Origin of the sequence: Pseudodesulfovibrio sp. lm2024 (assembly GCF_051175575.1) — a bacterium.
In the GTDB taxonomy this organism is placed as follows: Bacteria; Desulfobacterota; Desulfovibrionia; order Desulfovibrionales; family Desulfovibrionaceae; genus Pseudodesulfovibrio; species Pseudodesulfovibrio caledoniensis.
Genome location: NZ_CP195092.1, coordinates 1,008,832 through 1,124,174 on the forward strand (window position 1 = coordinate 1,008,832; position 115,343 = coordinate 1,124,174).

Here is a 115,343-nt window from a genome sequence, read left to right on the forward strand (position 1 = left end):
TGCCCTCGGCCGTGAGCTCGTCCAGCAGGGGCTTGGTCACCAGCATGGTGTCCAGGTCCGAAGTCGAGCCGATGACGCAGCCGCGCACCTGGTCGATCTCGGGCTGCCAGCAGACGCGCATGCCCGCCTGGATGCAGAGCTTTTCCGTGGGCAGGACCGGCGGCAGCTTGACCCGGGTCATGCAGGCCGAGGTCAGGGCGTTGAAGTACATGGACATCAGGTCCAGGTTTTGCGCGGTCTCAAGCGGGATGAAGTCCGCGTTGCCCACGCCGATGCCGTTGCCCGCCGAGGCCTTGGTCACGCGCAGGGCCACGATGGAGTTGATGTACGGCGGGCGCATGGGGTCGCCGCGAAACCCCTCGCGGCCGATGATCTTGATGTCCATGCCCGTGCCGGAGATATCCTTGCCCAGACGTTCGACCACCAGGTTGTCCAGCTGGGCGAAGGGGATGGCCGGGGCATGGGCCTTGTACAGGGTGAGCAGTTCCTTGTCCGCCTTGACGAAGTCCTCGGGCTGCACCGCGGTGACGGAGGCCAGCTGGTGGTGGCTGTTCTCCACCAGGGCCACGCCCAGGACAAAGGGAGCCCTGCTCAGGGATTTCTCGGCGATGCGGGGCATGAGGTCCACCAGGCCGCGGCGGCCGTAGACGTGCACGTTGCGTGCGCCCATGGCCTTGCCCAGGCCCACGGAGACCATCTTGCACAGCCCGCTCTCCACCTCGGCTTCGAAGTTGGTGTGGGCCTTGACCCGGGCGATGACCACGATGCCGTCCGCCTCGAAGGCGTTGCGGTCGATGTGGGCCTGAACGCGGGGCTCGACCTCGCCCAGGTTGACCGTCTCCATGCTCGAGACGATGGGCGCGCCCATGGCCTCCTCGGTGATGCCGAGCTTGTTCAGGACCTGGACCTGGCCCTCGGCCACGCCGCCGCCGTGGCTGCCCATGGAGGGGATGATGAACGGGCAGAGCCCCATGTCCTTGAGCCGGTCCAGGACGCGGCGGACCACGGTGGGCAGCTCGGCGATGCCCCGGCTGCCCACGGCCACGGCCACCCTGGCGCCCTGTTTCAGGGCGCTCAGGGGGGTGACGTCGCCGGGGTTGCGGTCCATGGCGCAGTCTATGGAGGTTTCAATGTCGGTCAGGGCCGGGAGTTCCGGCTGCTGTATGCGGACCCCGTAGTAGTTCGGCAGGGGCTGGTCGCCCAGGCCGGGGATGTCCAGTACGGGGAACTCTGGTGTCGGGTATTGCAGTGCCATGATGCCGGGTCGCTTTGTTGGTGTTGTGTTATTCCACGGTCACAGGCTCTTCCACGGGCACGCATTGGAGCCGCTTCTTGGCCTTGTATTTGGAGTAGAAGGAGTAGGCCACGGACAGGGCCGCCGCCGCGAAGAAGCACAGGGCGATGGGGCGGTGCAGGTAGCCGATCATGCTGCCGTTGCCCATCACGAGGCTGACGCGCAGGTGGTTTTCGGCCATGCCGCCCAGGATCAGCCCCAGCACCAGAGGCAGCAGCGGGAAGCCCTGCTTGGTGAAGATGTAGCCGAGCACGCCGGTGGCGAAGAAGACCCAGACGTCGGACATGCTGCTGTTCAGGGCGTAGCTGCCGATGACGCACAGGGCCAGGATGACCGGGTAGAGCACGAAGCGGGGGATGGTCAGGGCCCGGATGAGCACCCGGATGAAGTAGACCTGCAAGAGCATCATGAAGATGTTGCTGACGAAGTAGGCCCCCAGGATGATCAGCACGAGGTCGCTGTGGTCGCGCATGAGCAGCGGGCCGGGCTGGACGCCGTGGATCATGAACGCGCCGAGCATCATCATGGTCGTCGCGTCGCCGGGGATGCCCAGGGTCAGCAGCGGGATCATGGCCCCGCCGGTGGCCGCGTTGTTGGCCGACTCCGAGGCGATGATGCCGTCGGGGTTGCCGGTGCCGAAGCTGTCGGGATCGTCGGACGCGGCCTTGGCCTGGGAGTAGGCCACGATGTTGGACAGGCCGGGTCCGATGCCGGGCAGGATGCCGACGCCGATGCCGATCAGGGAGGAGCGGACCACGTTCTTGACCGAGTGACGGAACAGCCCGGCCACGCGGATGAATTCTCTGGCCGTGAAGTTGACGTTGATCAGCTTGAAGGGATTCTTGATCTCCTCGACGTCCTTGAGGATCTGGGAGATGGCGTACATGCCGATGAGGACCGGCATGACCGAGAAGCCCGACTGGAGATCGGTGATGCCGAACGTCAGCCTGGACACGCTGTCGGTTTCGCTCAGGCCCACCATGGCCATGATCATGCCCACCGTGGCGGAGATCAGCCCCTTGGTCAGGGACTTGTCCGAGATGGATATGATGCAGCTCAGGGTGAAGACCACCAGGGCGAAGTATTCATACGGCCCGAAGCGCAGGGCGAACTTGCCGAGCAGCGGGGCGATGATGGCCAGGGCGAAGAAGGAGAGCAGGCCGCCGAGGAACGAGGCGAAGACCGCGTAACCCAGCGCCTTGCCCGCCTCGCCCTTCTTGACCATTGGGTAGGCGTCGAAGGTGGTGGCCACGGACGAGGGCGTGCCCGGGATGTTGAGCAGGGCGGCGGAGACCAGGCCGCCGGAGATGGAGCCGATGTAGACGGCCACCAGCATGACCAGCCCCTGGTTGACGTCCATGCCGAAGGTGATGGGGACGAGCAGGGCGACGGCCATGGTGCTGGTCAGTCCGGGCATGGACCCGACGATCAGGCCGCCGAAGACGCCCAGGAACATAAGCAAAATATTGAACGGCGTGACTGCCGCGAGCATGTGCGTGTAGTCGAACATGATGAGCACCTTAGGGCAGGAAGAGCTTGAGAAGCGTGGCAAAGATGTACTGCAGCCCGAGGGTGACGGCCACGGAAGTAATTCCGTAGACCAGCAGCTTCTTGGGCTTCAGCGGGCCGAGCAGACACATGGCCAGGAACAGGAAGGGCATGGTCGCGAACACGTAGCCCAGGATGGGCAGCAACAGGAGATACAGCAGCACCAGTCCCGTCAGCAGCCAGCGCAGCAGGACGGTGTTGAGATCCACCGCGCGGGCGGATTTGCACCAGTTCTTCCTTCCGGTGAAATCCACGCTCTGGAACATCAGCAGAAGGGACAGGCCCCCCAGCGTGTAGACCAGGATCTTGGGGAAGAAGACCGGTCCCATCGCATAGACCATGGTCGTGTCGATGTTGCCGATTTGGATATACAGGGCGATGCTCAGGCCCAGCAGGGCCATGGCCATGATCAGATCGCCGGTTTTAACTCGCATAAGTCCACTCCTCTGACTGTCGGCAAGATGTTGGCCGGCCGCGCAGGCCGGCTGCGCTCCATGATCCTCCTGCGGAGGGCGGCCTGGAGCCGCCCTCCGACGAACGGAGGAGATGGAGAGCTACTTGATCAGACCGTTTTCCTTGGCCAGATCGGTGTACAGGTCGGACTCGCTCTGCCACAGGGCGCGGGTCTCTTCCGGGGTCTTGAAGAAGGGCACCAGGCACTGGCCCTTGAGGGCGGCCATGGTCTCCGGCTTTTCCAGAGCCTTCTTGAAGGCCTCGCTCAGGATTTCGATGTTCTCCTTGGGCGTGCCCTTGGGCGCGAAGATGGAGTACAGGAAGTCGTAGGAGGCATCGATGCCCGTTTCCTTCAGGGTCGGGATGTCCGGGGCGAAGGGCGAGCGCTCGGTGTTGACCATGGCCAGGACGCGCAGGTCGCCGGACTTGAGGTACGGCTGGACCGAGGCGAAGCCCACGGTGGTGATGTCGCTGTTGTTGCCCAGCAGGGAGACGATGCGGCCCTTGTCGCCGTTGGCCGGGATGAACATGGCCTTGAGGCCGCCGGTGGCGTGGCTGATGTTCAGGAAGGTGAAGTGGGACACGGCGTTCAGCGCCAGGGCCCAGCGGTACTTGCCGGGGTTGGCCTTGATGGCCTCGATGGCTTCCTGGGCGGTCTTGAACGGGCTGTCGCCGCGCACGATCAGGGCGGTGCTGCCCTTGGCCGCGATGCCCACGGGCTCGAAGTCGGTCCAGCGGAACTTGGCCTTGGTGACCATGGGGGCCACGGTCAGGTTGCCCGGATGCTCCCAGAGCACGGTGTAGCCGTCGGGACGGGACTTGGACACCTGCAGGGCGCCGTTGAGTCCGGCCGCGCCGTCGATGTTGGACACGATCAGGGGCTCGGGCAGCAGGTCCTTCATCTGGTCGGTGATGATCCTGGCGGAGATGTCGCTGCCTCCGCCCGGCTTCCAGGGCACGACGACCTGGACCGCTTTCTCAGGGTATTCCGCATAGGCCGGGGCGACCGCCGCCACCAGCAGCGCCATGACGCACATCATTACTAACTTACGCATTACAAACCTCCTAAGTTGTTGAGCGTGTGTTGCATCCCTAGAGGCCGGGGCCCCGGAGATAAACCTCAATGTTGTCTCGAATATCGAGCGTTTCACCCTTAGTCAGACGACCCGATGCAAAGGCCAGGACCTCGTTCACAAGGCGCTCGCCCGCATCCGCGATCGGTTCTTTTTCGGAAATCACGGTCCCGGAGTTGAAGTCCATTTCACGCCAGGCCTTTTCCCAGGTGCGGGGGTTGCCGGTCATGTACAGGGTCGGCGTGATCAGGCCGGTGTTGACCGTGGGCATCATGGCGTCGTCCGGGAACCAGCCGCCGCCCACCTGGAAGATGTTCAGCACCGAGCCCGCCGCGGCGAAGCCGAGGAAGAGGGCGGTGGAGGACATCCACGAGTCCATGTAGTACAGGCCGCGCCCCTCGGGGACCTCGCCGTACTTGACGCAACCCTGGATGGGCCGGGTGCCGGACTTGACGATGGCGCCCAGGGATTTCTCCTCCAGGGTGGTCAGACCCGCCTGAATGTTGGCCGGGATGGGGTTGATGGTCCGGATATCCTCGCCCGTGGACCGGGCCTCCTCCTCGACGCGCTCCACGGCCTGGAGGAACTTGATCCGTTCCTTCTCGTCCGGGAACCGCTTGGCCACGATGTGCTCGGCGCCGATGACCTCGGTGGTCTCGGCGAACATGCACCGGCCGCCGTCATCCACCAGGGCGTCGAACAGGTGGCCGACGACCGGGTTGCCGGACATGCCCGAGGTGGCGTCGGAGTAGCCGCACTTGACGGCCATGTTCAGCTGGCCGAAGTTCACTTCGCTGCGCGGGGTCTCGCTGGCCTTCTGCACCAGCCCGCGCGCCTTGCGCACGGCCAGGCCCAGGGCCTCCTGGAAGCCGCCGCAGTCCTTCATGAACACGGTGTCCATGGGCTTGCCGCACTTGGCGATCTCGCCCACGAAGTTGTCGTGGGAGAATTCGGGATACCCGGCGTCCGGCTTGTTGCCGACGATGAGCACCGCGCCCACGTTGGCGTTCTTTGCCAGACCGATCATGGTCCGGGCGATGGTCTTACGGTCGTCGCCGTCGCGGCCGTTTTCGTTGGGCTGGATGAACAGCTGGGTGCCGCTGACGAGCTTGGACACCATGGCGGCCAGGGTGGCGGCGCCGCGGCCGTTGGCCATGATCAGCGTGTGGTTGCGGATGCCGGTTGAACCGTCCGGCCTGACATAACCGAGAAACTTCATGCCTGCCCTCCCGGAATATCGCCGCGTCCCCGCTTTCCTTCGACGTTGTGGATGTGCACGCACTCGCCGGCCTTGATGTCCACGGCGGCGCGTCCGATCACCTCTTTGTACTTGATGATATCGCCGCCCGCGGGGATGTCGTGCACGGCGGCCTTGAAACCGAATGGGATCTCATCCTGGGCGGTGACCACGTGTTGTTCGCCGTCCACGGTGTAGGAGACCTCGTCGCCGCCAACGATGTCCTCGATGGCGTTTCCGACGTTGTCTGTTGAACTCATGACAATAAGAGCTTTCATTAGCATCCTCCGAGATGTCAGTATTGACTTCCCTAATAGCAAGAGCCTTGCCAAGTAGATACTAATGGAAATAACACATTGATTTCGATGAGTATTAGTCGATAGAGCGAGATGGAAAGCGGCCCGGGCGGAGGCGATGGAGGGTTGCAACCATTTCAATTTGAAATGCAAAATGAAATGGTTGTGCTTGCAAAGTGAAAAGGGGGTGAAATCGCCCCCCTGCCGCGCCAGGGCGGCAGGGGGCGGATCGTGAGCGGCCCGGAGGGCCATTTAGGCGTTCAGGCCGTGGAGAACGGACCGGGGCACGTTGCGGACGTCGGCAACGCCAGTCATGATCATGGCCTGGCGCAGCTGGTCGCTCAGTTGCGCGAAGTAGCGGGCGATCCCGTCCTTGCCGCCGCCCACGGCGGCCACGACCACGGGGCGGCCGATGAGCACGCAGTCCGCGCCCAGGGCGAGCATCTTGAGCACGTCGCCGCCGTCGCGCACTCCGCCGTCCGCCAGGACCGGGACGCGCCCGGCCACGGCCTCGGCGATCTCGGGCAGCACGGCGGCGGTGCCCGGCGTGTGGTCCAGGGCGCGGCCGCCGTGGTTGGACACGACCACCGCGTCGGCCCCGGCCTCCACGGCCAGGGTGGCGTCCAGGGGCGACATCAGCCCCTTGAGAATGAACTTGATGCCCCAGGCGTGGACCTTGGCGAAGATGTCGGCGAGTTGCTCTGGGGTGCGCGGGGCCACGGAGTGGCCCCGGCGGAGCAGGGTCACCAGCCCGGCCGCGTCCAGGTCCATGCCGAGGACCCGGCACCCGGTGTCCCGGGCCTTTTCGAGCTTCTCGTCCAGCTCGGCCCCTTCCCAGGGTTTGATGAACGGGATGCCGCGCCCGGCAAACCGGGTCAGGGCGGCTAGTCCGGACTCGTGGATGACCGGCGGAACGCCGTCGCCCGTGCAGGCCAGCGTGCCCGCGTCGAGGGAGCCTTCCACCACGGTCAGGTTGTAGTCCTCCTCGCTGACCCCGAAATCCATGTTCACGGCCATCCCGCCGATGGGCGCGGCCAGGACCGGCAGGTCCAGGGGCAGCCCTAGTAGGGTGAGGGCCGTCTTCGGCTCGGTGATCCCGTGGACGAGGTGCATGTTCAGGTGCAAGTCGGCCAGGGCGGCGACGTTGTTCCTGAAGGATGCCCCGGTGCCGAGCCCGCCCATGCCGGGAATCTCTCCGGCACAGGCGCGCCCGTCGCAGATTTTGCAGACACGGCAGAATTTTTTCATTTTTTGGCGGGCGTTGTCGCGGATATCTTTCATTGGTGCTCCTGTGGGGATGTGCCTGTTCCGGGCTGCGTCGTCTGGCTGAAATACGTCTTAAGAGGCGGTAAATCGGCGTGATGGCGGGGGCTCGACAATGGGGCGGGTAGAATCGTTAATGTGCGCAGAAGCGTAGGATACTATTCGGAGCCGGGTCAATAACCCGGAGGGGGAATCCATCGGCGAAAGAGGCGTTATGGGCGCAACGCGATCGCCCCGGGCCGCGAAGCGGGAGGCGACAATGGAGCCGCCGTTCCCCGGCTGGGCCCGCCCGTCGGCCGGTCGGAGTCAGTCGTGCTTGCCGAAGGAGCAGAGCGGGTAGCGGCAGGTTTCGCATCCGGCGCAGAAGCCGCCATGCCCCATGGAGATGATGTCGGAGCGGGTGAGCCGTTCGCCGGCCAGCAGCCGGGGAACCACCAGGTCGAAGATCGAGGCGCGACAGTGCGCGCCGCTGCCGGGCAGGCCGAGGATGGGGATATTGCCGAGATAGGCCAGCAGGAACATGGCCTCGGGGAAGGTGGGCGAACCGTAGGTGATCATGTCGGCTCCGGTGGCCCGGATGGCGGCCGGGGTCTGGTCCTCGGGAGCCACGGACATGCCGCCCGTGACCATGACCATGTCCGCGCCGTCCATGACCAGCTTCAGGATCGCGTCGCGGGTGGCCTGGACGTCTTCGCCGACCAGTTTCGGTTCAAGGGGCTTGGAGCCCAGGAGGGCGAGCTTTTTCGCCAGCGCCGGGCCGAATGCGTCCTTGGCGCGGTCGCCGGAGTTGCCGCCGGTGGTCACGATGCCCACGGAAAGGGGCTGCAGGGGGCGGACCTGGATGACCGGATAGTTGGCCTCGCAGATGGATTCCACGAGTTCGATCCTGGCCTCGTCCACGACGAGCGGCACCACGCGGGTTCCGGCCACGTCGCGCTGAGCGGTGAAGGCCGTGCCGCTGTGCATGGTCGCCAGCACGACCTCTTCGATGGCGTTGATCTCGTAGAGCGCCTCGACGTTGACGTCGAGCAGGCCCGGGGCGGCCTTCAGGTTCACCCTCCCCTCGGACACGGCGCTCAGGGTCAGCCCGGGGCCGGCGGCGGCCCTGGCGATGCGCACGGCGGCTTCGTCCTCGTGAATCTTGCCCGGGGGTATGTCCAGGACGTGGATGTGTTCCTTGCCGATCCGCAGCAGCTCGGGGATGTCGTTTTCGGTGACCACGTGGCCCTTGCGGAAGGCCGGTCCCTTGTAGTCGTCGGGGACAATGCACGTCATGTCGTGACAGAGCACCATGCCCACGGCGTTCTCAACCGGAATCATTTTCATGTCCGAGACTCCTTCTACGGTATCAAGGGCATTGACCATGCCTCAAAAATGTAATATAAAAATAAATTTTATTTTTTTGCATTTTTCACGACAAGAAATAGTCTTTCGTAACTTCTTGGTATAAATGCCTTTTTATTTTCCTTCGCTGAAAAACAACGTATTTTGGGGGTTTGACGCGATTTGGGACCTGCGTTACGCCGGACTTGAGGGCACCGGTTTACCGGTGTCGGTGGGCCAACGACAGGCGGCGTGTTTTTTAGGTAAAGGAAGCCGCCTGCCGCCGGACCCACTCAACAGTCAATGCGCCGAGCCGCAGGCTTCGTGTCGGAGCGCCGCCTGGGCCGGAAGCGTGAAAACAATCGGAGTGATTATGAAGATAGCCATCGAAATCAACGTGTTCGGCGAGAACATCTCAAAGGTTGTGGAGTACCCGGGCACTCCTTCGAGCCAGGGCGAAGTCATCCAGTGGCTGATGAGCCAGACCGACTACAAGTGGGCCGACTACGAGCACGCCCCGCAGGCGGACCGGCTCATGTACAACTACCGGGACGGCGCCATCAACTAGACCCTTCATCGTCTCTCCCCGCCCGCCCGAGCCTGCCTGCTGATCTCCAGTCCTCCTTCTCCAACGCTCAGGCGATACTGGCTCACCGACGTGCGCAGGCGGTTCACGGATTCCTCGACCTGGACCTGGACTGCCTGGGCATTGCCGGACAGGGCGGGGAGACCCGAGAAGGGGATGCAGATCCGATCGCTGTAGTGCATGACCCCGTGCAGCCAGCGGTCCATGGAGACCTTGGGAAGCTGGAAACGCTCCCGGACGAACCCCTGCAGGTTGTCCAGGCGTTGCAGCGAGATGAGTATCTCCGGGTTCAATTCAATCAGACAAAATCCGGCCTTGTCGTCGAACAGGGCCTTCTGAATGGGCTGCAGATAGCAGGTGAACCGCCCGTCGCGGATCTTGATGCGGCCCGATTCCAGCCTGCGCAGCGATTCGGCCACACGGCGTCTGTCCGCGGCCCCCGCCCTTTTGAGCACTTCCCTTGCCAGACCCCTGAGGTCCATTTTTCGGGTGCAGGGAGACGAGGACTTCTGCCGTGGGAACCTGGCCGCGCAGGCCAGAAATACGTCCTGGTCGAACTGATCGAGACGCACGCCGGTGTAGTGGAGGGTGCGGTGGGCGCAGGTCGACTGGATGGGATAGTCGCGCACGCGGACCCTGCGCCGCACGTACTGTCCCTGAAAGAGTTCCGAAGCGAAAAAAAGTTCCGGCGGCAGGCTTAAAAACGCGCATTCCTTCTGCGTCAGGGGTTCGGCTCCGCAGCTGCCGGAGCCCGGCGCCCAGCCCTGTCCCATCCATCCTTCCACCGGCATGTCGTCGTCGTACATCCTTGCTTCTCCTCTGTCGTTTGTCAGGGGGGCCCCGGAGGGCCGCCCCGCCCGGGGTGTGGTCCGGGACCGCTTGCGCAGCCCCGGACCACGGAGGCTAAGGTGATGAGGTGTCTACATTTCGTTGGGCAGCTGCTTGAGCTGCGCGTTGGTGAAGACCGGACCGTCCTTGCAGACGTACTTGGTGCCTATGTTGCACCGTCCGCAGATGCCCACTCCGCACTTCATTCTCTTCTCCAGGGTCGTGATGATCTGCTCGTCCTTGAAGCCCAGTGTGTGCAGGGCCTCGATGGTGAACTTGATCATGATCGGCGGTCCGCAGGTCACGGCAAAGGCGTTCTCGGCCGAGGGCGCCATCTCCTTGAGCACGTTGGGGATCAGCCCCACCTTGTGCTTCCAGTCCGGGGTGCCGTTGTCCACGGTCAGTTCGGTGGTCATGTCCTCGCGCGCGAGCCAGTCGGGCAGCTCGTAGCTGAAGGCCATGTCAAAGGGGCTGCGCGCACCGTAGAGAAGAGTGATCTTGCCGTAGTCGTCGCGGTTGTCGAGCATGTACATGAGCAGGGTCCGCAGGGGGGCCATGCCGATGCCGCCGCCGACAAAGACGATGTCCTTGCCCTTCATTTCCTTGTAGGGAAAGCAGTTGCCCAGGGGAGCGCGCACGCCGACCTGGTCGCCCGGGCGCAGCTTGTGCAGCCTCTCGGTCAGCTCGCCCACGCGCATGACGCTGAACTGCAGGTAGTCCATGCGGGTGGGGGACGAGTTGATGACAAAGGTGGATTCACCCACGCCGAAGACGGACAGTTGGCCCACCTGTCCCGGCTCAAACCGGAAGTTCCGCATGGCGTCGGGGTTGTTGAGGGTGATGCGGAACGTCTTGATGTTCGGCGTCTCCTCAATCACTTCCTGGATCGTGCCCATCTCGGGGAGGTACAGATTGGTCGCGTCGGTGCTAGTCATTGGCTTGCTCCTGTTTGGCCAAGGCGCGGTCCCGCGCTTGGGCGACGATGGCCCGGACGTCCATGGATACGGGGCAATGCACGATGCACCGCCCGCATCCCACACAGGCGAGGTTGCCGTCGTGCAGTTCGGGGTAGTAGCTGAACTTGTGGCCGATCCGGTTGCGCATGCGCTGGGCCTTCCCGTTGCGCGGGTTGTGGCCGCTGCCCTCCAGGGTGAACTGGAAGGACATGCAGTTATCCCAGGTTCGCACCCGGATACCGTCGTCGCCCTTGATCTCGTCGGTCATGTTGAAGCAGTAGCAGGTGGGGCAGAGGTAGCTGCACGCGCCGCAGCTGAGGCACTTGGCCGCCACATCGCCCCAGAACTCCTGGTCGTCGAAGAGCTGGAGCACCTGGCCTTCGGCGCCGCAGAGAGAACCTTCGTCGGGCATGGCCTTGGCCGCTTCCTCGCGGACCACGCGGGCCTCTTCCTTGCGGTCCTCGGCCTCCACCAGGGGCTGTTCGGCCAGAAACGCCTCGCCCCGCTCGGTCACGGGCTCGATGACGTAGCCGCCGTCAACGGGCGTGAACAGGATGTCCGAGCCGTCCGTGTCGCCGGGGCCGCCGCCCACGCGGTTGCAGAAGCAGGTGTCGGCCGGAGTGGTGCAGGCCAGCGAGGCCACGATGGTCTTGTCCCGGCGGGTACAGTAGTAGATGTCCCTCCGGGTGCCGCCGTCGTAGACGCGGTCGAACACGGTGAACCCCTTGGCGTCGCAGGGCCGGACGCCGAACAGGAAGGCGTCCTGGTCGGGCAGAGTCTCGCGGACCTCGAGCTCGGTCTTGGACGGCACGCCCTCGCTCTTGGAGTAGTGGAACTCGAACAGGGTCTCGCAACGCGGCAGCAGGGCCGCCTTGGCGGATGCGTCGGCCAGCCCCTCCAGATCCAGCTGGCTGTCCGCGTCAAGCGGCGCGAAGAGGGTCTGTCCCCCCTTTTGCACCGGGGCCAGGACCTGCCGGGTTTCGGTCAGGGACAGGAGCCAGGGCATGAGCTTGTCGTCGGCGATATATCGTGCGGTGGGCATTACCAATCCCTCTCCTTGATGTTTTTCTCCTCTTCACGGAACTCGAAGAGCGGCGGGGCCTGGTCCGGATCGCATCCGGCCCGGTAGTCGAACAGGTCCTGGATGCTGCGGTTGAGGGCCTGCTTCATGGTCATGATGGGCAGTCCCATGGGACAGGCCCGCTCGCATTCGCCGCATTCGGTGCAGCGCCCGGCCGTGTGCAGGGCGTGGATCGCCTGGAACATGAGCTTTTCCCGGGGGTGGTCGGTCTGGTCCACCCAGTGGGGATCCCGGCTCTGGGCCGCGCAGTGGTCCTGGCATACGCACAGGGGACAGGCGGACCGGCAGGCGTAGCAGCGGATGCAGCGGCTCATCTGGTCCTCCCAGAAGTGCAGGCGCTCCTCCATGTTCATGGACTCCAGCGCCTCCAGGGTGGTGGCCGGGACCTCGGTCACCTCGGGCGGATTGCCGTGCTCGCCGATGAAGTGGTCGCAGACCTCGGCGTCGGCCCCGGTGCAGGTGAAGCACTTCTTCTGCAGGGCCTCGGCCAGGGACATGGTCCTGGGCTCGCCGGACACGCTGAAGCGGGCGGTGGGGCCCTCGACGGACACGGACTCCAGGCCGCGCGCCGAGCCGAGCGCCTTGCGCACGGCCCTGGCGTCCACCGCGCCCGTGCAGTGCAGGCCGAAGATAGTCACGTCCTCGCGGTCGATGAGCTTTTCCTGAAGCAGCTCGACCAGGGACCGGGCGTCGCACCCCTTGACCACGATGCCGACCTTCTTGCCGCGAAGGCCGGGCAGGTAGCCCGCGAGGTTCTGGGAACAGCGGGGGTCCCATTCAATGCGCTCGACGTCCACCTCGTCGGTGATGAACAGCGGCGTGTGGCTCAGCGGGTCGGGGCCGGCCGCCCAGGCGATGACCATATCGAGGTCGGGCAGGGCCTTCTTTATCGCGGATTTCAAATCATCTATGGATGATGCCATTGCGGGACTCCTTTAAAGGACCTGGTTCCGGTCCATGTGGCGCAGGCACATGTCCAGGCTGGTGCCGGACTTGAAGCCGGGCATGGGGCCCAGCGCGTGCACCTGCTCGGTGAAGCTGGTGACAACCGACCGCCAACGCTGGCCCTCGGAGGCCGAGACCCAGGTGTATTCGAAGCGGCCGGGATCGACGCCGATGACGGGCAGCAGGGCCTTGAGGACCTCGAGCCGCCTGCGGGCGTAGAAGTTGCCCTCGGAGTAGTGGCAGTCACGCGGATGGCAGCCGGAGACGAGCACCCCGTCGGCGCCGTTCATGAACGCGCGGACAACGAACAGCGGGTTGATGCGGCCCGTGCAGGGCAGCCTGACGATGCGCAGGTCCGTGGGTTGGGCGAACCGGCCCACGCCCGCGGTGTCGGCGCCCGCATAGGAGCACCAGTTGCAAAGGAAGCCGATGATCCGCAGTTCCTTTCCTTCGTTTACAGACATAAGGTGTTCACCTCGGCGAGTATCTGGTTGTCGGTGAAGTGCCGCAGTTGGATGGCCCCCTGCGGGCAGGCGGCCGTGCACACGCCGCAGCCCTGGCACACGGTCTCGACGACGGATGCCTTGGGCATGCCGCGGAAATCGATCATCTCGATGGCCCCGAAGGGGCAGACCGATTCGCACTTGCCGCAGCCGATGCAGCGCACCAGCTTGACGTTGGAGACCTGGGGATCGCTGGCCAGCTTGTCCTTGGAGAACAGGGCCAGGACCTTGGCCGCGGCCGCGTCGCCCTGGGCCACCGAGGACGGGATGTCCTTGGGGCCCTGGCAGGAGCCCGCCAGGTAGATGCCCGCGGTGTTGGTCTCGACGGGCTTGAGTTTGGGGTGGCCCTCCAGGAAGAATCCGTAGGGATCGTAGGAGATGCGCAGCTTCTCGGCCAGCTCGCCCGCGCCCTTGGCGGCCTCGGCCCCCACGGCGAGAACGATCAGGTCGGCCTCGATCTCCACCTGCTCCCCGAGCAGGGTGTCCGCGCCCTTGACCAGGTAGCGGCCGCCCTTGGGCTGGATGGCCGAGACCCTGCCCCGGATGTACCGGGCCCCGTACTCCTCCATGGCCCGCCGGGTGAACTCGTCGTAGTTCTTACCGGGCGAGCGGATGTCCATGTAGAAGACGTAGGACTGGGAGTCGGGCATGTGGTCCTTGGTCAGGATGGTCTGCTTGGCCGTGTACATGCAGCAGAAGCCGGAACAGTAGGGGCGGCCGACGGACTTGTCGCGCGAACCGACGCACTGGATGAAGACGATGTCCTTGGGCTCGGTCCCGTCCGAGGGCCGCTTTATGTGCCCCTCGGTGGGGCCGGAGGCGGAGAGCAGCCGTTCGTACTGCATGGACGTGATCACGTCCGGGTACCGGCCGCCGCCGTATTCGCCGTACTTGGTGAAGTCGAAGAGGTCGTAGCCCGTGGCCGCGATGATCGCGCCCACCTGCTCGGTGACCAGTTCGTCCTGCTGATCGAAGCGGATGGCTTCGGTGGGGCAGATCTTGGCGCAGGCGCCGCACTTGTCCTTGGTCAGCTTGATGCAGGCCTCGGGGTTGATGCTGGCCTTCTTGGGGATGGCCTGGGGGAACGGGATGTTGATGGCCGTGGTCGTGCCGATGAACTCGTTGAAGCGGTCCGGGGTCTTTTTGCTCGGACACTTGGTGGTGCATTCGCCGCACCCGGTGCAGGCGTCCCAATCTACGTAGGCGGCCTTGCGGCGCACGGTGACGTCGAAGTTGCCCACGAACCCCTTGACCGATTCCACCTCGGACAGGGTGTACAGGGTGATGTTCGGGTGCTGGGCCACGTCGACCATCTTGGGGCCGAGGATGCAGCTCGAACAGTCCACGGTGGGGAAGGTTTTGTCGAGTTTGGACATCTTGCCGCCGATGCTCGGCTCGCGCTCGACCATGATCACTTCGAGCCCGCCGTCGGCGCAGTCCAGGGCGGCCTGGATTCCGGCCACGCCGCCGCCGATGACCATGACCCGCTTGTTGATGTCGAACTCGCCGGCCTCGAGGTAGTCGTTGCGGCGCAGCTTCTCGACGGCCATGTGGACCAGTTCCTCGGCCTTGCGGGTGTTGGCCTCCTTGTCCTTGCCGACCCAGGAGACGTGCTCCCGGATGTTGGCCATCTCGAACATGTATTTGTTCAGGCCCGCCCTTTCCAGGGTGCGCCGGAAGGTCGCCTCGTGCATGCGCGGGGTGCAGGACGCCACGACCACGCCGTCCAGGTCGTATTCCTTGATGGCGTCCACGATGCCCGCCTGGCCCGGTTCGGAGCAGGCGTACATGGTGTCGGTGGCGAAGACCACTTCACGGTAGTGCAGGGCCGTCTTGGCGACGGCCTCGGTGTCGACGGTTCCGGCGATGTTGCTGCCGCAGTGGCAGACAAAGACTCCGATATTCATTAGGCCCCCTCTCCGGTGTGCCCGGCCAGGGAGGCGAGCAGGGTGCGCGGACTGACGCAGAGCTTGTCCAGCATGGTGCTCGTTTCATCCTGCCCGGCGGCAAGGCCGGCAAGTTGCGTATAATAGAAGACGGGCATGTTGTGCCCGCTATTGTTGGCTTTGTTGATCTGTGACTGGCGCATGTCCAGGTTCAGCTGGCACAGGGGACAGGCGGTGACGATGGCGTCCGCGCCGGCCTCCTCGGCAGCGTCCAGGATGCGCCCGGAAAGTCTGGCGATCACGTCCTTGCGGGTGGTGCCCAGGGACGCGCCGCAACAGTCGGTCTTCAGGGCGAAGGGCAGGACCTCGGCACCCAGTTCGGTCAGCAGGTTGTCCAGGGCCATGGGGTTTTCCGGGTCGTCGAACTGCATGATCTGCGGCGGGCGGAGCATGATGCAGCCGTAGTAGGGGACCACCTTGAGGCCCGACAGCGGTTTCTTGACCAGCTGGGCCAGGGCCTGGAGGCCGAGATCCTCGACCAGCATCTGGAGCACGGACCTGATCGGCAGGTCGGCCTTCAGGGTCCGTCCAACCACCAATTCCACCTTGCGGTGGAATTCGGGATCGGCCAGCCGGTGTTGGGTGGTCTTGAGATTTTTCAGGCAGCTGGGGCACGGCGTGAGGATACCGTCCAGTTCCCGCTCCTCGGCCATGTCGTCGGCGATGCCCAGATTCCGGCCCACCAGGCAGGCGGACAGCAGGTGGTCGACGGCGTGGGCCGGGGTGGAGCCGCAGCAGTTCCAGTCGGGAATCTCCACCAGTTCGATGCCCAGGCTCTTGCACAGGGCGCGGGTGGAGGTGTCGTACTCGAGCGAGGTGCCGAGCCCCGAGCATCCCGGATAATAGGCGTAACACAGACTCATTGTTTTTGCTCCCGATAGCGGTCGAAAATCCCACGGATCTCGGACAACTTCTTGATGTCGTGGGCTTTCAGACCCAGCTTGCCCTTGCGCAGGGCCATGGGGGCCAGGTCCACGTCGGTGAACACCCGGCCCGTCTTGCCAACGTAGTTGGCCATGAGGCCGAGTTCGAAGACGCGGCCGTGCTTCTCCACGGATTCCAGGAAGGCCTTCCAGAAGGCGCTGACAGCCTTTTCGCTGACGATGTTCTCCCGCCGGGCCATGTGGCGCAGGACGTCCATGATCCGCGCCACGTCGATGTCGTTGGGACAACGGGTGGTGCAGGTCTCGCAGGACGCGCACAGCCAAATGGCGTGGGAGGACAGGGCTTCCTGCTTTCTGCCTGCCTGGACCAGACGCATGATCTGGTTGACCGGATAGTCGTAAGCGAAGGAAACCGGGCATCCGGCAGTGCAGTTGCCGCATTGGTAGCATAGGGCGAGGTTCTGCTCGCTCTCCCTCTGCACCTCGGCGATGAACTCTGAATCAAAGGTCTTCGAGCTGGAAGGCATGCGTTTGTTATCTCCGTGTTGTTAGCAAACGGGCGGCGTGTGGGTGGCCGCCCGAATATAAGGTGATCTTCCGAACAGGGGCGGGGCCGGAGCCCCGCCCCCGTTGGAAGGGAGGACCTACATTGCTGCTTCGTAGATGGCCATGACGTCCATGTCCTTGGGGCAGCGGGGGTTGGTCAGGCCGCAGGCGTCCTTCTGGGCGTTCTCGGTCATAACCTTGATGTCCTTGATCTTGACATCCTTGCCGTAGCGCTTGCCCAGCTCGACCAGACCGGCGGGGATGCCGACGTCGGTGGAGAGCTGCTTGATGGCTTCGAGGCACAGTTCGGCGGCGTTGCGCTTGCTCATGCCTTCGATGTTCTGGTCCATCATCTCGGCCATTTCGGCGAACCGCTCGACGCGGGCGATGAGGTTGAACTTCTCGACGTGGGGCAGCAGGATGGCGTTGCATTCGCCGTGCGGCAGATCGTAGAAGCCGCCCAGCTGGTGGGCCATGGCGTGGACGTGGCCGAGGCTGGCGTTGTTGAAGGCCATGCCGGCCAGGTACTGGGCGTAGCACATGCCTTCGCGGGCTTCGATGTCGGAGCCGTTGGCAACGGCGCGGCGCAGGAACTTGAAGATCAGACGGATGGCCTTTTCGGCGCAGGCGTCGGTCATCGGGGTGGCGATGGTGGAAACATAGGCCTCAACGGCGTGGGTCAGGGCGTCCATGCCGGTGGCGGCGGTCAGCGCCGGGGGCATGCCCATCATCAGCAGCGGGTCGTCCAGGGCGATGCCCGGGGTGACGCGCCAGTCGACGATGGCCATCTTCACCTTGCGGGAGGTGTCGGTGATGATGCAGAAGCGGGTCATTTCGGACGCGGTGCCGGCGGTGGTGTTCACGGCGACGTAGGGGGGCATGGGGTTGGTGGACTTGTCCACGCCTTCGTAGTCGTGGATCTTGCCGCCGTTGGCCACGACCAGGCCGATGCCCTTGCCGCAGTCATGGGAGGAGCCGCCGCCCAGGGTGATCAGGGAGTCGCACTTGTTGTCCTTGTAGACCTTCACGCCGTCGTGGACGTTCTTGTCCGTGGGGTTGGGGATGGTCTCGTCGTACACCACGCAGCTCATCTTGTGGCTCTTGAGCAGGTCGACGATTTGCTGGGTGATGCCGCAGGCGGTGATGCCTTTGTCAGTCACGAGCAGGGGTTTTTTGCTGCCCAGGGCTTTGATCTTAGCCGGGATCTCCTTGTGGGCGCCGATGCCGATAAGGGTCACGCTGGGGATGAAAAAGCCATTAACTTGTTCGGTAACTGCCATAATGTTCCGTCCTTGTGGTTGAGGGTGACTGAACTCGGGACAAGTGCCTGCCACATCGTAGTGACATCAATCCCTGAGCAAGGACCGGGCCATTTGAATTCTAATCATTATAATAGCGTGTTAGGTTTATTCTTCAGATTGGGCCTTTGTGACCCTTCTGCCTTCAATTCTGGGTCAGCGTGACCCCGGGAGGTGGGTTGCCGTAATCATATGTTGTAATTTCAAGCTGTTATCTGTTGTATCTTTTTGACACACGAATTGTACGCGAATGGGTCAAAATATCATGGCATGAGTACGTATAAAAAAACCGTTACAGTAACGGGTTCTCAGGTTGGGTCATAGTGTAAATAGGATGATGTGAGAGGGGGGACTACCCCAGTCCGAACTTCTCGATCTTGCGGTAAAGGGTTTTCCGGCCGATGCCCAGGGCCTTGGCCGCCTGGAGCCGGTTGCCGTCGTAAAACTGCAGGGCGCGCTGGATGTGCTTGCGCTCCATCTCCTCCAGGGAGAAGACGGTGCCGTCGCCCTGGTCCGCCACATGCTCCACCAGCTCCCGGGGCAGGGCCTGGTTGGTGATCACGCCGCCTTCGGCCAGGATGATGCTCCGTTCAAGGACGTTACGCAACTCCCGGATGTTGCCGGGCCAGTCGTACTGCGTCAGGCACTGCACGGCCTTGTCGGTGATGGTCAGCCGTTCCCGGCGCATGGCGATGCTCATGCGGCCGAGGAAGTGCTCCACCAGCAGCGGGATGTCCTCCTTGCGCTGGGAAAGTGGCGGGACCTGGATGTTGAAGACGTTGATGCGGTGGTACAGGGCCTCGTTGAACCGCCCGGCCTCTACCTCCTCGGCCAGGTTGCGGGAGGTGGCGAACAGGAAGCGGATGTCCACGTGGCGTTCGTTCTTCTCGCCCATGCGGCGGTACATCTTGGCCTCGAGCACGCGCAGCAGCCCGCCCTGGACCTCCAGGGGCAGCTCGCCGATCTCGTCCAGGAACAGGGTGCCGGTGTCGGCGTAGGTCATCAGTCCGTCGCGGTTGTCCGTGGCCCCGGTGAAGGAGCCGCGCGTGTGCCCGAAGAGCTCGCTGCGCATGAGCTCCTTCTGCAGGGTGGCGCAGTTCTTGACGATGAACGGCCGCTCGCTGCGTTCGCTGTGCTCCTGGATGGTGTGGGCGACCACGTCCTTGCCCACGCCGCTTTCGCCGGTGATGAGCACGGCCACGTCGGTGGGGGCGACCCGGCCGATGAGATATTTGATCTGTTTGATGGGCGCGGAGTTGCCCACCAGCTTGGAGGACGGCACGGTCTGCTTGGAGTGCCGGAAGCTGCGGTTCTCGCGCTGCAGGCAGACCCGCTGGTAGGCCCGCTCGATGACCATCTCCACCCGGTCGAGGTGGAAGGGCTTGGTCACGTAGTCGTAGGCCCCGATGCGCATGGCCTCGACCGCGTTGTCGATGTTGCCGTGCCCGGTGATCAGGATGACCTCGATGTCCGGGTAGGCGGTCTTGAACTTGACGAGCATGTCCAGGCCGTCGCCGTCCGGCAGGCGGATGTCCGAGACCACCACGTCGTAGTGGCCCTTGGCGAATTTCTCCAGCCCGATGGCGGCCGAGGGAGCCGTGTCCACGGTCCGCTCCTCGGTGCTCAATTCGTGCTGGAGCAGACGGAGGATGGATTCCTCGTCGTCGATGACCAGAACCTTGTAGCCGTTAGCCATGGCGGCCTCGTTTATCGATGGGCAGGGTGACGGAGAAGCACGTTCCGGTGCCGAGTTCGCTGTTGACCGTGATCTCCCCGCCGTGGTCCTGGACGATGTGGTAGCAGGTGGCCAGGCCGATGCCGATGCCCTTGCCCACGGGCTTGGTGGTGAAGAACGGCTCGAAGAGCTTGTCCAGGTTCTTTTCCGGGATGCCGCAGCCGGTGTCGCTGACCGCCATGCGCACACCGTCTTCGTGGAGGCAGGTGGACACGCACAGCTCCCCCTCCTCGCCGATGGCGTCCACCGCGTTGGTCAGCAGGTTCAGGGCGACCTGCTTGAGCTGCGCCTCGTCGCCGTAGATCATGGGCAGGGTTTCGGACAGGGACATGGAGACCGTGAGCTTCGGGTGGTTCTTGAAATGGTGCTGCAGGATGCGGATGGTGTCCTTGACCACCTGGTTGATGCTGACCTGGTTGAAGTCGGCGACCATGGGACGGCTGAAGGTCAGCAGGGTCTGGACGATCTTCTGGCAGCGCGAACACTCCTTGAGGATGGTGTCCGTGTATTCCTTGAAGTCCTCGTAGAGTTCGTCGTCCACGAGATTTTCCAGCCGGGGCAGGCGGCGCTTGATCCCCTCGGCGAACCCGGCCACGGCGGCCAGCGGGTTGTTGACCTCGTGGGCCACGCCCGCGGCCAGCATGCCGGTGGTGGCCATCTTCTCGGCCTGGTAGAATTTCGCCTGGTATTCCTTTTCCATGGTTACGTCGCGCTTGAAGATCAGCACCCGGTGCTGGGGCAGGTGCGGGTTCTTCAGGGGGGCGGCGACCATCTGGAACTGCCGGTTGCGTCCGCCCACGCGGAAGATGGCCGTCTCCCGGCAGACCGCGTCGGTGCTCAGGGACCGGAAGGCCGGACATTCATGGCACGGGTAGTTGGTGTGCCGGAAGACCTCGTAGCAATACCGGCCGATGGGGTTGATGCCCGGGAACAGCTCCAGGAAGACATGGTTGACCGAGATGATCTCCAGGTTTTCGGAGAGGACCATCATGACGTCGGTGATGCCTTCGAGGATGGCCGCGATCTCGAGGCGCTGGTCCTCGGACTCCCGGTGGCTGGCGGTCAGCTTCTCGATGCTCTGTCGCAGTTCCTGAAAGAAGTTGAGCTTGCTGTGCTCAAGCCCCATGAGATCTTCGAGTGTCGTCTTTGAGGTACTCACCATGCAGCCTCGCATATGCTCATCAGGTCCCGGCAGGTCGCTTCCCTGGGGTTGGTCATGGTGCAGGCGTCGGGCAGGGCCTTGTGGCAGAGCAGTTCCAGTTCGCTGTCGTCGGGCAGGATGTCGTTCAGCCTACAGGTGGCGCCCAGGTCCAGGAACAGCTTTTCCAGATACTCGATGCCCAGCATGGCCTGCTTCTCCTCGGACCGGCACTGTACGCCGGTGATCTGAAAGCCCACCCGGGCCAGCTTCTTGGGCCGGGACATGAGGTTGAAGCGCATGACCGAGGGGAGCAGCACGGGGTGGACCATGCCGTGCAGGACGTCGAACCGGCCGCCGATGGAGTGGGCCAGGGAGTGGGCGATGCCCAGGCCCGCGTTGCTGAAGGCCATGCCCGCCGCCGTGCTGGCGATGCTCAGGTTCTTGAGCGCCTCCGGGGATTTGGAGTCCACCGCCTCGCGGACGTTTTCCATGAACAGCTGGATGGCCTGCATGGACTGGGGCTCGGTGAACGGCGAGGCCATCCGGGAGACATAGGACTCCACGGCGTGGGCCAGGGCGTCCACGGCCGAGGCGGCGATCAGCTCCCGGCTCTTGGTCATCAGCAGCATGGGGTCGATGATGGACAGGTTGGGCACCAGCGAGCGGCTGATGATGGACATCTTCACCTGGCGCTCCACGTCGGTGATGATGCAAAACTGGGAGACGTCCGAACCGCTGCCCGCGGTGGACGGGATGAAGATCATGGGCGGCAGGGGGCGCATGATCTTGTTGGCCCCTTCGTAGTCCCGGATCTTCCCGCCGTTGCCCACGATGGTGGAGATGCCCTTGGCCGCGTCGATGGGGCTGCCCCCGCCGATGCCGACGATGACGTCCGCCCCGTGCTCCACGTACAGTTCGGCCCCCTTGTGGACCTGGACGTCGCGGGGGTTGGAGCTGACCTCATTGAAATAGACGCATTCGATGGAGTCCTTGCGCAGCAGGTCCATGACGACCTCTACCCAGCCCGCCCTTTCGACCCCGGGGTCGCTGACCAGCAGGACGCGCTTGGCGCCGAGACGTCGCGCGCATGGCGCAAGGTACTTTATGCTGCCGTTGCCGAAAATGACTTCCGGAATGGCGAATTTTGTGATGAGCATGACATCCCCGCACGAATATTGGTGTGCCTGATGGTACTCAGTTTCCTCCGACTTAGGCAAGCCCTTTGCCGAGGTTCTCGTTTTTGCACCGGGCAGTGTTCCCGGCGGGCGCGGCCCAAGGCGCACAGCCCGGACGGGCTGCGCGTCGTCATGTTCCGCCGGTCCGCAATCCGGTCGACCGACCGGAACCGGAGGGGCCGGAGAATGAAAAAGAGGCCCCGCGCAGATAGCACGCTGCGCGGGGCCGGGAAACTCCGTTCGCCATGTTGCGCCAGGTCCGATGCGACGGCTTACGGAGGTGTTCAACGAGTCTGTTCGAAAGGATCGCCGGTTCCGTTGCCGGGAATCCCCGCGATCCTTTGGAGCAGTCTGTGAAGCGAAGCGGGAGAAACCCGGGGCGGGGGGATGCCCCGCCCCGGGGTAGTGGTTCTAGTACAGGCCGGTCGGGTGGCAGGAGGAGTTCGCGCAACCCGTCATGTCCTTGTCGCCGGAGAATTCCTCCTGATGACAAGAGAGACAGGAGGCGTGTCCTTCGCTCTTCACGTGCATGGCGCGGAAGTAGGACTTGGGACCCTGGGCGTCGGGCGCGGTGTCGGTGTGACAGTTGGCGCAAGACTCGGGCGTGTCCTTGACCTCGTTCTTGTGGTGGCAAGTGAAGCAGTCGATGCCTTCGTGGCTGGAGTGGTTGAAGACAACCCCCAGATCACGCTCGCTGCGTCCCCGGATGACATTGATCTCAAGATCATCGTCGGGCGCGTCGATGGAGGCGACCAGCTCCGCCTGGGCAAAGGCCAGCACTGCGGTGAAACATACACACAGCAGGCACATGATGAATACTTTTTTCATGATATCTCCTTTTGGTATGTATGGTTCTAGGCTTTGTTGCCGGGACGGAAGCGACCGGCGAGCAGGCTGCGGCGATCAATGCCGTCCCTGCCGGGGGCGTTGTTCATCAGCTTGCGCCCGTCAACCGAGGCGAGCAGGTTGCCGTTGTAGCTTTCCGGCGGGGCGGTGCAGAGGTAGATGACGCGCACGGACTCGGGGTCCGCGAGGTACGCGTCCGGGTTGGTCTTTTGCACTTCCTCCAACCGCTTCCTGGCCAGGGCGAGCATCTCTTCCCGGTTGCCGAAGTTCATGGTGCCGGTGGGGCAGCTCTGCACGCAGGCCGGAAGACGTCCGGCCTGGACGCGGTCCAGGCACATGTCGCACTTGAACCACTGGCCGCTCTTCCCGTCCATGCGCGGCACGTTGTACGGGCACAGCTCGTCGCTGGCGACGGTGTCGCCGATGGCGGCCGTGCGGCTGTTCATGACCACGGCCCCGGTCTCGGGGTCCTGCACGATCCCGTTGTCGCAGTACATGTTGCCGATGTACTTGCACGGGGGTTCGATACAGTGGCGGCACTGCTCCGGGAAGAAGTACCACTGCAGGTTGCCGTTCGCGTCATGCGCTTCGTTGAAGCGGACGAGACGGATGGTCTGGAACGACAGGTCCTGCGGGTTCTGGTGCGAGCCGACGTTGCGGGTCTTCTCGGCAGGGAGGTTCTTCCACTGCTTGCAGGCGACCTGACAACCGCGGCACGCGGTGCAAAGGGACAAATCAACGAAAAAGCTTTTGCCAGTCATTTATTTATCCCCCTCTTTCCACTTGCGCAGGTTGACCATGAACGCCTTGTATTCCGGAATACCGGTGTTCGGATCGCCGACGTTGGGCGTTACGATGTTCGCGGAATCGCCGCCGTCCACGGGCATGACCCAGCCGTAGTGCCACGGCATGCCGACCATGTGGACGTCGTTGCCGTTGACCTTGTAGGGCCGAATCCGTTCGGTGACCATGGCGATGGCCCACAGGGAGCCTCGGACGCTCTCGATGGTGACCTTCTCGCCGTTCTTGATGCCGCGAAGCTCCGCCAGTTGCGGGCTGATCTCGACGAACATCTGGGGCTCGGCCTCCACCAGCCAGCTGCACCAGCGGGTCATGGACCCGGTCTGCCAGTGCTCGGTCAGGCGGTAGGTCGTGCCGACGAACGGGTAGCGCGGATCGCAGACGGCCTTTTCCTCGTTCAGGATCTGGACCGCGGTCGGGTTGTGCAGCGTCTTGGAGAACGGATGCTCCTTGACCGGGCATTCCAGCGGTTCGTAGTACTCGGGCAGCGGACCGTCCGCCCGGCCCGGGCCGAACAGCTGGCCGAAGCCGTGCTTGCGCATGATGAAGGGATGCTTGGCGCCGGGGGCCCAACCGCCGTCGGGCACGTCGCCTTCCCATTTCTTGCCGTTCCATTGGATAACGGTCCGTTCCGGGTTCCACGGCTTGCCCTGCAGGTCGACGGACGCTCTGTTGTAGAGGATCCGCCGGTTGACGGGCCAGCACCAGGTCCAGTTCGGGAACAGGCCGATCTTGGCCTGCAGCGGGGTCTGGGTGGCGTCGTGGCGTTCGGCCTTGTTCTCCGTGTCGCTCACCGAGTTGCAGTAGAGCCAGTTGCCGGAGGTGGTGGAGCCGTCGTCCTGGAGGAAGGCGAAGCTGGGGACCTGCTGGCCCTTCTTGTACAGCTTGCCCTTGATCTCGATATCCCTGGTGAACCAGCCGTTGATGAGCCTGGCCGTCCGCTGCGCGCTGAACTCCATGTGGCCATGTTCGTTCTTCTCGCACATGTTCTCAAAGCTCAGACGGGTGATCGGCTCGGGGTACGCGCCGCCCTCCTTCTCATAGAGGCGGACCATCTCCTCCCACAGTTCGTGGAAGTAGTGGCCGTCGGTCAGCACGCCGCCCTTGGGTTCCGGACCGGCGTAGCGCCACTGCATCCAGCGGCCGGAGTTGGAGACCGAGCCTTCCTTTTCGATGGCCGTGGCGCAGGGGATGAAGAACGTCTCGGTCTTCACCTTGGCCGGGTCCATTCCCGGGCCCTTCCAGAAGCTGGAGGTCTCGCAGTCGAACACGTTGACGTTGACCATCCAGTCCAGTTCGGACAGGGCCTTGCGGGTCTTGATGGAGTCGGAGCTCGAACAGGCCGGGTTCATGCCCCAGATCCACGCGCCGGTGAATCCGCCGTTGTACATGCGGTCGATGAGCGGGATCCAGGAGTACACGCTCGCCTTGTGGTTTTCCAACTTCGGCAGGTAGCTGTAGGAGTCCTTGGGGTCGTCATCGGAGTACATGGCCTTGAGCAGGCTGGCGGAGTACTTGGGATAGTTCTGCCACCAGTTGGCGCTCATCGGGTCCTTGGTCACGGGCGCGAACTTCTTGTTGTACTGGTCCAGAGTGTCCAGTCCGGCAAGGGGGGTCGCGATGTAACCGGGGAGGATGTGGTAGAGCAGGGCGTAGTCGGTGGAGCCCTGGACGTTGCACTCGCCGCGCAGCGCGTTGACGCCGCCGCCCGCGATGCCGATGTTGCCCAGCATGAGCTGGATCATGGCCATGGCGCGGATGTTCTGCACGCCCACGGAGTGCTGGGTCCAGCCCATGGCGTACATGATGGTCCCGGCCTTCTTGGCGGTGCCGGTGGCGGAGTACAGGTCGTAGAGTTCCGTCAGGTCTTCATGGGAAATGCCCGACATGTTGGAGACGTTGTCCAGGGTGTAGCGCTCGTAGTGCTTTTTCACGATCTGGAAAACGCACCGCGGATGCTTGAGGGACTTGTCCTTCTTGGGAACGCCGTTCTCGTCCATCTCGAACGCCCACTTGGACTTGTCGTAGGAGTTGGTCTTGGCGTCGTACCCGGCGAAGAGGCCGTCCTCGAAACCGTACGCCTCGCCAACGATGAAGGAGGCGTTGGTGTAGTCGCGCATGTAGTCGAGGAAGTAGCGCTTGTTGTCGATGATGTACTTGATCATACCGCCGAGCACGGCGATATCGGATCCCGAACGAAGCGCAATGAACTTGTCGGAACGTGCGGACGTACGAGTGTACCGCGGATCAACGTGGATGATCTTTCCGCCCTTGGCTTGCGCTTTCAAGGCCCATTTGAAGGAAATGGGATGGTTTTCGGCAGCATTGCTGCCCATTATCAAAATGCAATCACTGTTCTGAATATCATTCCAGTGGTTGGTCATCGCACCGCGTCCGAACGACTCTCCCAGAGCCGCAACAGTGGCGCTGTGTCAGATACGGGCCTGATGTTCGAGGTAGACGATACCCTGGGCGCGCATGAAAGCGTGCATTGCGTAACATTCTTCGTTGTCCAGCGCGGCGGAGCCGAGCGAGGCGACACCCATGTTACGGTTGACGACCTGGCCCTTGTCGTTCTTCACCTGGAAGGACTTGTCGCGGGATTCCTTGGCGAGCCTGGCGATGCGCTTCTTGCACCAGTCCCAGCTCTTTTCCTCCCACTGGCCGGAGTACGGCGCGCGGTACAGGCACTTGCCGGTACGCAGGTCGTTCTCGGTCATCTGGATGGAGCTTGCGCCCTTGGCGCAGAGGGAGCCTTCGTTGATGGGGTGGTCGGGGTTGCCTTCCACGTTGATGGCTCGCTTGGTCTGCAGGGAGGTGGTGACCACCAATCCGCAGCCGACGGAACAGTAAGCGCAGACGGAGGTCGTTTCCTTGCTCCATTCGGGCTTCATTTGGGCTATCTTTGCGACCGCTGTTTTCTGGCATCCCGCGCCGAGGCCGGCAAAGGCCACGCCGAGCGCGGTTGCTGAGGACAGCTTCACAAAATCACGACGATTCAGTTTCATGCAATGGTCCTAGAGTTGTAGTTATCGTCCACGAATCTCACAGCCGAGCACTGTAAGGAGTCTATAGCCGGAGAGCGCCGCAGGAGGCTCGTGACGGGTCATGCCGTCGCGAAACGAGTCCGGAGTCCAGGCGATGACCTGAACCCGCAGCGTTTCGGCATGCCGCTCACAAGCTTCGAGAGACAATCCGAGACCTCCGAATGGAAGATCGACTGTGCCCCGCGCTGTTAGGGGTTTTTCACTGTGTGCCAAATGCACCTCCATGGTCCTTGCTTTGTGCTTTATACACAAAGGTTTTGGTGTCTAAGTGGAATCGGGGAAGACGGCAATGGGAAGCGACTTTACCAGGGTTGGGCACAGAGCGGGGAAGGTCCGGGAGAGGACGGATGTTTCCAGCCATTACCCGGTGTTGGCCTGTGCGTCTGGCCAGGCCCTGCGCGGGGAAAGGCGTCGTTCGCCCATGGCCGCTTGATTTCGGGCGGATCAGGGTGGGGCGCGAGGAGTGCGGGATCAGTCCACGGCGTGGGCCGGTTCCGCCCCCAGGGGGCGCAGGATGCGCTCCAGCACGCCCTGGAGCTTGGAGATGGCCACGCCGTAGTTGGTGATCGGCACGCCCCGGCGTCGGCATTCGGCGATGCGGCGCAGCATCTCGGTGCGGCCCAGCATGCACGCCCCGCAGTGGATCACCAGGGCGAAGCGCTCCAGGTCCTCGGGGAAGTCGTGGCCGGCGTAGACCTCGAAGTTCAGGTCCCGGCCCGTGTACTGGGTCATCCAGCGGGGAATCTTGACCCGGCCGATGTCGTCGGCCACGTCGTGGTGCGAGCACGCCTCGCCGATGAGCACGGTGTCGCCGTCCTTGAGCGTGTCGATGGCCGAGGCCCCGGCCACCAGGCTGTCCAGGTCGCCCTTGTAGCGGGCGAACAGGGTGGAGAAGGTGGTCAGGGGGATGTCGTCCGGCACGTCTCCGGCCACGCTCATGACCACCTGGGAGTCCGTGACTACCAGGGCGGGCGGCGTGCGCATCCCTGAGAGCGCGGCCTCGATCTCCCGCTCCTTGACCACGGTGCCCAGGGCGTCGCAGTCGAGAATTTCGCGCAGGACCTGCACCTGGGGCAGGATGAGGCGGCCCTTGGGCGCGGCCAGGTCGATGGGCACCACGCAGACCACGTGGTCGCCCTCGCGGATCAGGTCGCCGAGGATGAGCCGCTCCTGGCGGTACTCGGGCGGCACGCTGTCCATGAGCAGGCGCTTGAGCCGGTCCACGCCCTGGCCCGTGGCCGCCGAGACGTGCAGGAACGGGGCGTCGAGCCCCTCAGGCGTGTGCGCTTCGGGCTTGTGCGTTTCGGGCCGCAGGTCCGCCTTGTTCCAGGCCACGACGTGCGGGACGCCGAGGCTGCGTATGGTTTCGAGCAGGCCCTTTTCGTGATCGGTGATCCCTTCCTCGCCCAGGACGACCACGGCCACGTCGCAGCGGCAGAGGACCTTTCGCGTGGCCTTGACGCGCAACGCGCCCAGCTCGCCCTCGTCGTCCAGCCCGGCCGTGTCGTAGAAGGTCACCGGGCCCAGCGGCAGCAACTCGTAGTGCTTGGCCACCGGGTCCGTGGTGGTCCCCGGCGTGCTCGAGACGATGGCCGTCTCCTGGCCGGTCAGGGCGTTGATCAGGGAGGACTTGCCCGCGTTGCGCCTCCCGGCCAGGGCGATGACCAGCCTGACCCCGCGCGGGGCCTTATTCGACATGGTCCCTCCTCGGGGAGAACCCCTTGGCGGCGGAGGAGACGAAGCCCATGGCCGCGATGGTCTGCCTGGCCGAATCCAGGGACGCGGCCCGGTCGAGTCCGTCGGCGTTCTTGCCGGGATAGATGGTGTAGTCGCCGCGCACCTCGGCCGGGGTGATGGACGGCATGAGCACGTTGCACCCCCTGGCCAGAGCCTGGGCGCGGCTGTCGGGCCGCAGGGCGTCCAGGGCCGAGGTGGCCGGGATGTTGGCCTTGGGGTTGAGCAGCCGCAGCAGGGCGGTCATGCGCTGGGACAGGATCACCGAGCCGGGCGGGAACGAAGCCAGGGGTGTGTCCGGGGTGGGCACGAACGGGCCCACCGCGATCATGTCCAGATCGAGCTCGGTCAGAAAGAGGATGTCGCGCACGGCGTCCAGCAGCGTCGCGCCGGGCAGTCCGACGATGACCCCGGAGCCGACCTCGTAGCCGAGGCGGCGCAGCTCCTCCACCCGGTGCAGCCTAGCGGTGAAGCTCTCGCCCTTGCGCAGCTCCTTGTAGCGGGCCGGGTCCGTGGTCTCGAGCTTGATCAGGCAGCGGTCCGCCCCGCAGTCGCGCCAGTGGGCGTATTCGTCCAACCCCCGGTCGCCCAGCGACAGGGTCACGGCCACGTCGTGGCGCTCCTTGATGGAGCGGATCAATCCGCCGACCGTTTCCATGGAATAGGCCGTGTCGTCCCCGGACTGCAGGACCACGGTCCCGGCCCCCTGGGCCACGGCCAGATCCACGCTTTCGAGGATGGTTTCGGCGTTCATGCGGTAGCGGTTGAGATGCCGGTTTCCGGCGCGCAGGCCGCAGTAGCGGCACTGCTTGTCGCAGACGTTGGAGAATTCGATGATGGCCCGCAGGAAGACTTCGTTGCCGAATATCCACCTGCGCATCTCGTGGGCGCGGGCGAACAGGAAGGCGTCGTTGGAGCCGGTCAGCAGGTCGAGGATGTCGTGGGTGTTCATGGGCTTTGCGGGGCCGGGCTTTCCCGGCGGCTGAGGTTGCGGGCGGAGTCGGGGGCCAGCGCCCGGCAGGCGCACATGGCCCGGGCGCACTCGTTGACCAGGCGGAAGGCGGCCACGGCCTCTTCGTCCGCGTGGGGCGGCGGCTTGCCCGCCAGGGTCCAGGCCAGCAGGGTGGGCACGTCCGCGCGGATCATGCCCCAGAACCCCTGCGGGGCGTGGCTCCCGGAGTGGGCGTACTGGCCGAAGATGATCACGTCGTCCACGATGAGCACGGGCAGGCAGGGCAGCCGCCGGGCCGGGTGCAGGCGCACCTTGTCCGGGTGGCCTGCGGCCAGCTCGCTCATGTAGCGGTGGGACAGGGCCACCTCATCGTCCGTGGCCTGGGTGGAGATGCCGAAGCGCAGGGCGTCCAGAAAGGGGCGAACCCACGGCTCGCGGCTGTCCGGCTCCAGGACGATGATGTCCAGCCGCTCGAAGTCCGGCCGGGACAGGGCCGTGGACAGGGCGTCCCGGTGCGGCTTGGAGCGGGCGAACGCCCCGTACACGGCCGCGTGCAGGATGATCCTGCGGCCCGCGGCGAACAGGGCCGGGGTGTCCAGCCGTTCGATGCCGACGAAGAGCTTCATGGCCTGCGCACCTCCTCGAATTCATCGGGCGTGAAGCCCAGTTTGCACAGCCTCCGGGGGGAGAGCAGCCGTTCCACGGCCTCCTTGGAGGCGACGCCCGCCGCCTCGATCTCCTCGGCCACGGTCCGGCCGTTGTCCCCGGCGTCCTTGACGATCCGCTCCACGGCCTCGTAGCCCAGGGCCGGGACGAGCACCGTGGCCAGGGCCGCGCTGCGCTCCACATGGCCCCGGCATTGGTCGGGCCGGGATTGAATGCCGTGCACGCAGTCCGCGGTCAGCCCCCGGCAGGACGCGGTCAACAGGGTCAGCGATTCGAGCAGGGAGTGGGCGATGAGCGGCAGCAGGTGGTTGAGCTCCAGCTGGCCCAGCCCGGCGGCCAGCCCGACGGCCTGGTCGTTGGCCATGACCCGCAGGGCCGCCTGGGTCACGGCCTCGGGCATGACCGGGTTGATCTTGCCCGCCATGATGGACGAGCCCGCCTGGAGCGGGGGCAGGGTGATTTCGCAGAGTCCGGCGGCCGGGCCGCTGGACAGCAGGCGGAGGTCCGAGGCGATCTTGAGCAGGTTGGCCGCGCACGCCTTGAGCATGCCCGAGACCTCGGCGAAGACGTCGGCGTTCTGGGTGGCGTCGACCATGTTTTCGGCCCGGGACACGGGCAGGCCGGTTATCGACGCCAGGTTTCCGGCCACGGCCAGGACGTAGTCGCGCGGCGCGCCCAGGCCGGTGCCGATGGCCGTACCGCCGAGGTTGACCCGCTTTAACCGCTCCCGGCATTTGAAGATACGCCAGCGGTCGCGGGCCACGGCCTCGGCAAAGGCCGCGAAGGTCATGCCGAGCGTCATGGGCACCGCGTCCATGAGTTCGGTGCGGCCCGCCTTGACCACGTGGCTGAACTCGGCCTCCTTGCGCTGGAGCCCGTCCTGGAGGTTCGAGACCGCCTCCTCCAGCCCGGTCAGCTGCGTGAGCACGGCCACGCGCAGGGCCGTGGGGTACACGTCGTTGGTGGACTGGTGCATGTTCACGTGGCGCAGGGGATCGACCAGCTCGCGATCGCCCCGCGCGCCGCCCATGAGTTCGGCGGCGCGCGAGGCGATGACCTCGTTGAAGTTCATGTTCGTCGAGGTCCCGGCCCCGCCCTGGAAGGCGTCGACCACGATCTGGTCGTGGAGCGCGCCTTCGGCGATCTCGGCGCAGGCCTCGCCGATGGCCCGGCCGCGCTCCCCGGACAGGTATCCGAGGAGCGCGTTGGTCCCGGCGCAGGCCTGTTTGACCCGGGCGAAGGCCCGAATGAAGGCCGGAGGGAGGCGGTATCCGGAGAAGGGGAAATTGCGCACGGCCCGCGAGGTGTGGACGCCCCAATAGGCGTCCGCGGGAATGGACACGAGGCCCAGCCCGTCGCGCTCGATCCGGGTACCTTCCGGCCTTTTGTTCGGCATCTTCCGCCTCGGCCCGGGGTTACAGGTACAGGTCCCGCTCGCCCGCTTCCATGCGCGCCAGCCGGTCGGTCAGCAGATGCTTGCGGTCGGGGTCCGGGAAGTTCTCCACCTCCTTGCGGATCAGGGCCTCGCCTACGGCCTTGGTTTCCTCCGAGGCGTAGTCCTCCAGGTATTCCTTGAAGGTCAGCAGCCCGTTGGGCAGGCAGAATTTCTGGATGAACCCGGTTTTGGCCAGTTCCATGAAGTGCTCGCCGGTGCGGCCCAGCCGGTAGCACGCCGTACACCAGGACGGCACGTAGCCGTGCTCGCCCGCGATGGACCGGATGACCTCGTCCAGGCTGCGGCTGTCGCCCACGCAGAACTGCTGCACGTCGGGCCGGTCGTATTCCGGGTCGGCGTACGCGCCGGGATAGGTGCGCGAGCCGCCGGACAGCTGGGACACGCCCACTTCGATCAGCTCCCTGCGGAACTCGGAATTCTCGCGGGTGGTCAGGATCAGCCCGGTGTAGGGCACGGCCAGCCGGAGCACGGCCACGATCTTCTTGAACTCGTGGTCCGTGGTCGGATAGGGCGGGTTGTAGGCGATGTCCGCGTTGAGGGCGGGCTCCAGCCTGGGGAAGGAGATGGTGTGCGGCCCCACGCCCCAGTCCTTTTCGAGCTGGCGGGCGTGGTGGAGCAGGCCGAGGACCTCGAAGACCGGGTCGTACAGGCCGAAGAGCGCGCCCATGCCCACGTCGTCGATGCCCGCCTCCTGGGCGCGGTGCATGGCGTGCAGACGCCACAGGAAGTCGCGCTTGGGTCCGGACATGTGCAGCTTCTCGTAGGTCGGCCGGTGGTAGGATTCGTGGAAGCACTGGTAGGTGCCGATGCCCACCTCGTGGAGTTTGCGGAATCCCTCCACGTCCAGGGGCGCGCAGTTGATGTTCACCCGGCGGATCTCGCCGCTCTTCTTCGAGGTCACGGCGTATACGTCGCGCACGGTCTGGGCGATCCAGTCCGCGCCGAGCTTCGGGTGCTCGCCGTAGACCAGGAGCAGCCGCTTGTGGCCCAGGTCCTCCAGGACCTCCACCTCGCGCTTGATCTCCTCGGAGGTCAGGGTGCGCCGGTCGAGCTCCTTGTTGGTGTCCTTGAAGCCGCAGTAGGCGCAGCGGTTCTTGCATTCATTGGTGATGTACAGCGGGGCGAAGACCACCAGCCGGTTGCCGTAGATGGCCTTCTTGATGTGCATGGCCGTCTCGAAGATGGCCTCGTCCAGGTCGAAGTCCTTGTTGTACAGCAGGGCGGCGGCCTCGTCCGGGTCCAGCCCCAGCTTTTCCCTGGCCTTGGCCAGGATCTCCCGGATGCGCCCGGGGTCCGGGTTTTCGAAGCGGGCCATCTCTTCCCGGATGGTCGCTTCGTCCACGAAATTGTGCAGGCCCTCGCCCAGCGTGCTGTCCTGTTTCATCGGTTGCCTCCGTTGGTTATACGAGAAGTGATTTGACCCGAACGCCTTCGAGATTGCCCAGCTTGCCGGTCAATGCCCCCACCTCGTCGGTGGTCGCCTCGATGATCAGGTCGATGATGCTGACGCCCCTGTCTCTGAAAGGCAGCCCCATGCGCCCGACGATGATTTCGCCATGGTCGCTGAGGATGGAGTTGACCGTGCCGGCCGCCTGCTGCCTGTCCTTGATGATGATGCCGATGATGCCGAGTCGCTTCTGCATCATTGTTCCTCCCTGTTCGTGGATTGGCTCCGCAAAGAGAAAAGCCCGGTTTAGCACTCCCGGGCCTTCTGCTTGCGGAAACGGGATGGAGCGTCTGGACGGTGTCCCTGCCTTGGAAATAGGGCAGGGCCAGGCGGCTCCACCCTGTGGTTCAGGCGAACCCTTCCCGCAGGCAGATCTTCTCCGGTTTGGAGGTGTTCCGGGCTCAACTCTTACGGGAAATAATATTACTGATCAAGAAAAAATTATACGTTGCGCATAACTTTTTAAAAAAAGTATCACGATAAAAGTACATGCCAAGACGCGGCGGGAGGGCGTTCGGAAGGAAATCGAGGGGGGAGGGGGGAGAAGGGAGCTATCGGCCCTAGGCTCAGAGTGGTCCTTGCCGCAGGTCGAAGCTGTCGAGTTTAGAAGTTGAACTTGTAGCCCTTTTTCTTGAGGGCGGCCACCCGGGCGCTGCGGTCCACGTAGTGGGTGTGCAGCAGGTGGTGGGACATGTGGCCGCACGGGCCTTCATGCAGGAAACCGGTCTCGTGGTTGTAGAGCTTCTTGATCATCGGGTTGTCCTGGGACTTGCGAATCTTGTAGATCTTGGCGTCGGCGTTGTACACGGACTGCTGGCGCAGGCCGACGAAGCTCATGACGCTGGCCGCCGCCTCGCGGGCCATGTTGAAGCCGAGCACGGTGTAGCCGGCCATGAAGCCGCACGCCTTGATGAATCCACGTCTGTTCATTTTCATTGCGGTCTCCTCCCTATGCGCCGGCCTTGCGGGTCCGGAAGCGCTTGTTGATCTGGGCCACGGTGCTGCGGAACAGGGAGGCTCTGATCTCGGGGTCGAGCGGCTGCCCGCCGCCGTTCACACAGCCGCCGGGGCAGGTCATGATCTCGATGAAGTGGTACGGGGATTTGCCCGCGCGGACCTCGTCGCACAGCTGGGCCGCGTTCTTCAGCCCGCTGGCCACGGCCACCTTGACCGTACCGAATCCCGGCACGTCCACGTCGGCCGCGTTGATGCCCTCGTGGGTGCGCACGACCTTGATGTCCGGGTCCTTCAGGGTTTTGCCGGACAAGACCTCATAGGCCAGGCGCAGGGCCGCCTCCATGACGCCGCCGGAGTTGCCGAAGATGGTCGCCGCGCCCGTGGAGTCGCCCAGGATCGGGTCCGGGCCCTGGGAGGGCAGGGACTTGAAGTCGATGCCCGCGGTCTTGATCATGTAGGCCAGCTCGCGGGTGTTGATGGTCGCGTCGATGTCGCGGAAGCCGCTGTCGGCCATCTCCGGGCGCAGCCCTTCGTACTTTTTGGCGATGCACGGCATGATCGAGACCGTGTAGATCTTCTTGGCGGCGACCTTGGTCTCGTGCGCGCCGTAGGTCTTGGCCAGGGGGCCGAGCATGCCGATGGGCGACTTGCAGCTCGACAGGTTGGGCAGCAGGTCGGGGTAGAAGGTCTCGGCGAACTTGATCCAGCCCGGGCAGCAGGAGGTGAACTGGGGCAGGGGACGCGCGTCCTTCTGGCCCTGTTCCTTGACCCGCTGGATGAGTTCGGTGCCTTCCTCCATGATGGTCACGTCGGCGGTGAACTCGTTGTCCCAGATGTAGTCGAAGCCGAGCTTGCGCAGGGCCGCGTGCATCTGCCCGCCCACGTAGGTGCCGGTGGCGTCGCCGAAGCATTCGCCCAGGCCGTAGCGTACGGCGGGAGCGGGCATGGACACGACCACGGTGTCGGGGTCCTTCAGTTTTTCGAAGATCTCGTCCACGAAGGACACGCCCTCGTAGATGGCGCCGTAGGGACAGTTGACCAGGCATTGGCCGCAGTTCATGCAGGCCGCCGGGTCCACCACCTGGCGGATGCCTTCGTCGTTGATGGACTGGATCGCCCCGGTCGCGCAGACCTCTTCGCAGGTACCGCAGGCTTCGCACTTGGTGGCGTCGACCTGGACGAAATACAGGCCGTCCGGGTCGATCCCCCTGGGTGCGTTTGTTTGGGTCATCACGCCTTCAATCGGTTTCATTGTGCCCTCCTTGTTGGGGTGGATTGAAGACAGGTCCGCCGGCACCACTGCCGGCGCGGACTTGGGTGCGCATCCTGACATAGGATACCCTCCTCGGCTAACGGCCTCCCCCTGACAGGAAACGGACCGGTTAGCATAAATATAAAATTAATAACACAATATGGCTACTATTTTAAAAAGTGTACACATGTCAAGACGCAGGCCCCGGAAAGGGACTCGCGGCCTGCCGGAGCGATGAAGGTGAGGCAATCGGGGAACGGGAGCGAAGCGAATCGGCCAGGGAGGCGCGGTGAAGCCGTCGCGGGCGGCTTAGCCCGATTCCCGTGCAGTGGCCGGAATGCGGTGCGCTAATGAGGGAGGGGGTTAGATCAAGACAAGCCTGCCTTGCGGGCTCACGCGTTGCGCATGGGTCCCGCAAGGCAGGGAAAAGGGGTTAGGTCCACCAGATCATGCGCGCGGGCGGATTCCCGGTCCTGGTGAAATCGTCGCCGGATTCCCGCAGCACCTCGTCCAGCTCCTCGACCGTGAAGTCGTATCCGTCCTCTTTGGCCGCGGCCACAAAGGCTTCCTTGGTCGAGATGGCGTTGTACTTGCCTTTTACGGTCTTATTTTCTCCGCCTGCGATCAGCAGACGCTCCACTTCTTTTTTGGACATGGCGGTGCTCCTTGTTGGCGAAAAACGGGGTATGGCTTTATCCGGGTCGAAAGAGTCGGCACGCGGAACAGGGGCACGCGGAAAACCGGACTCAATCAATGGTTATCTTTAGCGTGGGCCAAAGAGCACCGTCAACTAACCGCTGAAGCAGGGATTTCGTCGTTTTTTGCGTGCGGAGGCGGCCGGACGCGCGAAAGACAGGGATCGGGACGGAAAAAACGGGCCGTTTCGTGCGGCCAATGCCCGCGCGCGGGCCGCCAGGCGGTTATTTTACCGTTCCCGGAGTTAAAAGCAGGAAATGAAATACATGCGGATATTGTCGTCAAAACCGTTTCTCGGGGGATTGGCGTGTCCCTGAATGGCAAGTACCGTTCGGTGATTACCGGCGGACCTGATTAGATTTTATTCGCAACTCCTGATAGCAAACGCGAATGGGTCGATTCGGATTTGTCGAAACAGGACACGTCGCGGCTGCGGCGGCATAAGGGGACGGTTGTATCCGTGATGAAGATTCGTGTCTTGGTGAACGCGATCCCGTTGATGAACGTTAAGACGGGGATCGGACGGTATGTTGAATCGCTGTACTCGGTGATGGAGCAACAATATTCGGATCTGTTCGAGTTCCGCTATTTCGACGGCGTGGACGCCGTGAGTTCCCTTCCCTCCGGTGCGCAGGATCTCGACCGCTGGTCCGCGAAGGCCGCCTTGTTCTGGAAACTGCCGCCGTCGATATCGTATCTGATCCGGCTGGCCCTGCACCGTGTGCGGGAACGCAGGATGCTGTCTCTGTCCGGGAAGTTCGACGTCTACCATGAAACGGCCATGTTCCCCTTTCGCGTGCAGGACGGCGTGGCCACGCTGCTGACCGTGCACGACCTCTCCCTGGAGCGATATCCGCAGTTCCACCCCGCCGAGCGGGTGCGCTATTACAACAGATTCTTCGCCAAGCGGCTTCGCCTGGTCGACGCGTTCGTGTCGGTTTCCGACTTTACCCGCCGGGAGCTGCTGTCCTCGCACGACGTGGATTCGAGACCCGTCGCGGTGACGCCGCTGGCCTGCGACAGGGAATTGTTCCACCCCCGGCAGGGGGAAGAGGTCGAGGCGGTCAAGCGGGAGCTCGGCATACGCGGGGACTATTTCCTGTTTGTCGGCACGAACGACCCCAGGAAGAACATCTCCCTCCTCTTCGAGGCCGTGCACGGGAACCCGGACACGCAGCTGGTCATCGCGGGCTGGTCCGGTTGGGGCGGGAAGCTCCCCGGGGGAGCGCTCGATGTCGGCTATGTCTCCGACCATGCCCTTGCCTGCCTGTACAGCGGGGCCACGGCCCTGGTCTACCCCAGCCTCTACGAGGGGTTCGGCCTGCCGGTGCTGGAGGCCATGTCCTGCGGCTGTCCCGTGATCCTGACCAGGGAGGCCAGCCTGCCCGAGGTGGCCGGGGAGGCCGGTTGCTACCTGAGCGGCCCCCGCGCCGTTGAGGAACTCGTCTCCATCATGAAGCGGCTCGGGACGGATGAACCGTTTCGCCGGGCGAAGTCGGCTGCGTCCCTGGAGCGGGCCGAACAGTTCTCATGGGAGCGGACCGCGCGGCTGACCAAGGAGGCGCTTCTGGCCGCCTACGAGGCGAAGCATCCCTGACGGCCGTGCGTTAGCCCATCCGGCGCAGGCGCATCTTCTTCAGCGAGATATCGCCGCCCTTGTTGCCGGTCCGCAGGACGAACTCGAATTTGGTCAGATCGCGATAGGCGATGAAATCGTACTCGTTTCGGCCCGGGACAAGGCGGAGCGATTCGACCTTGTAGCCGAAGCGTTCGCTGATATCGAGGTCGAAGGGGCCGTTGATCTCGCCGTCGATGGTCAGCCGGTAGGCTCCCCTGGGCAGATACCAGTAGGGACCGTGGAAGAGGATGTCGCCCTCGCGGCAGTCCCCGGTCTGCGAGCGGTACGCGCCGTTCTCCGTGCCGCCGTTGAGGATGTTGAAATCGCACGGGAAGATATCCACGAAGTTTCTTTCGAGCCCGCCATCCTCGATGCGCTCCGGGCGTCCGGCCAGGAAATACCCACCGGTGCTCGTGAACTCGCCATGGTCGGTCTGTCGGATGGTCGTTCCGGCAATGGCGTACACCTGGTAGCCGAGGGAACCGAGCAGTTCGAACAGATCGTCGGCGATGTCGCTGTCGGCCGCCAGCTTCTCGAAGAGGAGGACCGCGTCCGGGGAGCGCTTGAGCACGGGGAGCATGCCGGTGAGGGCCTTGAGTTCGTGGCCTTCGACGTCGAGCTTGATCATAGTGACGCTCGTGCCTTGGGGCAGGACGCTGTCGAGGGTGCGGACCTGGACCACGCCGCCGTTGCCCTCGCCGCCTTCGAGGCTTCCCCCGCCTGCGTGGTCTTCGGGCAGGGACAGGCTGGCCTCGCCGTCGCGGTCGGAGATGGCGCAGCCGTTGATGTCTATGATGTGCGTGTAGCCGTTCAGGAAGACGGAGCGCGAAAACAGCTGCCGGATCCTGCCGTTGGGTTCAAAGGCGTGGATTCTGCCCTGGCGGAGGTACGGCGCCAGCCGGAGGGAGTAGACGCCGAGGTTCGCGCCCACGTCCAGGGCGGTCCCGTCGGGCGTGCGGTAGGAAAGAAACACGCCCCACTCCTCTTCCTCGTACATGCCGCCGTTGATGAAGTTGAGCGGGCAGCCGATGTCGTCCGTGTTCACGAAGATCGGCGTCTCGTCCTTCAGGTAGGTCAGCGATTCATTCCTGCCCAGATATGCAGACGTCCGGTTCTTGATGAAATCGACGTCGTTCAGTATCCGGTCGAGCTTCCGTTCCACTTCGCTTTGCCACATCGTCTTGATAATACTCACCGCATCTTCCTGTTTCTAAAGGTTGTCCGTGGTCCCGGCCCGTCCGCGCATCGCCGGGATTCGGCACGGGCCGCGGCCGCTAGGGCCGTTCGCACGTCAGTATATGGCCGCCAGCCGTTCCCGGTATTTTTCCGGGGTGAATTGTCCGGCCTGTTCCCTGCCCCTGGCGCGACACCGATCCCGCAACTCGCGGTCGTTCTCCAGCGCGTGGATGGCTTCGGCGATCTCCCGGGGCCGATACGGGTCGACGTACAGGGGCGCGTCGCCCCCTACTTCGGGCAGGGAACTCGTGTTCGAGGTGATCACCGGCGTGCCCAGGGTCATGGCCTCGAGCACCGGCAGCCCGAATCCCTCGTAGAGCGACGGGAAAACGAGCCCCCTGGCCCCCTGGACCAGGGCGACGAGGGCGTTGAAAGGCACGTATTCGAGGTGGATGATCTTCCGCCCCGGCGCAAGCTCCTCAAACGTCCGCTTCTCCCGTTCATATTTCCATCCGAACGGCCCGACGATGACCAGCGGGCTCTGCACGTTCGCGGCCAGATAGGCCTCGATCAGTGTCCCGTAGTTCTTTTTGGGCTCGATCGCACCTACGGCGATGAAATATCCGTCGGGAGACAGGCCGTACGCCTCTTCGAGATACGGGGCCAGCGCCGCGTCCTCCCGGATCAGGGAAGGCGGTATCTCCACGGCCTGGTACGTGTTGTGCGTCTTGGCCCCCGCCTCCGGGCACAGGGCGGCGATGTCCCTTTTCGAGTTCTCGGAGACCGTGATGATCTTGTCCGCGGTTTTGCCGATCCTGCGCAGCAGCCGCATGTACAGGGGCTTGTCGTCGAGGGTCGTGTCCGGCAGCCTGGCCGGGATGACGTCGTGGATGGTGTAGTAGTTGCGCCCGGTGGCCAGCCTGACGGGCAGGGGGGCGGTCCAGTGGGCCACATCGATGCCGGGCGCGTGGACGGTCAGGAACCGTCCGGTCAGAAAGAAAATGGCCCAGGAGGCCGTGTACACCGCCGTGCTGCTCAGAACGCGGCAATGCGGCGGCACCCGGTCTTCAAGGGAACGCTCGCCTGCGGCCCCGTCCGTCCCGATCTCATGGCAGGCCGCGCCGCGAACGAGGTTCCTGAACGCGATCTTCAGTATATCCATTTGTTCGCACAGCGTCGCGTCGGAAAAACCCGTGTACGCATGGGGGGCGTAAAAGGAAATTTCATCGAGCTGGCCGTTTTTTCCGCCGCTTCCGGGGGCCGCATGGTAGCCGTACAGGACGGACACGTCGTGTCCCAGAGCCGTCAGGGACGCCGTCAGGTTCCGGGCATAGGTGGAGATCCCGGTCCCCTCCGGTTGCCCCAACTTATGTCCGTCCACCAATATCTTCATTTCAAGTCCAGAGTGCTGAGGTGCAGCATGTCCGTTCGTTGCGGCCCCGGAACGCGTCTTCGGCGGTCGCGGGCGGGTCCCTATATCTCCGCGTACCGTCGGGCCACTTCGGCCGGGTTTCCGTCCGCGACGCATCGCCCCTTGTCCAGCAGGATCATCCGGCTGCAATTTTCCATGAGGAAATTGAGGTCATGGGAAACGATGATAGCCGTGGTGCCCTGTTTGAGCAATTTGTTGATCCGGCCGGTGCATTTCTGGGCGAAAACCGCATCGCCCACGCCGAGCACCTCGTCGATCAGCAGGATATCGGGATCAACGGACGTGGCCAGGGAAAAGGCCAGCCGGGCGTACATGCCCGACGAGTACGTCTTCACGGGCTCGTGGAAGAAGCGGCCGATGTCCGCGAACTCGATGATGTCGTCCATCCGTCGGGCCAGCTCGGCCTTGCTCAGTCCCATCAGCAGCCCGGACAACCGGCAGTTCTCGAGCCCGGTCAACTCGGGATGGAATCCGATGCCGAGCGAGAGCAGGGGAACCACCTTGGCGTCCTTCTGGCGGCGGATCGTCCCGGAGGTCGGGTTGATGATCCCGGACAACAGCCGCAGCAGGGTGCTCTTGCCCGCCCCGTTCCGACCGATGACGCCGATGATCTCATGGTCGTCGATCTCAAGGCTGAGCGATTTCAACGCCTCGTGGTAGGCCGGTTTCCGCCCCAGGAAAACCCGTGACAGGAGAGGGCCGCATCCCTTGTTGCGTACCAGAGAGTATCTGACGGAAACGTTTTCGAGTGTATATCTCATAGGTAAAAATAGATTTTCGAGCGGACTCTGCGCAGAAACGCCGCGCTGCACAACCATATACCTGCCGCTATGCCGGAAGAGATCAGCCAGTCGGCCCGGCTCGGGAACCGTTTCCAGTACAGGGGGTCCTGGAAAAGGTGGGCGAAACTCGTCATCGGATGGAACCGCAGTAACTGACCGTACAGCGAATGCGGATCGATGTTGGATTCCATGTTCAGGATGATCGAGGAGAAGAAGAGCAGCATCAGCCCCATCTGGACTATCGGCTTTATGTCGCGGACAAAGACGAAGATCGTCGCCGACAGCACGGCCAGCCCGTTGGCGAGCACGAGCCAGACGAGAAAGGCGAAGGGGAGGACAAGCAGCGGCCCGCCCGCCGGAGCGCCGAGGAGGAGAAAGAAGACGGACCCCACGGCAAAGGTGCACAGCAGGTCCCACACCCCGATGACGGTGCTGACGCAGGGAAAGGTCACGGCGGGCGTGTCCATCTGCGTCAGCAGCCAGCGTCCGCCGACGATGGATTCCATGCCGTTGAGCGTGGTGCTCTCAAGAAATTTCCACGGGATGAGCCCGCTGAAGAGGTACAAGGCGTATTCGGCCAAGGGCTGCTTGTTGATCTGCGCGAAGACGATGGAGAGCACGCCCAGGAACATGAAGGGCTCGCCGACCGCCCAGAAGAAGCCCAACATGGCGTTGCGGTACCGCAGGATGAACTGGCACTTCGCCAGTGCCAACACGACCCGAATGAAATGAGTAACCGTATAATTCATGTAACAGTGCCGGATGATTAGCTGTGTGATAGTTTGGATTCGACCGTTTTCAGGATGTCCTCGACGCGGATCGCCTTCATGCACTGTGATTCCTTTGTCCCCGAGAGTTTGCAGGGGGAGTATTCGTTCCTCCAGCACGGCACGCAGTGTATGGTGCCGCTGGCGTCGAGATAGTCGACGCTCGGGTAGTGCTTGGTCCGCTGTTCGGCGCTTGTCGGCCCGAACAGGGCGACGCACGGGATATCCAGGGCCCCGGCGATGTGCATGAAGCTCGAATCCGGGCAGATGACGGCGTCGCACAGGGAGAAAATAGCCAGCGCCTCCCGGAGCGGCTTGTCGTCGACGGTATGGACGTTTTCATGCTCGAAGCCCTCGATGGGCTTGTTGTGGAACAGGAACACGGCGTTATCCCGGGCCAGGATCCGAACCAGGTCGGCAAAGAACGGGTAATCCCGGTACCTTTCATCCGAGTGGAGCTGGATGCCGATCCGTTTCCGGCCGTCCGCACCGGCCGACGAGATAAAGCGTTCCGCTGCGGCTGCCTCCTCTTGGGTCACACGGTAGTGCGTTTTCCAGTCCCTACCCCTCGGGCCCTTGATGCCCATGGCCTTGCCGAATATTTCGATCCTGGACAGTTTCACGTCCGGCGCGGTCAGCCCCTCGATGCGGCTTGCCGGGCAGGTCGTGAGGTCGTAGAGGACGCTGTAGTCGTTCTTGCGGAAGACCGTTTCGTTGATATCCGTGACCGTGACCCCGGGCAGCCCCTTCAGCAGCGGCAGGAACGGGCCGGGAACGGCGAAATGGACGGGCCTGGAAGGATCTTTCGCCTGTAATTCCGTCAATCCGGCCGTCATCATGAGGATGTCGCCGATCCCTCCCATCGCGCGCGTGACCAGGATCGGCAGCCGCCCATCGGGTTTCGACCCCCCTGTGTTCCCAGCGGAGAGCATGGCGAGGGTATTGCCGCCGACGTGGTTGGAGGAAAAGCCGAGTGCGCGGTAGCCGAAGCCCACGGCGCGTGTGATCAGCGGCCCGACCAGCGGCAGCTTCCCCAGCAGCGAGGCGCAGCACAGGGGAAAGATGCGCAGTTTGGCGGCCGGAGTGGCCTCGGGGTTGCGGGCGGTCAGGGTCGCCAACACGCCGCGCGAGGCGATGATCAGCTTTTTGGCCCGCGAGACAGTGCGGATGCTGCTCGCCAGTTTCCACTGCAGCCGCATGAAGGTGTCGGCGTTGCCTGAATGGAGCTCGGCTTCCGCGTAGCGGTCGACGATGTCCGCGAACAGGGTCTTGTCGGCGAACAGATAGGGCCTGTCCATGTAGGGAACCAGGATGTCCGCAGCCTTTCCCGGTTCTCCGAGCTGCAGCGTTATCGAGGCCATGTCCAGGGAGGCCCGCTGCTCCCATTCCGGGAACCTTCCCGTCGCCTGCTCCCTGGCCTTTTCCAGTGCTTGCAGGGCCTGTTCCAAGAATTTCTGCCGATAGAAATAATTTGCCGAGTCATAATGGGCGAGCACGGTTTCAATCTGTCCCGGATGCATTGCGAGGAGGCGGTCCAGGGCGGCGGGGAGCCGTCCTTGCGGTCCATCGGCCAGGGGCTCTTGCCCGTGGCCTCCCTTGGACGCGGCGTTCTCTATGAGCCCTCGCACGTAGGCCAGGAGGATGTACTTCGAGTCAATGGAGGACAACTCGACTTCGGATGTGGCGATGTACCGGTAAACGTATTCGTTGTCTCCGTTGTACGCCAGTTTCTCCGTGTTCGTTTGATCCAAGGTCATGGTGTCCATGCTCTGCTTCTTGTTTGAAGTTGCCGGCCGTCAGCTTTCGTGGGGCTGAAGCGCCGTCTCTTTTTGTTCTTCACGAGTGTGTACTGTGTTTTCGCCGTTAATTCCAATGCGCCAGAGGCCGCCCGTGTGCAGGCCGAAGGCTCGGACCGGTTCGAAGAGCACCGGTTCGCTCCGGTACAGCCCCAGCAGCTGGAACAGGACGGAGCGGACGATGGCCCTGTCGGTCACGGCCAGGAAATCGGTGTGTTCGGAATAGGCGAGGTACGGGTCGGGCAGGGCGGCGAAATCGAATTGGCCCACCGTTTTCCCCGTCAGATCGAGGACGCTGCCGAACCCGCTGTACCCCTTGTCCACCACCGCCTGCGGCACCACGACGGTCCCTGCCTCTCTGTCGTAGCGGAAGTCGTCTTTGTCGAAGAGATCCAGGTGGTTGGCCACGGCGGGCGGGTGCTCGTCGAAGACATGCGCGAAAGCGTACAGATAGCCCACCGTGGTGTAGACGCGCGCCGGGAGGCAGAGGGCCACGGACAACGGCGTGTCCGCTTCCCCTTGCATGTTCGTCGCCATGAATTCCGCAATGTACCGAGGCCACTGTTCTCCCCGCCGGGACAGGTCCAATGCCGTATCGCGGTGCCCGGCAAAATAGCGGATCCATCGGGCGGCGGTCCGCTGGCCGGGCTGCATGAGCGGATAGGCGGCCGTGAAGCAGGTGGCGTCGGTCTGCGAACCGCCGTCGAAATATACCGGCATGCCGGTCAGGAATCGGAAGAAGTAGCCGTAATCCCACCAGGTCCAGACGGTCGTGTCCGGCGGGAACGATTGCTTGAGTTCCCCGGCCAGGGCGAAGTCCTGCGCCGAGAAGTAGGAATCCGGGACGTATTCCGCGGCCCGGGTTCCGGCTCCGGCAAAGAGGATCACGGCGGCCGCCGCCAGGGAGCCGAACAGGCCGATGCGCCGTCCCCGGTCCGGTGCCATCCGCGCGGCGACCAGACGGCAGGCCGTGGCCGCGCAGTAGACAGCGAGCAGGGCGGCGGCCGGTGTGAAAAACGGGATGAAGCGCCGTGATAACAGGGCGGCGATCCCGAAGGCCGCGCCGGGCAGGAGCAGGAAGAGGCTCTTCCACCGGAAGCGCAGTCCATAGAGGCCCGCGCCGATCAGGGAGAGCGGCAGCAGCCATGCGGACCCCAGGGCCCTGTCGCCGAGCTCCGCGAGCGTGAGCGGGTGCAGCTCCATGATGGCGTCGCTCAACAGCGAGCCATTGGTGCCGCCGAAGGCCAGTGCCATGTGCGCGGCGATGTAGTCGTACCCGTCGGCGAAGGGCGCCATCCGGGCCAGGACCAGCGCGGCCGCGCAGCCTATGGCGGCCAGAAGCGCCAGCTTGGCTGTCAGGTCTCCTCGTTGCCGGGGCGGGTAGACCAGGTAGCAGCCGATGAAGCCCACGGCCATGAAGGCACCGGGCTTCCACCACAGCCAGTGCAGGCCAAGCAGCGCGGCATACCCGGCGGCCCAGGCGAAGCGGCGCGAGGCCGAAGTGGAAAAGCGCATGACGCAGTAGAGCGAGGCATAGGCCAGAAACGGGCTCAACACGTCCGTATCGACCACGCCGAGGTGGGTTCGGTCGATCCAGTATGGCGACAGCAGCGCCAGCAGCGGGGCCAGGACCACGATGGCGGCGTCCTCGGTTTCCCCGGCCCAGAACAGGACCGCCAGCAGCATGGTCAGCCCGAGGACCGGGCCCAGGGGGGCGGCCGCACCGAGCAGGCCCGGGATGTCGGCCCCGCCCAGCAGGGCGAGCAGCCGGGCAAGCAGCATGGAGCCGGTCCACGGCCCGGACAGGGCCGTGCCTTGGACCGCCAGCCGCCGGGCGTGGTCGAGATGGTAGTAGCCGTCGTTGTTGGTGACCGCCAGGACGCCGTCCACCCGGCATCCGGCCCCCTGAAGCAGGGCGGCGTGGTGTCCGGCGAGCAGGAAATTCAGGAGAACGCCGGCCGCCAGCGCACAGAGCCCGGCCAGGATGGTTCTGTTCAACGGAGTGCGCTCCATGGGCCCTACCATAGTCCGCTCCGGGCCAGGATGCCCGGCACGACGTCCTGCCAGTCCCCGGTGTGGTCCACGGCGTCCACGGTGACGACCCGGACGTTGCCGGGGGCGTCCAGCTCGGCCGCGTACCGCTGGGCGATGGCCGGGGGCATGACCTCGTCGTCACGGCTGACGATGTGCAGTTGCGGGATGGCGCGCAGGGCCGCCTTGTCGTCCAGGGGGTTGAGGGAATCCCGGAGGGGGGACACCCGGTGCCAGCTGGTCCAGAAGGGGTGGTCGATATTTCCGGCCACCGTGACGACGGCGTCCACGTCCTGCCGCCGCTGGGCCAGCAGGAGCGCGACGCAGCCGCCTCCCGAATATCCCAGCAGCCGGACCCGGTCGGCGTGCGCCCGGGCCTTGGCCTGGTCGAGAAAGGCGTTCATTTCGGCGATGACGGGTTCCGAAAAACGGGCCGAGGTCCACAGCGGGGCGGCGCAGTTGCGGCGTTGCCCGTCCTTCACGTACTGGCAGGGGCGGGCCAGGTAGAAGACCGCGTCATGGGGGTCCGCCGTGGCCAGGATGAGTCCGACGGGCGTTCTCGGTGTGGGGTCCGAGGAAGGGCGGTTGCGGGTCCGCCAGGCCAGGCCGTCGCCCTCGATGTAGACGCGCAGCACCGGACTCGTCCCGCGTTCGAAACCAATCAGGTCGAAGTGTTTTCCGGAATAGGAGACCGGGGCGAGGTCGGCGCTTTTGGCCAGCATGGCCGGGTCCGTCCGCCCGAAACAACCGGCCAGGAGCAGCGCGGCCAGGGCCGCGACGGCCACCAGGCGGACAAGGCGCAGGGGCGCGGACGCGGTTTCTCCGGGTTCGGACGGGGGCTCGGCAAAGCTGCCGTCGCCGTGCAGGGAATTTCCTGGGAGGATCGTCCGCATAGTCTGGCCAACTCCTTGTCGACTTTCCACGGCATGCGGGTTGCCGTGTTCCACGAGATCAAACGCCGCCCGGCCGAGCCGTCAACGGCCGTCGCCGTCAGCCCTTTCCATTTCCTTCCTGAGCTCCAGGAGCTGCGCCTCGTACGCGGCCATCTTCTGCGTCAGGACCCGTATGGTGGTTTCATGGCGCGTCAATTCGATGTCCATGGTCAACAGCTTGACGAGCAGGATGCACAGGCTGACGATGATCAGCAGGATCGGCGGGTAGTGCACGCCGAGCAGCCCGCCCAGCCAGTCGAGGATGGACGGGAAGACCCCGAACAGGACAAGGCAGAACACGGCGCCCAGCCAGAGCGCGGTCTGGTAGACCCCGATGCGCTGCCTGCGGATCAGCCAGATGATCACGCTGCCGACGACCACGGCAATCGCCGTGGATACCTGATTAAAAAGCGTCATGTCCTTCCCGTCCGCTGCACCTTTGCCTGGTGCCGGTTATTCGATCGACGAAAATCCAGATGAAAGTCTTCACCATATACCGCCCCACGTCCAGCCAGGAATCGAAAATCCGGGAGTGGCCGTTGACCCGCTCGTTCATGCAGATGGGGTATTCGCGGCAAATCACGCCATTGCGCCGCAGCAGGAGCAACACGCCGACGTCCTGGTAGTCGAGCAGCATGCCTTCCCCGGACAGCAGCACGTCCAGCGCCTTGTGGTCGTACAGCCTGAAGCCGGAGGTCAGATCCACGATTCCCAGGCCCGTCAGCCGTGCGAAAAGCCGCCAGGCCAGCCGCCTCGCCCTGCTGCCCCGCTGTGGGCAACTGCCGATGAGCGTGTTGACGCCTCCCCGCTCATAGGCCCTGACCAGGTCCGGTATGTACTCGGGCTCGTGCTGGCCGTCCCCGTCCATGGTCACGAAATACTCGTGTTCAGCCTGCCCGGACGCATGGCGCAGTCCGGCCTGAACGGCCATCCAGGCCCCGGCGGTGTAGGGGAGCCTGAGGGCAACGGCCCCGGCCGCGACAGCCTCGGCCAGGGTGCCGTCCCCGCTGTTGTCGTCGACCACGTACACCGAGTAGCCGAGCCGCCGGACCCGCTCCACCAGGGAGCCGATGGTGGGGGCCTCGTTCAGGGCCGGGATGACGACGGCGACACGGGAGGGGGTGCTCATGTTACTCCCCGCTGCGGTTGGCGGACAGGGGATTCAAGTAAAAAAAAGGACGGCAAAAGCCGCCCTTTTCATCAGATTCGCAGGTTGCTGTGGCTAGAACTCGTAGCGGACAAAGAACTGGCCCCTGTACGCCTCGTAGTCGGTGCGGCCCATGCTGGCGCCGCCCTCGAGGCCGAGGGTCACGGCGTCGTCCACGTACCAGTTCGCGCCGAGGATGCCTTCGAACTCGTCATAGTCGGAGCCGACCGGAGTCGAAGAGGTCTGGACGTCGTACATGTAGCGCAGGGAAACGTAGGGCTCCAGGCCGAAATCGTAGAGGTAGGCGGCCTTGGCTTCACCGCTGATCTGGCCCAGGTAGTTGTCCGGGTTGGCGATGTCGGTTCCGCCGCGGGAGAAGGTGCCCATGTCGCCGTCGATGTACATGTAGCCCAGGCGGCCGGTCAGCGTCCACGCGTCGATGATGTAGTTTTGGCTCAGGCCAATGCTGGTCAGCAGACGGGTCGCGTCATAGTGGCCGGTGTCGGAGCCGTCGCTGTCTGCGTAGCGGCTGGCGGTGTAACCGAAGGCGGCGTCGAGAATGGTGTTTTCGGTAAAGTTGTAGGCCAGGTAGGGCAGGACAGTCCATTCGTAGTCGGTCTTCAGGGAACCGTCGTCGGTGCCGTTGTTCCAACCCTTTTTATCGAGGTCCAGGCTGCCGTAGCCGCCGGCGATACCGATCAGCAAATCGGAGGTGGCGCGCCAATCGACGCCTGCGAAGGCACTGTAGTAATCGGCGTCGTACCGGCCACCGCTGGCGGAACTGCTGAAATTGATGTAGGATCCCATGCCCCAGATGCCGATGTCGGCGGCGGCGTCACCGGAGGCCAGGCCGACATCCCTGGCGTTGGTATTGAACTTGAAGTTGCCGTTGTCGTCCAGCTGGCTGACCTGGGTGACCTGACCGCCCCGCGCGCCGGCGCCCGCTACGGTGGCGATACGGCTCGTAATGGCCATAACGGCCTGGGTGCCCGAAGTCCGGACAATGTCACTATTGGCCTGTTCCTGGCCGTTCGTTTCGGCAAACGCCGCAGGAGCGGCGAGCAGTACGATGGCAGCAACCAGCAAGATCAAACGGTTCATGGCATCCTTCTCCCAAGTTGGGCCACGTAGACAGGCCGGGATGGCCTGCGCGCGGCTGGGCTACATTTCTAAAATTATATTGCCCACACTACAAAAAAAATCGAGTCTGTCAACTGTTTTATGATACGGAACGATAGATCGTCCACCCGCTTACGCGTCCGTCGCCGTTTGCCGAGGCACTCCGGGATGGACAACCATTGTTAGAGAAGCCCTAGCACGCCAATAGGCGGGTGTAAAGAAGTCCGACATTTTTGCCTCACTTTTTTGTTCATCCATATTCCGGCGCCGGGGGCCGGGGATTGTTCTCGATCAAGTTGATTCAGGCCGGGGTCTGGTGTACCCGGAATCAGACATGCGCATCCTCCACATCAGCAAGTTCCATCACACGGAACGCGGCGGCATCGAAACCTTTGTCAGGGACTTGACCGCCGAACAGGTCCGCCGGGGGCACGACGTCGCCGTGCTGTGCCATCAGCCGTGCCCGGGGAGGGCGACCGAGCGAGCCGTTTCGGACGGCGTCCTTTCGGTGTGCGTGCGCATCCTGTGCAACCTGGGCTTTGCTCCCATTTCCCCGCTGTTTCCCCTGCATCTGCAACGTCTTGTCCGCGAATGGCGGCCCGAGATCCTTCATCTGCACCTGCCCAATCCGGCGGTGCTTTTCACCGGCCTGTTTCCCGCCTGCGCGCCTCTGGTCATCCATTGGCATGCGGATGTGGACGGATTGCCCGGAAAATTGCTCCGCGCGGTCTACCCTGTCTACCGGTTGTTCGAGCGCAACAGCCTGGCGCGGGCGCGGCGGGTGGTCGCCACCTCCCCGCCGTATGCCCGGGCGAGTCGCGCCCTGGCGTCTTGGCGGGACAAATGCGTCATGGTGCCCCTGGGGATCGATCTCGCCCGTTACCCGGAAGGGCCGGAACTCAGCCGTGAGACGGAGCCCGTCATCCTCAGCGTTGGCCGCTTCGCCTATTACAAGGGGTATGAGACCTTGGTCCGGGCGGCCCGGCTGGTCCCGTCGGCGCGGTTCATCATCGTCGGCGACGGTCCGCTGCACGGGAGAATCCGCGACATGGTCCGGGAGCTCGGGCTCGCCGACCGGGTGCAGTTGCCGGGAGCGTTGCCGGACCGGGAGCTTCGCGAACTGCAGCAGCGGGCCACGGTGGCCTGCCTCCCTTCCGTGGACCGGGCCGAGGCCTTCGGCGTGGTTCAATTGGAAGCCATGCGGTACGGGGTGCCCCTGGTCAGCGCCGCCATTGCGGGCTCCGGCGTGGATTGGGTCAACCAGGACGGCGTCACCGGCCTGGTGGTTCCCCCCGGTGACGCCAAGGCCCTCGCCCAAGCCCTGCAATGGCTGATCGAACACCCGGAGGAAGGAAAGGCCATGGGCAGGGCGGGCCGCCTTCGCCTGGAAACCCATTTCACCATCCAGAGCACGGCGTCGGCCCTGGACAACGTATACGCGCAAGCAAAGAAGCCCCCGGAAGGAAATTCCCGCTGAGCACGCGGCGGCGAAGGCGTTGCGTAGACCTCGCGCGGCACAGTGTCCATTCGGCATGCCGGATACAGATAACCGGAAAGCCGTCAACCGCATGGGGTATTAGCCGCCCCCAGTCCCGATTCAAGTCGACTGCTTGTCGGCAGGGAGGTCCGGTCGGTCCCGCAGGCGCGGCCTAACAAAAAATGGCTCTGGTAATCAGATAGTTAGCTGATTTAATTGGATAAATAGATCAAAGTCGAGTTGGCGTCTTCTGATTTCGAGGAAAATGTATGGGAGATACATACTGAAATAATTGAACTTGTTTTGGGAATTCTCGTATTCCTGGGCAAAAAGGCATATCTCGTTATCTTCCCAGTATGGCAGGGAAAAATGTGTGATTTCAAGCGATGAAGGATGCGGGGAGAAAAGTGGGGCGCATCATCCGCTCGGCCGTCACGGCCGGGTACGATGCCGGGATGGCCGGAGCGCTTGAATGCGTTTCACACGCCCATGGCGCGGGCGAGCGCTTCCACGACATGGAGCGCCCGGGCGGCCGAGCCGCTTTCGTGCAGGCCGCTTGCCAATTGAAAGATGCAGCCCGGGCAACCCGTGGCGACCAAATCCGCACCGGTCTTTTCGATGTCGTCGATCTTGGCCTTTCGGATGGCGAGGGACGTGTCCCTTTGGACCAGCGAATAGGTTCCGGCCATGCCGCAGCATCGGTCGGGGCGGTCCATCTCCGCCAGGGACCTGCCCGCGGCGAGGGCCGCGAGCTGGCGCGGTTCGCGGCGCACAGCCTGCCCTCGGTTCAGGTGGCACGGGTCGTGGTAGGTGATGTCCGTGTCGAGGGGGTGGGAGATCCGCTCGGCGATGGCGTCGACGCCGATCACTTTGACCAGATATTCCGAGATATCCATGGTCCTGGCGGACAGCGCCGCCGCCTGGTCCGCGTCCTTGCCCGTCAGGTGTTGCGGGTAGTGCTTTTTGAGCGTCATGCCGCAGGTGGAGCAGGGGACCACCACCGGGACGTCGGAATCCGGGCGCAGGGCGTCCAGGTTTTTCCGGGCAAGCTTTTTCCAGGCCTTCACGTCTCCGTTCAGGAGCATGGGAGCGCCGCAGCACGTCTGGGCGTCCGGGACAAGGACGTCGACGTCAAGGGCATTCAGCACCCGGACGGTTGATTCCGCGATCCCGGTGTATGCGTAATTGACCATGCACCCCGTGAAGAAGATGACCTGTCCGGCCCCTTCCCTGGCCTTGAAGCGGTTTCCGTGCGCCTGGCGGAACGGGGTGCCGGCCAGTTCGGGCACCATCTGGTCCCTTCCCACCAGGGGCAGGGGGAACCGTCTGTGCATGCCGCTCGATTCGGGAATTTTCCTGAACAACAGCTTTTGTATCGCGGCGGCGGCGCGGAGCGCCGTATCCCCGGACTTGAGCCCGGCGTAGACCAGCTTCTGGGCCGTGGGAGTGCCGTGTTCGGCGGCGGAAGCGGCCCGTGCCTCCAGGACGAGCTTGTCCGTGGCGCTGCCTTGGGCGCATCGTTCCACGCACGCCAGGCAGAGCAGGCAGTTGGAGAAGGTCTCCCGGAAGGCGTCGTCCCGTTCCAGGCTGGTGTCGTTTGCGGCGATGGCCAGGGCGATTTTGCCCCGGGGAGTGAATTTCTCCTGCCGCTGCACCGCGAATACCGGGCAGACGGTACGGCATTCGCCACACCGGATGCACTTGTCCAGTTCCTTGCGCAGCGCTTGAAACGGCTTTCCGGAGCCCGGATTAGTCATTCCCGCCTCCGGGACACGACGCGCCGGGAAAGCATTTGCCCGGGTTGAGGATGTTTTTGGGGTCCATGAGCCGTTTCATGCCCTGCATGACGTCGAGTACATCCTGCGAGAGGTTCCAGCCGACCCGCTCCTTCTTGGCCAGGCCGACGCCGTGTTCGGAGGCGATGCGTCCTTCCAGCTCCGCCGTGGCTTCGTATATGCGTTCGGAAATGATTTCGAGCTGTTCCCCGGTGAGTTCGCCCGCCGGGGCCGCGTAACTGATATGGATGTTGCCGTCGCCGAAGTGGCCGAGGTTGGGCATGAGCAGGCCGTATTCCTTTCGGATGGCCTCCAGCCGGTCGAGCATGGCGGGGATGCGGCCCACGGGGACCGAGACGTCCTCATCGTGCCAGTGGTCGTTCATCTTTCCCAGGACGTTGTGCAGGGTTCGCCGTGCGCGCCACAGCGTATCCTGCTCCTCGGGGCTGCGGGCGAGCTTCAGCTCCATGGCCGAGTGGGCCGCGCAGATATCCAGGATCGCCTGCCCCCTGCGCGCCACGTCCTCGGGGTCGCCGTCGACTTCGATGAGCAATTGCGCCCGCGCGTCGGCGGGATACGGCATCGACAGATGCTCTTCCAACGCCCGGATGCAGTTCCTGTCGAGAAATTCCATGGCGGAAGGCTGCATGTTCGCATGGAGAACGGCCAACACCGTGGCGGCCGCCGAGGACATGTCCCTGAACACGGCCGAGACCAGATTCCGTTCTGCCGGAAGGGGAATCAGTTTGCAGATCGCCTTGCAGATCACGCCCAGAGTGCCTTCGGAGCCCACGAAGAGTTCGGTCAGCCCGTAGCCCACCACGTCCTTGAGGCATTTGGACCCGGTGTGCAGGATGGCCCCCGTGGGCGTGACGACTTCCAGTCCGAGGATGGAGTGCTTGGTCACGCCATATTTGACCGCGCGCATGCCGCCGGCGTTTTCCGCGATATTGCCGCCGATGGTCGAAAACCCCGCACTGGCGGGGTCGGGGGCGAAGAACAACCCGTGCGCCGCCGCCGCCCGGTTCAGTTCGGCGGTCACGACGCCGGGTTGGACCACCGCGGTGAAATTGTCCGTGTCGATCTCGAGTATCCTGTTCATGCGGTCCAGCGACAGGATGCCGCCGCCGCAGCCGGGAACGGAGCCTCCGGTCAGGCCGGACCCGGCCCCACGGGGCGTGATCGGGAAATCGTATTCGTTGGCCAGCGCCAGGATGGCCGCCACCTCGTCCGTGGTGTCCGGCAGCAGGACCGCTTCGGGCCGGACCTGGAAAGGACTGGCGTCCACCCCGTAGGGTATGCAGTCGGCAGGCGAGGTCAGGCACCTGTCCTTGCCCAGCAGGGCGGTCAATTTGCTTCGCAGTGTCTGGTTCATGACGTTCTCCGGTTGTGTGCGCGGCATCCGCAGGTTCAGATTGCGCTCAGGTACGGCGCTGAAAATCCGCCGTGGGTGAGCACGGCCACGCTGCTGTCGCCGTCGTCCTCCACCCGCGCCAGGGCATCGGCCACGGCGGCTTCGATGGTGTCGAATCTGGAAAAGCCGTAATCCGTTTTCCGGCCGGGCATGCCGCGCGAAACCAGCGAGAGGCGGAAACGCGACCTGATGCGGCTTAGGGCGGCCGCCTCGCCCGCGGCCACCGGGTCGTCCGCCCCGCCCGATTCGAGAAGCGAGCGGATGGCGCCTACCCCGAGGGCCGAATACTCGGGAAAGCGGGGGTGTTCGGCAAAGCCTTCGGAGCAGTCCGCCACGAGGATGATGGTGCCGCCGTCTTCGGTTATCCCCTCGGCCGCGGCCAACCCCTTGGTGGCCTGCCAGAAGTCCTCGCCGCACGGGTAGGCGTTGGCCACCACGACCGGGTATTTGCGCGACACGGGCGTGCCGTAGACCTCCATGGAGCGCTCGGCGCCGACACGGTGCGCCGCCACCGGGTGCCCCGCGACGCAGGCATAGACCTCGTCCGACCTGTCCAGCACGACGTTCACGATACAGTCGAGGGGGACGGTCTCGGCCACGAAGGCCTCGAGGTCCAATCTGAGCTTTGCGTCCGTGATTCCCAGTTGGTTTTCGTCTACATATGCCATCCCGGCATGGAAGGCCTCCACGGTCCGCGCGCCGCACACGCCGGGAAGAATGATTTTCGCTCCGCCGCTGAATCCCGCGTCGAGGTGCGGCGTGATCATGCCGATGCCGATGCGGACGTCCGCCTCGGCGACGGACTTGTGCACCCATGCGGGGATGCCGGCTCTCGATGTCCCCAGGTACTGGAAGTTCGATTCGTCCCAGGACGGGGCGTTGACGATCCGGTACCTGTCGGCGACCGCCTCGCCCAGCTTGGTCCGGATTTCGTCTTCGGTCATGGGCCGGTGCGTGCCGAGGGCCACGGTGATGGAAACGGCCTCATCGGGAACGCCCGCCTCGGAGAGCTCCCGCAGGACGTGGGGCAGGATCAGATGGGTGGGGGTGATGCGGGTGATGTCGTCGATGATGACGCATACCCGGCTCCCGGATGTTGCCATGTCCCTGACGGGCTTGCATCGAATGGGTGCGTCGAGGGCGGCCCGGATGGCCGCATCGGGAGACAGGCCGGGCGTCGTGCCGCGCGGGGCGACAATCTCGCCCAACAGCCGTTCCTCGATCCGGAAACAGACGTCGTTGTTCCGGTCGGGCAGAATGATGTCTCGCATTGTGCTCATTGTTCGGTTCTGCCGGGCGGCCTAGTGTCCCTCGGGGTGGATGTTCAGGCCGGGGATCGCGAGCCTCTTGTCCGCATACCGCATGATCGCGCTGCATATGCCCACGAGAACCAGGTAGATGACGGCCGCGAGCAGGTAGCTCTGAATGGGCGCGAACTGCTGGCTGGAGATCATCTTCGCCTTGTTCATCAGGTCTGGTACGGCGATGAGGAAGACCACCGCCGTGTACTTGACCATGGAGATGAATTCGTTGGTCCAGGCGGGAACCGCCAGCCGGAGCGCCTGGGGCAGGATGATGTGCAGGATGGCCTTGGTCCGGCTCATGCCGATGGCCCGGGCCGCGATCATCTGCCCCTTGCTCACGGCCTGGAACCCGCCCCTGAAGTACTCGGCCTGGTATGCGCTGGAGTTGAGGGCCAGCGTCAGGTAGGCTGCGGTCATGCGGTCGAAGGTGATGCCCAGGTCCGGCAGCCCGTAATAGATGACGAAGAGTTGGACCAGAAGAGGGGTGCCCCGATAGATGTTGATGTAGGCCGTCAGCAGCGGCTGGAGCCACTTGGGGCCATACGTGCGGAGTATGGACAGGGGCAGGCCCATCAGGAACCCGAAGACGATCGCTCCGAAGGTCAGCTTGATGGTGATCACCGTTCCCGAAAGCATGTCTGGCAGCGCTTCCCGGGCAAAGACGAGAAAATCCAGCAAGGCGCTACGCCTCCATGTTCGCCATCATGGCGAGAAACTGCCTGGTGCGCGGGGAAGAGGGCGAACCGAATACCTCGGCCGGGGTTCCTTCCTCGACTATGACGCCCTCATCCATGAACACGACCCGGGTGGCGGCCTCCCTGGCGAATCCCATCTCGTGGGAGACGATGATCATGGTGACGCCTTCCTCGGCGAGTTTCTGCATGACGGTCAGGACTTCGTGCGTCAGTTCCGGGTCCAGGGCGGAGGTCGGCTCGTCGAACAGCATGATGCTCGGGTTCATGCCCAGGGCGCGGGCGATGGCCACGCGCTGTTTCTGGCCTCCGGAAAGCTGGGACGGATACTTGTCGGCATGGTCGGCCATGCCGACGCGCCGCAGTTCGGCGGTCGCCCTTTTCTGGGCGCTCCCCGCGTCCATGCCGAGCACCTTGCGCATGCCCACGGTCACGTTCTGCATGACGGTCAGATGGTTGAACAGATTGAAGTCCTGGAAAACCATGCCGATTTTCTGTCTGACCTCGTCTTCGTTCACGTCCTTGGCGGTGATCTCCCTGCCTTCCAGGTAGATGGCTCCCCCCGTGGGCCTGTCGAGCAGGTTCAGGCACTTGAGCAGGGTGCTTTTGCCGGTCCCGCTCGGGCCGATGATGAAGACGACCTCGCTTGCGGAAACGGTCATGTCCACGCCCTTGATGACCTCGTCGCTGCCGAAGGATTTCCTGAGGGCTTCAATTTTCAAGATGGGATTGTTGCTCATAAGATGGTGGCCTACAGGCTTAATTTGTACCGGTTCTCCAACAAGGCGAGGCCCTTGGTCGCGAGAAACGTCAGCGTGAGATAGATGAGCGCGACCGTGCCGAAGGCGAGAAGCGGCTCAAACGTCCGTGCGCCCACGTATTGGGCGCGGCGAAGGATTTCCGGCACGCCGATGACGAAGACCAGGGAGGAATCCTTCAGCACCAGGGTCACTTCGTTGCTCCAGGCGGGGATGGCGAGCCGGAAGGCCTGGGGCAGGACGATGGTCCGGATGGCGACCCACCTGCTCATCCCGATGGCCCTGGCCGCCGTCACCTGGTTGGAGGGGACGGACAGTATGGCGCCTCGGAAGAGCTCGGCCTGATAGGCGCCGCTCGTTATGCCGAGGGCGATGGCCCCGGAAAAGAACGGGTCGAGGTCGACGAACGCCGTGATCACGAAATAGAGGATGAAAATGATGACCACGACCGGCAGGGCGCGGACGATGGTGCTGTACGCCGCAGCCGCCAGGGAGGCCACGGGACCGCCGTATACCCTCAGGACGGCCGTGAACGTGCCGAGTATGAACCCCATGCCCAGGGCAATGAGGGTGACCGTCAGGGTCACCCTCAGCCCCGGGAGGATGTATTGCAGAGTCTCCAGCATCTGAACTGCGCCGTTGCGCTGCTAGAAGAGACCGTACTTGTCCATGAGCTTCCGCATGGTGCCGTCGGCGACGATCGCGTCGATGGCCGTGTCAATCGCCGCCTTCAATTCGGTCTCGCCTTCGGGAATGGCGATGGACTGGCCTGCGGAAACGGTCTCGGTGGTGATCAGCGCGATCTCCAGGCCGGCCTTTTCGGCATGGGATTTCGCCGGATCGGAGATGATGAACAGCACATCGACGCGGCCGGCGGCCACGTCCATGGCTGCCTGGTCCACGCGCTCGTAGGAGAACACGTCGTCGGCGGAGGTCTTGCCCGTGTCGACGAGGTGCGTCTTGACCCATTTTTCCTGGATGGTGCCGGTCTGGACGGCGATTTTCTTGCCCGCGGCGTCATACGGGGATTTCATGACGATGCCGGAACCGGCCTTGACCAGGAACGCGTCGGAAATGTTGTGGTAGACCTTGGAGAAGTCGACGACCTTGTCGCGCTCGGCGGACGCCTGCATGCCGGCGATGACGGCGTTGACCTTGCCGTTCTTCAGGGCGGCGATCAGAGCGTCGAAGCCCATGTCCACGATCTTCGCCTCGACGCCCATGCGCTTGGCGATCTCGGTGATCAGTTCCATGTCGAAGCCGACGAATTTGTCGTTGGCGTCCTTGAACTCGTAGGGCGGATAATCGGCGGAGGTGCCGATGAGCATGACGCCCTTGGCTTTGATCTTTTCCAGGGAATTGGCGCTGGCCAGGCTGGTCATGCCCAGCAGCCCGCACAGGACGGTGAACGCGACCAGGATTTTCAGGCAATGTTTCATGGTTTCTCTCTCCTCATTGTTGAACGTAGTATATTTTCAGCCGATGGACGGCGTTATGCCTTGCTGTTCGCCTGCATCAGACGTTTGCCCCGAGAATGTCGTCCAGGGTTTCCAGAAATGCGGTGTTCTGCTCCGGGCTGCCCAGCGAGTAACGCATGTGCCTGTCGAAACCCCAAATGCTGCCGGGGCGGATGATGTAGCCCCTGCTCAGCAGTTTCGGGTTGAGGTTGTTCACCAATACAGGCAGTTCGACCAGCAGGAAATTGGCTTCCGATGGGACGGTGGACATGCCCCTTTTCGAGAACTCGCCGGTCATCCGTTCCCTTTCGCTCAGGATCGTGGCCACGTGGCGGGTTGCGAATTCCGGATTTTCCAGGTGGTACAGGGCCAGGGATTGCGCGAAGATGTTGACGTTGAAGGGCAGCTTGACCTTGGCGACGAGGTCGATGATCCCGGGGTGGGCGACAATGTAGCCGATCCTGAGTCCCGCCATGCCGTACGCCTTGGAAAAGGTCCGCAGGCCGATGACCCTCGGGTCCTTTTCAAGATACTCTTCCGCGCGTGCCGCGTCGGCCGAAGTCACGAATTCCCGGTATGCCTCGTCGAAGACCACGAAGACGCCCTGGGGAAGCCGGGCCAGGAAGCCGTCGAGTTGTTCCCGGGTGATGATGGGGCCGGTGGGATTGGCGGGTGAGCAGAGCCAGACGAGTTTCGTCTTTTCGTCCACGGCCGCCAGGGTCGCTTCCAGGTCGATGGCAAAGTCCCTGAGCGGCACGAACCTGGCCGAGGCCCCTGTCAGGAGCGTCGCGGTTTCGTAGGCGTCGAAGAAGGACTTCGGCATGATCGCGTTTTCATCGGGGTTGAGCACTGTCTGCGCGACCAACCGGATGCACTCCTCGGCGCCGTTGCCGAACAGTATGGACTCCTCGGGGATTTGGAGTTTCCCGGAGAGCACGCCTCTGAGCTTGCGGCAATATCCGTCGGGGTAACGCCGGACGGCTTCGGCCCCCGCCATGACGGCCTCGATAGCTTCTGCCAGAGGCGGAAAGGGGCATTCGTTGGACGCCAGCTTGACGACGTGTGCCAGGCCGTATTCCTGCTGGACCGCTTCCAGCGGCTTGCCCGGGATATAAGGACGCAGTTCGGGGATGCCTTTTCTGACGGTCTCGTTGAAATCGGTGGGTTTCATGGATCAGCTTGCTTTGTCTGTTTGGAGAAGCCGGGCTTCGCGTTTCATGTGTTCATTGAAGATGCGGACGTGCTCGCGCGCGGCCAGTTCCGCTTCCTCGGGTTTTTGTTGCACGATGGCGGTGACTATCTTGGACAGGCCCTCGTAGTTTTCCCAAAGAAGTTCAGGCGCTTTGGGCGCAAAGCGGTCATCCTCGTCCAGCATTTTGAAATGAAGGGAACTCAGCACCGCGATGAAAAGCTCGTTTCCGGTCATGCGCGCAATGGCCACGTGGATTTCGTCGTCGTAATCGTAGTGTCCTTCCCAGTCCGCCGGGTCCCTTTCCAGCACTTGGCGCGCCTTGGCCAACAGCCCGTTCAGTTCCGCGGCCATATGCGGGGTGACGTGTCGCGCCACCATGCTTGAGGCTTCGCCTTCAAGCACTTCCCGGAATCGGGCGATGTCGTCGAAGGGAATGTTGTTGATTTGCAGAAAGCGCACCATGTTGTCGGCCACAGTCCGCGACTCGATCCCCTTGGCAAAGGTGCCTCCGTGGATTCCCTGGCGGATTTCGATCAGCCCCCGGGCTTCCAGGACGCGGATCGCCTCCCGGACCGAACTGCGGCTGGTCTGAAACTGTTCCTTCATTTGGAGTTCGGAGGGCAGACAGTCTCCAGGTTTGAGCTCGCCATGAATCATGGCCTGTTCAATCTGCTCGACGATCTCTTCGAAGACCTTGTTATGCTTGATGCTTTTTGGTTTGTAGCCCATGGATGACCGAAAGTCCGTTTAAATGTCTGACGTCATACATTAGTGAGCGGAAGGGGAGTCTGTCAATAGAGGCCGTCCTCTAGGGGGGCGGCTGCCCATCCCCAGGATCTGTTGGCTAGCTTGAAGAGAAAATCAGTAGGTTTCGCTCGGCAGCCATCCGAAACTGACTACGCCAAATGGTCGGTGCTCTAAAACATCCAAGTAAATAGAAGTGGCAGTACCTTCCGGAAAGAAATGGAATAAGCCCCAAAGTGCTATAACACACCAACAGGCCGGATTATTCCGCAAAGTCCCACTCCCCAAAAAACAGCGAAACCTCCAGGGACTCGATGGGGAGATCGACATTCTTCGCTAGGTCCCGTGGGCACGAAAAAAGGCTGACAAAGGTGTTAACCCCTTGTCAGCCCTGTGTTTCCGCTGGAGCCAGGAATCGGAATTGAACCGACGACCTACTGATTACGAAGCCCTGTTCTGAAAATATAAGCTGTGTAATTATTCACCTTTTTCGCCGACATCCGCCGCCTGGGCACATAAAAGCATACCCTGGTATACAGTCCGTATACCAGGGTAAAATTAATGAATTTCGGACGTTTACTTTTAAAATCTCAATTTGCTATGATGAAAGCATTTTTTAAAATTCATGCAATATCGGTCGGTTAGTTCGGACGCTCTACTGACTATTTGTTAGTAGGGGCGAATTCTTGTACATATCTCTTGCTCATGGGTGGGAGTGAAGGAACGAACTAATATTGCTTTGAACCCTTTCTGCGTTTTGGTATGAGCTCATAAATCATTTGGTCGGAGGGGGCGTGCTTAAGCTGCTGGTTGGAATTATTTGTTTTGTCTCTTTCATAGTAACCCTTCAATCTCAGATTCGAGAGCATCGATCTGGCAAGGAAGCGTTAGAGAAGCTTTCAAAAGCTGGTTTGTGTTTATTAAGATGGAGAGGTTATGCGAGTTATAAGTCAGAGCTTGTTCATATTAGGCGTTTTACCGGCTACCTTGCAGTTATCTCGACCATTTTGTTTTATTCATTAGGTAGAATTGCCAATGTCGCTTGGCTTGCTCCAGCACCTCTTCTATTTCTTTTCGCATGGGTGTCATTAAAAGATGGTTTAAAATTTGTTGAGATTGTCAAAAAAGATTCTGAGTTTATTGCGATATGTATAGCTTCACCTTGGTTGTATCTTCTTATTCAAAAGTATACTGGATTTGAGTCGGGAATTTTTTACGATTTTGCAAGGTTTGCTACTTTGTTTGGGGTGAGCAATCTTAGCGTCGTAGAGTCTGCATTCACACTAAGTGCGTTGTTTTGCTTCTTTGGCGTCATTTTTGTTGTTTTTCATTGTTTGCTGATATCTTTTATCCCGGTTTGTATTTTGTTTGTGTTGGTATTTCCGTCGATTATCTGTCGTCGCTTATTGAAAGTGCAACCGAAGAATGCCAAGTTTTTCTTTCTCTTGGTACATATAGTTACTACGGGAGCATTACTTTTTTGGCCTAATTAGCCGGTTAAGATGCTTGCTCGTAACCTGGAAAGCTTTCTCGGGAAATGGCAGTACGCTCCTCAAAAGAGCAGTCTTTTAGAATGCAGTTCTTAAAGATCTCTATCTCCTCTTCGGTTAACGGGTTACCTTCTATCGCTTGGGAGGCCACGACATGTTCCAAGCGGCGTAGCTGAATTTCGATTTTGGATGTTGGATGTCTCTTGTGTTCCATGCGCCTATCTCCATAGTGCGCTGATAGGGACCGCGAACATATCCTCACCAAATGGGACCACCTCCGTTCCACCATATAGCACCACGCCTGATTGGAACTTATCTCCGAGATCGTCTTTAACTGCTTTTAGGCCGCGAAAGTGTTTGGGCACGACTTGTGCGGAGTGCTTGATTTCAACGCATGCGATCTCGCCGGACAGCTTTTCCAGAATGAGGTCTACCTCAAGGCCTGCATGAGTGCGGAAGTGATAAGGGGTGGCCGAAACAGTACTCCACGTCAGGTGCTTGAGTATTTCGTTGACCACGAAGGTTTCAAGGAGTTGGCCTGCGAGTTCCGGCGTGTTTGCCAGCCTATCAGCGTCTGCACCCATGAGGTGGGCCGCAAGTCCGCAGTCCACCATGTAAAGCTTAGGGGACTTGACAAGACGTTTGCCGAGGTTGGGAGCCCAAGCTGGCAAGAAGTGGATGAGGAATACCTTCTCAAGAAGGTCCATGTATCGGCCCAGCGTTGCATTCGGCACTTGTAGTGTTCTGGATACCTCGGACTGGTTGAGCTGGCTTGACGTACGCGTTGCGAGCAAGCGCACCAATCTGAGCATGGTCGCCGTTTCCTGAATACGGGCGATGTCGCGTATGTCACGCTCGACAATAGTTGTCAGGTAAGAGTCGAACCATGCGCTTCGTCGTTTTTGCGTTTTACGCGCCATGGCTTCCGGGTAGCCCCCTGCTATCAAGATGTCTGGCAGGTCGTACCCTTCGGCTGCGCTTTGCTGCACGAAGTCTTTGTCGAACAGGGCTTGCACAAAATCCGTCTTGCGCTCATGCACTTCGGCCTGAGAGATCGGCCACAAAGTCTGTATCTCCATGCGTCCGGCAAGGGAGTCGCTCACAAGGGGCAACGTCAGGAGGTTGGCAGAGCCAGTCAGCAGGAATTGTCCCGCCTTCCGATCGGCATCCACAGCCTCTTTGATTGCCAGTAGCAACTCCGGCACCCGCTGAACTTCGTCGATGATCAGAGGCCGTGGTTGCCCTGCGATGAATGCCGTAGGGTCACCGCCAGCCAAGGCTAGAGCCGTGGCGTTGTCCAAGGTGACGTATTTGGCTTCGAACGTGTCAGCGAGCAGGTCTTTGACCAGAGTGCTCTTGCCTACCTGCCGCGCTCCGCGCAGGAAGAGAACGGGTGAGTCGGCCAGTGCCTCAAGGATGTCTTGGGTGATATTTCGTCTAAGCATGATAGAATATTTATCACGAAATGGTAAAATTTCAATCTAAAATTCAATGCCAATTTCCGAACTCATTATACGGGGTGCGACGCGATTTGTACACTTCGGTTTTGTCCGCCAAGCGGGTAGCTAGAATACCAGTGGTCCGATGAAGTGGACCCATGTATCTCCCAGAAATATAAACATTCAGAATGGCCTCCGAGGCCTTCATATCCTCCGCCCTGGATTGATAATGTCGGGAGAGTCACGAACAGGCCATACCAACCCTGCAAAAACCATTTAAATCTTGAGTTCTGAGCCTTTTCAACCTCTTCTATATTGTGTATCGATTAACTTTAATGGAAAGCGAAAGCTTACACCTACCCTGATCAGTTCGAGGCAGTGAATGAATACGGACAACACGCTGACTTTGTTAATATCCGCAGCCGAATGCATCAATTTTGCCTCCGCGCAAAATTCGGTTCCCTTCCTGCGTAGCATCCAAATCCGCAACATCTCGGATGCGCTTGTTGAGAATATCACCCTGGAACTCACTCCTCACCCCCCGTTTTGCCGAAACAAGACATGGACCATAGACAGAATACATGCCAATAGCGACGTATCCCTCTCCGACTTGAGGTTGGAATACGACTTCGCTTTTTTCGATGGGCTCAACGAAGCTGAGCGTGGACAACTGACCTTCCGGCTTCGCCAGAACGAGGCGGCCTTGGGCGAACAGATTCTGCCCATCAGGCTTCTGGCGCGAGACGAATGGGGCGGCTTGGGTGAGATGGCCAGCATTCTCGCTGCGTTTGTCTCGCCAAACGATCCCGTTGTCGCCAAAATTTGCAAAAGGGCAAGTGCGCTCCTGGAAAAGGGCGGTCATAATGGGGCGCTCAATGGATATCAGGATCAAGATCCAAAACGAGCGTATATGCTTGCTGCCGGTATATGGTCGGCCATCACAGAAAAGGCACTGAGCTATGCACAGCCTCCCGCCTCTTTTGAATCCAGAGGGCAGAAAGTCCGAGGGCCGCGGCGGATACACGACGAGGGGTTGGTCACCTGCCTCGACAGCTCGCTGCTATTTGCTGGTGCGCTTGAAGCGGCGGGGCTCAACCCTGTCATTATCTTTACCAAGGGACACGCCTTTACAGGCGTCTGGCTTGCGGACAAGACCCTGCCCTCCATTGAAGAACCGGATGTCGTCGAACTCCGCAAAGCCATCGCGGCACGGGAATTCGTGGCCTTCGAAACAACCTTGGTAACGAATCGCCCCGTAGCGGACTTCACCCAAGCGGTTCAAAACGCCAGGGTGAAACTCAACGAAAAAAACGAAGTCGACTTCGAGCGTGCCGTGGACATCCGCAGGGCTCGTTTTGCGGGTGTCACCCCCCTCGCTGCCCATCATGTCGTAGAATCATCAAAGGAAGCCGCAGAGGAAGTTGCCCCGGCGGCTCTCCCGCCGGAACCAGACTTCGGCATGTTGCCAGGCGAAGTCATCGACGAAACGCCCCAGACAGCTCAGGACAGGATAGACCGCTGGCAACGAAAGCTCCTTGACCTGACTCTTCGAAATCGCCTCCTCAACTTCAAGGACACCAAGCAGACCATCCCGGTCTTGTGCCCGGCTCTTCCGAGACTGGAAGACATGCTGGCGGACGGAAGCCGCCTTCGGGTCATATCCCTCAAGGATGAAAACCCTGTCGGGGCACGTGATCCGGAATTGTATCAGCAACAATACGGCAAAGACATCCATGAGGAGTTCGCCAAGGACGCCCTGGAGCGCAAGCAGCTCTGCATTCCGCTGCCCGGAACAGACATGCGCAACCGGCTGGTCACGCTTTTCCGCAAGGCCAACAGTGAACTCGCGGAAGGGGGCGCCAACACCCTCTACTTGGCGGTGGGCTTCCTCAGGTGGAAAAAAACGGAAAACGACCCGACGCTGTATCGGGCTCCCATCCTCCTGCTCCCGGTTTCCCTGAAACGTCGTTCGGCGAAATCGGATTTTTATCTTGCACACCATGAGGATGACATCCGCATCAACTCGACCCTCCTTCAATTCTTGCAACGGGATTTCGGACTCAGGGTTCCGTCCTTGGAAGGAGAGCTCCCAAAAGACGAATCAGGTATCGACGTCCCTTTGGTCTTCTCGCTCATGCGCCAGGCCGTGCGGGACATCCCAGGATTCGAAGTTGTTGAAGAGGCGGCGTTTTCCACGTTTTCCTTTGCCAAGTATCTCATGTGGAAGGATTTGGTCGACCGAACCGAGGACCTGAGAAACAACCGGCTTGTCAAACATCTCATAGACTCGCCCGAGACTCCTTTTGTCCAAGCGTGTGACGGCCCCTGTCTTCCCCTGCCCAACGAGATCGACAAAAAGATCCCCCTGCATGACCTGCTGACTCCGCTTCCCGCCGACAGCTCCCAGTTGGCTGCCGTTGTTGCGGCCATGAACGGACACGACTTCGTTGTCATCGGCCCTCCCGGCACAGGGAAAAGCCAGACGATCGCCAACATGATCGCCCAGTGCCTCTCCGTGGGGAAACGCGTCCTTTTTGTGGCGGAGAAATCAGCGGCGCTGGACGTGGTTTACCGCCGATTGAAGGCATACGGGCTTGGCGACGTCTGCCTTGAACTCCACTCCAATAAATCCGACAGGAAACGTGTTCTGGCTCAACTGGAAGCCGCTTGGGAACGCAGCGAGACATACGCTACAGATTCATGGACCCGTGCAACCAGCAGACTGGAAGAGGCAAGGGACGAGCTCAACAGGTATGTGGAACAACTTCACGCACCCGGCAGCCATGGCTTCAGTGTTTTCCAAGCCATCGGCATTGTCACCGGACATCGCCCACGGTTCGCCCTTACGTTCGACAATCTCAAGGCGCATGACCCTGGCATGTTCGCCAGGCTTGAGGAGACCGCAATACGCGCGGACAGGATTCACACCATTGTCCGCGACTGCAAGGGATTCGACAGCATCGACGCTGAGGAATGGACGTTTTCTTGGCAAAACAGCCTGATTGAACACGCCGAATCAATTTTGGCCACTATTCCCCAACTCAAGGAAACAGCCGAGGCCTTGGCGCATAAGATAGGGCTACCGGACGCTGAAGAAACAAATCTTGAGCGCATAAAGCAACTCAATCGATTCCATGAAGTCTGCCGGATCGCTTCCAGGCAGGACTACAGCAAGGTCGTAGATGCGGAATTGGGCCGTTTGGAAGAAGCCGCAGCATCTCTCGACGCCGCCATCACCGTCATTCGCCAGGCGCGGTCGAACCTCACGGCCAGCTACGAAAATGCCGAACTGAAACGCATCCCCGTGGACGACATCGACCGTCAATGGCGCGAGGCAAATGCCAAAATGTGGCCATTCTCGGCCTTCGGGCGCAGGCGAATCGGTAAACTTCTCCAGAGCTATGCAGCGGACGGCAAGGTGGATGTCGCTTCGGAAATAATTCCCCTGCGGGAAATCCAAAACAACATTGAAACCATCGACCAGAGCGAGCTGGCAGGGCTTCCGGTATTTCGAAACGAAGAAACCGACCATTCCAACGTGTTGGAATATCTCAAAGGTGCTGAGGATCTGCAACAAGCGCTCGCCGATGTTCGGCGTCATGCCTCTGATGCCCAGCAGTTTGGAGCCGCATTGGACTCCCTGCTCAACCACGGGCAGCAACAACCTGACGCCGAACGCATGGCAACGGCATTTCACTCAGCGCTCAGGGAATTCAAATCGGCCTGTGAAGCCTACGCTGTCCATTCCAAGGGAAAGCTGCATATCCAGTCGATAGAGTCCCTTGAAACGGACCTGCGACATTTGATCGCCCACAAGACTCAACTTGCGGATTGGGTCCGTTGGGTGGCGGTCAGAGAGGAAGCACGGGCACTGGGTCTTGATCCATTTCTGAAGGCACTGCGAACCGGGCAGATCGAAAACGCCAAGTTGGATTTCCGGGTGGCATATTTCCATTGGTGGCTGCCTCTCGTCATAGACGCCAGTTCTGAGCTTCGTGGCTTCCGCCAATGGTCCCATGAAGATTTGATACGAGAATTTCGAAAGAGAGACGAAGCCGTTCAAAAAATGGCCTCGGACCAAGTATTGATTAAGACCTCGCATGGGCTTCCGGCCAGGGATAGCGTCCCTCGCCGCTCGGAATTGGGAACATTGAGGCACCAGCTTGGGCTGCAACGACCGAGCCTTTCCATCCGCAAATTGCTCGAAAACACGCCAACCGTGTTCACCAAGCTGGCACCATGCATGCTCATGTCACCGCTTTCAGTGGCTCAATACCTTCCCGCTGACCAGACTCAATTTGATGTGGTCATTTTCGACGAAGCCTCCCAAATCACGACATGGGATGCGGTCGGGGCTATTGCCAGGGCAGAACAATCCATCATCGTGGGCGACCCGAAACAGTTGCCACCCACCAACTTCTTCGGTCGTACCGATGACGAGGACGAGGAAGACCTTGCCGAATATGAAAAAGACCTGCCCAGTATTCTCGAAGAAGCCAGTGCGGCGGGCCTGCCGGAAGTCCAGTTGAACTGGCATTACCGAAGCCGAGATGAATCGTTGATCTCGTTCTCGAACCATCACTATTATGGTGGTAGGCTCATCACCTTCCCTTCGCCCAAAACAGAATCAGATGCCCTTGTTTTTCACAAAAACGACGGCGCGTATGCGAGAGGCACGGGCCGTACCAACATCACGGAAGCAAGAGAAATCGTCGGGTTTGCCAGGTCACGACTGGAACGCTGGCTACAACTCCCAAAGGAGACAAGACCGACCCTCGGCGTCATCACGTTCAACATCCAGCAACAGGAACTGATCCTCAATCTTTTTGACGAGGCCCGACGTTCCAATCCGAAGCTTGAATGGTTCTTCAGCGAAAATCGGGAAGAACCGGTTATCGTCAAGAACCTGGAAAACATCCAGGGAGACGAGCGGGACATCATGTGCTTCTCCATTACCTTCGGGCTAGATAATGGAGGCAAAATGTCAATGAGTTTCGGCGCGCTCAATCGGGATGGAGGAGAAAGACGACTGAACGTCGCCGTGACGCGCGCCCGATCCGAAATGCATGTCTTCTCATCAATTGAGGCCGATGACATCGACACATCGCGGACCAAGGCCCTTGGTGTGGCCCATCTCAAAACTTTCCTTGATTACGCGAAACGCGGCCCAATTGCCCTTCCAAGCGTAGTAAGACCGGGGATTGGCAGTCCAGAGAGTCCGTTTGAAGAGGCCGTCATGTCCGCCCTTATGGACAAAGGATGGGAGATCCGACCGCAAGTCGGCGTCTCGGGTTACCGAATCGACCTGGGCGTGGTCCATCCCGATCACGCAGGTGCCTACCTGGCGGGCGTTGAGTGTGACGGCGCAACCTACCACAGTTCCGCAAGCGCGCGGGATCGAGACAAAATCCGTGAAGCGGTCCTATGTAACCTCGGGTGGAACATCATCCGCATATGGTCAACAGACTGGTTCATGAATCCTAAGGAAGCGCTCAAACGGGTTCATACAGAACTGGAGGAGGTTCTTGAAAACTCCCGCCAAAAGGAGAAGGAACTAGAAGCCCAGGCCAAAGAACAGGCCGAGCAAAATGAAGAATGGAGAGACGTGCCTGAAGAGCTTGTTGCGGAAACAATGAAATCGCAACCGGAAGAAGAGCATGTTTTGCAGCCTCGGATTTCAAGACAAGTCAAGCTTCCCAATGTAAGCAATGAACTTGAGCTTCCGTATTCTGATCCGGAACCACCAGATCAAAGCTCAAAATATGCCAAATCAACCGGTGTGGATGACTCGACGGCATCAAGTAACGTCTCATCCATCGAATGGCCCGTCCAACCAAATGCAGACCGTTTCTTCGATGCCGGGTACACACCGATTCTCTGTCAACTGATCGACTATCTGGTAGAGATAGAGGGTCCCATCGAGGCCGACCGACTTGCCCGGACCATTTGCAAAGCCCATGGTTGGAAAAGGACTGGGGCCAATATCAGGCAGCAAATCGATACCTGTCTCGGAAAAAATGAACTCCGCAAGGAAGGTAAGGCGACTTTTGTCTGGTCACCCGGAACTTACCAGGAAAAGGTGCCGTACAGGTCCATAGAAGGCAGAGCCGTCACAGACATCTCGCGCCACGAACTATTCGGGCTCATAGCTGACCATCCTGAACTTGTGATGAGCAAAGACCGAGTCCGGGACTTGGCGGATATCCTGGGGGTTAAGCGGCTCTCGCAGAAGGTTAATGAGTACCTCGGCAATTGCCTCTCAACGTATTTCATGCGCTAGATGAATTAGTCACAACTAGGATGATGAAATGGCATTTTATCTAAGAAAATCTGTACGGCTTGGACCAGTAAGATTTAACTTGTCCAAGAGTGGTATTGGCGCATCGGTTGGCGTTAAAGGGTTTAGAGTAGGTGTCCGTCCCAATGGAAAAAGCTATCTACATGCAGGCAGATATGGGCTTTATTATCGTCAGGAAGTAGGAGGAGGAGATTCTGCGCCTACAAATGACGGCACGCCCCCGAGGGAAACAGAAATTGTTCCTTCTTCTCATCCTGATGCTGTTCAGTTTAATTCTGCGAGCTCACAGGAATTGACATCAAAATCAAGAGAGGAACTCATCTCAACCCTTAATAACTCATACAAAGGATTCAGGTTTGACTATTTGTGTGGTGGCTTTTTCCTTTTCCTGTCAATTGTTTTATTAAACAGTAACAAGACGGTCGGAATTGCCACAGCGATCATAGGTACTTTGGCTACAATTGCAATGGCTGTCTGGGAGTCTAAAAGACGCACAGTCACAATTACATATGAATTCGAAGACGATAAGGGTGAGTCTTTCAAGAAGCTGCTATCTGCTTTCAACAATCTTGCCTCAAATGCTAATGTCTGGGCCTTGGTAGATTCTCGCAATATTTATGATTCTCATGAATCAAAATTAAACGCAGGTGCAAGCAATCTTATCAGCAGATCAGCTGTTCAAGTTGGAGAGGGCAAACCCCCTTGGGTGAACACCAATATTGATGTGCCTGTAATGAAGGCACGGCAGCAAACATTATACATGTTGCCAGATGGAATCCTTGTTTACGACAGCAAGGGAGTTGGTTTTGTGGAGTACGGCGGTGTTTCTATTACCGATAACACCACAAAGTTTATTGAAGAGAACCCACCGCATGACGCAAAAGTTGTCGGTCATACATGGAAGCATCCAAATAAAAATGGCGGCCCTGACCGAAGGTTTAAAGATAATTACGAAATTCCAGTTTGCCTGTATGGAGAGCTGAAAATCAAATCAAATTCAGGGATGTCCTTCTACTTAATGACATCAAAGCATGACTCTCCGGTAAACTTTAAAAATGAATTTTGTAGCATAGTTAATTAAAAAATGAACCAACAAAACTCTGCATTCGTACGGGGAGAAGTTGCCCCACATTGTTTGACCCTTGGACGGGATACTAAGAGTTAGTCAAAAGCCGCCCCAGGACATCTGACTGGATGCCCATCTCGACGCTGCCAACGTAGCTACTTGCGGTAGCATACGCCATTTGCTCCAAGCTAAGCCCCTTCCGTGCGTCTAGGGCGACGCGCTTGGCCATCTCATCCGCTTTGACGTTGATCGGGTGAACCTTATAGAAGCTCCCCTCGTGGAGGTAGTGCAGGGCGTGGCAGATGGCGAAAGTCTCTTCGTTCTCGAAATCTTGGCAGGCTGCTGCGATGGCCGCTCTGCCGATCGCCAACTGTTCGAACATGTCGGGATTGGAGCAGGCGTCTCTGAACACTCCCCGAGCGGCGTTATGCGCCAGCTCTCTCGCTTCCTCAAACGATTCGGCAGCCATAGCCGCATCGATCACGCGCCGTGCGCCCTTGTGCAACACTTCGTAGGCGATGTCTTTTCCCGCTGACGCCAGGACTTCCAGGAGAAAACTCTTCATCTCCTTTTCGGTGGTTCCGACGTTCTCGTATTCGACAAATCTGAGCAACTCGTCGGCGATGGTGTATGCGACGTGCCAAATTTCGGCTTCGACAGCGGCCAGGACGTGCCAGGATGTGACAGCGAACGTGGCTCCAAGTGAGATCGGGCCTCCGTGGTCCCAGGCGAAGTGCAGGGCTTGTTCCTGGTCGGCCTTGTAGCTGTAGGTGCACCCTCTTGCGATGTCCCCGTGGTAAGCCTGTACGGCCTCGATGGCTCTGTTCAGAGCCGGGATGAGATTGTGTGAGGCGGCGAATAGGGCGCAGTCCCTTGCAGCATATGCGGCGGCCAAGCTTCTGTCCGCCTTATCATCGCCTATGATAGGCTGGGCTACCTCCCACATCCGTTCCTGGTATTCTTCGTGTTCGATCTCGTCGTGTGCGTACAGGTGTGCCAGTCGCAGGAGGTCCTTGAGCCCGTCCTGGGCGACTTCGGCGTTCTCCCAGAGCGGCATGGTGCGGTAAGCCGCGTCGATGGCGAGCAGCCTGAGTGTCTTCTCTATGAAATTTTCGTGCTCGTAGGGAGCGGCGTTCATGGCTTCCAGGCAGGCGTGAAGGCCGAGGTTTTCTAATATGAACGGGAATGAAGGCTGGGCGTCCTCGGAGTCCGTCAGAAGGGCGAGCTTAGCCTTGGCGGTCGGCTGCATCCCGTCATTGACGAGCTTGCCTTCCGCTATGGAAAGGAAATTCTTCATGGTCTTGTCCTGGCTTGGAAGGATGGAGCTCGGGGCGACAAAACAGCACCCAAGCTGTTGCTTGGCTTAGGTTTTTGGCAGTTTCTCGATGGCTTCTCTTTCGCCTTCGCCGATCAGGTGGTAGTAAGTCCTGAACAGCATCCCTGGGCCGGAGTGACCCATGAGCGAGGATACCGCCTTGATGTCAGCTTTGCCCGCGAGCAGGGTGGAAGCGAAGAAGTGGCGCAGGTGGTACGGAACGACCGTCTTGCCGATGCCGGACTTCTTGACCGCGTTCCTGAACGCGTTGGCATACCCTTTGACGGGCTTACCTCTGAACTCGATTATGTACTCGCATTTGGCTTCCTTTTCCCACTCTTTGATTTCGTTGAGGAATTCCGGCAACAGGCGAACGTATCGGTCGCTCCTGGCCGTCTTTGTCCCGCGAATCCTGACACGCTCGTTGGCGTAGTCCACATCGCTGTACTTGATCTTGAGCAGCTCGGACTGACCAGGGCGGCATCCGGTGTTGAAGGTCAGCTTGATCGCTTTCTGCACGTGCGGCGCGGCGTGGTGGTATATGGCCTGGATGTCCTCAAGGGTGATCTCAAGCTCTCGCGTTTTCTCGCGTTTCATCACGCGCTTTCGCCAAGCCTCCATCGGGTTCTTCTCGATGTATTCGAAGTCCACTCCGAAGTTGAAGATGACGTTCAGGTACGTGATGTAGCGGTTGAACGAGCTGTTGGAGAGACCGGAGTAGGCCACTGCCAGCTTGTCGAAGTCCTTTGCCGTGAGCCTGTGGATCGGAACATGGTTCAGGGCGGGCAGGTATGACTTGTTGAGTCGGTTTCGGACCTCGTTGAGGAACTTCTGCTTACGCCCTCTGGCCTTCTCGTGGTCGAGATACGTCTGGGCGAGCTCATCAAGGTAGACATGGCTCTCCCTGACCTCCTCTTCACGGCTCTTCATCAGCTTGACTTCCGCGTCGCGTTCCCTGGCGGCCTTCTTTGCTTCAACTCCTCTCCCGAAATACTCACGCTTCGGGCTTTTTCGGTACGAAACTCTGTATTGGACGTAGAAACGCCCGTCCTGGGTTTTTCCGACGCTCACCTATACCTCCACCGGAACGAAACCGGGCTTTCGCGTGCGCACGGGGTTGTGGAAGCTGGCCGGGTCGGTCATGAAATCGTCCAGATCCTCCTTGCGGTATCGGTCCCGTTTCGGGCCGCACTTGGGAATCTCGTAATCCTTGGCGAACTGCCGGAACGTGACGACGCAGTAGCCGCAGTATTCGGCTGCCTCCTTCTGTGTGTAAAACTGTCTCTCAACGGTGATGGGCCTGCTCATTGCTGGTATCCTCCTATGTGAAATGGTTTATCCAAACGGAGGGTACTGCTCCCTCCATTGTTATAACCTCATAGACCTGGTGCATAAGTAAACTTGCCTCGCCAAATTAAATGGAATTTTTCAGGATGCTGACTACTTCCGTATCGCTGATGCCGAGATAGCGCATGGTGACGGCTGGCGAGGCGTGGTTGAATCGCTTGCATAAGACCTCGAAGCCGACGCCGAAGTGAACGCGTTGCACATAGCCGAACGTCTTGCGCAGGCTGTGGGCTCCGTAATTGCCGTCGAGGCCAGCATCATGGCACCACGATTTGACCATGCGGTTGACCGATTGGATGGTCAGGGGCTGGTTCTTTCCCTTCTGTGATTGGAACAGGTACTCGACGTCGCTGAACGAGCCTGACGCGAGGAATCTCGTCAGGGCCGTGTGGACGGAATCGTTGACGGCGAGGACGTTGACCTTGCCCGTCTTGGACTCCTTGATGGCGATGGTGTCGTCGACGTTCTTGCCGCGCAGGTCTCCGACCTTGAGCCGCAGGAGGTCTCCGCAACGGATGCCGTTGTTGGTCGCGATCACGAAGAGCAACAGGTCTCGCGGCTTGCCGTGAAGCATCTCTTTGATGGCCGAGATCGCTTCCAGGGAGCGGATGGGCTCGACGGTGATGGAACTTCCCTTGGGAGGGTGATTGTCGTTTCTGGGGCTCATTTTCGAATGTTAAGTATCTGCTTGATTTTGCGTGCATTTTTAACATTTTCAGGATGGACGATGTCGAGGTGTCGATAACTTGTCGAAATCACAGTCACTTTTTGAAGAATGTTAACTTTTGCCAAAAACTTAACATTTGTGGGGTGTTATCGTGAACGTGAGGCCGTGAAGAAAAATTCGGAAAATGAATTTTTTTAGGGAAAGTGGGAAAAAGTACGATCGTGGAAACATTGATCCGATAAATAGTAGCAAGCAGAGGTGAAGCGGCGGGAGCGATTCAGCCTGGGTGGATTTCTTTCAAGAAATGCATCCATGAGCATCGCTCATCGGTTGGGTGGGCGTTGCCCACCTCTTCCGGTGAGCGTGGTCATGCGCGAAGCGCACAATGACACATTCAATGGGTTCTGAATCGTGATTGACTGAATGGGACGATTGCTGGATGAGCTACAGATCGTGGACATCAAGCGTGCTTCAAAAAAGGCTGTTCAAAAAACAAGAAGGGCATTTGCAGGCCATACCCACAAACGCCCATTCCCATTCGCCATGAATTCAGTCTGGCTATCTGAACTTATCCACGCGCTCCCTGAGCAATTCCTTGTCCTTGATGCATTCCATCCAGTACCCCGACCCCATCATCATGTCCTTCCTCAGCTGTCCGACGTTGAGCGCTCTCCTCAAGAACGCCACGATCTCGTTCCAGGCTTTGGGCGAGACCTTCTCGAACTGGCCGTTCAGGACTTTGGTGAAGTGAGATCGGCTGTAGCCGCACTGATTCTGGTAATAGGATGTGCCCATGCGGTCCGACTTGTAAAAGGCGAAGTAGGCGCGGGCCTGGGCAAGGAAGTCGAGATCCTTGGCGAGCTTGCGGGCTGTATCATTCCAAGTTCTGCGGCTTGCGTTGTGCTCATGGTCGTAAAGGTCCATGAGCGTGGCGAGAACCTTGTCGCTGTCCACGCCATCAACCTGCTTGACGAGGTTAATGGCGTTGCCGGACCACGTGCAGGCATGGCACCGGGCGACGCCGTTGTCGCTGTACGGCCTGAATGCTGTTTCGCCGCAAAAAGGGCAAACGAGGTTGCCTCCCCTGGTTGTCGAGTTGAGGCCGAGATCGGCGAAAAGCTCCTGGAAATTGACGTCGTTCAACATCGTATCTCTCCGTATTACATATAATAATAGAAAACATGAGTTGGGCGGGCAGACGATCCGCAAGCCGCTCACATTTCTATTTATGTGGACGGAAAGAAAATTTAGTTCACGATGTCAGAGGCGAAGCCGTAGATGGCGCAGAGGTTCTCATCAGACGCTGATTCGATGATCTTGTGGAGCTTCTGGACGAGTTCCTTGCGGTCGACCTCGTACTCGTGGGAGCCGTCGAGCAGCTCATAAGTCTCGACTCCAAGGGCTACCGCGATCTGGCCGAGGTTCTTGACGGAGATGTTGTTTGCGCCCCTTTCGACCTCGCCGAGGTACTTGTCATTGAGGCCAGCCATCTCGGCCAGCCTGCTTTGAGACAGCCCGTTCTTCTGTCTGAGTTCCCGAATCCTCTTGCCTAGCTTGAGCAGAATGTCATCCATATGCGCCTCCGAGTACCTGGATATATCCGTGGTTGGCGGATGTGGACCTGATATATATTTACTTTTTGTAAATGGGTTGATATATCGGTGTTCTGTCTTGGTATTTACGCCATCGGAAACGAATACGAGGAGAATCCATCATGAGCCAAGGAACCACGGAGCAGGCATCGAGCCAGGGGCAGACCATCAACGTCAACGTGAACGGAGGCGGCAGGTACACCACGCTGTCGTCCGAGAAGAGCCGCAAGACGGCCTTGATCCTGTGCATCGCTCTTGGAATCATCGGCGGTCACTTGTTCTACGTGGGCCGGATCGGCAAGGGTATCTTGTACCTGCTGACGGGCGGCCTGTTCTTCATCGGCGCGATCATGGACGCAATCGCCATTGCGAGCGGGAGCTTCAAGGACAATGCGGGCGCTCCGCTCAGGGAGTGGTAGCACTTGATTTCGGCTGGGGTGAGCATGGGCCGAAGGCTGCGCCTTCGGCCTTTTGCGTTCACGAAGCGGTTGTAAGTCGTTTGTCTGGACTATAGGAGGCAGATATATATGCGAAAATTCGTGACGACATTGGCATTGATGCTGACAATGATGTGCGGGGCTGCGGCAGCCGAAACGTTCACAGGTCCAATCACTACAGAGTTTCAAGGGGTTGGGGACAATTTCAGGCGGATTCAGGTCGAGGGAAACTGGATCATGATTGGCTGTGGCCCAGATTCGGGCTTGAGCGAAGAGCTCTTGGCGTACCTCGACGACCACTGGGACAATACGGGCAGCGTCACCGGAGACGTTGTGAATGATCCTCATTGGGGCCTGTGCATCGACAATGTCGCCTTGGCGGAAGATGAGCCGAAGGCTGAGCCAATTCCAAAGGCTCCGTCCAAGCTGGCCGAGTATGACTGGATCAGGCTGCCGAGCGATTTGACATCCGAGGAGATGGAGATCGTGGAGACCTCTTTGACCGACGTATTCTGGGACCCGGTGTACCAAGTGCCGATGAAGAATTACGTTGGCGTTTGCCGATATTTCCACGATAGGGGCTTCACTGTGGACGTCGATTTCAGGTTTGACAGGTTCACGAAGCCTGAACCGGACGGCACGGAAGGCATCCACAAGGTCATCGTGACGATGGTCAATCGCAAGAGCGACGTCGCGCTCACTTTGATGATAGCGGTCATCTACACGTGCCCTGCGGCGCAGACGGTGATGATTCAGAAGAACGGCGACACGGGCGCAAAGGCTTTTTTGATGATTGGTAACGGGACCTTGCAGACAGAGCGCTACACACAGAAGGATTGGCGGAGGATCAGCGGCGAGGATTGGTTCGTGATCATGAGGTCGATCATTGATAACGGCTACGTACAGGAAGGGTAGTTGTTGGCAGAAATATGAGAAGGGCGTCCTGGTAGTGGCCGGGACGCCCTTCATTGTGGCTAATCGTCAGCGTGTGCTGCGGCTATCTCATCCTGGAAGAACCAGTCGTTGCTGCTGATGTTGAAATCAGGGCATCTTTCGGGACTCAATTCGTCCTCGAAAAAGGGGGGAATTTCTTCCTCAGGCGCAGGCCGCATCTCTTCCTCGAAGAATGGGTCGTAGCTTTCCTCTGGCGCTGGTCGGCGCTCCTCTTCATAGAACGGATCATCAGGGCTAATGGAGAATCTGTCGCGGCTGGAGTTCTTCTTTTCCTGCAAGAATCTAGTCCGGTTTCTGTCTAGAATCTCCTTCAAATTCTTCGGCGTGGACCCTCCCGGGAAGTAGCCGCTAGCCAACTCCGTGTCGTCGCTGAGATGGCAAGTGTGCTGGGCTTCATCGTCGTCATTAGAGGCCGTCGGCAGATCGTCCCAAGCAACTTCATACCTTACGTGAGATTCAAAAATCTCTCTGGCTCGCTTCAGGCTGGTTACGTGGATACAGCGCTGCTTGCGGTGCGTCTTGTATGGGAACTCCTCAAAGAAGGACAACAGAAACTGGGTCAGCATTTTCTGGCGTGTGATGTCGTTGTGCCCGATATAGCCCTTCATTTTCTCCCGTTCAGATTTGTACGCCATGAAATCGTTGAAGAAGGCTCGCGTAGGGACGTGACCTCCTCCCCACAGGAATTCTCGCTCAGGATCGTCGATCTCGTCGGCGCAAGTGTTGAGGCTGTCGAAAAGCCACTTCTCTACCAGAGGGAGTCCCTCGTAGATGTCGTTCCAGAGAGCTGGAGCACGCGGAGGCTGTCGCATTGCCTCGTGGTCGACAGGGAAACTCAGCAGGAAATCCATGAACGCCTCTCTGCCTCCGTTGTCGATCTCGTGCCGGAGTTCCTTGAAGTAGGCAACATCACACTGCTTTATGTTGCTCACCTCAAGGGCAAAGTACCTGCGTTCATCCAGGGAGGCTGGCACCGCTCTCTTCTCGTTGCTGATGAACACTAACCGCATGTACGATCGCTCCTCGAAGGAGTCTACTCCCTTGGGTTCGTACCTGGCTCGTGGGCCAGTGATCATGTTCTTGATCCGGCCTTCGTCGCTCTTAGAGCCTGCCCAAATGGCCTCTTCAAGCACCAGCAGGAGCTTGCCACGGAGGTGGTGGTTGAACTTGCCCGTCGCCTGCTCGCCGAGGTCGACTGTCGCATAGGTTCTGCCCAGAATGTGCTCGAATATGCCTTCCAGGATGGTGCTCTTGCCGGTTCCCTTCTTGCCTTTGATGACCAGTGCGACTCCAGGCTTCTCTGTAGGGAACTGCAACAGCTGGGCGAACCACATGATCAGGTACTTGTAGTATTCTTCGTTGCCGCCGCACCATACCTGCTTGAGGTGGTATTCGATTTTGGGGAAAGCACCCTTGCGAGGCTCAACCTCAAACCCGCGCCAGAGGTTGTATCGTTTGCCCTGAATATCTTTCGGGAACTCGTCAGGGTAGAACTCAACACGATCGTATGACCTTCTGCCTTCCCAGTACAGCCAGTGCGTGCCGAGGCTCTTGGTTTCCAGGTTGCCGCAGGAGGAAAGAACGGTGATCTTCTCGCTGTCGAACTGAGTCCGAAAGTTCGGGGGAGTGTGCGGGATAAGTTCGAAGTTGCCGTGCATGTCCGAGGCCTCTTCCAAGACGAAGGTTTTGCCATTGTAAGGCGCGACGAAGAACGTTTCGTTCATTTCGTGAAGCCTTGCCTGCCCTCGCATGATCGCATTCTCCCTGTCCTCAGACCGCTGGCTTTTGCGCGTCTGCTCGCGTTCCTTGATGAACTTGCACCACTCTTCAGAAAGCTCCCGGCCCGCCAGCTTGGAGAATTCCCTGCTGTTGTTGACCCACAGGCTATTCCCGTCCTTGTCCCGAGCCCCCTTGCGCTTGTGGAAGAGCTGGAACGAGTTTCCGCTTGCTCCGCAGGTGAGGCACTCCCAGTGACGATCGTCCTTGCAGATGACGTCCTTGCCGTCGATGCTGTCGTGGCCGAGGAGACATTTGAAACGTTCGGCCTCCGAGGGGTATATGTGCTCGCCGTAGGTCGAGTACACCTCAGAGACCGGAACGGCTTCGACGACCTTCTTCCACAGGGGAGTCTCCCACGGAGCCTCTGGGCCTGATCCTGCTTCCTCACTCTCGATGTTCTCCCTGAAGGCCGGGGAGATCTCCTTGGCCGCTTCGACGATGAATGTGCGCTGTTCCTCTTCGGTCGTGCCGACGCCTTCAAGGCTACAAGTCAGCTCGCTGAGCGAGAGGGATGCCACGGGCACGTCCCTGAGAACCGGCCTGGACGCGCCCGCTCGGGGCCGACCATCTGCATCCATTTTCGCGATACCCTTGGGCAGGAGCGTCAGGATGGGAGGAAGCGAGAGGCTGTTGAGAACGGAAGTGCCTTGGTTAAGCACATTGTGCGCCCATTCGGTGCGCTCGTCTTCTGTGAGCGGCTTCTTCCAAGACATTTTGGACGGATTGTGTGTGTCAGATATCGTGAAGTACGTGATCGGAAGGTTGGTGCCGGTTGCGAATTCCGCGTAACTGGTCGGCAAACTGTTTATGGCTTCGATTCCCTCGACGTCCTCGCACACGAGGACGACGAGGGCTTCATCTTTTGTGGAGGGGGCGTTAGTGCTCATTGTATGTTCTCCTGGTTGTCTGCGTGATTCAAAAACACATGTAACAGGTGGATTTTGGACTTGGTCTTGAGAAGACCGAGGCGTTAGGCTGCATGTTTGGAATGTTATGAATATCTTAGTGTTACATGTGTTATAAGTGTTTATCTTATTGTTTTTATATGTTTTGTTTGTCTCTTGGTCTGTTCTTAAAGCGTTGTTGTCTGTGCTGTATGGTTTGATGGTGCGGATGTCGTGTTGCCCTTGTTCGTGGTTTTTTTGGGGGAGGCCGTTTGTTCTGAGGGGGTGCCCCGAAGAGGATTCGGTGCCTCTTCGGGGCGGGGGCTTTTGGGTTACGCGGCTCTGCCAATCGGCTTGCCTTCCAAGTCCATGCGCTCAAAAGCATCGATAGCTCCATCCCAGGCAATGAAAGCCGAGAACTCTCGCGCAGGGAAGTGGATGGCTTCTTCCTGGACCATGGTAACTATGTCTAAAACGAAATCGTCGCGAACGAGGCTGTCTTCAAAGAATGTCTCATCGAAGAAAGACAAGAAGATTCTCACTCCGGCTCTCCACTTTGTGGAGATGTGATCTGCATTTTTAAGAACGCTGTGAGCGTTATCCAAAGCGAGCTGCTCGTAGTAGCCTCTGTTACGGGCAGCCTGAGTTTGCACCCTATCGAATATGTACCGGTTGGTGATGTCGAGAATTCCATTAAAAGAATCTTCACCTGTGCCGAACCAAGCCTGCATGGCGGCTCTAGCACCCCCAATCAAAATGTCGCTTACGATCTGGTCTGCGGTGGGCTTGAGCATCTCGGCGATAAATGCATAGAGATCCTCTTTAGAACCCTTCCAGTTAGGGTCTGTGGCTGTAAGCCCAATCAGGTGCGCAATCGGCTCGGTTACATAGCGGATCGCTTCTTGTGTGTACGTGAGCAAGTCAGGGCTATTGGCAGCAACGGTGGCGGCCAGTGCGATGACGTCTCCCTTTTTCCATGCTTTCTGATACGCCCTCAGCTCGTCGTGGGAGATGAGATCGGCTGCCTCTGCTGCAGCCAGAGCGAACGGCGTCTGCGCGAATCCCATTCTGTTGATCCTGTCAAGCTCTACGTAGAATCGACCAGATTCGTTCAGCTCTCGATTAATGTCAGTCAAAAGGGCTGCGGACTGCTGCTGTCGATGCAATGCCAGCTCAATGTCGCTTTCCCTCTGGGCGTCACGTTTCTTGTTACGGGCCAGATTCTTGGCTGCGGTTCGTTTTGCGTTGGCCTTCAAACGCTTGGTGTTTTTCTTGGATTTCTTGGTCATTGTTTATTCCTTATTCCGCTGTATTCGCGGCTTAATTCTGTTAGGGGGGGGGCTCGCATTCACAATCGCTTGTTTCTGCTGTATAGTGTCCTCTGCGTACAACATACTGGAGTTTCATTTGCCAGGGGGCAGGTGCCAGCTGTCCCCCTGGCTTCGATAGGATTCCTCCGTGTTAGCGTTTACGCAGCCAGGCCATCAGGAGATTCGTCATCGACGTCCTCCTGGTGGCCTTCCAGTTCCCAGAGGTCTTCGACGTCTACGAAAGCCATCTCAATCTCATAGTCGAATTCAGTGTAGCGGTAGATTGCGCACAGCCAGGCCGCGAAAAATGCGATGTTTCTCGGGGTCACCTCTTCCCAGAGGGTCTGCACCTCGTTAGCGATCAGCATATTCCCCTCAGTCAGGTCGTATTCCGAGTCGATATCAACGTTTTGCAATGCCTCGACGGCGTTGGTCGCCCATGCCCCGACGGCGCTGGAGTTTTCGATGATGCCGATGGCGATTTCGATTGCGTGCTGACGGAGATGGGCCTCGTTTTCTGCCATGAAGTTTGCGCACCGTTTGTCCATGAAAGGCAAAAGGAGGGATGCCTGATCGGCCATGTTGTCGGACTGTCTCAGTGCCAGGAGTACGGCTTTTGTCGTCATTTCCAGGGGGGTTTTCTGGGCGATCTGACGGGTTGCTCCGTAAGCAATGCCGCCGATGAATTCCTGGTGGTTAAACTCGTCATGCATCCATTTTGCGGCCAACTCCGGGGTGTCGAGCGATGCGATGATCGGAGCGATTGCCTTGTCCAGCAGTTCCTCCAGGGGGTCCCAAAGGCAGGGCCGGGTGGCAGCCAAAGCTGCGAGTCCAGAGATCTCTGCGCAGTTGGAACAGCCTTCTCCAAGGGGCGACAGGTCCCCTTCGAGGAGCTTCTCGGCTGCGTCTCCTGCCATGCGTCCAAAGTGGATGAGGTCCTGCACTTCCTGAGGGGCAAGGAAGGGGGTGTCAGGGTCGCGGTTTACCGCGTCTCCGGACCATTCGCCTTCGGTGGTCAGGGTCTCGATGAAAGTGAACATCTCAGTGGAAAAATTCGTCATGGTGTACCTCCTTGGTACGTGTTGCACGCTTTTGGCGCTGTTTAGTATGGAGGCTGAGAGGTATTCTCCCAGCTCGGTGTCCGGTCGTCCTTGGGAACATCGGACTTCGAGTGCCAAGCCTATCTTGGCGTCGATGTGGGACTATAGGGCCGTGGGGACTCAAATTGTGAACCAAGCTGTTCAATGAAAAGTAAAATAATTTTCAGTTTTCACAAAAAATTAATAATACAAAGACATTAATTGCGGATTGATGTTGGCATTATCAAGATTTGGAATGGATTTCGTATTAGTGTAGTACTGAATCTGCCACTCAAAAAACCGGAATCTGCCATTATTGAAATGCATATGGGTCCGCAACGGGATTCATTGCTGTCCTGGGATAGGACGCACTGAAGCCCTGACTGTGACGAAAGTCGGCAGATGAGAGGGGGGAGCGAAGGTTCGCGGGTGAAGCGAAGCCAGTTATCTGATCAGATCAAATGGTAGGACAGAAAAGTTTTGGCAGCTACGCTTGGGACCAAAGAGAGTACGGGAAGGATGGAACGCAGGAGAATAGAGAGTTTTGAGAGTGTCAGATGCGCAATTGTCGACAGTGAAGAAGGCCGCTTCATACGCGAGTTTTTCTTCTGGGAATCGGCCAATTCGTCTGGCGATTCTCTTCCGCAGATTTGCTCTTTCCCTATGTGAGATCAAATGGTCAGAGACTGGATCGTATGAGATAATAGCCCGTTGAAGCAGCCCCGGCGAGGAGCAGGTGTTGAGCAGGGTTTTAGCGATTAGGTCCGCTGCAAAGCAACGTACTAAATAAAAATGGTCTGTCGCCAGTTTGTGGACCTCTATGCCATGCAGCTTTTCAGCCTCTTCCCAGGATTTAGCCTTGAGCAGCGATGGTGTCACAAAAGCGGTTGTATAATAGTAGACCAGTTTTCCAATTGAGTCGGTTGATTCTTCGAGGAACGGTCTAATCAGTCCTTTTCTGTCATCCGCAGTCAGCTTGGAATCCTGTGCGATAGCTTCAAGCACGTAGTTGAAGAAATCAATGACTTCCATAACGGTTGTCGCCGAACTCTGCTTTATTCGATTACTGGCAGAGGAGAGTGCTGCAGCATAGGGGAAAGCGCAGCTAGGGCCCCAGTGGGGCCTGTGCGGGTGTTTGGGTGTGTTGTCGGTGACGTAATCGCTCGCAATCTTGCCGTATTTCCTAGCTTTATCTGCCGCATATTGCTCGTAAAAACGGAAATTGAGGCTGTCGCAGTCATACCTAAATGTCTGCGTCCATTTTTCATCATCTATTTGGAGTACTCTCGGCATACTCAAATTCGTTTGCTGCAATTGTATTGGGCGACCATTGGTGGTCGTATTCGCAATATACTGCGTCGTTATCATTGGTAATATGCTCTTGGCAATGGTGTTGTCGGATAGGCTGTTGCCCTTGAAAGGTTGCTCGTCTTCAAATGAGGCATCTTCTCTTTGCGTTTCGGGGTGTACGAAACCCAAAGGGCGAGATAAAGGCGTCTCCTTGGATCTCAAGCTAAAACAAGGAGATGAACATGGATCACATGGAGAAAGCCGTAAAGATCGTGGAGGCGCAGGCCGGGGTCCGGCCGATGACCGCCGACGAGGCGTGCGAGATGGTCAAGAGCCTGAGCGACGGGCTCCAGCGGATCGCGGAAGGTGGGGCCGAGCCGTCCAAGCAGGAGCCGCCCGTCGATCCCAAGCGGGCGATCAGGGACAAGTCGATCGTCTGCCTGGAGTGCGGACGGACCTTCAAGACCCTTTCGAAGAAGCATCTGGAGTCTCACGGGCTGACGTCTGACCAGTACCGGGAGAAGTGGGGCTACAAGAAGCGGGCTCCGCTTTCCTGCCGGGAGACTGCCAAGGCCCGGTCCGAACGCATGAAGGCGATGAAGCTCTGGACGCGGACCGGGAAAAAGGACGACGCCAAGCCCAAGCCTGCCAAGGGCGCGGCCAAGGAAGCTGCCAAGGATGCCTAGATTGGAAGGCCCGCCGTGATCACGGCGGGCCTTCTCTTTTCCTGGGGCCGGGCAAGGCGCGTTCACTCCTTGATCGGCATGATTCACCAACCTTCGGAGAAGGCGCGCCCAGGCGGCGCAGCAGGAGCACTATATGACGAGCAAGGCAAAAGGACTGATCCCCAGGATGCCCCGGTTGTATGAGACCGAGGATACGCCTGCAGAGGAGAAGCTGATCTGGATTCATTTCTTCATGGGCGAGTCCCACTGGTACGCCGCCGAGTTCGACGGCAAGGACACGTTTTTCGGTTTCTCCGTCCTCAACGGCGACATGCAGAACGCGGAGTGGGGCTACTTCTCGCTGGCCGAGCTGATAGAGCTCAGGGTGGGGCGGTTCGTGGTCTGCATCGAGGACGGATGGCGGGTGCGGGAGTTCGGAGAGATCATGAGGGAACGGCACGGGGAAGAGAAGCATGGCTGAGGAATGGAGGAAGCACGAGTCCGAAATGCCAAGGCTGGGCGAATCCGAGGGCGTCTCCTTTGAGGACAAAGAGATATGGCTACATTTCTTTACCCTTGAGACAGACTCGCACTGGATGGCGGCGGAGGCCAACGGCAGGGGGCTGTACTTCGGCTACGTCGTCCTGGACGGTGACTTCGAAAACGCCGAGTGGGGGTATTTTACCCTTGCTGAGCTGGCCTTGATCGTGCCGGGGCTGCTGGTGCTATGCAGAGATACGGTGAAGCGGTTCGCGGACGTTATCGCGGAGGTGAGGTCAGGGTGAGTCGTTACGCCTGAACCTTTTGGGTGCTCCGCTTTTTGTAAATTCTTTGAACTTTTGAGTACAGTTTTGGGTTGTTGGCGACGGCTTCTGCCACCAAGTCAGGGTTGGTTTCAATCAAATCGATGATTTCTTCTTTGTCCTCATCCGACATGTTTTGCGCTTCATTTTTACGCAGCAGCCAGTCCTTGGTTTTGTCAACTTTCCGGTCCAAAATATATGCTGCCAACCTAACGACACCAGTGCCAATGATGTCAGCGTGCTCGCACAAAAAATTAATGAGTGATTTTATCGCCTTGTCTCTGCTCGTCATCTCATCTCCGCTGCTTGTGTCCGAGTTTGAGTCCACAGACTCATGCATAATCGATGAAAAATCTACGCTTTTTTGCGGATAGCGGACGAAGCAGATGCCACGATGGATTGGGGATGCGGCGAGCGGTGTTGACTCTCTCCATGATTCGAGACATCTATTGGCAACGCCCGTGAATGCATTGAACGGGAGGAACCACAATGAAGCAGAACAAAGAAAAAGCCTTATTCATAGCCAGGAAGGTCTTTGCCGAACTCGTATTCGATGTGCAGAGCCTTGAGGGGATGCCCTTCACCCTGCCCGAGGTGCAGACCTACCTCCAGGGCGTGACTGTCGGCGGGCACAAGGTCGCCGACGTCGAGAAGCTCAAGCAGCAGAAGCTCGGCTGGGAGCTGCTCATTGATATGGTCAAGGAGGGCACGTTCAGCCTGACCAAGGAAACGGCCTGCGCGATACAGGGCGTCTTGGGGCTCGGCGAGGCGCTGGACCCCGGCCAGTTCCGCTCGGGTCAGGTCGGCATCGCCGGGACCGAGTACAAGCCGCCCAGGGCGAGCGAACTGGACTCGATCTTCGAGCGAGTGATCAAGGATATCCAGGAGCTTGAGGACGTGCGCGAGCAGGCTTATCGGCTGCACCTCGACTTCGCCCGCAACCAGTTCTTCTGGGACGCCAACAAGCGCACGGGACTCCTGATGCTCAACGGCCATCTCATGAGCAACGGCTACGCGCCGCTGTCAGTGCCCGCCAAGCGGCTCACCGAATACAACGCGGGCATGCTCCGTTTCTACGAGTCGGGCGACTACGCCGAGATGATGGGCTTTCTGGAGGAGTGTCACAAAGCCATGTATGGGCGGTTTGAATGAGTATGAAAACTGATTTAAGATTTTATACGAAATCTTAAAAAACCAATCGGCCCCCACCCACTGATCGCCTTGCTTTCTCCGTAAAGCTTGCAAGGATGCAGGCGTAAAATAATTCGGCTATCACGGTATCCGCCACCTGTCCGCAACCGAGCTCCTCCACGCTGGATATCCGAGTTCCTCGATTCGACAAATCCAGCGATACAGAACCCGAACACCACCGCGAGGCACCTGCACAGCCTGGGTTTGAACAAAGCACTCCAGGCGATTGATGGCGCCTTTAAGGCTTCGCCCTTAATAGGAGCAAACATGAGGGCCTGGACAAATACTCCGCCATTTTCATTGAACATTTTATCAAAACCAACTGAACTGCAGCCACAATTGATTAGGCATAGCTATCAGGATCATTGACGTAGTCCCAGACATCATCATCTAACCAGCCACTATAATCTGGCTCGTCGTCTTGAATGTCGACAATCAAATGATCACAGCCTGGGAACTGGTCAACAAAGAGCTCGCTTAACGTCTCTGCATCACTAAACGAAATAAGAATCGCTGTGCCGTGAAAAGGAGCATACCAAGAGGATATTTCTTCACAATCTCTAAGAAAAGAAAGAACCTTTTTCAATTTAGCATCAGCATGGTTGTAAGTAAGGACATACGAATAAGCATTACTCATTGCCTGCCCCCTTTTTTGTGCTTTGCTTACCACGACTTGTCTTGTTGCTAGATGATGCCTCTTGAATCTCCCCACCTGTCCCCTTAAATCCTGCATGCAACGCGGCATATTCATCAGATCTAAAAAGTACATCTTTTTTAATGAGAATATACAAGTAGCATCCAACAACAAAAGCAACAACTAAACCCGCCCCCCCCAACGCGACATAGCATATCAGATCGTTGTCAGGGCGTTTTGTGACTATCAGGGCTGTAGCGGTTAGCACCGCAAGAGCAAGGACAACGATCGGAGAAAAAACATTGTTTTTTAACATCGAAGCCCCTTCTTTCACTGCAAGCTGCAGAGGCGTTGTTGGAAGTTCGCTCTTAAACATAGAACACCATACTGTGAAATTTTAACAAATGAAGAGGTTATCCCTTTGTTTCGTCACTCTCTATTTCCTTGAGAGTTTCCCCAGAGTAAAGCTTCCATTCTTGTAGACCATTGGCACTACGCCCCATCACAAGGGCTGCTGCTGCAGAGGGGCTGCTAAACAAGTAATCCTCTTGAAGGACCAACTTGCCGTCTTCGAATTTGACCACTCCTGTATCAATCATCTCGCTCCTCAGTTTCATCCAACCATTGGGAAATGAGCTAACTGTATCTGCAGTAAACGTGGCTCCGGCAAGAACTAGAAATCCATCGGGACGCCTCTCTCCTTCAGCTTGGGCTCCTCGTGCGCCTCTAAGCCTGAACAGGGTTTGTTGACTGCTTTCCTCGCTGAATTTTGATCTGAGAGGTTCAAACAGCTTATAGCCCATCGTAGAAATGAGTAGACGTATATACTCACTAAACTCTTCCATCTCAGCTTGATCGGCTTCAGATATTGAGGAACACGTTGGACGTTGCCCATTCACAAGCGAATAGCGATTTGCACTCTGAGCTAACTCGTAAAGACGAGATTCTAAATGCTTGATGTGTGCTTTATTCAAGTTTTCATCTTTGCTTATGAAACAAACTGCCTCTGTCCAAAAATCCTTATCTACATGTTGAGTAAGACGTTTAAGAAAATTCTCTGCTTCGCCAATGTAAACAGAGGGTTTGCCCGTAGGTGAATCTGCCTTGCCAAAAAGAAAATATACTGCTGTGGACTTCAGCTCATTTCTGTCTACGCAGTCTTTAACCCTACCGCGAGGGATTCGATATGCCTTTCCTGTCCAGTTTGAGAGTTCACAGGTCATACGACCATTAGGATCTGAATCCATAAGGAACATCTTGATCGTCTTTGGGAACTGGTGACTAGACATGTAGAGAGTCCTTATAGGGCTGACAATACGTTCTTGAAATTAACCAGACTAGCCTCAATATTTTCTATTATCTCTTCTGCCAAAACATCAGGCTCTGGTAGATTATCCATATCTGCTAGGCTTGAATCTTTAAGCCAAAAGATATCCAAGCTTGTTTTGTCACGAGCTATAACCTCTTCGTAAGAATACTTTCGGAAACGTCCATCAGGGTTGTTTACTTCAGACCATGTGTGCTCAAGCGAATCTCTGTTGTTTGACTGATAACATTCGATGAATGGTATAAGGTCTTCATACCTCAGAGGCTTCCGCTTAAGAGTATGGTGCACATTGGTTCTGTAGTCATAGAACCAAATATCTTTGGTCCAAGGATTTTTACTTGCTTCCTTGTTATCAAAGAAGATGACATTAGCCTTTACCCCGTGTGCATAGAATATCCCTGTAGGGAGCCTCAAAATGGTGTGAAGATTTGTGGTCTTCAGAAGCTCTTTGCGAACAGTTTCACCTCCACCGCCTTCAAAGAGAACGTTATCTGGGACGACAACTGCGGCCTTACCGGAGGTCTTCAACATAGAGCGAATATGCTGGACAAAGTTCAACTGCTTATTGCCAGTTGTGACCCAGAAGTCTTGGCGATTGTATACGAAGTCTTCTTTCTCTTGCTTCCCCTCACCGTTGGTCACGGTCATGGTGCTCTTTTTGCCAAAGGGAGGGTTGGTCAAAACGTAATCAACTGCTGTGGATGGAGCAGAAAGCAAAGCATCGTCAGGATGTATCGGAGGCTCACCATCAATAGCCCCTATCCCATGAAGAAGAAGGTTCATCAGACAAAGTCTTCTTGTGTTGGGGACGATTTCATTTCCCGTAAAGGCGCCGTTTTTGAGAAACTCTTTTTGGGCCTTATCCATTTTACCATCATACTTATCGATGATGTAATCATAAGCAGCGAGGAGGAATCCTCCTGTACCACATGCAGGGTCACTGATGACTTTACCCGGCTCTGGTTGCATGCACTCGACAATTGCTTTGATCAAATGACGAGGGGTGAAGTACTGTCCTGCGCCAGACTTGGTATCTTCAGCATTCTTTTCAAGAATCCCTTCGTAGATGTCTCCTTTGACCTTGGAGCCCATCTGCGCCCAAGCCTCTTTGTCGATCATATCAATGACCTTAGACAGCATTGCTGGGTCTTGAATCTTGTTCTGTGCTTTATTGAATATTTGCCCGAGCATCCCTGCCTGTTGCCCCAATTCCAACAAAACTCTGATGTACCGCACCTCAAGCTCAGCTCCACGCTGTTTTTTAAGGCTAGGCCAACTCAGCTCTTCAGGAATACCGATATCTCGATTGTAGGGAGGATTGGCATATTCGTCCGCCATCTTGAGAAAGATTAGATAAGTGAGTTGTTCGAGGTAATCCCCGTAGCTCACTCCAGCATCCCGGAGGACGTGGCAGAAGCTCCATACTTTTGCGACAATTTCTTGTGATGTCATCTTTTTTCCAACTAGTTACAAAGTATCGAAAAGGTCATCGACCCATTCATAATGCCGATAGCCTGCAATTATCCTTCGCGCAAAAACTGAGTATTCAGCATCAGGTCGCATGGTTGTCTGCAAATCTCTAAAGCGATTAGAATAATTCTGTGCAGCTCGGCGATCACCGGTTTTCATTTCTTCATGGGCATCATTTGCTTCATCTAACCAACTCTCTATGTGAGCAGCCAACAAACGCCTTTCTTCAACTGTCCCAGGATGGTCCAAATGGTAAAGTTCTATGGATACCTCTACCCGTTGAACACTTTCAGGGTCATTGGGGAATTTACAGCACGGCGTACCATCAGAATGAAAATCCAAATGAGAAGGGTCTCCCGCGTTACAAGGGTCAAGCAGCAAAGGTTCTTCAACTCGCTCATCCCCCGGAGCATAAGCCCGACTCTCTTCATGCCTTAAGGGGAAATAATCCCCCTTTCCTTCAGTCTCTCCTGTCTCTGCATTCTTTCTACGGCTGTTACAAAATGTGCAAGAATACCTGTAATTATTCTTATCAAAAGCAAGCCACCAATAGCCCGGATGTTCACGTTCAGTGTCTTTAACATTACCTTTGGGGCGAAAGTGATCAACAGCATCATCCGAACGAACTTGACGAGATTCACAATACCAACATTTGTCGTATGACAAGCCAGCAAGACCATCCTTTAAATCACACCAAACGCCAGCTCGATCTTTTGGTCGACAGACTCCAGATCGAACGTCTTCGAGAGCATTGTTAGCCCTTTCTTGCCATCCGACAGGAAGAGCTAGATGCCGAATGTCTATTGAGCGCATTCTTATTCCCCATCCGCATTCGATTTGCGAGCAAAGCGTTCTTTCAAATAGTCACGAAACATTGGGTCGCGTGCTTCATGACGGAAGCCGTATGGTTTAAGCTCCTTCTCAATCCTCGCAAGCTCAGCCTTCTCAACATCAGAAAGGGGACCATCCTTCAAAGAAATTTTCCGTCGATCTTCAAGTAGTTTCAGCGTGTGGTTATCCAAAGCCGCTGCAAGCCCGAACATGTCACTTGTTACAATACCGGAATACCCCATCCCTCTTGGATCATCGGCTGGGGCGTGAACCGTAGTCTTGAGTTCGTCTTCAGAACGCTTGAGAATCTGAACTTGTTCTTTGACAAGCTCGGCAATCGCTAAAGGGTTGTGAGTGGTTAGGAGGATATGACTGTTTTCATCTCCTTCATCATCGGAACCAACAAAACTCTTGAGATAGTCCAAATAGTCGGCACTCCAACGCGGGTTGAGATGCGTGTCTGGTTCGTCAAGCAAGAAGAGGCTTTGGTCTTCGGCTGTGAAACAGAGGAGACCCAAAACAGTAAGGATTTGTTGTTCTCCCTCACTAAGTTCCCGAAAAGTCACTTTCCCTTTGCCATCCCGCAGACGAATTTTGATCCGTATTTCCTCGATCATTTCTGAAACAAAAGTGCTTTCGATATCTCTGAACAATGACCTCGGTTCTTGTTCACCTACAAGCTTTCGAAGAGCAGCCATATCCTTCACAAAAAGATAAAGAAAATACTTAGTAGGATTAGACCACATCTCTTTTTCTTTTCGAGATATCCGAATAGGAGCTAAGGATATATCATATAGTCGGCTTAAAAATCTTTGAACGACGCCCTTTGCATTCCAAAAGCGCGGATCGCCTTCATTGCTTTTCCACGGAGGCTTTCTTAATACAAACAGGACAGACTCAATTCCATCAACAGGATCAAGAAAAAGCAGCTTCTCAAGAAAGTCCTTCACCATTTGTTCATTTTTAAGAACGAATGCGAGAAGCACAAATTGGCTATGAATGGGAAGGGCAAAGAACAGCCTTTTAAATCCTGGGTCTTCCCCCGCCCTGAGTTTTTTGTCATATTTTTCAAGATATGGTTGGAATATATCTTCCATTCTCCCCGCATACCCAGAGTAGTATCCAAAAACATTGTGAGGGAGGAATTCGTCTTGTTTTTTAAGGAACTGCGTTAACGGTAGTTTTTTCCCTTGCTCAAAAACAGATTTGAAATAGTTGCCAGAACTGTTCTCCAGAAGGTTCGGTTGGACTTGTTCAGCCATGTCTCTAACAGAAATATTGTAAGTGTGCTGCGTCCTGCTAGGATCGGCATCAATGGCAATCAAGTTGTTCTGACATTTATAAATGAGCTTGTACTTAAAAGTAGGCTTTCGAGATCCTTTAAACTCATGGATCATGATGAGATCTCTAAACAATATAGCAAGAGCTTCGAGCACATTGGATTTACCCGTACCGTTCCAGCCAATAACTACGGTCACCCAATGACTTTCATCAAAGTCGATTACGACATCTTTGAGATTTTTGAAATCTTCGACCCAAAACCAATCCAAGCGCATGGTCTACCCCTCAGCTTTCAGACGAAGCCAATCCTCATTGTTTCGTCGCTCTACTTCAATAACCTTTTGATCCACGTGCTGTTTCAACTTTTCATAGAGCTTTTCGATCTCGTCTGTCGAAGCTTCATCGGCAATGCCACACTGACGGAACGCATCTTGAGCACTCACCCAATCTTTTGCGTCAGCAAGGACGGTTCTCAGATCAGCCATAGTGATCCTCTTCTTTTTTGTTTTGGGTTTTCTAGTGCGTGTAGGCTTGGGGGCATTCTTCCGCTCCTGCTTAATACGATCAAGCAGTTTGGAAGCAGGTTCATCTGTAGGATCTTGAGGCACTAATTCGCCAGAAAACGCTTTTCCTAATATGGTTTTTCGCAAATCTTCAGATTGCTGGATTCGGATATTCATCTCCTGTTCTGATTCGATGCTCACAGATAGTCGATCCAACAAGAATGATGAAAGCCGTTTTTGTTCTTCTAAGCAGCAGTAGGGAAATGGATACTCGACAAGCTTAGACCCATTAATATTCGACTGATTAACACCATCACTTTTCACGCTATCGCCACGTTTTTTCGCGACATGAGAATTGAGGAACAAGTTCAGATAATCAGAATCAGTCACTGAATTTATTTGATTTATTCTGATAAGGTAGCCCGCAAACAAAGCGGGAAAGTCAGCCTTAAATACAGCTGTTTTCCCAACTAGTTCAGGACTATTGGTCCTGTTAAATAGGACATCTCCGGGTCCCAGCTTATACTTTAAGTACTCTTCCTCGTCGTCGGTAAATACAAGATCGTCATATACAAACTGACTCTCTTGAATATTTCCCATTCTCAAAACAGGATATTTTCCTTTTTGTTGAGACTTTGCAGCCGTCCCATACTCAACACCACAAGTCATATAACCAAGCCTACCCCACACCCACCCCTCAGGCAGTTCCGGTAACTCTTTCAATTCCTCTGCACTAATTGGGGCAAGCTCTTTTGGCTTCTTAGGTTTTACTGGCTTCTTCCCAGGCCTCCCATCCATCTCCCACTGGGCGACATCTTTATCCCACTGTGCAAGCTGCTTCTTGAAATACTCCTCGCGCTCCTTCTTCACACGCTTAAGAAGAACTTCACCGGATTCAAGCTTGTCGGCGTTTTCTTCCCGCCAATCTTCGGTCAGCTTGCCTTCAAAAGCGTGTTTGAGAAGCGACTGACGATACACGCCAAGCTGCTCCTTGGCTTTCTTGAGGTTTTCAACACCTGCGTCCAGTTCAGAGAAAAGTTCTTCGATTTTAGCGACAATGCGGTTTTGTTCATTGATGGGAGCGATTGGGAGTTTAATCCGATCAAGATTCTTCCTAGATATTCTTTTCCGGGTTGAACCGGATTTATAAGAATCGATCTCTGCACGAATGGTAGGAGAGTTAATCGCGTGCATTATGAAAAATCTGTTTATTAGTCCTTGATGCGGACGAGACACGCATACATCAACGACAGTTATATAGTCCTCTTCTCCCCTAAAAGGGAAGAGACAGGCGCGCCCTAAAGGCTCAGGCATTCGGGCTATAAGAATGTCATCTTTTCGCAAAAACGTACAATTTAACTCAAGTGCTCTTGCAGAGGTTAAAAACCTTGCTGACTTGTCAATAAACAAGCCATCTCCAATATCTGCTAACTGAATAAGCCTTACATCTCCATCAGGGTCTTGGTCTTTAGTCTCTATCCAATCCCCATCGACGAACATGCCATCAGATCCCACAAGTTGGCTAAGAGTAGCATTCGCCCATCCTTGAGGAAGAGGATTCACTTTATCTGCTTTAGACATTCTATGCCGCCAACTCTTCATTCATTTCTACAATTAAAGAATCCATTTCTTCTCCAAACAGTTCCCACATTCGACCCAATCCACCATGACCATCAAAGGGAGCAAGCTCCAAATCATCCCGATCCATGTGGAACGAGCATGAGATATGATCACGAATCATCCGAAGCCAAGTTACCTGCTCTTCATCAAACTTGGGTGCATTGCCTTGGTGACGTTTGAGAATCCATTGCTGGAAGTTCTTTCGCACTGTGTCCCCATATGGGGCAATGGTTTTATCCAGACCACTCACACGTCTAATCAAAGAGACCAGTGCTGTCAGTTCATTTTCCGGGGATTGTCCTGACACCTTATCGAGCAGCGCATACGCCTGCCAGATACGTAGAGGGGCCAACTTCGGTTGGTCCGTCTTCAACTTGGCCAGAAGTGCTTTCACCATATCAAAAGTCACTTCTTTACGGCGGTATGGCTGATCAAAATAGATACTCAGGGCAAGGATTTCGTCCTTATGCTCTCGAATGTACTCCGCAAACTCTGCCGTGAGTTTGGTGGCGTTATCGATGCTATCGCCTTCCCACTCGGCCCGGAGAACCTTATCGATATTATGTGTATCGATGGTCTGCTCATGCTCGCGCCTAATGGTGTCCAATAGTTCGCAGACCTCACCAGTAAACACGATGGTTGCGTCTTTAACCAATTCGCCCTTGGCCTTTTGGCTTTGTTCTTTGCTCGGCTCCCGATCCTCAGGTATATCAAATTGCTCTCTGGCTTTTGATTCGATCATATCGGGATTCATGGAATTCAACAGGCCTTTAGTGATCTCAGGGAGAGCACCCCCTTCTGTCGCTTCTGCAATGCGCTCTTGGTCGACAGGGGATAGCTGATGGTTCAACCGCGTGAGTCGACTCGCCAGACTGGTAAGAGTATCGTCATCCGCAGCCCCCATCATGACGCTCATGAGCAAATCTTTCAGTGAGACTGAAGGCTTTCTTTCCAGAGGACGGCTATCAGTCTTATGGGACTTGGTGACACCAACGGCGTCCACGATGACAAAATGCGTCTTATTGCTGGCGGCTGAAGGCGTGACTTTTTTCAACCCGTCATAATCCAGGGTCCGGGTACCACGCCCTTTCATCTGCTCGAAGTAATTCCGGCTCCGAACATCACGCATGAAAAGAAGGCACTCCAGGGGACGTACATCGGTTCCTGTGGCGATCATATCGACCGTCACAGCAATACGCGGATTGTAGCTGTTCCTGAATTGAGCAAGGACAGACTTCGGGTCTTCATTAGCCTTGTAGGTGACCTTTTTACAGAAGTCGTTCCCTTCACCGAACTCCTCACGGACAATCTGAATAATGTCATCCGCATGACTATCGGTCTTGGCAAATATGAGCGTTTTCGGCACCTCAGAGCGACCAGGAAATATGGCAGGAAGTTTTGCTTTATACGTCTTGATGATGTTCCGAATCTGACTCGGATTTACAACCTCTTTGTCGAGCTGTGAGGGAGCATAGGTTTGATCCTCATCTTGTTGGGACCAACGCTTCTTCCTAGAAAGGCGGTTACGCTTCTGGATTGCCCGTTTTGCTTTAAGGATTGAGCCTCGTTTAGTAATCTCTGTTTCAATGGTGTAAATATCAAAACCAACGTTAACACCGTCTGTGACAGCATCTTCATGGGAATATTCACTGACAACATTCTCGTTGAAAAAAGCAAAAGTACGTTTGTCGGGAGTAGCCGTTAAGCCAATCAGGAATGAGTCAAAGTAGTCCAGAACCTGCCGCCACAGATTGTAGATCGAACGATGGCACTCATCGATGACGATGAAGTCAAAGTACTCAATGGGGACGCTCGCATTGTACGCCACAGGAACGGGAGTTTTGGGCCCAACACGTTCAGCCGGGTTCGATTCCTCCGCAGCCTCATCAAGCTCTTCACCCTTCAAGATTGAATACAGCCGTTGGATTGTGCATATGCAAACATGTGTTGAGTCAGCGATGTAACTGGATTTGAGTCGCTGCACATTATACAGACGAGTGAAAAGATCATTTGAATCGTTAGGCGTATACGCCATGCACTCCTGCTCGGCCTGTTCCCCCAAATTCTTCGTATCAACAAGAAAGAGGACCCTTTTAGCATTGGCGTATTTGAGAAGCCTATAGATAGAGGTTATCGCCGTGTAGGTCTTTCCTGCACCCGTTGCCATTTGAATAAGAGCCTTAGGCTTTGCGAGAGAGAAGGAGTCCTCAAGATTCACAATGGCCTTTGTTTGGCAATCTCGAAGCCCCTGCGTAGGGAGAGGTGGAAGCTTTTCTAAACGGCCCCGCAAGGTGTCACCCTGTGAAAGCCATTCCTGAAATGTTTCGGGGCGGTGAAAGCTGAAGACTTCTCTTGATCGCGGCTTGGGGTCACGCTGGTCCCGGAAAACTGTGATTATGCCAGTACTTTCATAAATGAACGGCAGAGGAGCGTTGTCTTGAATCCATTTGAGCTGAGCATTGGCATACTCTTCAGATTGCTCAGCAACATTAACGAGGTGTTGTCCTTCTTTTTCCCTTTTTGCCTCAATCACTCCAACAGGCTTGCGGTCAACAAAGAGAACGTAATCGGCTGGACCCACATCTGTTGGATATTCCCGGACAGCAACACCCAATCCGACATTCCAATTGATTTTTTTCTTATCTTGGACAGCCCAACCACAAGCGGCGAGCATTTTATCAATGGTATCTCGCGCTTTTTGTTCAGGATTTTGATTCGGCGTGGACATCTACAGCACTTGCAACCTTAATTAATCAGGACAAATTCAGGACTATAGCCTCACTCACAATGCCACTATCTAGCTTAATATGCTTAAGCTTTTAGCCCTGCCAGAGCTTCATGTCAAAAGAATGATATATGATTATCGTCATTCAAAATTATTCCTATTGCGAAAGACAACCACCCCGCCTCAACTTTTAAGATTTTGTATGAAATCTTAAATTGTTACCGCCCATCAATTCCATTGCTTGTCGTTGGGGTATACACCCCGGCCACCCCAGGGCATCCCCTTGTCCCAATTTGTATACCAGCCTGTATACCAGGGCACGAAAAAAGCGCTTATGATCTCTCATAAGCGCTTGATTTCGTTGGAGCCAGGAATCGGAATTGAACCGACGACCTACTGATTACGAATCAGTTGCTCTACCAACTGAGCTATCCTGGCGAAACGGGAGTCGATTTTTATACCAGGTGGCGGGGGCGGTCAAGGCAAAAGAGCGGGGGGAGGGCGGTTGGGGTGGGGGAAAACAATGGGGTGGCTTTTCCTGAGGAGGTTGGTATTGTGGCTCCGTGGTAGGTTTGTTCGGCAAATCAACGGGCAGTCAGGGCGGTTACGTGGACGGGAGACGCAAAGGGTGAGCAAGGGAAGGACCATCGGCAGGGCCGGATTGGTGGGCATGGTCGCCGTCTCCTGGATTTCCATTCTGGTTATTGGCGGAGGCTGGCTCTATTCCATGTTCGCCGATTTCAATGTCGACGCGGACCGGATCCGGGGAGAGCGCTATGAGGAACGGCGCAGCCTGGTCAGGGACGAGGTGCGGGACGCCGTGGAGCTGGTGGCGCGGATCAGGCGGGCCTCGGCCGAGAACCTGGCGCGCAAGCTCGAGTCCAAGATACGCGACGTCCGGGCTCTGAACGAGGTCCTGGGACGGGACCTGACCAAGGGGACCGATCCGACCATGCTGCGTGTCGCCACGGTGCGGCTCATGGCTGCCCTGGACCGCAGCGAGGCCCGGCTCTACGCCATCCGCGGCGACACCATCTATCTTTTTTCCCCCTTCCCCAAATGGGTCGACCGCGAGGACGCCCTGTCCCAGGTCGAGACCGCGCTGACCGGCGTGGCCAACGGGCAGCGCAAGCTGGCCCTCAAGGTGGCCGACGGCATGAGCCGGTACACCCTGCTGGTCAAGGTCAACGAGTTCGAGGCCCAGGGGCTGCGCGTTGTGGCCGGGGCCTGTCTCGAAATGGCCGAGGAGGCGGTCAAGGAAGTGGCCCTGAAGCGGCTGGCCGACATCCGCTACGCCAAGAACGGCACCCTGTTCGGCGGGACCATGGAGGGTGAGTCCATCCTCGGTCCGGTTGTCGGGCAGAACATGTGGAACATCACCGACACCAACGGCGTGAAGATCGTCCAGGAGCTGATCAAGGCGGCCAAGCAGGGCGGCGGGTTCGTCTCCTACGTCATGCCGCCGCTGGGCGGGCAGCGCAACGAGCCCAAGGTCAGCTACGCCGAGCCCATCCCGGACTGGGGCTGGTACATCGGCACCGGGGCGTTCGTGGGCGACATCGAAGGGGTCGTGGAGCTCAAGCGCAAGCAGCTCGAGCAGCACATCCAGGACCGCGTCCTGCTCATCCTGTCCGGCATGGCCGTGCTCAGCCTGCTGGCCCTGTACCTGTCCCGCCGCATGGCCCGGAACATCGAGACCAACGTGGCCTCCTTCACCAGGGTCTGGGAGCGGGCCACCTCCGGGCAGGGCGAGATCGACGTGGCCTCCCTGGACTACGCCGAGTTCCAATCCCTGGCCGAGGCGGCCAACCGCATGGTCGCCGAGCGGCAGGCGGTGCAGGAGGCCCTGTCGGAGAGCGTGGAACGGTTCAGTTCCCTGGTCGCGAACGTCCCGGGCATCATCTACCACAGCGAATTCAAGAACGGCTGGTTCAACCGTTTCGTCAGCGGATCGGCCATGGACGTGACCGGGTATCCGGCCGAGGAGTTCATGGAGGGCGGCAGCCGGACCTTCCTGACCATCGTCCACCCCGAGGACCGGGAGTGGGTGGAGCGGTCCCTGCGCCAGGGGCTGGAACACCGTCAGACCTACCTGGCCGACTACAGGATCATCCGCCGCGACGGCGAGGTCCGCTGGCTGTCCGACCGCGGCCGCATCCTGCACGACGAGCAGGGCGAGCCGGTCCGCATCGACGGTGTGATCTTCGACGTGACCGACCGCAAGCACGCCGAGGAGGAATACTACAACCACATCCATTTCCTGGAGACCCTGGACCGCATCGACCGGGCCATGCACAGCGGGACCACCACCGACGAGATGCTCGCGGCCACCATGGACGCCATCCGCCAGGCCTTCGGCGCGGACCGGGCGTGGCTGGTCCACCCCTGCGACCCCGAGACCGATTCCTTTGTGATCAAGTTCCTGCGGACCGACCCGGAATTCGTGTTGGACGACATTGAAGGCGCGGAAATGGTCTTGACCGAAAAGACCCGGCGGGATTTCCGGAACCTGCTCGAAAGCAAGACCGCCATGGCTTTTGACCCGTCCACCGGGTTGCCCTTGGACGATCTGTTGACCGAACGGTTCGGGGTCCGCTCCCAGCTCATGTTCGCCATCCGGCCGAGCGTGGGCGTCCCCTGGTGCCTGGGGCTGCACCAGTGCCGCGACGCGCGCATATGGACCGAAGAGGAGGTACGGCTGTTCACCGAGGCGGGCCGCCGCCTGTCGGACGGGCTCAACGTTTCCCTGGTGCTGGACGAACTGACCGAGAGCGAGGAGCGGTTCCGGACCTTCTCCGAGCAGACCATGCTCGGCCTGTGCGTTCTGCAGGAGGACCGGGTGACCTTCGTCAACAAGGCCGCGGCCGACATCCTCGAGACCACGGTGGAGGAGCTCCGGGCCCTGCCGCCCGGCGGTTTCAGCCGCTACCTGCACCCTGACGACAGCGATTTCATTCTGGACCAGGCCCGGCGCAAGCAGGCCGGTGAGCCCGGCACGCTTCCGGCCTACACCTGGCGGGCGGTGACCGGCACGGGCCGGATCAAGTGGGTGGAGATCCACTCCCGGACCACCCGGGTGGGCGGTACCCCCGCCGACCTCGTCTCCCTGGTGGATATCACCACCTTGAAGCGGGCCGAGGAGGACCTGGAGGCGATCATCGCCGAGCGCACCTCGGATCTGGCCCTCAAGGCCGAGGAGCTGAAACGGGCCAATGCGGAACTGACCCGGCTCGACGACCTCAAGTCGTCCTTCCTGACCACCGTGTCCCACGCCATGCGCACGCCCCTGACCTCTGTGCTCGGCTACGGCGCCCTGGCGCGCCGGGAGCTGGACCGGTCCGTGAACGGAACGGGCAACGGCGAGAGCCTGCAACGGGCCCTGGGCAATCTCGACGTTCTGGAGATCGAGGGCAGACGGCTGAACCTGCTGGTCGATCAATTCATGGAGCTGGCCGACATGGAGGCGGGCGGCGACCTGCGCACCGGGGAGACCTATCCCGTGGCCGAGGCCATCCGCCAGGCCGTGGAGGACGCCCGGACGGTCTGCCGCAACCGTGGGGGGCTCGACGTGGTCCTGGAGATGGACGACGACCTGCCCGAACTCAACGTCCTGCCCGAACACCTCAAGCGGGTGCTCGGCCATCTGCTGGGCAACGCCTGCAATTTCACCAGCGACGGAAATATCACCGTGCGCGTGTCCAGCCCGGACGGCAAGGGGCTGGAGCTGACCGTGGCCGACACGGGCAAGGGCATTCCCCAGGCCGAGCTGGAAGCGATCTTCAAGCCGTTCCACCAGGTGGAGACCGGCGACACGCTGGTGGACGAGATCAAGGGCGCGGGTCTGGGCCTGGCCTTGTGCCGCATGGTCGTGGAAAAGCTGGGCGGCCGGGTCTGGGCCCGGTCCGGGGCGGGCGAGGGCGCGGTCTTCCACGTCACCCTGCCCGGCGATCGGGGCTGACGGATCAGCCGAGCTCCATGATCAGATTGGACCACGGGTCCACGCGCACCTCGGCTCCGGGCGGGACCACAATGGTCGAGGTGTACTCCGTGACGATGGCCGGACCGGTGAACCGGTTGCCCGGCGCAAGCGCCGCCCGGTCCAGGATGGCGGCGGCGACGGGGGCGCCGTCAAAGACCGCCTGCTGCGTGCCCAGCAGCGCCCGGTCCGCGATTTTCTCCCCGCGCATCACGCCCGGTTCGGGCTCCCGGCGGTCCGCCGTCCCCCGGCTGCGCAGCCGGACGTTGACCACCTCCACAGGCTTGTTCTCGTTGCGGTAGCCGTAACGTTTTTCGTGCAGGGCCTGGAACCGCTCGGCCATGTCCGGGCCGAAGGGGACCACGATCTCGAAGGACTGGCCCTGGTAGCGCATGTCCAGGAACCGTTCGTGGACCACCCGTTCCATATCCACGCCCTCGGCGGCCAGTTCGGCCAGTCCGTCCCGCTCCAGCTCGGCGAAGGACGCCTCCACGGCCTGCTCGGTGAACGCATCGGCCGGGCGCATGACCGTGCGCGAGTAATCCTTGACCACGTCGGCCATGAGCATGCCCGTGGCCGACAGGATGCCGGGATCGACCGGCACCAGGACCCTGGTCATGCCCAGCAGGAGGGCCAGCTCGGCGCAGTGCAGGCCGCCCGCGCCGCCGAAGGCGAGCAGGGTGAACTCGCGCGGATCGAATCCCTTTTCCACGGAGATGACTCGGATGGCCCGCTCCATGTTGGCGTTGGCCACGGCCAGGACGCCCTCGGCCAGTTCGGCGGGGCGGAGCTTCAGTTCTTCGGCCAGCCGCTCGATCCCCTGGCGCGCGCCGTCCGCGTGGAGGGTCATGCCCCCGCCCAGGAACCGTCCGGGCACGATGCGCCCGAGGAACAGGTTGGCGTCGGTCACGGTGACGCGCTCGCCGCCCCGGCCGTAGCAGATGGGGCCGGGGGCCGCGCCCGCGCTCTCCGGGCCCACGGCCAGGGAGCCGCCCGGGTCCCTGGAGGCTATGGACCCGCCGCCCGCGCCCACGGTGTGGATGTCGATCATGGGCACCTTGACCGGATAGCCGGAGATGCTCGACTCCATGGTCAGGGGCAGGGCGGCGTCCATGAGGCTGACGTCGGTGCTGGTGCCGCCCATGTCGAAGGTGATCAATTTGTCGAACCCGGCGGCGCGCCCCAGGGCCAGCGCGCCCACCGCGCCCCCGGCCGGGCCGGACAGGATGGTCCGCACCGACTCGCGCATGGCCGTGTCCGCCGAGATGGATCCGCCGTTGGACTGCATGATGCGCAGGCCCGCGCCCATGCCGCGTTGCAGGTCGGTCAGATAGCGGGTCATGATCGGCGAGATGTAGGCGTTGACCACCGTGGTCGAGGTCCGCTCGAACTCGCGGAACTCGGCCAGGATGTCGCTCGACAGGGACACGGGCAGGCCCAGCTCGCGGAGCATCGCGCCCATGCGCCGCTCATGAGTAGGGTCCAGGAAGGAGAACAGGAAGCAGACGGCCACGGATTGCGCGCCAGAGGCCTGGATTTGTTCCACCACGCGCGCGGCCTCGGCCTCGTCGAACGGGGCCAGGGTCTCGCCCTCGGCGGTGATCCGGCCGGGCACGCCGAACCGCAGGCTCGCGGGCACGATGTGCGGCCGCCGCCGGTAGTGCAGGTCGTAAAGGGCGGCGCGGTTCTGGCGGCCTATCTCGATGACGTCGGTGAACCCCTGGTTGGTCACCAGGGCCGTGACCACGCCCTTGCGCTCCAGGATGGCGTTGGTTGCCACGGTGGAGCCGTGGACCACGGCCAGGTCGGCCTGGCAAAGGTCCGCGCCGGGCATTCGCAGGGCGAGGATGTGGCGCAGGCCGGACAGGACCGCCTCGGCCGGATTGCGCGGCGTGGACAGGGTCTTGTACGTGCCCGAGTCCGGGCCGTGGACGTAGGTGAAGTCGGTGAAGGTGCCGCCGGTGTCGACGCCGATGGTGAGCATGGAGCCTCCTGCGAAGAGTAAGGAGGCGAGGATACAGGATTCGGGCGCGGTGCGCCAGGACGGGGGCAGGGGGCCGGGAGCCGGGCCAGCGCCTGGCGCGGGGCGGTGAAGATTCGGTAGCTGACGCTTCCACTGAACCCGGCGGTCTCGAACAGACGGGGGGCTTTGCCGTCGGGAACGCGCCCTTCCCGCCGGCTCACATCTTCCTTTGCCCGCCCTGCGGCGAGAATCGGGACAGCAAGCCCGCTTTGTGGTATCTCGAACAAAAAGGAGCGGGCGACCCCATGCACTGCGACATCACCTATATCCACCACAGCGCCTTTGTCCTGCGCACGGACAGGCGCGCCTATCTCTTCGACTACCCCGAAAACGAACACCTGCCCCCCGGGGCGGACGACCTGGTCCGACGGACCGTGGCCGGGACCGACCTGGCCGTGTTCATCTCCCACGGCCACGCGGACCACCTGAACAAGGATCTCGCCTCGGTGACCGGCGCGGCCGCCAAGGTCCGCTACGTGATTTCGGACGACGTGGAGGAACTGCGGCCAGAGGTCGTGCCCGGCAACGGCCAGGTGCTTGTGGTCGAGCCGGACGAGGCCTACGGCTTCGGCGGCATGGTCGTCGAGACCCTGACGTCCAACGACCTGGGCGTGGCCTTCCTGGTGGAGGACGGCTGTTTCCGCTTCTACTACGGCGGCGATCTGGCCGAGTGGATTTGGCCCGGCGCGTCCCCGGCCGAGGCGGAGTTCACGGCCACGTTCTTCATCACGGCCATGGAGCGGGTCCGCGACTTCAAGCCGCAGGTGGCCTTTGCCAACGCGGACCCCAGGCTCGACAATCTGGCCGGGGGCGAGACGGCCTGCCGGATCATCGGCGCGCCCGTGTTCGTGCCCATGCACACCTTTGGCGACACCTCGGTCCCGGCCGCCCTGGCCCGGCGCGTGGAAGGGGGGCCGTCCCGGCTGTTCAGCTATGCCCGCATGGGGGACTCGGAATCGTTCTCTTTTTAGTTTACAACTGTTTATTCAGCTTGTTACAAACTGCACATACTGCGTCAGTCAACTTTTTCCGGGGGCGTCATGTTGAAACGAGCCATGTTTGTGGCCATGGTCCTGTGTCTGTTCTGCCACCTGGCCGCGCCTTCGGCCGTCCTTGGCGCGTCCCCGGCCACCCTGGCCGCCGTGACGGGCGGTTCCGGAAAGTCCGCCAAGGCCAAGGAAACGGTCATCCCGCCCGACGCCACCCCGAGCCAGTTGAACGAGATCCTGGCCTCCATGAGCGACGAGCAGGTTCGCCGCCTGCTTATCGAGGAGCTGCGCAAGGACGCGGTTCCCCCGGCGGCCGACCACGGTCCCAAGGGCGTGGCCGGGGCCATCGTCCATGTCCGGCAGTTCGTCCAGCAAGTCCGGGAGCGCTTCGCCTATCTTTTCTCCGGCGCGGCCCAGGCCCCGACGCTGCTGCCCGAGGCGTTTCGCAAATCCGTGACCGGGGCGGGCGTGCACCCGCCCGGACAACTCGGCCTGGGGCTGCTCGCGGTCACGGTCCTGTGGTTTCTGTCCCGCTGGTTCGTGGCCCGTCGGCTGGCCGGACTGCGCCGCCGCATTGAAGACGTGGACCCGGACGCGTCCCTGCCGGTCAAGGCGGGGCGGCTCACGGTCCGGGCGTTCTTCGACGTGCTCGCCGTGGCCTGCGTGACCCTGATCACCCTGATTCCGTACCTGTTCATTTTCAACGAGCCGGACAAGGGCCGTCCGGTCATCTTTGTCTGGCTGGCCGCCATGCTCATCGTGGAGGTGGTCCGGCTGGCCGCGCGCTTCGTCCTGGCCCCGGACATGGGGGCCATTCGCTTCCTGCCGCTCTCCGACAACGCGGCCCGCTACCTGTACCGGTGGATCGTGCGCGTGGCCTGGGTGGCGGCGGCGGGCATCCTGGCCAGCTCCCTGGTGGGCATGACCCGGGGCAGCGAGTTGGTCTTCCTGCTCATCGTGTCCGCCACCGGCTTTGTCGTGGCGGTCATGGTCAGCCTGCTGGCCCTGTGGAACAAGCGGCCGGTGGCCGAGGCCATCCGCCGCGCCGTGCCGCCCCGCAGCCTGCGCTTCCAGCTGGCCGGTGCGTGGCACGTGGGCGTCATCGTCTACGCCCTGGGCTTCTGGTTCTTCTGGGTGGCCGCCATGCTGGTCTTCGGCAACCACGCCATGCTCACCGGCATCTACACCCTGCTCCTGGTCCCGGCCTACCTGCTGGTGGACTGGGGCTGCCAACGGCTGGTCGGCTTCGCCGCCGGGCTGGCCGAGACGCCCCTGGACGACATGGGCGGGGAGACCGTGGTCGAGGGCGTGCCCAACATCAGCCGGTTCCAGCATTTTCTGTCCGTGGGGTTCCGGGTCCTGGTCCTGGCCGGGGCCGCATTTCTGCTGCTGCGCATCTGGGGCCTCAACCTGGCCTTTGGCGAGGCCACGGTGGGCGCGGGCATCGACATCCTGCTGACCCTGGTGCTGGCCTACATTTTCTGGGTGTTCATCTCCAACTACATCGAGCGGCGGCTCAAGGCCAAGGACGAGCCGGGCGAGGAGCACGGCGACGGCGAGGGCGGCGGCGGACCCGGCGGCGACCGGTTCTCGACCCTGCTCCAGCTGGTCAAGAAGTTCATCTTCGCCGGGTTGTCCGTGGTCACCGTGCTGATCATCCTCTCGTCCCTGGGCGTGGACATCGGCCCGCTCATCGCGGGCGCGTCGGTCTTCGGCATCGCCATCGGCTTCGGCGCCCAGACCCTGGTCAAGGACATCATCTCCGGCATCTTCTTCCTCATGGACGACGCCTTCCGGGTGGGCGACTACATCATCGTGGGCAACGCCATGGGCACGGTGGAGGAGATCTCGGTGCGCTCCTTCAAGCTTCGGCACCACCTGGGCCCGCTGTACACCATTCCGTTCGGGTCCATCAAAGAGGTCCAGAACATGACCCGCGACTGGGCGGTCATGAAGCTGCAATACCTGGTGCCGTTCGACACGGACATCCAGGAGATCAAGAAGATCATCAAGAAGATCAACAAGGAGATCCGGGCGGTGCCCGAGCTCAACGAGTTCATGCTGTCCGACATCAAGAGCCAGGGCGTCAAGGCCATGGAGCAGTACGGCATGCGCATGCGGGTCAAGTTCATGACCAAGCCGGGCGGCCAGTTCACCCTGCGCAAGCTGGTCCTGGCCAAGATGCGCAAGTACTTCGCCGAGGCGGGCATCGAGTTCGCCAAGCCGCGCGTGTCCGTGCACATTCCCGAGCGGGAGCGCCTGACCCCGGAGGAGGAGGCCCACGTGGCGGCCGCCGCCTCCCAGATCGTGGCCGAGGAACAGTCGGGCAAGAAGAAGAAACACTAGCGGGCCGGGCCCAGGTCCCGGCCCGGCGGCGGAGCATCATGTCGTTCGACCTGACCTTCGAAACCCGCGACGGCTACATCGTCGGCGTCGTCACCGGGGTGATAGACACCCCGGACGCGCTGCTGCGCAAGATCCGGACCATGGTCCACAAGGCCCTGGACTCCAACGTCACCCGGTTTCTCATGGACGAGCGCGGCCTGGAGCTGCGCCTGGAGGCCCACGACATCATCGAGATCGCCAATCGGCTGGAAGAGCGGAACGTCCAGTCCCTGGGCGGACGGTCCGCCTGTCTGTGCAACCCCGGCTTCGCCGAGCTCTACCGGGCCTGCGAGACCATCTACCACAACCGTTCCCTGAGCTACCGCGTGTTCGACCGCGAAGAGGACGCCGTGGCCTGGCTGACGCGCTGATCGCGTCTTTTCTTGCGGCCGCTTTCGGGTTAGGGTGGCCCATCGCGATTCACCACCTCGACCAGGAGCCCAGCCTTTGACCCTCAAGGACAATCTGCACGCCTTCTTCCACCCCGACGCCGTGGCCGTCATCGGGGCGTCCTCCACCCCCGGCAAGGTGGGGCACACCGTCGTGACCAACATGCTCTCGGCCGGATACACCGGCAAGCTGCTGCCCGTGAACCCCAAGGGCGGGGTGATCGAGGGGCTGCCCGTGATCACGGACATAAGCGATCTGCCGCGCGGCCTGGATCTGGCCGTCATCGCGGTGCCGCCCAAGTTCGTGGTCGAGGCCGTGCGCGGGCTCGGGAAGATCGGGACCAAGTCGGCCATCGTCATCACCGCCGGGTTCAAGGAGGCGGGCAAGGAAGGGTACGACCTCGAGGAGGAGCTCAAGGCGCTGTGCGAGGAGTACGGCATCAGCCTGCTCGGGCCCAACTGCCTGGGCATGATGAACGGCGCGGCCGGGGTCAACGCCTCCTTCGCCGCGGGCCAGCCCGGCCTCGGCTCCATCGCCTTCTTCTCCCAGTCCGGCGCCCTGTGCGTGGCCATCCTGGACTGGGCGCTGGGCGCGAACATCGGCTTTTCCAAGTTCGTCTCGCTCGGCAACAAGGCGGTCCTGGACGAGGCGGACATGCTCGAATACCTCAACCGCGACGAAGCCACCAAGGTCATCCTCGGCTACATCGAGAACGTGGAGCACGGCGAGGCGTTCCTGCGGGAGGCCCGCCGGGCCAGCCTGAACAAGCCGGTGATCATGATCAAGTCGGGCACCACCGCGGCCGGGGCCAAGGCGGCCAGCTCGCACACCGGGGCCATCGCCGGGTCGGACCAGAGCTACACCGCCGCCTTTCACCAGTCCGGGGTCATCAGGGTGGGCGACGTGGCCACCCTGTTCAACCTGGCCCAGGCGTTTTCCAGCCAGCCCCTGCCCAAGGGCCCGAACCTGGCCGTGGTCACCAACGCGGGCGGGCCGGGTATCCTGGCCGCCGACGCGGCGGACCGCTCCAGGCTGTCCATGGCCGAGCTCTCCCCCCGGACCATCGAGAAGCTTCAGGAATTTCTCCCCAGCTACGCGGCCTTCTACAACCCGGTCGACATCGTGGCCGACGCGGACGCCAAACGCTACCGCCAGACCCTGGACGTCATCGGCGAGGACCCCATGGTCCACTCCATCCTGGTCCTGCTCACGCCCACGGCCTCGGTGGACATCGAGAAGGCCGCCGAGGCGGTCATCCGCACGGCCCGCAAATGGGCCAAGCCGGTCTTCGCCTGCTTCATGGGCAAGACCAAGGTGGCCGGGGCGCGCAAGATGCTCATGGACGCGGGCGTGCCGTGCTACGCCTTCCCGGAACCGGCGGTCCATTCCATCGAGACCATGTACCAGTATTATCTGTGGAAGCACCGCCCGGAGCCGGAATACGCCGAGGTTGAGCGGGACATGGACGCGGTGCGCAAGGTCATCGACGACCACCTGCGCCGCAGGCAGGCCGAGGTGGTCGAGTTCGAGGCCCAGCAGGTGCTGCGCGCCTACGGGCTGCCCACCCCCAGGACCCGGCTGGCCCGCACCTCGGACGAGGCCGTGGCCGCCGCCGAGGAGATCGGCTATCCCGTGGTTCTCAAGATCGCCTCGCCGAACATATCGCACAAGACCGACGTGGGCGGGGTCGCGGTCAACCTGGTCAACGCGCGCGAGGTCATGGAGACCTTCAAGGAGATCACGGCCCGGGCCCAGCGCATGCGCCGCGACGCCTACATCGCGGGCTGCCTGGTCCAGGAAATGGCCCCTCCGGGCGTGCGCGAGGTGATCCTCGGGTTCAAGCGCGACGAGCAGTTCGGGCCCATGCTCATGTTCGGCCTGGGCGGCGTGTACGTGGAGATCATGAAGGACATCTCCTTCAAGCTCGCGCCGCTGTCCAGACAGGACGCCTTCGAGATCGTGCGCGAGATCAAGTCCTACATGCTGCTCAAGGGGCTCAAGGGCGAAAAGCCCGTGAACTTCGCGGCGCTGGAGCGGATCATCATGGTCATGTCCCGCCTGGCCCTGGACCTGCCCGAGGTGCTCGAGGCCGAGTTCAACCCGATCCTGGTCAACAACGAGCGGGCCCTGGTCGCGGACGTGCGCATGACCCTGCGGGTCTAACCCGGGGGCACTTCTTCCTGAGTTCGGTCACGGACTCGCCGCCGATCCCCCAGTTGTCGGTGTCCACCTCGTCGATGATCACGAAGGTGGTCTTGGGATTCTTGCCCAGCACGTCGGCCAGAAGGTCGGTCACGCCCTGTATCAGCCGCTGCTTCTGCTCCGTGGTCGCGCCCTCGTTGGTGATGCGGATGTTGACGAACGGCAAGGTCTCCTCCCTGATTTCGGTTATGCTTGAAGCGGCAGGGTCACGGTCACGGTGGTGCCGTGCTCCTCGGACGATTCCATGTCTATGCGGCCGCCCATGACCTCGACCATGAGCCGGGCCGAGTAGGTGCCGAGCCCCGTGCCGGAACGCTTGCCGGACGTGGCGTACTTGTCGAAGAAGTTGGCGCGCACGGACTCGGGCACCGGGGCGGGATTGTGCACGGCCACGATGAAGCCGCCGTTTACGGCCATGCGCAGAGAGACCGTGTCGCCGGGTTCGGACGCCTCGATGCCGTTTTTGACCAGGTTGGCCAGGACCGCGTAGAACAGGTTTTCCTCCACGGACAGCGGCAGTTCGTCCTCGCGGGTGAGCGGCCTGTCGCCGAACAGGACCTCAAGGGCCACGTTCTGCCGTCGGGCCAGTTCGGCCAGGTCGTCCGACACCCTCCGGCAGGCGGACAGGATGTTCACTTCCGCCGGGGTGTATTCATAGGCCCCGGTCTCCATCTTGTAGAGGTCCAGGGACCGGCTGATCAGGTCCATGCCCGTGTTCGCGGTATGGCGCATGTCGTCGAGCATGTCCTTCTGTTCCCGGTCCAGGGTGGTGTAGTTCTCCAGGTAGGTGATGCCGCTCAGCACCCCCAGCAGCGGGGTCTTGATGTCGTGGCGGGTGATTTGCTCCACGTCCTCGCGCAGCTTGTCGGCCAATTGGCGTGAGTGCGCCTTGGCCGCCTCCTGGCGCAGCAGGAGCAGGACCACGCCGAGCAGGGCGAAGCTGATGACGAACGAGCCCGTGGTGGCGTAGAGGTTGAACCGCTCGAGTTCGCGTTTGGGTCCGGTCACGTCGAAGACCAGTTCGAAGGCCCCCAGAAAATCCTGGCCGCGCATGAGCGGCACGAAGGTCTCCACCGTGTCGATGGTCGCGCTGTCGCCCCGGGCGGCGCCACGCCGCAGCTCGACCAGGCGGGCGTGCCGCCTGCCCTTGGAGACGGTTTCCGTGAACGCCCTGCCGGATTCCACGCGGTCGATCTCGGCCGTATCCGTGGAGTAGAGGATCACTCCGTCCGGCGCGAGGACCCGGACCTTGATCAGACCGAAGTCGGTCTCCAGCCGGTAGATGTCGGCCAGGAACCGGGGGGTGTCCAGGACCGACGGGCCGAGGCGGGTGTGCTTGATGGACGGCGGGATGGTCAGCACGGCCAGCCGCTGGGCAGCCTCCTCGAAGGTGCCGATCATGATCTTGGTGTAGGCGGGGAAGATGACCAGGGTGTTGATCAGCGGCAGGGCCACGGCGCAGATAACGGCCAGGACCAGGATGCCGAGCAGGGGGTAGCCGTGCCGGTCAAGCCCCCGGCGGTTGAAGATCAGCCAGCGCAGCCCTCCGGGAGGAATGCGGTCGATCGGGTCCCGGCTTTCTCGGTCGGCCATGGGCGAGGGGCCTCCTGGGGTGAAAACGTTTCGATGGTTACCCCGAACATAGCAGATGGAGGGAATCTGGCAAGAGGCTTCGAACGGGGTGCCCGGCCCCGGCTCAGGTCGAGAGCATCGTCCCGGCGATCTCGCGCAGGATCTTGGCCGCGACCATGGCCGTGACCCCGTGCACGTCCCGGTCCGGGTTCAGTTCCACGATGTCCGCCCCGATGATCGGCGCGTCCACCGCGTGCAGCACGTCCAGCAGCTCGCGCGTGCTCATGCCGCCCGGCTCATGGTGGGAGATGCCCGGCGCAAACGCCGGGTCCAGGGCGTCCAGGTCCACGCTGACGTAGACCGGCACGTCGAAGGAGAGGGCGGGCCAGTTCGCCCGGTCCTTCATCTCCAGCCATTCAATGCCGAATTTCTCCCGCTGCTCCCGCTGGTGGCCGTGGGCCGTGCGGATGCCCACCGAGACCAGCCGGGTGCACAACCCTTCCTCCATGATCCGCGCGAACGGGCAGGCGTGGGAGTGCGGGTTGCCCTCGAACTCGTGGTAGCAGTCCGGGTGGGCGTCGAAGTGCAGGATGGCGAAGTCGCCCACGGCCCGCTTCATTCCCCGGACCAGCGGGTAGGTCACGGAGTGGTCGCCGCCCAGGAAGATGGGGGCCGATTTCCCGATCTCGGCCGCGGCCTTCTCGATAACCTCGAAGGCCGCGTCCGGGCCGCCCAGGTCGAGCGCGCCTCGGTGGTCGAGGACCGGCCCCAGGTCGAAGCCGGTCTCGGTCCACAGGTTGGCCGAGTCACAGTGCAGCGCCTCGACCAGGGAGAAAGGCCCCCTGGCCGAGCCGCGCAGATAGGACGAATTGTGGTCCAGAGGGACGCCGATGACCGGAATACGCCGCATCCGCCGGGCCCCCTAGAGGATGTAGCGGGACAGGTCGCGGTTTTCAATGACCTCGTCGAGCTGGGCCTGGACGTAGTCCCGGTCGATGACGACCTTGTTGCCCGACTTGTCCGGGGCCTCGAACGACAGGTTGGCCAGGATCTTCTCCATGATGGTGTAGAGCCTGCGCGCGCCGATGTTCTCGGTCTCCTCGTTGATTTTCTCGGCCGTGGCCGAAATCTCCTCGAGCGCCTCCCTGGTGTAGTCGATGGCCACGCCCTCGGTCTCGAGCAGGGCCTTGTACTGCACGGTCAGGGCGTTCTTCGGCTCGGTCAGTATCCGGTAGAACTCCTCCTTGTGCAGGGATGCCAGCTCCTCGCGCAGGGGGAACCGGCCCTGCAGCTCGGGGATGAGGTCAGACGGTTTGGCGAAGTGAAACGCGCCCGCCGCGATGAACAGGATGTGGTCGGTCTTGACCATGCCGTACTTGGTGTTGACCACGCTGCCCTCCACGATGGGCAGCAGGTCGCGCTGCACGCCCTCGCGGGACACATCGGCACCGCCGCCGGTCTGGTCGTGGCGCGAGGCGATCTTGTCCATCTCGTCGATGAACAGGATGCCCTGCTGCTCCACGCGCTCCCTGGCCAGCTCATTGACCGCGTCCGGGTCGATGAGCTTGTCGGCCTCCTCGTCGATGAGCACCTGGTAGGCGTCCTTGATCTTCATCTTGCGGGCCTTGCGCTTGCCCGGGAACATGTTGGAAAAGGCGTTCTGCAGGTTGGAGCCCATCTCCTCCATGCCGGGGATGGCCATGATCTCGACGGAAGCCCCGCTCTGGACCGTGACCTCCATCTCCACCTCGCGTTCGTCCAGCTGGCCGGAACGGAACATCTGGCGGAACTTCTCGCGGGTGCCGTCCTCCTTGGGCGGCTCGATCTTCTCCACATCGCCGTTCTGGCCGCCCTGGAAAAAGCCCATGGGACCGCTGTTCTGCGGTTTCTTGCCCGGCAAAAGCAGGTCCAGCAACCGTTCCTCGGCGTTCTTCTCCGCCTTGATGCGGACCTTCTCGGTCTCTTCCTTGCGGACCATGTTCACGCCGATCTCCATCAGGTCGCGGACCATGGATTCCACGTCGCGGCCCACGTAGCCCACCTCGGTGAACTTGGTGGCCTCGACCTTGAAGAACGGGCAGTTGGCCAGCCGCGCCAGCCTGCGCGCGATCTCGGTCTTGCCCACGCCCGTGGGGCCCATCAGGATGATGTTCTTGGGCGCGATCTCGTCGCGCAGCTCGGGGTCGAGCTGCTGCCTGCGCCAACGGTTGCGCATGGCGATGGCCACCATCCGCTTGGCCCCTTCCTGGCCGATGATGTATTTGTCCAGTTCCGATACGATTTCTCTGGGAGTCAGATTGCTCATTGTGGATGCCTCCGGCGGCTTAAGAACCTTTTGAAAAAGGTTCTTAAGAATCTCCAAAACTTTTTATCGCACGCCTGTCGGCGTGGGAGTGTTCTCGATTACTTGGCGCGACGTTTCGAGTACGCACCCTCCACGCCGCCATGTCGTCATTTCGTATCTCGTCCCTTCCTGGCGGCGTGGCGCCAAAAAGCTTTGAAGGGAGAGCGCGAGAGGGAAACCTTTTCAAAGGCTTCCCTCTCGCGTCTTCATTTCAAATTACTTGGCCTGCGTCTCGATGGTGATATGGTTGTTGGTGTAGACGCAGATGTCGGCCGCGATTTCCATGGCCTTGCGGGCGATGGTTTCGGCCTTGAGGTCGGTATTCTGTTGCAGGGCGCGGGCCGCCGCCAGGGCGTAGGAGCCGCCCGAGCCGATGGCGGCCACCCCGTCGTCCGGTTCGATGACGTCGCCGGTGCCCGAGATGATCAGGATGTGTTCGCCGTCCGCGGCCAGCAGCATGGCTTCGAGCTTGCGCAGGTACTTGTCCGTACGCCAGTCCTTGGCCAGTTCCACGGCGGCCCGAAGCAGGTTGCCGGAATAGGTCTCGAGCTTGGTCTCGAAACGTTCGGACAGGGTGAAGGCGTCGGCGGTGGCCCCGGCAAAGCCGATGGTCACCTTGTCCTTGTAGATGCGCCGGACCTTGCGGGCCGTGTGCTTCATGGCCACGCTCTGGCCCATGGTCACCTGGCCGTCTCCGGCCACGGCCGTGCCGTTTTCGTCCTTGACCGCTACGATGGTCGTTCCTCTGAGTTCCATGGATTCTCCTTACAGGATGTCTTCGGCGATGCGCGACCAGGTGTAAAAGGCCGTCTCGCCGTGCAGGACCATGACCGCCTCGATGACCAATCCTGCCTCCAGCCCTTGCTTGAGGGTGGTGAGCGCGATGCGCGCCGCGTCTTCGACCGGGTAGCCGTAGACGCCGCAGGAGATGGCCGGGAAGGCCACGGTGCGTATGTCGTGTTGGTGTGCGAGCCGCAGGCTGTTCATGTAGGCGTTGGCCAGCAGCGCGGGTTCGTTGTCGTTGCCGCCGCGCCAAATGGGGCCGACGGTGTGGATGATGTGGGGCGCGGGCAGGTTGAAGCCCGGAGTGATGACCGCCTCACCCGGGGGCAGGGAGCCGATCTTGCGGATGATCTCCCGGCAGGCTGCCTGGAGCGGGCCGATTCCGGCCGCGCGGTGGATGGCTCCGTCCACGCCGCCGCCCCCGGCCAGCCGGGAGTTGGCCGCGTTGACGATGGCGTCCACGGTAAGCCTGGTGATGTCGCCTTCGCGGACCGTGAGCCGTCCGGGGCCTGCGCTCCATGTTTTCTGCATGACGCTTTGATAGGTAATGTCTCTGCGCGAAATGGCAAGGGGGATGGCGCTCGAAAAACTTTCGGCAACCGGTTATCCGTGATAGAGTATAGGTAATGAGCAAGTCCGAAACCATACTCCTTGTGGACGACCAGCCCGAGAACATCAGCATCATGATCGAGGCGCTGCACTCCCTGTATACCCTGCTGGCGGCCACCGACGGGGCCGGGGCGCTCGAGCGCGTGAATGGCGACCCCAAACCGGACCTGGTCCTGCTGGACGTGATGATGCCGGGCATGAGCGGCCACGAGGTCTGCCGCGCGATCAAGGACAACCCGGACACCCAGGACATCCCGGTCATCTTCGTGACCTCCCTGGACGCCCCGGACGACGAGGCCAGGGGGCTGCGCCTCGGGGGCTCGGACTACATCACCAAGCCCATCAGCCCGCCCGTGGTCCAGGCCCGGGTTCGCGCGCACCTCGACCTCAAGCATGCAAGGGAACAGCTGATGCGCCAGAACACGGCCCTGGAGGATCTGGTCCGGGAGCGGACCGCCGAGGTAGTCAAGGCGCAGAAGGAGCGGGTCGAGAGCCTCAAGCACTTTGCCGACGCCATGGCCCACCAGATCCGCAACCCGGTCATGTCCATCGGCGGCATCGCCGGTCTGTTGCTGCGCAAGACCCCGGAGGACAGCCCGCTGGCGACCTATGCCCAGGCCGTGCGCGAGGACAGCCTGCGGCTGGAGAGCCTGGTCGGGGTCATCAGCGAGTACGTGTCCCTGTCCGCCGAGCCGTTCCGGAAGGTCCAGGTCAACGGGCTGGTGGAGGCCGCCCTGAACAAGGCGCGCGGTTACGCCGATTCGTCGGGCCGGGGCCTTGATGTGGACAGCGGATTACAGCCCGCCCTGGTCAAGGTGGACGAGCGGATCATGGTCACGGCCATGGCCGAGATTTTCGTCAACGCCGTGGAGTTCGCCGTGGAGGAACGGGCGAGCCTGACCATCCGGGGCGGGGTGGGGATGTTTGGCGACGAACTGGCCGAGGCCGGGCTGGGCGGTACGCCGGGCCGCCGCTACGGCGTGCGCATCAGCGACGACGGGCCGGGCATAGACAAGGAGGTCCTGCCCTACGTGACCGACCCCTTCTACACCACCAAGGCGCAGGGCGTGGGCATGGGGCTGACCAAGGTCAAGCGGGTCATCTGCGACGAGCACGGCGGGACCCTGCTCATCGAGTCGCCCGCCGCGAACGGTGAAAACCGGCCCCGTCCCGGGACGTCGGTGACCTTCGATCTGCCCCTGGCCTAGGGGCTTCTATTCCTTGATTGCGGGAGCGGGTTCCGCGCCCGGAGCGGCCTCCTGGCCCTCGCCCTTCACCTGGGCGATGGCCTCGGCATAGGCCAGGAACACGTCGTCGCGGTTGATCAGCCCGATGATGTCCGAGGTGTCGGTCTCGGAGACCACCGGAATTTGGCCGTAGTCCGTGTTCACGAAGCGCAGCAGGGCCTGGTACAGGTCGTAGTCCGGGCGGACGTAGACCGGGCGCGACATGAGGTCGCGGACCACCACAAGGTCGTGCAGGTCCTCTTCGAACATCCAGTTGCGCACGTTGTGGATGGAGACCATGCCGACGTACGAGCTGTCCTGGGCGCGCACCGGGAAGTAGAACTGGTCCGAGTGGGCGATGATGTCGGTCAACGCCTTGAGGGTGGTGCCTTCCTCCAGGACGATGACGTCGCCCGGGTTGTAGAAGTCCGCCACGTGCATCTGCTCCAGGATGTTGATGGTCGCGTCCTCGGCGTGGGCCGGGGAGTCGAACTTGTTCTCCACCTGATGCTCGTAGAGCGAGAAGTTGCGGCCGAGCACGATGCACAGGGCCGAGGCGAGCATAAGCGGGGCCAGCAGGCCGTAGCCCTGGGTCAGCTCGGTGACCATGATCAGCGGGCCGATGGGGGCGTTGGCCACGCCCGCGAAGAAGGCGGCCATGCCGACCAGGATATACGCCCCGGGCTGGGTGACGATGTTCGGGAAGAAGTGGTGGCCGATCTTGCCCACCAGGCCGCCGGACATGCCGCCCACGAACAGGGCGGGCGCGAACATGCCGCCGGACATGCCCGAACCGATGGTCACCGAGGTGGCCACGGTCTTGCCGATGATGATGTAGCACATGCCCAGCGCCGGGATCTGGCCGAGGATGGCCAGCTCCAGCCAGCCGTACCCGCCGGACAGGATGCCGCCGGTGACCAACCCCGCGTGCGCGGTGTACGGGTAGAGGATGCCGAGCAGCCCCATGGTCAGTCCGCCCAACCCCATGGACCAGACCAGTCCGATCTTCTCCTTGAGCGGGAAGAAGATGTGGTACTTGATGGTGTAGAAGGTCTTGACGTAGAGCCAGCCCACGGCCGCGCAGACAAAGGCGAGCAGGGCGTAGAAGATCAGTTCGCGCGGATCGTGGAAGGTGAACCGCGGGATGCCGAAGATCGGGTCCGTGCCGTAGAAAAAGGTGAAGATGGAGTAGGAGACCACCGAGCTCATGACCGAGGGCAGGATGGCCTCGGACTCGAAGTCCTCGCGGTAGATGACCTCCACGGCGGT

98 protein-coding genes and 1 tRNA gene (2 of these 99 only partly in view) are annotated in these 115,343 nt (G+C 60.2%); 18 read left to right on the forward strand and 81 right to left on the reverse strand.

Annotated elements, in window-relative coordinates:
* From ACR42D_RS04495 to ACR42D_RS04530, 8 genes are all read right to left on the reverse strand, one after another.
* Positions 1 to 1,255 carry the 5' portion of a nickel pincer cofactor-dependent isomerase, group 22 gene (locus ACR42D_RS04495; protein ID WP_484565670.1) on the reverse strand. 74 nt of this gene lie to the left of the window's left edge, so 1,255 of the gene's 1,329 nt are visible here — the first part of the coding sequence; its start codon is at positions 1,253 to 1,255; its stop codon lies beyond the left edge, outside the window.
* Between the two features lie 28 nt (positions 1,256 to 1,283).
* Positions 1,284 to 2,804: a tripartite tricarboxylate transporter permease gene (locus ACR42D_RS04500; protein ID WP_484565671.1), complete on the reverse strand. Its 1,521-nt coding sequence runs from the start codon at positions 2,802 to 2,804 to the stop codon at positions 1,284 to 1,286.
* A gap of 10 nt (positions 2,805 to 2,814) precedes the next feature.
* Complete coding sequence (locus ACR42D_RS04505; RefSeq protein ID WP_484565672.1) at positions 2,815 to 3,276, reverse strand: tripartite tricarboxylate transporter TctB family protein; 462 nt, start codon at positions 3,274 to 3,276, stop codon at positions 2,815 to 2,817.
* Positions 3,277 to 3,396: 120 nt separating this feature from the next.
* The gene (locus tag ACR42D_RS04510) at positions 3,397 to 4,350 is read right to left on the reverse strand and encodes a tripartite tricarboxylate transporter substrate binding protein (protein ID WP_484565673.1); all 954 of its coding nucleotides are present in this window, start codon (positions 4,348 to 4,350) and stop codon (positions 3,397 to 3,399) included.
* Between the two features lie 37 nt (positions 4,351 to 4,387).
* On the reverse strand, positions 4,388 to 5,587 hold the full coding sequence (locus ACR42D_RS04515) for a UxaA family hydrolase (protein WP_484565674.1): 1,200 nt from the start codon (positions 5,585 to 5,587) through the stop codon (positions 4,388 to 4,390).
* Positions 5,584 to 5,883 carry a UxaA family hydrolase gene (locus ACR42D_RS04520; protein WP_484565675.1) on the reverse strand — a complete coding sequence of 100 codons (300 nt, stop codon included), beginning with the start codon at positions 5,881 to 5,883 and terminating at the stop codon, positions 5,584 to 5,586. The genes ACR42D_RS04515 and ACR42D_RS04520 overlap by 4 nt, the downstream gene beginning before the upstream one ends.
* A gap of 270 nt (positions 5,884 to 6,153) precedes the next feature.
* Positions 6,154 to 7,182, reverse strand: coding sequence for an alpha-hydroxy-acid oxidizing protein (locus ACR42D_RS04525; protein ID WP_484565676.1), 1,029 nt, complete (start codon positions 7,180 to 7,182; stop codon positions 6,154 to 6,156).
* Between the two features lie 288 nt (positions 7,183 to 7,470).
* Entirely contained in the window at positions 7,471 to 8,490 is a 1,020-nt protein-coding gene (locus ACR42D_RS04530; RefSeq protein ID WP_484565677.1) for a molybdopterin-binding protein, read from the reverse strand.
* Between the two features lie 370 nt (positions 8,491 to 8,860).
* On the opposite strand from ACR42D_RS04530, the gene ACR42D_RS04535 reads away from it, so the two are divergent.
* Positions 8,861 to 9,055 (forward strand): hypothetical protein, encoded by a 195-nt coding sequence (locus ACR42D_RS04535; protein WP_071546271.1) that lies wholly within the window; start codon positions 8,861 to 8,863, stop codon positions 9,053 to 9,055.
* Between the two features lie 5 nt (positions 9,056 to 9,060).
* On the opposite strand, the gene ACR42D_RS04540 is transcribed toward ACR42D_RS04535, so the two are convergent.
* The 24 genes from ACR42D_RS04540 to ACR42D_RS04655 all read right to left on the reverse strand — a co-directional run bounded on the left by ACR42D_RS04540 (position 9,061) and on the right by ACR42D_RS04655 (position 35,924).
* The gene (locus ACR42D_RS04540; RefSeq protein WP_484565678.1) at positions 9,061 to 9,879 is read right to left on the reverse strand and encodes a hypothetical protein; all 819 of its coding nucleotides are present in this window, start codon (positions 9,877 to 9,879) and stop codon (positions 9,061 to 9,063) included.
* 114 nt (positions 9,880 to 9,993) lie between these two features.
* Entirely contained in the window at positions 9,994 to 10,836 is an 843-nt protein-coding gene (locus ACR42D_RS04545) for an FAD/NAD(P)-binding protein (RefSeq protein ID WP_484565679.1), read from the reverse strand.
* The gene (locus ACR42D_RS04550; protein ID WP_484565680.1) at positions 10,829 to 11,899 is read right to left on the reverse strand and encodes a 4Fe-4S dicluster domain-containing protein; all 1,071 of its coding nucleotides are present in this window, start codon (positions 11,897 to 11,899) and stop codon (positions 10,829 to 10,831) included. The genes ACR42D_RS04545 and ACR42D_RS04550 overlap by 8 nt, the downstream gene beginning before the upstream one ends.
* Positions 11,899 to 12,861, reverse strand: coding sequence for a 4Fe-4S dicluster domain-containing protein (locus ACR42D_RS04555; protein WP_484565681.1), 963 nt, complete (start codon positions 12,859 to 12,861; stop codon positions 11,899 to 11,901). The genes ACR42D_RS04550 and ACR42D_RS04555 overlap by 1 nt, the downstream gene beginning before the upstream one ends.
* Before the next feature lie 12 nt (positions 12,862 to 12,873).
* A complete protein-coding gene (locus tag ACR42D_RS04560) occupies positions 12,874 to 13,347 on the reverse strand; it encodes a hydrogenase iron-sulfur subunit (RefSeq protein ID WP_484565682.1) in 474 nt (157 codons plus the stop codon).
* A complete protein-coding gene (locus ACR42D_RS04565) occupies positions 13,338 to 15,293 on the reverse strand; it encodes a 4Fe-4S binding protein (RefSeq protein WP_484565683.1) in 1,956 nt (651 codons plus the stop codon). The genes ACR42D_RS04560 and ACR42D_RS04565 overlap by 10 nt, the downstream gene beginning before the upstream one ends.
* Positions 15,293 to 16,195 (reverse strand): CoB--CoM heterodisulfide reductase iron-sulfur subunit B family protein, encoded by a 903-nt coding sequence (locus tag ACR42D_RS04570; protein ID WP_484565684.1) that lies wholly within the window; start codon positions 16,193 to 16,195, stop codon positions 15,293 to 15,295. The genes ACR42D_RS04565 and ACR42D_RS04570 overlap by 1 nt, the downstream gene beginning before the upstream one ends.
* Positions 16,192 to 16,743, reverse strand: coding sequence for a 4Fe-4S dicluster domain-containing protein (locus tag ACR42D_RS04575; RefSeq protein ID WP_484565685.1), 552 nt, complete (start codon positions 16,741 to 16,743; stop codon positions 16,192 to 16,194). The genes ACR42D_RS04570 and ACR42D_RS04575 overlap by 4 nt, the downstream gene beginning before the upstream one ends.
* A gap of 117 nt (positions 16,744 to 16,860) precedes the next feature.
* Positions 16,861 to 18,042 carry an iron-containing alcohol dehydrogenase gene (locus ACR42D_RS04580; RefSeq protein WP_484565686.1) on the reverse strand — a complete coding sequence of 394 codons (1,182 nt, stop codon included), beginning with the start codon at positions 18,040 to 18,042 and terminating at the stop codon, positions 16,861 to 16,863.
* A gap of 370 nt (positions 18,043 to 18,412) precedes the next feature.
* Positions 18,413 to 19,756 carry a sigma-54-dependent transcriptional regulator gene (locus ACR42D_RS04585; protein ID WP_484565687.1) on the reverse strand — a complete coding sequence of 448 codons (1,344 nt, stop codon included), beginning with the start codon at positions 19,754 to 19,756 and terminating at the stop codon, positions 18,413 to 18,415.
* Complete coding sequence (locus ACR42D_RS04590; protein ID WP_484565688.1) at positions 19,749 to 20,957, reverse strand: two-component system sensor histidine kinase NtrB; 1,209 nt, start codon at positions 20,955 to 20,957, stop codon at positions 19,749 to 19,751. The genes ACR42D_RS04585 and ACR42D_RS04590 overlap by 8 nt, the downstream gene beginning before the upstream one ends.
* The gene (locus ACR42D_RS04595) at positions 20,951 to 22,093 is read right to left on the reverse strand and encodes an iron-containing alcohol dehydrogenase (RefSeq protein WP_484565689.1); all 1,143 of its coding nucleotides are present in this window, start codon (positions 22,091 to 22,093) and stop codon (positions 20,951 to 20,953) included. Before ACR42D_RS04595 ends, ACR42D_RS04590 begins: the two co-directional genes overlap by 7 nt.
* A gap of 429 nt (positions 22,094 to 22,522) precedes the next feature.
* Entirely contained in the window at positions 22,523 to 22,939 is a 417-nt protein-coding gene (locus ACR42D_RS04600; RefSeq protein WP_484565690.1) for a cytochrome c3 family protein, read from the reverse strand.
* A gap of 26 nt (positions 22,940 to 22,965) precedes the next feature.
* Entirely contained in the window at positions 22,966 to 23,718 is a 753-nt protein-coding gene (locus ACR42D_RS04605; protein ID WP_484565691.1) for a 4Fe-4S dicluster domain-containing protein, read from the reverse strand.
* Positions 23,719 to 26,766, reverse strand: a complete 3,048-nt coding sequence (gene fdnG, locus ACR42D_RS04610) for a formate dehydrogenase-N subunit alpha (protein WP_484565692.1) — start codon at positions 26,764 to 26,766, stop codon at positions 23,719 to 23,721.
* Between the two features lie 510 nt (positions 26,767 to 27,276).
* Positions 27,277 to 28,503: a [FeFe] hydrogenase H-cluster maturation GTPase HydF gene (gene hydF, locus ACR42D_RS04615; protein ID WP_484565693.1), complete on the reverse strand. Its 1,227-nt coding sequence runs from the start codon at positions 28,501 to 28,503 to the stop codon at positions 27,277 to 27,279.
* Positions 28,493 to 29,491, reverse strand: coding sequence for a [FeFe] hydrogenase H-cluster radical SAM maturase HydE (hydE, locus tag ACR42D_RS04620; RefSeq protein WP_484565694.1), 999 nt, complete (start codon positions 29,489 to 29,491; stop codon positions 28,493 to 28,495). The genes hydF and hydE overlap by 11 nt, the downstream gene beginning before the upstream one ends.
* Positions 29,488 to 30,117, reverse strand: coding sequence for a hypothetical protein (locus tag ACR42D_RS04625; protein ID WP_484565695.1), 630 nt, complete (start codon positions 30,115 to 30,117; stop codon positions 29,488 to 29,490). Before ACR42D_RS04625 ends, hydE begins: the two co-directional genes overlap by 4 nt.
* Positions 30,114 to 31,553 carry an aspartate ammonia-lyase gene (locus tag ACR42D_RS04630; protein WP_484565696.1) on the reverse strand — a complete coding sequence of 480 codons (1,440 nt, stop codon included), beginning with the start codon at positions 31,551 to 31,553 and terminating at the stop codon, positions 30,114 to 30,116. Before ACR42D_RS04630 ends, ACR42D_RS04625 begins: the two co-directional genes overlap by 4 nt.
* Positions 31,554 to 31,572: 19 nt before the next feature.
* Positions 31,573 to 32,997 (reverse strand): [FeFe] hydrogenase H-cluster radical SAM maturase HydG, encoded by a 1,425-nt coding sequence (hydG, locus tag ACR42D_RS04635; RefSeq protein ID WP_484565697.1) that lies wholly within the window; start codon positions 32,995 to 32,997, stop codon positions 31,573 to 31,575.
* Positions 32,998 to 33,013: 16 nt separating this feature from the next.
* Positions 33,014 to 33,256 (reverse strand): TM1266 family iron-only hydrogenase system putative regulator, encoded by a 243-nt coding sequence (locus ACR42D_RS04640; RefSeq protein ID WP_484568437.1) that lies wholly within the window; start codon positions 33,254 to 33,256, stop codon positions 33,014 to 33,016.
* A gap of 407 nt (positions 33,257 to 33,663) precedes the next feature.
* Positions 33,664 to 33,996 carry an iron hydrogenase small subunit gene (locus tag ACR42D_RS04645; RefSeq protein ID WP_484565698.1) on the reverse strand — a complete coding sequence of 111 codons (333 nt, stop codon included), beginning with the start codon at positions 33,994 to 33,996 and terminating at the stop codon, positions 33,664 to 33,666.
* Positions 33,997 to 34,009: 13 nt separating this feature from the next.
* Complete coding sequence (locus ACR42D_RS04650; RefSeq protein WP_484565699.1) at positions 34,010 to 35,269, reverse strand: [FeFe] hydrogenase, group A; 1,260 nt, start codon at positions 35,267 to 35,269, stop codon at positions 34,010 to 34,012.
* 433 nt (positions 35,270 to 35,702) lie between these two features.
* Positions 35,703 to 35,924, reverse strand: a complete 222-nt coding sequence (locus tag ACR42D_RS04655; RefSeq protein WP_484565700.1) for a Nif11-like leader peptide family natural product precursor — start codon at positions 35,922 to 35,924, stop codon at positions 35,703 to 35,705.
* A 540-nt stretch (positions 35,925 to 36,464) separates the two neighbouring features.
* Between ACR42D_RS04655 and ACR42D_RS04660 the strand changes: the two genes are divergently transcribed.
* Positions 36,465 to 37,562 carry a glycosyltransferase family 4 protein gene (locus ACR42D_RS04660; protein ID WP_484565701.1) on the forward strand — a complete coding sequence of 366 codons (1,098 nt, stop codon included), beginning with the start codon at positions 36,465 to 36,467 and terminating at the stop codon, positions 37,560 to 37,562.
* Positions 37,563 to 37,572: 10 nt separating this feature from the next.
* Here ACR42D_RS04660 and ACR42D_RS04665 read toward each other — a convergent pair whose 3' ends face one another.
* The 10 genes from ACR42D_RS04665 to ACR42D_RS04710 form a co-directional block, all read right to left on the reverse strand.
* The gene (locus ACR42D_RS04665; protein WP_484565702.1) at positions 37,573 to 38,778 is read right to left on the reverse strand and encodes an FkbM family methyltransferase; all 1,206 of its coding nucleotides are present in this window, start codon (positions 38,776 to 38,778) and stop codon (positions 37,573 to 37,575) included.
* 96 nt (positions 38,779 to 38,874) lie between these two features.
* A complete protein-coding gene (locus tag ACR42D_RS04670) occupies positions 38,875 to 40,152 on the reverse strand; it encodes a glycosyltransferase family 4 protein (RefSeq protein ID WP_484565703.1) in 1,278 nt (425 codons plus the stop codon).
* An 80-nt stretch (positions 40,153 to 40,232) separates the two neighbouring features.
* Positions 40,233 to 40,838 (reverse strand): ABC transporter ATP-binding protein, encoded by a 606-nt coding sequence (locus ACR42D_RS04675; RefSeq protein ID WP_484565704.1) that lies wholly within the window; start codon positions 40,836 to 40,838, stop codon positions 40,233 to 40,235.
* A 110-nt stretch (positions 40,839 to 40,948) separates the two neighbouring features.
* Positions 40,949 to 41,686: an ABC transporter permease gene (locus ACR42D_RS04680; RefSeq protein WP_484565705.1), complete on the reverse strand. Its 738-nt coding sequence runs from the start codon at positions 41,684 to 41,686 to the stop codon at positions 40,949 to 40,951.
* Positions 41,687 to 41,739: 53 nt separating this feature from the next.
* Positions 41,740 to 43,506: a glycosyltransferase family 9 protein gene (locus ACR42D_RS04685; protein WP_484565706.1), complete on the reverse strand. Its 1,767-nt coding sequence runs from the start codon at positions 43,504 to 43,506 to the stop codon at positions 41,740 to 41,742.
* 30 nt (positions 43,507 to 43,536) lie between these two features.
* Positions 43,537 to 45,534, reverse strand: a complete 1,998-nt coding sequence (locus tag ACR42D_RS04690; protein WP_484565707.1) for a hypothetical protein — start codon at positions 45,532 to 45,534, stop codon at positions 43,537 to 43,539.
* A 20-nt stretch (positions 45,535 to 45,554) separates the two neighbouring features.
* On the reverse strand, positions 45,555 to 46,460 hold the full coding sequence (locus ACR42D_RS04695; protein ID WP_484565708.1) for an alpha/beta fold hydrolase: 906 nt from the start codon (positions 46,458 to 46,460) through the stop codon (positions 45,555 to 45,557).
* Between the two features lie 81 nt (positions 46,461 to 46,541).
* Positions 46,542 to 46,916: a DUF2304 domain-containing protein gene (locus tag ACR42D_RS04700; protein WP_484565709.1), complete on the reverse strand. Its 375-nt coding sequence runs from the start codon at positions 46,914 to 46,916 to the stop codon at positions 46,542 to 46,544.
* Positions 46,903 to 47,628 carry a glycosyltransferase family 2 protein gene (locus ACR42D_RS04705; protein WP_484565710.1) on the reverse strand — a complete coding sequence of 242 codons (726 nt, stop codon included), beginning with the start codon at positions 47,626 to 47,628 and terminating at the stop codon, positions 46,903 to 46,905. Before ACR42D_RS04705 ends, ACR42D_RS04700 begins: the two co-directional genes overlap by 14 nt.
* Before the next feature lie 93 nt (positions 47,629 to 47,721).
* Entirely contained in the window at positions 47,722 to 48,747 is a 1,026-nt protein-coding gene (locus tag ACR42D_RS04710; RefSeq protein WP_484565711.1) for an autotransporter domain-containing protein, read from the reverse strand.
* 352 nt (positions 48,748 to 49,099) lie between these two features.
* On the opposite strand from ACR42D_RS04710, the gene ACR42D_RS04715 reads away from it, so the two are divergent.
* Entirely contained in the window at positions 49,100 to 50,242 is a 1,143-nt protein-coding gene (locus ACR42D_RS04715) for a glycosyltransferase (RefSeq protein WP_484565712.1), read from the forward strand.
* A 479-nt stretch (positions 50,243 to 50,721) separates the two neighbouring features.
* On the opposite strand, the gene ACR42D_RS04720 is transcribed toward ACR42D_RS04715, so the two are convergent.
* The 9 genes from ACR42D_RS04720 to ACR42D_RS04760 form a co-directional block, all read right to left on the reverse strand.
* Positions 50,722 to 51,999 carry a (Fe-S)-binding protein gene (locus ACR42D_RS04720; protein ID WP_484565713.1) on the reverse strand — a complete coding sequence of 426 codons (1,278 nt, stop codon included), beginning with the start codon at positions 51,997 to 51,999 and terminating at the stop codon, positions 50,722 to 50,724.
* Positions 51,992 to 53,392, reverse strand: a complete 1,401-nt coding sequence (locus tag ACR42D_RS04725; protein ID WP_484565714.1) for an FAD-binding oxidoreductase — start codon at positions 53,390 to 53,392, stop codon at positions 51,992 to 51,994. Before ACR42D_RS04725 ends, ACR42D_RS04720 begins: the two co-directional genes overlap by 8 nt.
* A gap of 35 nt (positions 53,393 to 53,427) precedes the next feature.
* Positions 53,428 to 54,711 (reverse strand): nickel-dependent lactate racemase family protein, encoded by a 1,284-nt coding sequence (locus ACR42D_RS04730; protein WP_484565715.1) that lies wholly within the window; start codon positions 54,709 to 54,711, stop codon positions 53,428 to 53,430.
* Positions 54,712 to 54,732: 21 nt separating this feature from the next.
* A complete protein-coding gene (locus ACR42D_RS04735; RefSeq protein ID WP_484565716.1) occupies positions 54,733 to 55,413 on the reverse strand; it encodes an amino acid ABC transporter permease in 681 nt (226 codons plus the stop codon).
* A 4-nt stretch (positions 55,414 to 55,417) separates the two neighbouring features.
* Positions 55,418 to 56,149: an amino acid ABC transporter ATP-binding protein gene (locus ACR42D_RS04740; RefSeq protein WP_484565717.1), complete on the reverse strand. Its 732-nt coding sequence runs from the start codon at positions 56,147 to 56,149 to the stop codon at positions 55,418 to 55,420.
* Between the two features lie 29 nt (positions 56,150 to 56,178).
* Complete coding sequence (locus ACR42D_RS04745; RefSeq protein WP_484565718.1) at positions 56,179 to 56,811, reverse strand: amino acid ABC transporter permease; 633 nt, start codon at positions 56,809 to 56,811, stop codon at positions 56,179 to 56,181.
* A 21-nt stretch (positions 56,812 to 56,832) separates the two neighbouring features.
* On the reverse strand, positions 56,833 to 57,624 hold the full coding sequence (locus ACR42D_RS04750) for an ABC transporter substrate-binding protein (protein WP_484565719.1): 792 nt from the start codon (positions 57,622 to 57,624) through the stop codon (positions 56,833 to 56,835).
* 76 nt (positions 57,625 to 57,700) lie between these two features.
* Positions 57,701 to 58,813 carry a histidinol-phosphate transaminase gene (gene hisC, locus ACR42D_RS04755; RefSeq protein WP_484565720.1) on the reverse strand — a complete coding sequence of 371 codons (1,113 nt, stop codon included), beginning with the start codon at positions 58,811 to 58,813 and terminating at the stop codon, positions 57,701 to 57,703.
* Positions 58,814 to 58,816: 3 nt separating this feature from the next.
* Positions 58,817 to 59,563, reverse strand: coding sequence for a FadR/GntR family transcriptional regulator (locus tag ACR42D_RS04760; RefSeq protein ID WP_484565721.1), 747 nt, complete (start codon positions 59,561 to 59,563; stop codon positions 58,817 to 58,819).
* An 809-nt stretch (positions 59,564 to 60,372) separates the two neighbouring features.
* Here ACR42D_RS04760 and ACR42D_RS04765 point away from each other — a divergent pair.
* Positions 60,373 to 61,071, forward strand: a complete 699-nt coding sequence (locus ACR42D_RS04765) for a hypothetical protein (protein ID WP_484565722.1) — start codon at positions 60,373 to 60,375, stop codon at positions 61,069 to 61,071.
* Positions 61,072 to 61,075: 4 nt separating this feature from the next.
* Here the strand turns inward: ACR42D_RS04765 and ACR42D_RS04770 are convergent, their stop codons facing one another.
* Together ACR42D_RS04770 and ACR42D_RS04775 are read right to left on the reverse strand one after the other, a co-directional pair.
* Positions 61,076 to 61,282, reverse strand: a complete 207-nt coding sequence (locus tag ACR42D_RS04770) for a hypothetical protein (RefSeq protein ID WP_484565723.1) — start codon at positions 61,280 to 61,282, stop codon at positions 61,076 to 61,078.
* Between the two features lie 4 nt (positions 61,283 to 61,286).
* Positions 61,287 to 62,513, reverse strand: a complete 1,227-nt coding sequence (locus ACR42D_RS04775) for an ATP-binding protein (RefSeq protein WP_484565724.1) — start codon at positions 62,511 to 62,513, stop codon at positions 61,287 to 61,289.
* Positions 62,514 to 62,889: 376 nt separating this feature from the next.
* Here ACR42D_RS04775 and ACR42D_RS04780 point away from each other — a divergent pair, with 376 nt between their 5' ends.
* Positions 62,890 to 68,787, forward strand: a complete 5,898-nt coding sequence (locus tag ACR42D_RS04780) for a DUF3320 domain-containing protein (RefSeq protein WP_484565725.1) — start codon at positions 62,890 to 62,892, stop codon at positions 68,785 to 68,787.
* Positions 68,788 to 68,815: 28 nt separating this feature from the next.
* Entirely contained in the window at positions 68,816 to 69,886 is a 1,071-nt protein-coding gene (locus tag ACR42D_RS04785; RefSeq protein ID WP_484565726.1) for a DUF4236 domain-containing protein, read from the forward strand.
* A 73-nt stretch (positions 69,887 to 69,959) separates the two neighbouring features.
* Here ACR42D_RS04785 and ACR42D_RS04790 read toward each other — a convergent pair whose 3' ends face one another.
* From ACR42D_RS04790 to ACR42D_RS04815, 6 genes are all read right to left on the reverse strand, one after another.
* The gene (locus tag ACR42D_RS04790) at positions 69,960 to 71,168 is read right to left on the reverse strand and encodes a hypothetical protein (RefSeq protein WP_484565727.1); all 1,209 of its coding nucleotides are present in this window, start codon (positions 71,166 to 71,168) and stop codon (positions 69,960 to 69,962) included.
* 66 nt (positions 71,169 to 71,234) lie between these two features.
* Positions 71,235 to 72,257, reverse strand: a complete 1,023-nt coding sequence (locus ACR42D_RS04795) for a tyrosine-type recombinase/integrase (RefSeq protein ID WP_484565728.1) — start codon at positions 72,255 to 72,257, stop codon at positions 71,235 to 71,237.
* A complete protein-coding gene (locus ACR42D_RS04800) occupies positions 72,258 to 72,494 on the reverse strand; it encodes a helix-turn-helix domain-containing protein (RefSeq protein ID WP_484565729.1) in 237 nt (78 codons plus the stop codon).
* 106 nt (positions 72,495 to 72,600) lie between these two features.
* Complete coding sequence (locus ACR42D_RS04805; protein ID WP_484565730.1) at positions 72,601 to 73,200, reverse strand: tyrosine-type recombinase/integrase; 600 nt, start codon at positions 73,198 to 73,200, stop codon at positions 72,601 to 72,603.
* Between the two features lie 558 nt (positions 73,201 to 73,758).
* Positions 73,759 to 74,346: a hypothetical protein gene (locus tag ACR42D_RS04810; protein ID WP_484565731.1), complete on the reverse strand. Its 588-nt coding sequence runs from the start codon at positions 74,344 to 74,346 to the stop codon at positions 73,759 to 73,761.
* Positions 74,347 to 74,447: 101 nt separating this feature from the next.
* The gene (locus ACR42D_RS04815; RefSeq protein ID WP_484565732.1) at positions 74,448 to 74,774 is read right to left on the reverse strand and encodes a helix-turn-helix domain-containing protein; all 327 of its coding nucleotides are present in this window, start codon (positions 74,772 to 74,774) and stop codon (positions 74,448 to 74,450) included.
* Between the two features lie 140 nt (positions 74,775 to 74,914).
* On the opposite strand from ACR42D_RS04815, the gene ACR42D_RS04820 reads away from it, so the two are divergent.
* A complete protein-coding gene (locus tag ACR42D_RS04820) occupies positions 74,915 to 75,211 on the forward strand; it encodes a TM2 domain-containing protein (RefSeq protein WP_484565733.1) in 297 nt (98 codons plus the stop codon).
* Between the two features lie 108 nt (positions 75,212 to 75,319).
* Positions 75,320 to 76,144, forward strand: coding sequence for a hypothetical protein (locus ACR42D_RS04825; RefSeq protein WP_484565734.1), 825 nt, complete (start codon positions 75,320 to 75,322; stop codon positions 76,142 to 76,144).
* A gap of 59 nt (positions 76,145 to 76,203) precedes the next feature.
* Here ACR42D_RS04825 and ACR42D_RS04830 read toward each other — a convergent pair whose 3' ends face one another.
* The 4 genes from ACR42D_RS04830 to ACR42D_RS04845 all read right to left on the reverse strand — a co-directional run bounded on the left by ACR42D_RS04830 (position 76,204) and on the right by ACR42D_RS04845 (position 82,747).
* Positions 76,204 to 78,849, reverse strand: coding sequence for a primase-helicase family protein (locus ACR42D_RS04830; protein ID WP_484565735.1), 2,646 nt, complete (start codon positions 78,847 to 78,849; stop codon positions 76,204 to 76,206).
* Between the two features lie 329 nt (positions 78,850 to 79,178).
* On the reverse strand, positions 79,179 to 80,135 hold the full coding sequence (locus ACR42D_RS04835; protein WP_484565736.1) for a hypothetical protein: 957 nt from the start codon (positions 80,133 to 80,135) through the stop codon (positions 79,179 to 79,181).
* Positions 80,136 to 80,314: 179 nt separating this feature from the next.
* Positions 80,315 to 81,217 (reverse strand): hypothetical protein, encoded by a 903-nt coding sequence (locus tag ACR42D_RS04840; RefSeq protein ID WP_484565737.1) that lies wholly within the window; start codon positions 81,215 to 81,217, stop codon positions 80,315 to 80,317.
* A 462-nt stretch (positions 81,218 to 81,679) separates the two neighbouring features.
* Positions 81,680 to 82,747, reverse strand: a complete 1,068-nt coding sequence (locus ACR42D_RS04845; RefSeq protein ID WP_484565738.1) for a hypothetical protein — start codon at positions 82,745 to 82,747, stop codon at positions 81,680 to 81,682.
* A 20-nt stretch (positions 82,748 to 82,767) separates the two neighbouring features.
* Between ACR42D_RS04845 and ACR42D_RS04850 the strand changes: the two genes are divergently transcribed.
* The 3 genes from ACR42D_RS04850 to ACR42D_RS04860 all read left to right on the forward strand — a co-directional run bounded on the left by ACR42D_RS04850 (position 82,768) and on the right by ACR42D_RS04860 (position 83,975).
* On the forward strand, positions 82,768 to 83,211 hold the full coding sequence (locus ACR42D_RS04850) for a Ros/MucR family transcriptional regulator (protein WP_484565739.1): 444 nt from the start codon (positions 82,768 to 82,770) through the stop codon (positions 83,209 to 83,211).
* Between the two features lie 133 nt (positions 83,212 to 83,344).
* Positions 83,345 to 83,671 carry a DUF2958 domain-containing protein gene (locus ACR42D_RS04855; protein WP_484565740.1) on the forward strand — a complete coding sequence of 109 codons (327 nt, stop codon included), beginning with the start codon at positions 83,345 to 83,347 and terminating at the stop codon, positions 83,669 to 83,671.
* Positions 83,664 to 83,975, forward strand: a complete 312-nt coding sequence (locus ACR42D_RS04860; protein WP_484565741.1) for a hypothetical protein — start codon at positions 83,664 to 83,666, stop codon at positions 83,973 to 83,975. Before ACR42D_RS04855 ends, ACR42D_RS04860 begins: the two co-directional genes overlap by 8 nt.
* 4 nt (positions 83,976 to 83,979) lie before the next feature.
* On the opposite strand, the gene ACR42D_RS04865 is transcribed toward ACR42D_RS04860, so the two are convergent.
* Positions 83,980 to 84,285 (reverse strand): hypothetical protein, encoded by a 306-nt coding sequence (locus tag ACR42D_RS04865; protein WP_484565742.1) that lies wholly within the window; start codon positions 84,283 to 84,285, stop codon positions 83,980 to 83,982.
* A gap of 197 nt (positions 84,286 to 84,482) precedes the next feature.
* Here ACR42D_RS04865 and ACR42D_RS04870 point away from each other — a divergent pair, with 197 nt between their 5' ends.
* The gene (locus ACR42D_RS04870) at positions 84,483 to 85,145 is read left to right on the forward strand and encodes a Fic family protein (protein ID WP_484565743.1); all 663 of its coding nucleotides are present in this window, start codon (positions 84,483 to 84,485) and stop codon (positions 85,143 to 85,145) included.
* 382 nt (positions 85,146 to 85,527) lie between these two features.
* On the opposite strand, the gene ACR42D_RS04875 is transcribed toward ACR42D_RS04870, so the two are convergent.
* From ACR42D_RS04875 to ACR42D_RS04915, 9 genes are all read right to left on the reverse strand, one after another.
* Positions 85,528 to 85,821, reverse strand: a complete 294-nt coding sequence (locus ACR42D_RS04875) for a hypothetical protein (RefSeq protein ID WP_484565744.1) — start codon at positions 85,819 to 85,821, stop codon at positions 85,528 to 85,530.
* Complete coding sequence (locus ACR42D_RS04880; RefSeq protein WP_484565745.1) at positions 85,814 to 86,194, reverse strand: hypothetical protein; 381 nt, start codon at positions 86,192 to 86,194, stop codon at positions 85,814 to 85,816. The genes ACR42D_RS04875 and ACR42D_RS04880 overlap by 8 nt, the downstream gene beginning before the upstream one ends.
* Positions 86,195 to 86,231: 37 nt before the next feature.
* A complete protein-coding gene (locus tag ACR42D_RS04885) occupies positions 86,232 to 87,107 on the reverse strand; it encodes a GIY-YIG nuclease family protein (protein WP_484565746.1) in 876 nt (291 codons plus the stop codon).
* An 11-nt stretch (positions 87,108 to 87,118) separates the two neighbouring features.
* On the reverse strand, positions 87,119 to 88,597 hold the full coding sequence (locus ACR42D_RS04890) for a class I SAM-dependent DNA methyltransferase (RefSeq protein ID WP_484565747.1): 1,479 nt from the start codon (positions 88,595 to 88,597) through the stop codon (positions 87,119 to 87,121).
* A 15-nt stretch (positions 88,598 to 88,612) separates the two neighbouring features.
* Positions 88,613 to 89,428 (reverse strand): hypothetical protein, encoded by an 816-nt coding sequence (locus tag ACR42D_RS04895; protein WP_484565748.1) that lies wholly within the window; start codon positions 89,426 to 89,428, stop codon positions 88,613 to 88,615.
* Between the two features lie 2 nt (positions 89,429 to 89,430).
* A complete protein-coding gene (locus ACR42D_RS04900; protein ID WP_484565749.1) occupies positions 89,431 to 91,002 on the reverse strand; it encodes an AAA family ATPase in 1,572 nt (523 codons plus the stop codon).
* A gap of 3 nt (positions 91,003 to 91,005) precedes the next feature.
* Positions 91,006 to 92,811, reverse strand: coding sequence for a restriction endonuclease subunit S (locus ACR42D_RS04905; protein WP_484565750.1), 1,806 nt, complete (start codon positions 92,809 to 92,811; stop codon positions 91,006 to 91,008).
* Position 92,812: 1 nt separating this feature from the next.
* The gene (locus ACR42D_RS04910) at positions 92,813 to 95,578 is read right to left on the reverse strand and encodes a type I restriction endonuclease subunit R (protein ID WP_484565751.1); all 2,766 of its coding nucleotides are present in this window, start codon (positions 95,576 to 95,578) and stop codon (positions 92,813 to 92,815) included.
* Between the two features lie 359 nt (positions 95,579 to 95,937).
* A tRNA-Thr gene (locus tag ACR42D_RS04915) sits at positions 95,938 to 96,013 on the reverse strand.
* 190 nt (positions 96,014 to 96,203) lie between these two features.
* Here ACR42D_RS04915 and ACR42D_RS04920 point away from each other — a divergent pair.
* The gene (locus ACR42D_RS04920; protein WP_484565752.1) at positions 96,204 to 99,533 is read left to right on the forward strand and encodes a cache domain-containing protein; all 3,330 of its coding nucleotides are present in this window, start codon (positions 96,204 to 96,206) and stop codon (positions 99,531 to 99,533) included.
* Positions 99,534 to 99,537: 4 nt separating this feature from the next.
* On the opposite strand, the gene ACR42D_RS04925 is transcribed toward ACR42D_RS04920, so the two are convergent.
* Positions 99,538 to 101,535: a hydantoinase/oxoprolinase family protein gene (locus ACR42D_RS04925; RefSeq protein ID WP_484565753.1), complete on the reverse strand. Its 1,998-nt coding sequence runs from the start codon at positions 101,533 to 101,535 to the stop codon at positions 99,538 to 99,540.
* A gap of 284 nt (positions 101,536 to 101,819) precedes the next feature.
* Between ACR42D_RS04925 and ACR42D_RS04930 the strand changes: the two genes are divergently transcribed.
* The 4 genes from ACR42D_RS04930 to ACR42D_RS04945 all read left to right on the forward strand — a co-directional run bounded on the left by ACR42D_RS04930 (position 101,820) and on the right by ACR42D_RS04945 (position 107,501).
* The gene (locus ACR42D_RS04930; protein ID WP_484565754.1) at positions 101,820 to 102,545 is read left to right on the forward strand and encodes an MBL fold metallo-hydrolase; all 726 of its coding nucleotides are present in this window, start codon (positions 101,820 to 101,822) and stop codon (positions 102,543 to 102,545) included.
* A 69-nt stretch (positions 102,546 to 102,614) separates the two neighbouring features.
* Positions 102,615 to 104,909 (forward strand): mechanosensitive ion channel domain-containing protein, encoded by a 2,295-nt coding sequence (locus tag ACR42D_RS04935; RefSeq protein ID WP_484565755.1) that lies wholly within the window; start codon positions 102,615 to 102,617, stop codon positions 104,907 to 104,909.
* A 38-nt stretch (positions 104,910 to 104,947) separates the two neighbouring features.
* Complete coding sequence (locus tag ACR42D_RS04940; protein WP_484565756.1) at positions 104,948 to 105,319, forward strand: hypothetical protein; 372 nt, start codon at positions 104,948 to 104,950, stop codon at positions 105,317 to 105,319.
* A 76-nt stretch (positions 105,320 to 105,395) separates the two neighbouring features.
* Positions 105,396 to 107,501 (forward strand): acetate--CoA ligase family protein, encoded by a 2,106-nt coding sequence (locus tag ACR42D_RS04945; RefSeq protein WP_484565757.1) that lies wholly within the window; start codon positions 105,396 to 105,398, stop codon positions 107,499 to 107,501.
* On the opposite strand, the gene ACR42D_RS04950 is transcribed toward ACR42D_RS04945, so the two are convergent.
* The 6 genes from ACR42D_RS04950 to ACR42D_RS04975 all read right to left on the reverse strand — a co-directional run bounded on the left by ACR42D_RS04950 (position 107,449) and on the right by ACR42D_RS04975 (position 112,770).
* Entirely contained in the window at positions 107,449 to 107,706 is a 258-nt protein-coding gene (locus tag ACR42D_RS04950; RefSeq protein ID WP_484565758.1) for a 2-hydroxymuconate tautomerase family protein, read from the reverse strand. The two genes, ACR42D_RS04945 and ACR42D_RS04950, sit on opposite strands and share 53 nt — an antisense overlap.
* A 20-nt stretch (positions 107,707 to 107,726) precedes the next feature.
* Complete coding sequence (locus tag ACR42D_RS04955; protein ID WP_484565759.1) at positions 107,727 to 109,133, reverse strand: sensor histidine kinase; 1,407 nt, start codon at positions 109,131 to 109,133, stop codon at positions 107,727 to 107,729.
* A gap of 103 nt (positions 109,134 to 109,236) precedes the next feature.
* On the reverse strand, positions 109,237 to 110,022 hold the full coding sequence (gene speB / locus ACR42D_RS04960) for an agmatinase (RefSeq protein ID WP_484565760.1): 786 nt from the start codon (positions 110,020 to 110,022) through the stop codon (positions 109,237 to 109,239).
* A 12-nt stretch (positions 110,023 to 110,034) separates the two neighbouring features.
* Entirely contained in the window at positions 110,035 to 111,417 is a 1,383-nt protein-coding gene (hslU, locus tag ACR42D_RS04965; protein WP_484565761.1) for an ATP-dependent protease ATPase subunit HslU, read from the reverse strand.
* 255 nt (positions 111,418 to 111,672) lie between these two features.
* Positions 111,673 to 112,212 (reverse strand): ATP-dependent protease subunit HslV, encoded by a 540-nt coding sequence (gene hslV / locus ACR42D_RS04970; RefSeq protein ID WP_319581994.1) that lies wholly within the window; start codon positions 112,210 to 112,212, stop codon positions 111,673 to 111,675.
* Positions 112,213 to 112,221: 9 nt separating this feature from the next.
* On the reverse strand, positions 112,222 to 112,770 hold the full coding sequence (locus ACR42D_RS04975; protein WP_484565762.1) for an O-acetyl-ADP-ribose deacetylase: 549 nt from the start codon (positions 112,768 to 112,770) through the stop codon (positions 112,222 to 112,224).
* Positions 112,771 to 112,865: 95 nt separating this feature from the next.
* Here ACR42D_RS04975 and ACR42D_RS04980 point away from each other — a divergent pair, with 95 nt between their 5' ends.
* Entirely contained in the window at positions 112,866 to 114,056 is a 1,191-nt protein-coding gene (locus ACR42D_RS04980) for a response regulator (protein ID WP_484565763.1), read from the forward strand.
* Between the two features lie 6 nt (positions 114,057 to 114,062).
* On the opposite strand, the gene ACR42D_RS04985 is transcribed toward ACR42D_RS04980, so the two are convergent.
* Positions 114,063 to 115,343, reverse strand: the 3' portion of a protein-coding gene (locus ACR42D_RS04985; RefSeq protein ID WP_484565764.1) for a chloride channel protein. Its footprint extends 606 nt past the window's final position; 1,281 of the gene's 1,887 nt are visible here — the last part of the coding sequence; its start codon lies off the right edge, out of view — the gene reads right to left on this strand; the stop codon is at positions 114,063 to 114,065.

Coding starts and splice junctions, on each gene's coding strand:
- ACR42D_RS04500 (WP_484565671.1), bottom strand. CDS start 2,804: ATGTTCGACTACACGCACATGCTCGCGGCAGTCACGCCGTTCAATATT.
- ACR42D_RS04505 (WP_484565672.1), bottom strand. CDS start 3,276: ATGCGAGTTAAAACCGGCGATCTGATCATGGCCATGGCCCTGCTGGGC.
- ACR42D_RS04510 (WP_484565673.1), bottom strand. CDS start 4,350: ATGCGTAAGTTAGTAATGATGTGCGTCATGGCGCTGCTGGTGGCGGCG.
- ACR42D_RS04515 (WP_484565674.1), bottom strand. CDS start 5,587: ATGAAGTTTCTCGGTTATGTCAGGCCGGACGGTTCAACCGGCATCCGC.
- ACR42D_RS04520 (WP_484565675.1), bottom strand. CDS start 5,883: ATGAAAGCTCTTATTGTCATGAGTTCAACAGACAACGTCGGAAACGCC.
- ACR42D_RS04525 (WP_484565676.1), bottom strand. CDS start 7,182: ATGAAAGATATCCGCGACAACGCCCGCCAAAAAATGAAAAAATTCTGC.
- ACR42D_RS04530 (WP_484565677.1), bottom strand. CDS start 8,490: ATGAAAATGATTCCGGTTGAGAACGCCGTGGGCATGGTGCTCTGTCAC.
- ACR42D_RS04535 (WP_071546271.1), top strand. CDS start 8,861: ATGAAGATAGCCATCGAAATCAACGTGTTCGGCGAGAACATCTCAAAG.
- ACR42D_RS04540 (WP_484565678.1), bottom strand. CDS start 9,879: ATGTACGACGACGACATGCCGGTGGAAGGATGGATGGGACAGGGCTGG.
- ACR42D_RS04545 (WP_484565679.1), bottom strand. CDS start 10,836: ATGACTAGCACCGACGCGACCAATCTGTACCTCCCCGAGATGGGCACG.
- ACR42D_RS04550 (WP_484565680.1), bottom strand. CDS start 11,899: ATGCCCACCGCACGATATATCGCCGACGACAAGCTCATGCCCTGGCTC.
- ACR42D_RS04555 (WP_484565681.1), bottom strand. CDS start 12,861: ATGGCATCATCCATAGATGATTTGAAATCCGCGATAAAGAAGGCCCTG.
- ACR42D_RS04560 (WP_484565682.1), bottom strand. CDS start 13,347: ATGTCTGTAAACGAAGGAAAGGAACTGCGGATCATCGGCTTCCTTTGC.
- ACR42D_RS04565 (WP_484565683.1), bottom strand. CDS start 15,293: ATGAATATCGGAGTCTTTGTCTGCCACTGCGGCAGCAACATCGCCGGA.
- ACR42D_RS04570 (WP_484565684.1), bottom strand. CDS start 16,195: ATGAGTCTGTGTTACGCCTATTATCCGGGATGCTCGGGGCTCGGCACC.
- ACR42D_RS04575 (WP_484565685.1), bottom strand. CDS start 16,743: ATGCCTTCCAGCTCGAAGACCTTTGATTCAGAGTTCATCGCCGAGGTG.
- ACR42D_RS04580 (WP_484565686.1), bottom strand. CDS start 18,042: ATGGCAGTTACCGAACAAGTTAATGGCTTTTTCATCCCCAGCGTGACC.
- ACR42D_RS04585 (WP_484565687.1), bottom strand. CDS start 19,756: ATGGCTAACGGCTACAAGGTTCTGGTCATCGACGACGAGGAATCCATC.
- ACR42D_RS04590 (WP_484565688.1), bottom strand. CDS start 20,957: ATGGTGAGTACCTCAAAGACGACACTCGAAGATCTCATGGGGCTTGAG.
- ACR42D_RS04595 (WP_484565689.1), bottom strand. CDS start 22,093: ATGCTCATCACAAAATTCGCCATTCCGGAAGTCATTTTCGGCAACGGC.
- ACR42D_RS04600 (WP_484565690.1), bottom strand. CDS start 22,939: ATGAAAAAAGTATTCATCATGTGCCTGCTGTGTGTATGTTTCACCGCA.
- ACR42D_RS04605 (WP_484565691.1), bottom strand. CDS start 23,718: ATGACTGGCAAAAGCTTTTTCGTTGATTTGTCCCTTTGCACCGCGTGC.
- hydF (WP_484565693.1), bottom strand. CDS start 28,503: ATGTCGAATAAGGCCCCGCGCGGGGTCAGGCTGGTCATCGCCCTGGCC.
- hydE (WP_484565694.1), bottom strand. CDS start 29,491: ATGAACACCCACGACATCCTCGACCTGCTGACCGGCTCCAACGACGCC.
- ACR42D_RS04625 (WP_484565695.1), bottom strand. CDS start 30,117: ATGAAGCTCTTCGTCGGCATCGAACGGCTGGACACCCCGGCCCTGTTC.
- ACR42D_RS04630 (WP_484565696.1), bottom strand. CDS start 31,553: ATGCCGAACAAAAGGCCGGAAGGTACCCGGATCGAGCGCGACGGGCTG.
- hydG (WP_484565697.1), bottom strand. CDS start 32,997: ATGAAACAGGACAGCACGCTGGGCGAGGGCCTGCACAATTTCGTGGAC.
- ACR42D_RS04640 (WP_484568437.1), bottom strand. CDS start 33,256: ATGCAGAAGCGACTCGGCATCATCGGCATCATCATCAAGGACAGGCAG.
- ACR42D_RS04645 (WP_484565698.1), bottom strand. CDS start 33,996: ATGAAAATGAACAGACGTGGATTCATCAAGGCGTGCGGCTTCATGGCC.
- ACR42D_RS04650 (WP_484565699.1), bottom strand. CDS start 35,269: ATGAAACCGATTGAAGGCGTGATGACCCAAACAAACGCACCCAGGGGG.
- ACR42D_RS04655 (WP_484565700.1), bottom strand. CDS start 35,924: ATGTCCAAAAAAGAAGTGGAGCGTCTGCTGATCGCAGGCGGAGAAAAT.
- ACR42D_RS04660 (WP_484565701.1), top strand. CDS start 36,465: ATGAACGTTAAGACGGGGATCGGACGGTATGTTGAATCGCTGTACTCG.
- ACR42D_RS04670 (WP_484565703.1), bottom strand. CDS start 40,152: ATGAAGATATTGGTGGACGGACATAAGTTGGGGCAACCGGAGGGGACC.
- ACR42D_RS04685 (WP_484565706.1), bottom strand. CDS start 43,506: ATGGACACCATGACCTTGGATCAAACGAACACGGAGAAACTGGCGTAC.
- ACR42D_RS04695 (WP_484565708.1), bottom strand. CDS start 46,460: ATGCGGACGATCCTCCCAGGAAATTCCCTGCACGGCGACGGCAGCTTT.
- ACR42D_RS04700 (WP_484565709.1), bottom strand. CDS start 46,916: ATGACGCTTTTTAATCAGGTATCCACGGCGATTGCCGTGGTCGTCGGC.
- ACR42D_RS04705 (WP_484565710.1), bottom strand. CDS start 47,628: ATGAGCACCCCCTCCCGTGTCGCCGTCGTCATCCCGGCCCTGAACGAG.
- ACR42D_RS04710 (WP_484565711.1), bottom strand. CDS start 48,747: ATGAACCGTTTGATCTTGCTGGTTGCTGCCATCGTACTGCTCGCCGCT.
- ACR42D_RS04715 (WP_484565712.1), top strand. CDS start 49,100: ATGCGCATCCTCCACATCAGCAAGTTCCATCACACGGAACGCGGCGGC.
- ACR42D_RS04720 (WP_484565713.1), bottom strand. CDS start 51,999: ATGACTAATCCGGGCTCCGGAAAGCCGTTTCAAGCGCTGCGCAAGGAA.
- ACR42D_RS04725 (WP_484565714.1), bottom strand. CDS start 53,392: ATGAACCAGACACTGCGAAGCAAATTGACCGCCCTGCTGGGCAAGGAC.
- ACR42D_RS04730 (WP_484565715.1), bottom strand. CDS start 54,711: ATGAGCACAATGCGAGACATCATTCTGCCCGACCGGAACAACGACGTC.
- ACR42D_RS04745 (WP_484565718.1), bottom strand. CDS start 56,811: ATGCTGGAGACTCTGCAATACATCCTCCCGGGGCTGAGGGTGACCCTG.
- ACR42D_RS04750 (WP_484565719.1), bottom strand. CDS start 57,624: ATGAAACATTGCCTGAAAATCCTGGTCGCGTTCACCGTCCTGTGCGGG.
- hisC (WP_484565720.1), bottom strand. CDS start 58,813: ATGAAACCCACCGATTTCAACGAGACCGTCAGAAAAGGCATCCCCGAA.
- ACR42D_RS04760 (WP_484565721.1), bottom strand. CDS start 59,563: ATGGGCTACAAACCAAAAAGCATCAAGCATAACAAGGTCTTCGAAGAG.
- ACR42D_RS04770 (WP_484565723.1), bottom strand. CDS start 61,282: ATGGAACACAAGAGACATCCAACATCCAAAATCGAAATTCAGCTACGC.
- ACR42D_RS04775 (WP_484565724.1), bottom strand. CDS start 62,513: ATGCTTAGACGAAATATCACCCAAGACATCCTTGAGGCACTGGCCGAC.
- ACR42D_RS04780 (WP_484565725.1), top strand. CDS start 62,890: ATGAATACGGACAACACGCTGACTTTGTTAATATCCGCAGCCGAATGC.
- ACR42D_RS04785 (WP_484565726.1), top strand. CDS start 68,816: ATGGCATTTTATCTAAGAAAATCTGTACGGCTTGGACCAGTAAGATTT.
- ACR42D_RS04790 (WP_484565727.1), bottom strand. CDS start 71,168: ATGAAGAATTTCCTTTCCATAGCGGAAGGCAAGCTCGTCAATGACGGG.
- ACR42D_RS04800 (WP_484565729.1), bottom strand. CDS start 72,494: ATGAGCAGGCCCATCACCGTTGAGAGACAGTTTTACACACAGAAGGAG.
- ACR42D_RS04805 (WP_484565730.1), bottom strand. CDS start 73,200: ATGAGCCCCAGAAACGACAATCACCCTCCCAAGGGAAGTTCCATCACC.
- ACR42D_RS04810 (WP_484565731.1), bottom strand. CDS start 74,346: ATGTTGAACGACGTCAATTTCCAGGAGCTTTTCGCCGATCTCGGCCTC.
- ACR42D_RS04815 (WP_484565732.1), bottom strand. CDS start 74,774: ATGGATGACATTCTGCTCAAGCTAGGCAAGAGGATTCGGGAACTCAGA.
- ACR42D_RS04820 (WP_484565733.1), top strand. CDS start 74,915: ATGAGCCAAGGAACCACGGAGCAGGCATCGAGCCAGGGGCAGACCATC.
- ACR42D_RS04825 (WP_484565734.1), top strand. CDS start 75,320: ATGCGAAAATTCGTGACGACATTGGCATTGATGCTGACAATGATGTGC.
- ACR42D_RS04830 (WP_484565735.1), bottom strand. CDS start 78,849: ATGAGCACTAACGCCCCCTCCACAAAAGATGAAGCCCTCGTCGTCCTC.
- ACR42D_RS04835 (WP_484565736.1), bottom strand. CDS start 80,135: ATGACCAAGAAATCCAAGAAAAACACCAAGCGTTTGAAGGCCAACGCA.
- ACR42D_RS04840 (WP_484565737.1), bottom strand. CDS start 81,217: ATGACGAATTTTTCCACTGAGATGTTCACTTTCATCGAGACCCTGACC.
- ACR42D_RS04850 (WP_484565739.1), top strand. CDS start 82,768: ATGGATCACATGGAGAAAGCCGTAAAGATCGTGGAGGCGCAGGCCGGG.
- ACR42D_RS04855 (WP_484565740.1), top strand. CDS start 83,345: ATGACGAGCAAGGCAAAAGGACTGATCCCCAGGATGCCCCGGTTGTAT.
- ACR42D_RS04860 (WP_484565741.1), top strand. CDS start 83,664: ATGGCTGAGGAATGGAGGAAGCACGAGTCCGAAATGCCAAGGCTGGGC.
- ACR42D_RS04865 (WP_484565742.1), bottom strand. CDS start 84,285: ATGACGAGCAGAGACAAGGCGATAAAATCACTCATTAATTTTTTGTGC.
- ACR42D_RS04870 (WP_484565743.1), top strand. CDS start 84,483: ATGAAGCAGAACAAAGAAAAAGCCTTATTCATAGCCAGGAAGGTCTTT.
- ACR42D_RS04875 (WP_484565744.1), bottom strand. CDS start 85,821: ATGAGTAATGCTTATTCGTATGTCCTTACTTACAACCATGCTGATGCT.
- ACR42D_RS04880 (WP_484565745.1), bottom strand. CDS start 86,194: ATGTTTAAGAGCGAACTTCCAACAACGCCTCTGCAGCTTGCAGTGAAA.
- ACR42D_RS04885 (WP_484565746.1), bottom strand. CDS start 87,107: ATGTCTAGTCACCAGTTCCCAAAGACGATCAAGATGTTCCTTATGGAT.
- ACR42D_RS04890 (WP_484565747.1), bottom strand. CDS start 88,597: ATGACATCACAAGAAATTGTCGCAAAAGTATGGAGCTTCTGCCACGTC.
- ACR42D_RS04895 (WP_484565748.1), bottom strand. CDS start 89,428: ATGCGCTCAATAGACATTCGGCATCTAGCTCTTCCTGTCGGATGGCAA.
- ACR42D_RS04900 (WP_484565749.1), bottom strand. CDS start 91,002: ATGCGCTTGGATTGGTTTTGGGTCGAAGATTTCAAAAATCTCAAAGAT.
- ACR42D_RS04905 (WP_484565750.1), bottom strand. CDS start 92,811: ATGTCTAAAGCAGATAAAGTGAATCCTCTTCCTCAAGGATGGGCGAAT.
- ACR42D_RS04910 (WP_484565751.1), bottom strand. CDS start 95,578: ATGTCCACGCCGAATCAAAATCCTGAACAAAAAGCGCGAGATACCATT.
- ACR42D_RS04925 (WP_484565753.1), bottom strand. CDS start 101,535: ATGCTCACCATCGGCGTCGACACCGGCGGCACCTTCACCGACTTCACC.
- ACR42D_RS04930 (WP_484565754.1), top strand. CDS start 101,820: ATGCACTGCGACATCACCTATATCCACCACAGCGCCTTTGTCCTGCGC.
- ACR42D_RS04935 (WP_484565755.1), top strand. CDS start 102,615: ATGTTGAAACGAGCCATGTTTGTGGCCATGGTCCTGTGTCTGTTCTGC.
- ACR42D_RS04940 (WP_484565756.1), top strand. CDS start 104,948: ATGTCGTTCGACCTGACCTTCGAAACCCGCGACGGCTACATCGTCGGC.
- ACR42D_RS04955 (WP_484565759.1), bottom strand. CDS start 109,133: ATGGCCGACCGAGAAAGCCGGGACCCGATCGACCGCATTCCTCCCGGA.
- speB (WP_484565760.1), bottom strand. CDS start 110,022: ATGCGGCGTATTCCGGTCATCGGCGTCCCTCTGGACCACAATTCGTCC.
- hslU (WP_484565761.1), bottom strand. CDS start 111,417: ATGAGCAATCTGACTCCCAGAGAAATCGTATCGGAACTGGACAAATAC.
- hslV (WP_319581994.1), bottom strand. CDS start 112,212: ATGGAACTCAGAGGAACGACCATCGTAGCGGTCAAGGACGAAAACGGC.
- ACR42D_RS04975 (WP_484565762.1), bottom strand. CDS start 112,770: ATGCAGAAAACATGGAGCGCAGGCCCCGGACGGCTCACGGTCCGCGAA.
- ACR42D_RS04980 (WP_484565763.1), top strand. CDS start 112,866: ATGAGCAAGTCCGAAACCATACTCCTTGTGGACGACCAGCCCGAGAAC.